At 68.9% G+C, this 112,788-nt stretch carries 110 protein-coding genes, 1 tRNA gene and 1 pseudogene (1 of these 112 only partly in view); 58 read left to right on the forward strand and 54 right to left on the reverse strand.

Annotation, left to right across the window (positions count from 1 at the left end; genetic code table 11):
* On the reverse strand, nt 1-832 hold an 832-nt coding region (locus AC3EO7_RS02220; protein WP_435590322.1), incomplete at its 3' end, for a MerR family transcriptional regulator.
* Nucleotides 833-1,276: 444 nt separating this feature from the next.
* A complete protein-coding gene (locus AC3EO7_RS02225; RefSeq protein ID WP_431964591.1) occupies nt 1,277-2,140 on the reverse strand; it encodes a sigma-70 family RNA polymerase sigma factor in 864 nt (287 codons plus the stop codon).
* A 75-nt stretch (nt 2,141-2,215) separates the two neighbouring features.
* On the opposite strand from AC3EO7_RS02225, the gene AC3EO7_RS02230 reads away from it, so the two are divergent.
* From AC3EO7_RS02230 to AC3EO7_RS02240, 3 genes are read left to right on the forward strand one after another with little or no spacing between them, the layout of a single operon-like run.
* The gene (locus AC3EO7_RS02230; RefSeq protein ID WP_431964593.1) at nt 2,216-2,596 is read left to right on the forward strand and encodes a DoxX family protein; all 381 of its coding nucleotides are present in this window, start codon (nt 2,216-2,218) and stop codon (nt 2,594-2,596) included.
* Nucleotides 2,597-2,635: 39 nt separating this feature from the next.
* Nucleotides 2,636-2,773 carry a hypothetical protein gene (locus AC3EO7_RS02235; RefSeq protein ID WP_431964595.1) on the forward strand — a complete coding sequence of 46 codons (138 nt, stop codon included), beginning with the start codon at nt 2,636-2,638 and terminating at the stop codon, nt 2,771-2,773.
* On the forward strand, nt 2,770-3,072 hold the full coding sequence (locus AC3EO7_RS02240; protein WP_431964597.1) for a Rossmann-fold NAD(P)-binding domain-containing protein: 303 nt from the start codon (nt 2,770-2,772) through the stop codon (nt 3,070-3,072). Before AC3EO7_RS02235 ends, AC3EO7_RS02240 begins: the two co-directional genes overlap by 4 nt.
* A gap of 140 nt (nt 3,073-3,212) precedes the next feature.
* Here the strand turns inward: AC3EO7_RS02240 and ychF are convergent, their stop codons facing one another.
* Together ychF and AC3EO7_RS02250 are read right to left on the reverse strand one after the other, a co-directional pair.
* Complete coding sequence (ychF, locus tag AC3EO7_RS02245; protein WP_431964599.1) at nt 3,213-4,292, reverse strand: redox-regulated ATPase YchF; 1,080 nt, start codon at nt 4,290-4,292, stop codon at nt 3,213-3,215.
* Between the two features lie 216 nt (nt 4,293-4,508).
* Nucleotides 4,509-5,081 (reverse strand): TetR/AcrR family transcriptional regulator, encoded by a 573-nt coding sequence (locus tag AC3EO7_RS02250; protein WP_435590323.1) that lies wholly within the window; start codon nt 5,079-5,081, stop codon nt 4,509-4,511.
* A 77-nt stretch (nt 5,082-5,158) separates the two neighbouring features.
* On the opposite strand from AC3EO7_RS02250, the gene AC3EO7_RS02255 reads away from it, so the two are divergent.
* The gene (locus tag AC3EO7_RS02255; RefSeq protein WP_431964603.1) at nt 5,159-5,791 is read left to right on the forward strand and encodes an NAD(P)-dependent oxidoreductase; all 633 of its coding nucleotides are present in this window, start codon (nt 5,159-5,161) and stop codon (nt 5,789-5,791) included.
* A gap of 106 nt (nt 5,792-5,897) precedes the next feature.
* Here the strand turns inward: AC3EO7_RS02255 and AC3EO7_RS02260 are convergent, their stop codons facing one another.
* Complete coding sequence (locus AC3EO7_RS02260; protein ID WP_435590324.1) at nt 5,898-6,818, reverse strand: quinone oxidoreductase family protein; 921 nt, start codon at nt 6,816-6,818, stop codon at nt 5,898-5,900.
* Nucleotides 6,819-6,992: 174 nt separating this feature from the next.
* Here AC3EO7_RS02260 and AC3EO7_RS02265 point away from each other — a divergent pair, with 174 nt between their 5' ends.
* Nucleotides 6,993-7,829, forward strand: a complete 837-nt coding sequence (locus AC3EO7_RS02265; RefSeq protein WP_435590325.1) for a helix-turn-helix domain-containing protein — start codon at nt 6,993-6,995, stop codon at nt 7,827-7,829.
* Nucleotides 7,830-7,839: 10 nt separating this feature from the next.
* Nucleotides 7,840-8,262 (forward strand): VOC family protein, encoded by a 423-nt coding sequence (locus AC3EO7_RS02270; RefSeq protein WP_435590326.1) that lies wholly within the window; start codon nt 7,840-7,842, stop codon nt 8,260-8,262.
* Between the two features lie 2 nt (nt 8,263-8,264).
* Here AC3EO7_RS02270 and AC3EO7_RS02275 read toward each other — a convergent pair whose 3' ends face one another.
* The 3 genes from AC3EO7_RS02275 to AC3EO7_RS02285 form a co-directional block, all read right to left on the reverse strand.
* Nucleotides 8,265-9,077 carry a carbohydrate ABC transporter permease gene (locus tag AC3EO7_RS02275; protein ID WP_431965365.1) on the reverse strand — a complete coding sequence of 271 codons (813 nt, stop codon included), beginning with the start codon at nt 9,075-9,077 and terminating at the stop codon, nt 8,265-8,267.
* 167 nt (nt 9,078-9,244) lie between these two features.
* A complete protein-coding gene (locus AC3EO7_RS02280) occupies nt 9,245-10,147 on the reverse strand; it encodes a carbohydrate ABC transporter permease (RefSeq protein ID WP_435590488.1) in 903 nt (300 codons plus the stop codon).
* Nucleotides 10,148-10,209: 62 nt separating this feature from the next.
* Nucleotides 10,210-11,607, reverse strand: a complete 1,398-nt coding sequence (locus tag AC3EO7_RS02285) for an ABC transporter substrate-binding protein (RefSeq protein WP_435590327.1) — start codon at nt 11,605-11,607, stop codon at nt 10,210-10,212.
* Between the two features lie 194 nt (nt 11,608-11,801).
* On the opposite strand from AC3EO7_RS02285, the gene AC3EO7_RS02290 reads away from it, so the two are divergent.
* From AC3EO7_RS02290 to AC3EO7_RS02310, 5 genes are all read left to right on the forward strand, one after another.
* Nucleotides 11,802-14,081, forward strand: coding sequence for a carbon starvation CstA family protein (locus tag AC3EO7_RS02290; protein WP_431964614.1), 2,280 nt, complete (start codon nt 11,802-11,804; stop codon nt 14,079-14,081).
* Nucleotides 14,081-14,323, forward strand: coding sequence for a YbdD/YjiX family protein (locus tag AC3EO7_RS02295; protein ID WP_431964616.1), 243 nt, complete (start codon nt 14,081-14,083; stop codon nt 14,321-14,323). The genes AC3EO7_RS02290 and AC3EO7_RS02295 overlap by 1 nt, the downstream gene beginning before the upstream one ends.
* Before the next feature lie 193 nt (nt 14,324-14,516).
* Nucleotides 14,517-16,205 (forward strand): DNA-3-methyladenine glycosylase 2 family protein, encoded by a 1,689-nt coding sequence (locus AC3EO7_RS02300; RefSeq protein ID WP_435590328.1) that lies wholly within the window; start codon nt 14,517-14,519, stop codon nt 16,203-16,205.
* Between the two features lie 33 nt (nt 16,206-16,238).
* Complete coding sequence (locus AC3EO7_RS02305; RefSeq protein ID WP_435590329.1) at nt 16,239-16,751, forward strand: methylated-DNA--[protein]-cysteine S-methyltransferase; 513 nt, start codon at nt 16,239-16,241, stop codon at nt 16,749-16,751.
* A gap of 149 nt (nt 16,752-16,900) precedes the next feature.
* Entirely contained in the window at nt 16,901-18,355 is a 1,455-nt protein-coding gene (locus tag AC3EO7_RS02310) for an MFS transporter (RefSeq protein ID WP_435590330.1), read from the forward strand.
* 133 nt (nt 18,356-18,488) lie between these two features.
* On the opposite strand, the gene AC3EO7_RS02315 is transcribed toward AC3EO7_RS02310, so the two are convergent.
* A complete protein-coding gene (locus AC3EO7_RS02315) occupies nt 18,489-21,593 on the reverse strand; it encodes an AAA family ATPase (protein WP_435590331.1) in 3,105 nt (1,034 codons plus the stop codon).
* A gap of 388 nt (nt 21,594-21,981) precedes the next feature.
* Nucleotides 21,982-23,169, reverse strand: coding sequence for an exonuclease SbcCD subunit D (locus AC3EO7_RS02320; RefSeq protein ID WP_435590489.1), 1,188 nt, complete (start codon nt 23,167-23,169; stop codon nt 21,982-21,984).
* 292 nt (nt 23,170-23,461) lie between these two features.
* Here AC3EO7_RS02320 and AC3EO7_RS02325 point away from each other — a divergent pair, with 292 nt between their 5' ends.
* The gene (locus tag AC3EO7_RS02325; protein WP_435590332.1) at nt 23,462-24,619 is read left to right on the forward strand and encodes a DNA recombination protein RmuC; all 1,158 of its coding nucleotides are present in this window, start codon (nt 23,462-23,464) and stop codon (nt 24,617-24,619) included.
* Nucleotides 24,620-24,723: 104 nt separating this feature from the next.
* Complete coding sequence (locus AC3EO7_RS02330; protein ID WP_435590333.1) at nt 24,724-25,572, forward strand: DUF6542 domain-containing protein; 849 nt, start codon at nt 24,724-24,726, stop codon at nt 25,570-25,572.
* Nucleotides 25,573-25,641: 69 nt separating this feature from the next.
* Here the strand turns inward: AC3EO7_RS02330 and AC3EO7_RS02335 are convergent, their stop codons facing one another.
* Nucleotides 25,642-26,652, reverse strand: coding sequence for a 4-hydroxy-3-methylbut-2-enyl diphosphate reductase (locus AC3EO7_RS02335; RefSeq protein ID WP_435590334.1), 1,011 nt, complete (start codon nt 26,650-26,652; stop codon nt 25,642-25,644).
* Nucleotides 26,653-26,866: 214 nt separating this feature from the next.
* Between AC3EO7_RS02335 and AC3EO7_RS02340 the strand changes: the two genes are divergently transcribed.
* The 4 genes from AC3EO7_RS02340 to AC3EO7_RS02355 all read left to right on the forward strand — a co-directional run bounded on the left by AC3EO7_RS02340 (nt 26,867) and on the right by AC3EO7_RS02355 (nt 29,715).
* Complete coding sequence (locus tag AC3EO7_RS02340) at nt 26,867-27,511, forward strand: lipid droplet-associated protein (RefSeq protein WP_431964632.1); 645 nt, start codon at nt 26,867-26,869, stop codon at nt 27,509-27,511.
* Nucleotides 27,512-27,584: 73 nt separating this feature from the next.
* On the forward strand, nt 27,585-28,928 hold the full coding sequence (gene xseA, locus AC3EO7_RS02345) for an exodeoxyribonuclease VII large subunit (RefSeq protein WP_435590335.1): 1,344 nt from the start codon (nt 27,585-27,587) through the stop codon (nt 28,926-28,928).
* Nucleotides 28,929-28,930: 2 nt separating this feature from the next.
* The gene (locus AC3EO7_RS02350; protein ID WP_431964636.1) at nt 28,931-29,167 is read left to right on the forward strand and encodes an exodeoxyribonuclease VII small subunit; all 237 of its coding nucleotides are present in this window, start codon (nt 28,931-28,933) and stop codon (nt 29,165-29,167) included.
* Between the two features lie 32 nt (nt 29,168-29,199).
* The gene (locus AC3EO7_RS02355) at nt 29,200-29,715 is read left to right on the forward strand and encodes a VOC family protein (protein ID WP_435590336.1); all 516 of its coding nucleotides are present in this window, start codon (nt 29,200-29,202) and stop codon (nt 29,713-29,715) included.
* On the opposite strand, the gene AC3EO7_RS02360 is transcribed toward AC3EO7_RS02355, so the two are convergent.
* On the reverse strand, nt 29,687-30,253 hold the full coding sequence (locus AC3EO7_RS02360; RefSeq protein ID WP_431964640.1) for a DUF4245 domain-containing protein: 567 nt from the start codon (nt 30,251-30,253) through the stop codon (nt 29,687-29,689). The two genes, AC3EO7_RS02355 and AC3EO7_RS02360, sit on opposite strands and share 29 nt — an antisense overlap.
* Nucleotides 30,254-30,383: 130 nt before the next feature.
* On the opposite strand from AC3EO7_RS02360, the gene glpX reads away from it, so the two are divergent.
* The 4 genes from glpX (at nt 30,384) to AC3EO7_RS02380 (ending at nt 34,346) form a co-directional block, all read left to right on the forward strand.
* On the forward strand, nt 30,384-31,427 hold the full coding sequence (gene glpX / locus AC3EO7_RS02365) for a class II fructose-bisphosphatase (protein ID WP_435590337.1): 1,044 nt from the start codon (nt 30,384-30,386) through the stop codon (nt 31,425-31,427).
* Between the two features lie 168 nt (nt 31,428-31,595).
* A complete protein-coding gene (locus AC3EO7_RS02370) occupies nt 31,596-32,540 on the forward strand; it encodes a phosphotransferase family protein (protein ID WP_435590338.1) in 945 nt (314 codons plus the stop codon).
* A gap of 39 nt (nt 32,541-32,579) precedes the next feature.
* Nucleotides 32,580-32,837 carry a TFIIB-type zinc ribbon-containing protein gene (locus tag AC3EO7_RS02375; protein WP_431964646.1) on the forward strand — a complete coding sequence of 86 codons (258 nt, stop codon included), beginning with the start codon at nt 32,580-32,582 and terminating at the stop codon, nt 32,835-32,837.
* Nucleotides 32,838-32,942: 105 nt separating this feature from the next.
* Nucleotides 32,943-34,346 carry a class II fumarate hydratase gene (locus tag AC3EO7_RS02380; RefSeq protein WP_431964648.1) on the forward strand — a complete coding sequence of 468 codons (1,404 nt, stop codon included), beginning with the start codon at nt 32,943-32,945 and terminating at the stop codon, nt 34,344-34,346.
* A 63-nt stretch (nt 34,347-34,409) separates the two neighbouring features.
* On the opposite strand, the gene AC3EO7_RS02385 is transcribed toward AC3EO7_RS02380, so the two are convergent.
* The 3 genes from AC3EO7_RS02385 to phoH2 all read right to left on the reverse strand — a co-directional run bounded on the left by AC3EO7_RS02385 (nt 34,410) and on the right by phoH2 (nt 37,442).
* A complete protein-coding gene (locus tag AC3EO7_RS02385) occupies nt 34,410-35,279 on the reverse strand; it encodes an acyl-ACP desaturase (RefSeq protein WP_431964650.1) in 870 nt (289 codons plus the stop codon).
* Nucleotides 35,280-35,384: 105 nt separating this feature from the next.
* A complete protein-coding gene (locus AC3EO7_RS02390; RefSeq protein ID WP_431964652.1) occupies nt 35,385-35,963 on the reverse strand; it encodes an LGFP repeat-containing protein in 579 nt (192 codons plus the stop codon).
* A 204-nt stretch (nt 35,964-36,167) separates the two neighbouring features.
* Nucleotides 36,168-37,442: an RNA 5'-3' helicase PhoH2 gene (phoH2, locus tag AC3EO7_RS02395; RefSeq protein WP_431965371.1), complete on the reverse strand. Its 1,275-nt coding sequence runs from the start codon at nt 37,440-37,442 to the stop codon at nt 36,168-36,170.
* Between the two features lie 643 nt (nt 37,443-38,085).
* Here phoH2 and AC3EO7_RS02400 point away from each other — a divergent pair.
* Nucleotides 38,086-38,358, forward strand: a complete 273-nt coding sequence (locus AC3EO7_RS02400) for a hypothetical protein (protein WP_357452528.1) — start codon at nt 38,086-38,088, stop codon at nt 38,356-38,358.
* 93 nt (nt 38,359-38,451) lie between these two features.
* Here the strand turns inward: AC3EO7_RS02400 and AC3EO7_RS02405 are convergent, their stop codons facing one another.
* Together AC3EO7_RS02405 and AC3EO7_RS02410 are read right to left on the reverse strand one after the other, a co-directional pair.
* The gene (locus AC3EO7_RS02405; protein WP_431964654.1) at nt 38,452-38,877 is read right to left on the reverse strand and encodes a limonene-1,2-epoxide hydrolase family protein; all 426 of its coding nucleotides are present in this window, start codon (nt 38,875-38,877) and stop codon (nt 38,452-38,454) included.
* 78 nt (nt 38,878-38,955) lie between these two features.
* Nucleotides 38,956-39,711, reverse strand: a complete 756-nt coding sequence (locus tag AC3EO7_RS02410; protein WP_431964656.1) for a TetR/AcrR family transcriptional regulator — start codon at nt 39,709-39,711, stop codon at nt 38,956-38,958.
* Nucleotides 39,712-39,823: 112 nt separating this feature from the next.
* On the opposite strand from AC3EO7_RS02410, the gene AC3EO7_RS02415 reads away from it, so the two are divergent.
* The 3 genes from AC3EO7_RS02415 (at nt 39,824) to AC3EO7_RS02425 (ending at nt 43,391) form a co-directional block, all read left to right on the forward strand.
* Complete coding sequence (locus AC3EO7_RS02415) at nt 39,824-41,005, forward strand: FAD-dependent monooxygenase (RefSeq protein WP_435590339.1); 1,182 nt, start codon at nt 39,824-39,826, stop codon at nt 41,003-41,005.
* A gap of 86 nt (nt 41,006-41,091) precedes the next feature.
* Nucleotides 41,092-42,654: a hypothetical protein gene (locus tag AC3EO7_RS02420; RefSeq protein WP_435590340.1), complete on the forward strand. Its 1,563-nt coding sequence runs from the start codon at nt 41,092-41,094 to the stop codon at nt 42,652-42,654.
* Complete coding sequence (locus AC3EO7_RS02425) at nt 42,654-43,391, forward strand: ESX secretion-associated protein EspG (protein WP_435590341.1); 738 nt, start codon at nt 42,654-42,656, stop codon at nt 43,389-43,391. Before AC3EO7_RS02420 ends, AC3EO7_RS02425 begins: the two co-directional genes overlap by 1 nt.
* Nucleotides 43,392-43,456: 65 nt before the next feature.
* Here the strand turns inward: AC3EO7_RS02425 and AC3EO7_RS02430 are convergent, their stop codons facing one another.
* Nucleotides 43,457-44,326 carry a helix-turn-helix domain-containing protein gene (locus AC3EO7_RS02430; RefSeq protein WP_431964665.1) on the reverse strand — a complete coding sequence of 290 codons (870 nt, stop codon included), beginning with the start codon at nt 44,324-44,326 and terminating at the stop codon, nt 43,457-43,459.
* 102 nt (nt 44,327-44,428) lie between these two features.
* On the opposite strand from AC3EO7_RS02430, the gene AC3EO7_RS02435 reads away from it, so the two are divergent.
* Nucleotides 44,429-45,466, forward strand: a complete 1,038-nt coding sequence (locus AC3EO7_RS02435; RefSeq protein ID WP_435590342.1) for an SDR family oxidoreductase — start codon at nt 44,429-44,431, stop codon at nt 45,464-45,466.
* A 79-nt stretch (nt 45,467-45,545) separates the two neighbouring features.
* Nucleotides 45,546-46,478, forward strand: a complete 933-nt coding sequence (locus tag AC3EO7_RS02440; RefSeq protein WP_431964669.1) for an alpha/beta hydrolase — start codon at nt 45,546-45,548, stop codon at nt 46,476-46,478.
* A gap of 89 nt (nt 46,479-46,567) precedes the next feature.
* Here AC3EO7_RS02440 and glyA read toward each other — a convergent pair whose 3' ends face one another.
* A complete protein-coding gene (gene glyA / locus AC3EO7_RS02445; RefSeq protein WP_431964671.1) occupies nt 46,568-47,863 on the reverse strand; it encodes a serine hydroxymethyltransferase in 1,296 nt (431 codons plus the stop codon).
* Between the two features lie 55 nt (nt 47,864-47,918).
* A complete protein-coding gene (locus tag AC3EO7_RS02450; protein ID WP_435590343.1) occupies nt 47,919-48,476 on the reverse strand; it encodes a TetR/AcrR family transcriptional regulator in 558 nt (185 codons plus the stop codon).
* A 94-nt stretch (nt 48,477-48,570) separates the two neighbouring features.
* Between AC3EO7_RS02450 and AC3EO7_RS02455 the strand changes: the two genes are divergently transcribed.
* On the forward strand, nt 48,571-49,023 hold the full coding sequence (locus AC3EO7_RS02455) for a PaaI family thioesterase (protein ID WP_431964675.1): 453 nt from the start codon (nt 48,571-48,573) through the stop codon (nt 49,021-49,023).
* Between the two features lie 11 nt (nt 49,024-49,034).
* Nucleotides 49,035-49,475 carry a nitroreductase family deazaflavin-dependent oxidoreductase gene (locus AC3EO7_RS02460; protein WP_431964677.1) on the forward strand — a complete coding sequence of 147 codons (441 nt, stop codon included), beginning with the start codon at nt 49,035-49,037 and terminating at the stop codon, nt 49,473-49,475.
* 248 nt (nt 49,476-49,723) lie between these two features.
* Here the strand turns inward: AC3EO7_RS02460 and AC3EO7_RS02465 are convergent, their stop codons facing one another.
* Nucleotides 49,724-50,920 (reverse strand): DUF885 domain-containing protein, encoded by a 1,197-nt coding sequence (locus AC3EO7_RS02465; RefSeq protein WP_435590344.1) that lies wholly within the window; start codon nt 50,918-50,920, stop codon nt 49,724-49,726.
* A gap of 181 nt (nt 50,921-51,101) precedes the next feature.
* On the opposite strand from AC3EO7_RS02465, the gene coaA reads away from it, so the two are divergent.
* Both coaA and AC3EO7_RS02475 read left to right on the forward strand, forming a co-directional pair.
* Complete coding sequence (coaA, locus tag AC3EO7_RS02470) at nt 51,102-52,034, forward strand: type I pantothenate kinase (protein WP_431964681.1); 933 nt, start codon at nt 51,102-51,104, stop codon at nt 52,032-52,034.
* A 205-nt stretch (nt 52,035-52,239) separates the two neighbouring features.
* Nucleotides 52,240-52,479 (forward strand): hypothetical protein, encoded by a 240-nt coding sequence (locus AC3EO7_RS02475; protein ID WP_435590345.1) that lies wholly within the window; start codon nt 52,240-52,242, stop codon nt 52,477-52,479.
* 4 nt (nt 52,480-52,483) lie between these two features.
* Here AC3EO7_RS02475 and AC3EO7_RS02480 read toward each other — a convergent pair whose 3' ends face one another.
* Nucleotides 52,484-53,095 carry a hypothetical protein gene (locus AC3EO7_RS02480; RefSeq protein WP_435590346.1) on the reverse strand — a complete coding sequence of 204 codons (612 nt, stop codon included), beginning with the start codon at nt 53,093-53,095 and terminating at the stop codon, nt 52,484-52,486.
* 29 nt (nt 53,096-53,124) lie between these two features.
* Complete coding sequence (locus tag AC3EO7_RS02485; protein WP_431964687.1) at nt 53,125-53,913, reverse strand: isoprenyl transferase; 789 nt, start codon at nt 53,911-53,913, stop codon at nt 53,125-53,127.
* A gap of 148 nt (nt 53,914-54,061) precedes the next feature.
* On the opposite strand from AC3EO7_RS02485, the gene trhA reads away from it, so the two are divergent.
* Nucleotides 54,062-54,736 (forward strand): PAQR family membrane homeostasis protein TrhA, encoded by a 675-nt coding sequence (gene trhA, locus AC3EO7_RS02490; protein WP_431965373.1) that lies wholly within the window; start codon nt 54,062-54,064, stop codon nt 54,734-54,736.
* Nucleotides 54,737-54,963: 227 nt separating this feature from the next.
* Nucleotides 54,964-56,964, forward strand: a complete 2,001-nt coding sequence (locus AC3EO7_RS02495; protein WP_435590347.1) for an adenylate/guanylate cyclase domain-containing protein — start codon at nt 54,964-54,966, stop codon at nt 56,962-56,964.
* A 36-nt stretch (nt 56,965-57,000) separates the two neighbouring features.
* On the opposite strand, the gene AC3EO7_RS02500 is transcribed toward AC3EO7_RS02495, so the two are convergent.
* On the reverse strand, nt 57,001-57,882 hold the full coding sequence (locus AC3EO7_RS02500; RefSeq protein ID WP_435590348.1) for an NAD(P)-dependent oxidoreductase: 882 nt from the start codon (nt 57,880-57,882) through the stop codon (nt 57,001-57,003).
* Nucleotides 57,883-57,931: 49 nt separating this feature from the next.
* Here AC3EO7_RS02500 and AC3EO7_RS02505 point away from each other — a divergent pair, with 49 nt between their 5' ends.
* Nucleotides 57,932-58,339 (forward strand): MerR family transcriptional regulator, encoded by a 408-nt coding sequence (locus AC3EO7_RS02505; RefSeq protein WP_431964694.1) that lies wholly within the window; start codon nt 57,932-57,934, stop codon nt 58,337-58,339.
* Nucleotides 58,340-58,496: 157 nt separating this feature from the next.
* On the opposite strand, the gene AC3EO7_RS02510 is transcribed toward AC3EO7_RS02505, so the two are convergent.
* Together AC3EO7_RS02510 and AC3EO7_RS02515 are read right to left on the reverse strand one after the other, a co-directional pair.
* Complete coding sequence (locus AC3EO7_RS02510) at nt 58,497-60,551, reverse strand: thioredoxin domain-containing protein (protein WP_435590349.1); 2,055 nt, start codon at nt 60,549-60,551, stop codon at nt 58,497-58,499.
* 298 nt (nt 60,552-60,849) lie between these two features.
* On the reverse strand, nt 60,850-61,248 hold the full coding sequence (locus tag AC3EO7_RS02515; RefSeq protein ID WP_431964698.1) for a DUF255 domain-containing protein: 399 nt from the start codon (nt 61,246-61,248) through the stop codon (nt 60,850-60,852).
* Here AC3EO7_RS02515 and AC3EO7_RS02520 point away from each other — a divergent pair.
* Nucleotides 61,155-63,332: a HEAT repeat domain-containing protein gene (locus AC3EO7_RS02520; protein ID WP_435590350.1), complete on the forward strand. Its 2,178-nt coding sequence runs from the start codon at nt 61,155-61,157 to the stop codon at nt 63,330-63,332. The two genes, AC3EO7_RS02515 and AC3EO7_RS02520, sit on opposite strands and share 94 nt — an antisense overlap.
* 366 nt (nt 63,333-63,698) lie before the next feature.
* Here AC3EO7_RS02520 and AC3EO7_RS02525 read toward each other — a convergent pair whose 3' ends face one another.
* Together AC3EO7_RS02525 and AC3EO7_RS02530 are read right to left on the reverse strand one after the other, a co-directional pair.
* Nucleotides 63,699-64,121, reverse strand: coding sequence for a hypothetical protein (locus AC3EO7_RS02525; protein ID WP_431964702.1), 423 nt, complete (start codon nt 64,119-64,121; stop codon nt 63,699-63,701).
* 198 nt (nt 64,122-64,319) lie between these two features.
* A pseudogene (locus tag AC3EO7_RS02530) lies at nt 64,320-64,415 on the reverse strand (recombinase family protein); the annotation flags it as partial.
* A gap of 205 nt (nt 64,416-64,620) precedes the next feature.
* Between AC3EO7_RS02530 and AC3EO7_RS02535 the strand changes: the two are divergent.
* Both AC3EO7_RS02535 and AC3EO7_RS02540 read left to right on the forward strand, forming a co-directional pair.
* Complete coding sequence (locus AC3EO7_RS02535; RefSeq protein WP_431964704.1) at nt 64,621-65,310, forward strand: esterase/lipase family protein; 690 nt, start codon at nt 64,621-64,623, stop codon at nt 65,308-65,310.
* A 276-nt stretch (nt 65,311-65,586) separates the two neighbouring features.
* Nucleotides 65,587-66,150: a GyrI-like domain-containing protein gene (locus AC3EO7_RS02540; RefSeq protein WP_431964706.1), complete on the forward strand. Its 564-nt coding sequence runs from the start codon at nt 65,587-65,589 to the stop codon at nt 66,148-66,150.
* Between the two features lie 54 nt (nt 66,151-66,204).
* Here AC3EO7_RS02540 and AC3EO7_RS02545 read toward each other — a convergent pair whose 3' ends face one another.
* From AC3EO7_RS02545 to mca, 3 genes are all read right to left on the reverse strand, one after another.
* On the reverse strand, nt 66,205-66,768 hold the full coding sequence (locus AC3EO7_RS02545; protein WP_431964708.1) for a TIGR03086 family metal-binding protein: 564 nt from the start codon (nt 66,766-66,768) through the stop codon (nt 66,205-66,207).
* A gap of 363 nt (nt 66,769-67,131) precedes the next feature.
* The gene (locus AC3EO7_RS02550; RefSeq protein WP_431965375.1) at nt 67,132-67,407 is read right to left on the reverse strand and encodes a hypothetical protein; all 276 of its coding nucleotides are present in this window, start codon (nt 67,405-67,407) and stop codon (nt 67,132-67,134) included.
* Entirely contained in the window at nt 67,407-68,273 is an 867-nt protein-coding gene (mca, locus tag AC3EO7_RS02555) for a mycothiol conjugate amidase Mca (protein ID WP_431965377.1), read from the reverse strand. The genes AC3EO7_RS02550 and mca overlap by 1 nt, the downstream gene beginning before the upstream one ends.
* Before the next feature lie 118 nt (nt 68,274-68,391).
* Between mca and AC3EO7_RS02560 the strand changes: the two genes are divergently transcribed.
* Nucleotides 68,392-68,856 carry a DUF4307 domain-containing protein gene (locus AC3EO7_RS02560; RefSeq protein WP_435590351.1) on the forward strand — a complete coding sequence of 155 codons (465 nt, stop codon included), beginning with the start codon at nt 68,392-68,394 and terminating at the stop codon, nt 68,854-68,856.
* Between the two features lie 392 nt (nt 68,857-69,248).
* Nucleotides 69,249-69,746 carry a transcription elongation factor GreA gene (greA, locus tag AC3EO7_RS02565; protein WP_355001973.1) on the forward strand — a complete coding sequence of 166 codons (498 nt, stop codon included), beginning with the start codon at nt 69,249-69,251 and terminating at the stop codon, nt 69,744-69,746.
* Between the two features lie 143 nt (nt 69,747-69,889).
* Here the strand turns inward: greA and AC3EO7_RS02570 are convergent, their stop codons facing one another.
* Complete coding sequence (locus tag AC3EO7_RS02570) at nt 69,890-71,035, reverse strand: cystathionine gamma-synthase (protein ID WP_431964713.1); 1,146 nt, start codon at nt 71,033-71,035, stop codon at nt 69,890-69,892.
* 153 nt (nt 71,036-71,188) lie between these two features.
* Here AC3EO7_RS02570 and AC3EO7_RS02575 point away from each other — a divergent pair, with 153 nt between their 5' ends.
* Both AC3EO7_RS02575 and AC3EO7_RS02580 read left to right on the forward strand, forming a co-directional pair.
* A complete protein-coding gene (locus AC3EO7_RS02575) occupies nt 71,189-72,367 on the forward strand; it encodes an acyl-CoA dehydrogenase family protein (RefSeq protein ID WP_435590352.1) in 1,179 nt (392 codons plus the stop codon).
* Between the two features lie 99 nt (nt 72,368-72,466).
* Entirely contained in the window at nt 72,467-72,838 is a 372-nt protein-coding gene (locus AC3EO7_RS02580) for a DUF6401 family natural product biosynthesis protein (protein ID WP_435590353.1), read from the forward strand.
* A gap of 52 nt (nt 72,839-72,890) precedes the next feature.
* On the opposite strand, the gene AC3EO7_RS02585 is transcribed toward AC3EO7_RS02580, so the two are convergent.
* Both AC3EO7_RS02585 and AC3EO7_RS02590 read right to left on the reverse strand, forming a co-directional pair.
* Nucleotides 72,891-74,003 carry a mechanosensitive ion channel family protein gene (locus tag AC3EO7_RS02585; RefSeq protein ID WP_431964719.1) on the reverse strand — a complete coding sequence of 371 codons (1,113 nt, stop codon included), beginning with the start codon at nt 74,001-74,003 and terminating at the stop codon, nt 72,891-72,893.
* A gap of 413 nt (nt 74,004-74,416) precedes the next feature.
* Nucleotides 74,417-75,805 (reverse strand): cystathionine beta-synthase, encoded by a 1,389-nt coding sequence (locus AC3EO7_RS02590; protein ID WP_431964721.1) that lies wholly within the window; start codon nt 75,803-75,805, stop codon nt 74,417-74,419.
* Nucleotides 75,806-75,992: 187 nt separating this feature from the next.
* Between AC3EO7_RS02590 and AC3EO7_RS02595 the strand changes: the two genes are divergently transcribed.
* The 3 genes from AC3EO7_RS02595 (at nt 75,993) to AC3EO7_RS02605 (ending at nt 78,771) form a co-directional block, all read left to right on the forward strand.
* On the forward strand, nt 75,993-76,451 hold the full coding sequence (locus AC3EO7_RS02595; RefSeq protein WP_431964723.1) for a hypothetical protein: 459 nt from the start codon (nt 75,993-75,995) through the stop codon (nt 76,449-76,451).
* Between the two features lie 63 nt (nt 76,452-76,514).
* The gene (locus AC3EO7_RS02600; RefSeq protein WP_435590354.1) at nt 76,515-77,507 is read left to right on the forward strand and encodes an SGNH/GDSL hydrolase family protein; all 993 of its coding nucleotides are present in this window, start codon (nt 76,515-76,517) and stop codon (nt 77,505-77,507) included.
* Between the two features lie 43 nt (nt 77,508-77,550).
* Nucleotides 77,551-78,771 carry an acetyl-CoA C-acetyltransferase gene (locus AC3EO7_RS02605; protein WP_431964727.1) on the forward strand — a complete coding sequence of 407 codons (1,221 nt, stop codon included), beginning with the start codon at nt 77,551-77,553 and terminating at the stop codon, nt 78,769-78,771.
* A gap of 157 nt (nt 78,772-78,928) precedes the next feature.
* Here AC3EO7_RS02605 and AC3EO7_RS02610 read toward each other — a convergent pair whose 3' ends face one another.
* Entirely contained in the window at nt 78,929-79,783 is an 855-nt protein-coding gene (locus AC3EO7_RS02610; RefSeq protein WP_431964729.1) for a Bax inhibitor-1/YccA family protein, read from the reverse strand.
* A gap of 127 nt (nt 79,784-79,910) precedes the next feature.
* Nucleotides 79,911-81,062, reverse strand: coding sequence for a class I SAM-dependent methyltransferase (locus AC3EO7_RS02615; protein WP_431964731.1), 1,152 nt, complete (start codon nt 81,060-81,062; stop codon nt 79,911-79,913).
* 621 nt (nt 81,063-81,683) lie between these two features.
* Between AC3EO7_RS02615 and AC3EO7_RS02620 the strand changes: the two genes are divergently transcribed.
* The 4 genes from AC3EO7_RS02620 (at nt 81,684) to AC3EO7_RS02635 (ending at nt 84,516) form a co-directional block, all read left to right on the forward strand.
* Complete coding sequence (locus AC3EO7_RS02620; RefSeq protein ID WP_431964733.1) at nt 81,684-82,262, forward strand: AMIN-like domain-containing (lipo)protein; 579 nt, start codon at nt 81,684-81,686, stop codon at nt 82,260-82,262.
* A 166-nt stretch (nt 82,263-82,428) separates the two neighbouring features.
* Nucleotides 82,429-83,091 (forward strand): hypothetical protein, encoded by a 663-nt coding sequence (locus AC3EO7_RS02625; protein WP_431964735.1) that lies wholly within the window; start codon nt 82,429-82,431, stop codon nt 83,089-83,091.
* 88 nt (nt 83,092-83,179) lie between these two features.
* Nucleotides 83,180-83,794, forward strand: coding sequence for a DUF305 domain-containing protein (locus tag AC3EO7_RS02630; protein WP_435590355.1), 615 nt, complete (start codon nt 83,180-83,182; stop codon nt 83,792-83,794).
* A gap of 188 nt (nt 83,795-83,982) precedes the next feature.
* Complete coding sequence (locus AC3EO7_RS02635; RefSeq protein ID WP_431964739.1) at nt 83,983-84,516, forward strand: hypothetical protein; 534 nt, start codon at nt 83,983-83,985, stop codon at nt 84,514-84,516.
* 40 nt (nt 84,517-84,556) lie between these two features.
* Here AC3EO7_RS02635 and AC3EO7_RS02640 read toward each other — a convergent pair whose 3' ends face one another.
* Both AC3EO7_RS02640 and AC3EO7_RS02645 read right to left on the reverse strand, forming a co-directional pair.
* Nucleotides 84,557-84,895, reverse strand: coding sequence for a hypothetical protein (locus tag AC3EO7_RS02640; RefSeq protein ID WP_435590356.1), 339 nt, complete (start codon nt 84,893-84,895; stop codon nt 84,557-84,559).
* Between the two features lie 157 nt (nt 84,896-85,052).
* Nucleotides 85,053-85,520, reverse strand: a complete 468-nt coding sequence (locus tag AC3EO7_RS02645; RefSeq protein ID WP_431964743.1) for a hypothetical protein — start codon at nt 85,518-85,520, stop codon at nt 85,053-85,055.
* Nucleotides 85,521-85,867: 347 nt separating this feature from the next.
* Here AC3EO7_RS02645 and AC3EO7_RS02650 point away from each other — a divergent pair, with 347 nt between their 5' ends.
* The 3 genes from AC3EO7_RS02650 to AC3EO7_RS02660 are packed head-to-tail and all read left to right on the forward strand — an operon-like array spanning nt 85,868 to nt 88,033.
* On the forward strand, nt 85,868-86,098 hold the full coding sequence (locus AC3EO7_RS02650; protein WP_435590357.1) for a DUF6480 family protein: 231 nt from the start codon (nt 85,868-85,870) through the stop codon (nt 86,096-86,098).
* Between the two features lie 55 nt (nt 86,099-86,153).
* The gene (locus AC3EO7_RS02655; RefSeq protein ID WP_435590358.1) at nt 86,154-86,795 is read left to right on the forward strand and encodes a GntR family transcriptional regulator; all 642 of its coding nucleotides are present in this window, start codon (nt 86,154-86,156) and stop codon (nt 86,793-86,795) included.
* The gene (locus AC3EO7_RS02660; protein WP_435590359.1) at nt 86,795-88,033 is read left to right on the forward strand and encodes an MFS transporter; all 1,239 of its coding nucleotides are present in this window, start codon (nt 86,795-86,797) and stop codon (nt 88,031-88,033) included. The genes AC3EO7_RS02655 and AC3EO7_RS02660 overlap by 1 nt, the downstream gene beginning before the upstream one ends.
* 46 nt (nt 88,034-88,079) lie before the next feature.
* Here AC3EO7_RS02660 and AC3EO7_RS02665 read toward each other — a convergent pair whose 3' ends face one another.
* The 4 genes from AC3EO7_RS02665 to AC3EO7_RS02680 form a co-directional block, all read right to left on the reverse strand.
* Nucleotides 88,080-88,784, reverse strand: a complete 705-nt coding sequence (locus AC3EO7_RS02665) for a flavodoxin family protein (protein ID WP_435590360.1) — start codon at nt 88,782-88,784, stop codon at nt 88,080-88,082.
* Between the two features lie 138 nt (nt 88,785-88,922).
* The gene (locus tag AC3EO7_RS02670; protein WP_431964752.1) at nt 88,923-89,636 is read right to left on the reverse strand and encodes a DsbA family oxidoreductase; all 714 of its coding nucleotides are present in this window, start codon (nt 89,634-89,636) and stop codon (nt 88,923-88,925) included.
* A 183-nt stretch (nt 89,637-89,819) separates the two neighbouring features.
* Nucleotides 89,820-90,974: a serine hydrolase domain-containing protein gene (locus AC3EO7_RS02675; RefSeq protein ID WP_435590361.1), complete on the reverse strand. Its 1,155-nt coding sequence runs from the start codon at nt 90,972-90,974 to the stop codon at nt 89,820-89,822.
* A 328-nt stretch (nt 90,975-91,302) separates the two neighbouring features.
* Nucleotides 91,303-91,824: an alpha/beta hydrolase gene (locus tag AC3EO7_RS02680; RefSeq protein ID WP_488186254.1), complete on the reverse strand. Its 522-nt coding sequence runs from the start codon at nt 91,822-91,824 to the stop codon at nt 91,303-91,305.
* Between the two features lie 262 nt (nt 91,825-92,086).
* Here AC3EO7_RS02680 and AC3EO7_RS02685 point away from each other — a divergent pair, with 262 nt between their 5' ends.
* Both AC3EO7_RS02685 and AC3EO7_RS02690 read left to right on the forward strand, forming a co-directional pair.
* The gene (locus tag AC3EO7_RS02685) at nt 92,087-92,317 is read left to right on the forward strand and encodes a ribbon-helix-helix domain-containing protein (RefSeq protein ID WP_435590362.1); all 231 of its coding nucleotides are present in this window, start codon (nt 92,087-92,089) and stop codon (nt 92,315-92,317) included.
* A complete protein-coding gene (locus AC3EO7_RS02690) occupies nt 92,305-92,730 on the forward strand; it encodes a type II toxin-antitoxin system VapC family toxin (RefSeq protein ID WP_431964758.1) in 426 nt (141 codons plus the stop codon). Before AC3EO7_RS02685 ends, AC3EO7_RS02690 begins: the two co-directional genes overlap by 13 nt.
* A gap of 280 nt (nt 92,731-93,010) precedes the next feature.
* Here the strand turns inward: AC3EO7_RS02690 and AC3EO7_RS02695 are convergent.
* The 3 genes from AC3EO7_RS02695 to AC3EO7_RS02705 form a co-directional block, all read right to left on the reverse strand.
* Nucleotides 93,011-93,084 (reverse strand) — tRNA-Leu (locus AC3EO7_RS02695).
* A 129-nt stretch (nt 93,085-93,213) separates the two neighbouring features.
* A complete protein-coding gene (locus tag AC3EO7_RS02700) occupies nt 93,214-94,692 on the reverse strand; it encodes an amino acid permease (protein WP_435590363.1) in 1,479 nt (492 codons plus the stop codon).
* Nucleotides 94,693-94,750: 58 nt separating this feature from the next.
* The gene (locus AC3EO7_RS02705) at nt 94,751-96,217 is read right to left on the reverse strand and encodes a peptide MFS transporter (protein WP_435590364.1); all 1,467 of its coding nucleotides are present in this window, start codon (nt 96,215-96,217) and stop codon (nt 94,751-94,753) included.
* 194 nt (nt 96,218-96,411) lie between these two features.
* Here AC3EO7_RS02705 and AC3EO7_RS02710 point away from each other — a divergent pair, with 194 nt between their 5' ends.
* Nucleotides 96,412-96,879 (forward strand): SRPBCC family protein, encoded by a 468-nt coding sequence (locus AC3EO7_RS02710; RefSeq protein ID WP_431964764.1) that lies wholly within the window; start codon nt 96,412-96,414, stop codon nt 96,877-96,879.
* On the opposite strand, the gene AC3EO7_RS02715 is transcribed toward AC3EO7_RS02710, so the two are convergent.
* The gene (locus AC3EO7_RS02715) at nt 96,855-97,781 is read right to left on the reverse strand and encodes an esterase/lipase family protein (protein ID WP_431964766.1); all 927 of its coding nucleotides are present in this window, start codon (nt 97,779-97,781) and stop codon (nt 96,855-96,857) included. The two genes, AC3EO7_RS02710 and AC3EO7_RS02715, sit on opposite strands and share 25 nt — an antisense overlap.
* 105 nt (nt 97,782-97,886) lie before the next feature.
* Between AC3EO7_RS02715 and AC3EO7_RS02720 the strand changes: the two genes are divergently transcribed.
* Nucleotides 97,887-98,435, forward strand: a complete 549-nt coding sequence (locus tag AC3EO7_RS02720; RefSeq protein WP_435590365.1) for a TetR/AcrR family transcriptional regulator — start codon at nt 97,887-97,889, stop codon at nt 98,433-98,435.
* A 65-nt stretch (nt 98,436-98,500) separates the two neighbouring features.
* Here AC3EO7_RS02720 and AC3EO7_RS02725 read toward each other — a convergent pair whose 3' ends face one another.
* The 8 genes from AC3EO7_RS02725 to AC3EO7_RS02760 form a co-directional block, all read right to left on the reverse strand.
* A complete protein-coding gene (locus AC3EO7_RS02725; RefSeq protein WP_431964770.1) occupies nt 98,501-99,448 on the reverse strand; it encodes a Ppx/GppA phosphatase family protein in 948 nt (315 codons plus the stop codon).
* Nucleotides 99,441-99,968 (reverse strand): DUF501 domain-containing protein, encoded by a 528-nt coding sequence (locus AC3EO7_RS02730; RefSeq protein WP_431964772.1) that lies wholly within the window; start codon nt 99,966-99,968, stop codon nt 99,441-99,443. Before AC3EO7_RS02730 ends, AC3EO7_RS02725 begins: the two co-directional genes overlap by 8 nt.
* Nucleotides 99,965-100,621, reverse strand: coding sequence for an FtsB family cell division protein (locus tag AC3EO7_RS02735; RefSeq protein ID WP_431964774.1), 657 nt, complete (start codon nt 100,619-100,621; stop codon nt 99,965-99,967). The genes AC3EO7_RS02730 and AC3EO7_RS02735 overlap by 4 nt, the downstream gene beginning before the upstream one ends.
* Nucleotides 100,622-100,712: 91 nt before the next feature.
* Nucleotides 100,713-101,999: a phosphopyruvate hydratase gene (gene eno, locus AC3EO7_RS02740; RefSeq protein WP_357452379.1), complete on the reverse strand. Its 1,287-nt coding sequence runs from the start codon at nt 101,997-101,999 to the stop codon at nt 100,713-100,715.
* Nucleotides 102,000-102,122: 123 nt separating this feature from the next.
* Nucleotides 102,123-102,851 carry a lytic transglycosylase domain-containing protein gene (locus AC3EO7_RS02745; protein ID WP_431964777.1) on the reverse strand — a complete coding sequence of 243 codons (729 nt, stop codon included), beginning with the start codon at nt 102,849-102,851 and terminating at the stop codon, nt 102,123-102,125.
* A gap of 70 nt (nt 102,852-102,921) precedes the next feature.
* The gene (locus AC3EO7_RS02750) at nt 102,922-105,933 is read right to left on the reverse strand and encodes an ABC transporter ATP-binding protein/permease (protein WP_435590366.1); all 3,012 of its coding nucleotides are present in this window, start codon (nt 105,931-105,933) and stop codon (nt 102,922-102,924) included.
* An 82-nt stretch (nt 105,934-106,015) separates the two neighbouring features.
* Nucleotides 106,016-106,945: an ABC transporter permease gene (locus tag AC3EO7_RS02755; RefSeq protein WP_435590367.1), complete on the reverse strand. Its 930-nt coding sequence runs from the start codon at nt 106,943-106,945 to the stop codon at nt 106,016-106,018.
* Nucleotides 106,942-108,471 (reverse strand): ABC transporter substrate-binding protein, encoded by a 1,530-nt coding sequence (locus AC3EO7_RS02760; protein ID WP_435590368.1) that lies wholly within the window; start codon nt 108,469-108,471, stop codon nt 106,942-106,944. The genes AC3EO7_RS02755 and AC3EO7_RS02760 overlap by 4 nt, the downstream gene beginning before the upstream one ends.
* Before the next feature lie 309 nt (nt 108,472-108,780).
* Between AC3EO7_RS02760 and AC3EO7_RS02765 the strand changes: the two genes are divergently transcribed.
* The 3 genes in view from AC3EO7_RS02765 to AC3EO7_RS02775 are tightly spaced (each overlapping or abutting the next) and all read left to right on the forward strand, a layout consistent with a single transcriptional unit that may run on beyond the window.
* Nucleotides 108,781-109,935: a TauD/TfdA family dioxygenase gene (locus AC3EO7_RS02765; protein ID WP_431964785.1), complete on the forward strand. Its 1,155-nt coding sequence runs from the start codon at nt 108,781-108,783 to the stop codon at nt 109,933-109,935.
* Complete coding sequence (locus AC3EO7_RS02770) at nt 109,907-110,917, forward strand: ornithine cyclodeaminase family protein (RefSeq protein WP_431964787.1); 1,011 nt, start codon at nt 109,907-109,909, stop codon at nt 110,915-110,917. Before AC3EO7_RS02765 ends, AC3EO7_RS02770 begins: the two co-directional genes overlap by 29 nt.
* On the forward strand, nt 110,908-112,788 hold the 5' portion of the coding sequence (locus tag AC3EO7_RS02775) for a type III PLP-dependent enzyme domain-containing protein (RefSeq protein WP_435590369.1). It continues 279 nt past the right edge of the window; 1,881 of the gene's 2,160 nt are visible here — the first part of the coding sequence; it begins with the start codon at nt 110,908-110,910; its stop codon lies beyond the right edge, outside the window. The genes AC3EO7_RS02770 and AC3EO7_RS02775 overlap by 10 nt, the downstream gene beginning before the upstream one ends.

A 112,788-nucleotide genomic window follows, 5' to 3' on the forward strand; every position in this document is an offset into this window, starting at 1 on the left:
GGGTGCGATCGGCAGCCAGGAACCGGTCTACCGCTTCGATGTCGTCGTCGCCGGTTTCGAGCAGGCGCTCGTTGAGGATCGGTATCGAGCCGTCCAGCCAGGCAGGGCGTTCGCCGTTCGCGGGCAGCAGTTCGTGTCGTTCGACGAATTGTTCGGCTAGGTGACGGACCGATTCTCGCAAGGCGCTGACGACTACTCCTTCGGCCAGGCCGGTCAATTCCTGCAGGAGTGCCCGGATCCGGTCGAGTTGGTCGGTCTCGGAGCTGTCGGCCTGGATGCGAGGCCACAGCGTGCGCTCGAAGATGTCGCCGAAGTCGGCTGCGATCTGGTCGGTGTGTGCACGTAACTGGACGATCTGGTCGAGCACCTCACTCGGCGGTAAATCGAGTTCGGCGACCCGCAGGCCGCTGGTGAGCGCCCAGCGTCGCGTCTGCGGCCGGCCGCGCCTCCACCGGATCAATCCGAGCTGAGTTGCCTTGCGCAGCAAGCTGGGTCGCAGACCTTTGGGCTTGATCATCAGTCGGATATCTCCCAAGCCGAGCGGTACCCAATCTTCGGGCCCGCCAGGCAACGCGAGCAGATCGGCGACTGTCGCCCCCTGCTCGCGTGCGGTCAACAGTTCGGCGATCGAGGTGAGTGAGAAGCCGCGGTCCTGCAGGCGCTGCACTAATTCGAGACGTTGCAGGTGTGAGCTGTCGTAGCGCGCGGTGCGGCCGACTCGGCGTGGTGCATGCAGCAACCCCTTCGACTGATACATGCGCACGGTGCTGGTCGGCACTCCGGCCCGCGCGGCGACCTGCTCGACGGTGAGGTCGGTATCGGTCGTTCGCATGAGTCAAGCATCGCGGGATCAAACTTCGCTAGTCAATACTGTTCTAGTAAATGCTCGAATAGTCACAATTGAGGACTGCCGCAGGGGGACGGATCCTCATACCTGTTCACAGCCAGTGGTTCGACCAGGATCGAACGTCCTGACATGCCGCATACCGCGCTGACCGAACCGGCCAGCGGACGGTGCTGACGGAGCGACTGAGCCCCCGCCCGGATACCGGACGGGGGCTCAGCAGAGTCTCTACCAGCAGCGATACCTGCGCTGCCCTACTTCTTCGCAGAGGCTAATCCGCTTCGGAACTCGACCCCCTTGACATCCAATATCTGCACGTCAAGCGCCCTGTCCAGAGCCTGGGTCGAGTTCCGAAGCCGAATAACTTCTACACGCAACTCTCTGACCCCAGCCGCCGCCGCTGCGACCATTCGCGGCGCGTTCGAACTCGGACTATGGCGCCGTGAATTCTATCCTCGACAATCGGTCGTCGTCCGCGACCGCGGTGATCTCCGCGATGCGCTCGCCCGCGAATCGCAAGGTCATGACCAGCATCAGCATGCCGCGCGGGGCCAGGACCATGCCCGGCTCGCCGTCGAGCATGATCGCGCGGGCAGGCCGCGCCTTTCCGCAGAACGCTGCGGCGAGGTCTCGGCCGCCGTCGAAGTCGGTTCCCGCTCCCAGCAGGCGGGCGGCTTCGTCCGTGCGGTAGGTCGCGTCCGGGTCGAGCATTGCCAGGAGCGCCTCGAACTCACCGTTCTGCGCGGCCCGCAGGAACGTCTCGACGGCGCGGTATCGCCGCATCCGGTCGTCGCTGTCCGACTCGGAGTTCCCTCGCACCCGTCGACGCGCGCGGCTGGCGATCCGCTGCGTCGTCTCGGGGCTGCGGTCGACGATCGGGGCGATGTCGGCGAACGATACGGCGAACAGGTCATGCAGGACGAAGGCGATACGCTCGGTCGGAGACAGCCTGTCCAGCACCACCAGCAGCGCCAAGCCGACAGAGTCCGCCAGCAGGGCCTCCTCCTCGGGATCGGCCCCAAGCCGCGCACCGAATCCTGCGTCGTGTTCGTCGAGGAAGTCCTCGCGGCGCGACTCGCGGGACCTGAGCATGTCCAGGCACACCCGGCCTACCACGGTCGTCAACCAGCCAGGCAGGTTCGCGACGTCGCCGGTGTCGGCCCCGTCCGCCTTGAGCCAGGTCGTTTGGACGGCGTCGTCGGCCTCGCTGAGCGACCCCAGCATCCGGTAGGCCACCGCCCGCAGGTGGCTCCGATGCTCCTCGAAGCGCTTCGCGAGCAGTTCGTTTCCGTTCATGTGTCTGGTTTCCTCGCCGTCACCCGTCAGAGAAGCAGGAAGCCGTTCCGACATGAATATTGGAGGCAGTAAATCATGAACGTCGCCCTGTGGATCGTGGCCGGGGTGCTGGCGGCCGTGCTCCTTGTCAGCAGCGCCAAGCTGGTGATTCCCAAAGAGAAGATTGTGGCCGCAGGCGACTACGCCGCGTGGGCAAAGGATTTCAGCCCGGGCACCCTGAAAGCTCTTGGAGTCGTGGACCTTCTGGGCGCGGTAGGGCTGATCCTGCCCGCCGTGCTCGACATCGCACCGATCCTGGTTCCGGTGGCGGCGACCGGCACGGCCCTGCTTTTCGCCGGGGCGATCATCGTGCGGCTCCGGCGCGGTTTGTGGACGACAGCCATCGCCGAGGTGCTCTACCTGGCCATAGCCGTCTTCGTGGCCTGGGGCCGTTTCGTCCTCGAGCCCTTCGCCTGACTCGGCTCCAATGCCGCAACCACTACAAAGGAGAAACACATGACCACGCACCCGACCTCGGCGCTGATCACCGGCGGCAACAAAGGACTCGGCCTGGAGACCGCCCGCCGACTCGGAGAACTGGGCTGGACGATCTTCCTTGGCTCGCGTGACCCTGGACTCCTATTGGATCCATGATGATCGCGACCGACCCCACGCAGCCCCCCGCGACATTCCACGAGCTCGCCTACAGCTCCTCCAAAGCCGCACTGAACATGATCACCATCAGGTACGCCCAAGCCCTCCCTGAGATCAGATTCAACGGCCTCACACCTGGAGAAGTCGCCAACCGCAAATACACCGCCACCGACATCAACAATCACACCGGCCAACTGACCGTCACCGAAGGCAGTGACCCGATCATCGAACTCGCGACCATCGGCGCCGACGGACCGACCGCAACCTTCATCGACCGCCTCGGCCCCGTTCCCTGGTAATTGCCCGTGTACCGCGCCCACCGAACCAGCCAACGCGCGGCCCTGTCGAAACGCCTGAGCCCCCACCCGTCCGCGGGATGGGGGCTCAGCAGAGTCTCTACTGGCAGCGATCGATCAGGCGACCTACTTCTTCCCAGAAGCTATACGTTGAAGCGGAACTCGACGACGTCGCCATCTGTCATGACGTAGTCCTTGCCCTCCATGCGGACTTTGCCCGCGGCCTTGGCGGCCGCCATGGATCCCGCTTCGACCAGGTCGTCGAAGGCGACGATCTCGGCCTTGATGAAGCCGCGTTCGAAGTCGGTGTGGATGACGCCCGCTGCCTTGGGGGCGGTGTCGCCCTGGTGGATGGTCCAGGCGCGGGATTCCTTAGGGCCTGCGGTGAGGTAGGTCTGGAGGCCGAGGGTGTGGAAGCCTGCGCGGGCGAGGGCGTGCAGGCCGGGTTCGGTCTGGCCGATGGATTCGAGGAGTTCCATGGCGGATTCGGTGTCGAGCTCGAGGAGTTCGGCTTCCACCTTGGCGTCGAGGAAGACGGCGTCGGCCGGCGCGACGGAGGCCTTCAGTTCGGCGACCTTGGCCTCGTCGGTGAGGACGGACTCGTCGGCGTTGAAGACGTAGAGGAAGGGCTTGATGGTGAGCAGCGAAAGCTCTTTCAGCAGTTCGGTGTCCACCTGATCCTGCGCGGCGAAGAGGGTCTTGCCGCTGTTGAGGATCTCCTGGGCCGTCTTGGCCGCGTCGGCGACCGGCTTGCGGTCCTTCTTGACCTTGGCTTCCTTCTCCAGCCGCACGACCGCCTTCTCCAGGGTCTGCAGGTCGGCGAGGATGAGCTCGGTCTCGATGACCTCGATGTCGGCGGAGGGGTCGACCCGGCCGTCGACGTGCACCACGTCGTCGTCGGCGAACACGCGCACTACCTGGCAGATGGCGTCGGCCTCGCGGATGTTGGCGAGGAACTTGTTGCCGAGGCCCGCGCCCTCGGAGGCGCCCTTCACGATGCCCGCGATGTCGACGAAGGACACGGTGGCGGGCACGATGCGCTCGGAACCGAAGATCCCGGACAGCTGGTCCAGCCGCGGATCGGGCAGCGGGACCACACCGACGTTCGGCTCGATGGTCGCGAACGGGTAGTTCGCGGCAAGCACGTCGTTCTTGGTCAGCGCGTTGAACAGCGTCGACTTTCCGACGTTGGGCAGGCCGACGATTCCGAGGGTGAGACTCACGAGGTAGAGAGTCTACGCGGCGCGGACCTGCGCCCTGCTCGCGCCTGCCGCATCGTTCCGGCGGACGCCGGAGCCGCGCCGCCGACCGGGACCGTGGCATCACACCGACACCAACCCGCCGCGCGCGCACCACTCCACCGGCGCAACTCGCCTCCGACGTCGGCAGATCGACCTTCCGAAGCGCCGATAGACAGGTGACCAGGCAAGCCCGGCGTCCTACAGAGCGCGAGCCAGCGTTCGCGCAACGCTGCGGGCCAGCTCGTCCGACGCGGCGGCCGCCTCCGGTCCACCCTCGTAGTACCGCAGGAACGCCTGATGGAAGCAGGCGCCGTCGAGCAACGCCGCTACCGTCTCCACCTCGACGCCGTCACCGACTCGGCCCAACCCTTGCTCCGCGCGCAGGTACGCCGCGATGCCCTCGATTGCCTTCCCCGGACCCGCGCCGTGCCTGCTCATCGCGTCCCGATGCGCCGCCATCCGTTGCGGCTGCGCGAGCAGACCACCGAGCAGCGGCAGCGACTGCTGATAGAAGTTCAGCGCACCGCGAGCCAGAGTGGCGAGGTTGTCCTCAACGGTGGCCGCACCCGGCACCGGGTACGCCTCGGCCGGGCTCGGCATGCGATGCCGCAAGACATTGAGAATGATGTCTTCCTTGTCGCTGAAGTGCTTGTAGAGCGCAGCTTCGGAGTATCCGGCCGCCTTGGCGATTTCCTTGGTCGTGGCGTGCACGACGCCACGGTTACGCATGATCTCGGCGGCGGCGTCGAGGATCTGGTCGCGAGTCCCCACGAATCTCCCTCTTGACAGGTTAGTAAGTGCTCACCCAGTATAGGTGAGTAAATACTCACCAACCACAGGGGTCAGATATGCGACTCACCATCTTCGGGGCCAGCGGCGGTACCGGCGGACGCCTCGTCCAGCAAGCACTGGCGCGCGGGCATCAGGTCACGGCCGTGGTCCGCACGGCGCACGACCTTCCGGACCACCCCGAGTTGCGCGTGATTACGGCGGATGTGATGAACCCCGCCGATATCGCGACCGCCATCCAAGGGGCGGACGTCGTACTCGACTCGATCGGATCGCGTGACACCGGACCGACCACGGTTTCCACCGACGCCGCGCTCTCCATCGCGAAGGCCATGGAGTCGACGGGGGTCCAGCGCCTGATCCTGGTCAGCAACAGCGCCAGGATCGCCGGGCCGGGCGACGACTGGTTCACCCGATTCGTGGTGAAACCGCTCATCCTGCGCCGACTACTACGGCACAGCCTCGCGGACATGGCGGCGGCCGAACAGGTGGTGCGCGATACCGACCTGGAGTGGACCATCGTCCGTGCGCCTCAGCTGACCGACAAGGCCGGAAAGGGTTCGTATCGGACGGCGCTGGACCGCAACGTCACCTTCGGCATCCGTATCAGTCGCGACGATCTGGCCGCGTGCATGCTCGATCTGGCGGCCGACCCGCGGACGATCCACCGGCACGTCAACGTCGCGAGCTGACGGGCACGCGTCGGCTGGCATGGGCCATGCGGCCGTGCCGATCAGGGGACGATCACGATGTCGGCCGCGCATTTCCGGTGCGTCCGACAGGTGATCGGCGAATCGATCAGGGAATCAGTACGACTTTGCCGAGGTTGCCGCGGCTTTCGATCACCGCGTGCGCTGCCGCCGCGTCCTCCAGCGCGAATTCCCCGTGCACCACCGGCCGCACCTGCCCGGACGCGAAGTACTGCCACAGCTCCTGCCGCCAGTGCTCGTACACCTCCGGCGTCTCGCGTGCGACCCGCGCCATCTGGAAGCCGATCACCGACTTGGCGCCTGCCAGCAGGTCGTAGGCCTGGATGACGCCGCCGCCGGAGCTGTAGGCGACGAGACGTCCGCCGGGCGCGAGGGCGGCGAGGGCGGGTCCGAGCAGTTCACCGCCGACGGCGTCGAGGACGTAGTCGACGGGCTCGCCCCACGACCGGTCGTAGACGACCACGTCGTCGGCGCCGAGTTCGCGCAGGAAATCGCCCTTGGCCGGGTCGGAGACGGCGGCAACCACGCGCTTGGCTCCACGCACCCGCGCCAGCTGCACGGCCAGGTGCCCCACACCGCTCGCCGCGGCGGTGACCAGCGCGGACTCACCGGACGCCGGCTTCGCGGCATCGAGCGCACCGAGCGCGACGAGGCCGCTGCGCACCAGCGCGACCGCGTCGACGGCGGAGGCGCCATCGGGAATGGGCGACGCCATGTCCTGGCGCAGCAGCGCGTACTCGGCGTAGCCGTGCCCGAAGCACAGGCCGGTGACGCGATAGCCGGGCGCGAAGTCGGTGACGCCCTCCCCCACGGCGATCACTTCGCCCGCGATCTCCCCGCCCAGCGGGATGGGCTCGCGCTGTTCGCGCACCTTCCGCACCACCGGCAGGGTCACGCCGATCGCGTGCACCTTCACCAGCAGTTCGCCGGGTGCGGGCGCCGGTGTCTCGGCCGACTCCAGCCCGAGCACTTCGGGACCACCACTGCGCTCGTATCGGATTCGACGCATGACACCTCCACTCCTCATCTGAAGGCGTAAAGGTAACCGGCCGACAACCCGAACTCACATACTCGAGGCCACCCGTGTGCGCGATCTCACCGCACCCCGAACCGCTGCGTGTGTCACGTTTGCGGGCCGGAAGATCGGTAGGCGGACGACCCGCGCGGGCGTACCGTGACCCGTATGGAGCCGACCACGGAGGTGGTGACGGCCCGACCGGCGCCCGCGCTGGCGGCCTTCATCGATCACTACCTCGGCTACCGGATGACCGGATACGCGCCCGGCCTGCACCGGGGAATGCCGTCGCGCCATCTGACCTTCATCGTCGCCATCGGCCCGACCATCGATGTGGTCGCGCAGACCGATCCGGCCCAGCATCCGCGCGACTATCGCTGCGTCCTCAGCGGATTGCAGGCGAGTTCGGCCGCTATCGCACACACCGGAAACCAGGAGGGCGTGGCCATCGCGCTCACCCCGCTCGGCTGCCGGACGCTGTTCGGGCTGCCCGCCGCGGAGATCTGGAACACCTCGCTCGAATGCTCCGAACTCGCGGGACCGATCGGTGACGAGCTGTGGGAGCGTCTTCAGGGCGCGGCGCCGTGGGCGCGGCGATTCGCCGTCTGCGACGAGATCCTCACCCGCATGGCCTGTCCCGACCGGCTCGTCACTCCGGAACTCACCTGGGCTTGGCGTGCCGTGGTCGCCAGCGGCGGCACCGCGAGCATCGGTCCGCTGGCCGATCGCATCGGCTGGTCCCGCCAGCATCTGACGCGCAAGTTCGGCGCGGAGTTCGGTCTGAGCCCGAAGCTCGCCGCCCGCGTCACCCGTTTCGAGCGAGCCAGGCGGATGCTCGAGCACACACCCTCGTTCGTCTCCATCGCTCAGGTTGCCGCGACCTGCGGATATTACGACCAGGCCCATTTGAATCGCGACTTCCTCGACCTCGCGGGATGCAGCCCGACCACCTGGTTGGCCGAGGAGATTCCATCCGTCCAAGACGAGCCAGGGGTCGGCGGATGAGGCTGGAACCATGACGAATCCCACGACAGCAGACACCACCACCCGCACCGCGATCTGGCCCTGCCTCGCCTTCCGCGACGCCAGGGAGATGACTGATTTCCTGATGAACGCCTTCGGCTTCCAGGTCTCGGCCAGCTACGCCCGCGAGGACGATCCGTCGATCGTCGAGCACGGCGAACTGCGCTGGCCGCTCGGCGGCGGCATCATGTTCGGCACCGCGGGCAAGGACGACACCCCGTTCGGGCAGCGGAGGCCCGGCAACGACTCGATCTACGTCGTCTGCGACAAGCCCGACGATCTCTTCGAGCGCGCGACCGCCGCGGGCGCCGAGGTGGTGCGCGGCCTGCGCGACGAGGACTACGGCTCGCGCGGCTTCACCGTCCGCGATCCCGAGGGCAACCTCTGGAGCTTCGGCACCTACTGGGGCGAATAGCGCTACCGTCCGCCGAAGCCGGACATCGCGATGCCGCGGAGGAAGGCGCGCTGACCGATCGCGTAGACGGCGAGCAGGGGCAGCAGGATGACGACGGCGGCCGCCATCAGGAGCGGCCACTGCGAGTAGTACTGCCCCTGCAAGCGGACCAGCCCGAGGGTGGCCGTCGCCAACTCGTTGCGCTGGATCATGACCAGCGGCCAGAGGAAGTCGTTCCACACGGTGATCCAGGTGAGCACCGCTAGCACCATGAGCGCCGGGCGGGTGTGCGGGAGCAGCACGCGCCAGTACACCTGCCAGGTGGAACAGCCGTCGAGAATGGCCGCCTCCTCCAATTCCGTTGGCAGCGTGCGGAAGAACTGACGCATCAGGTAGGTGCCGAAGGCGCTGCCGAACAGGCCGGGCACAATCATCGACCATGCGGTGTCCACCCAGCCGAAGGCCCGCATGAGCAGGAACTGCGGGATGACCGTGACGGTGAGCGGCACCATCAGTGTCGCCAGGTAGGCGAGGAACAGTGCCTCGCGCCCGCGAAAACGCAAGCGCGCGAACGCGTATCCGGCCAGCGAACAGAAGAACACCTGCCCCGCGGTCACGCATATCGCGTAGACGGTGGTGTTGAGCAGCATGCGTCCCATCGGCAGCAGCTCGAACACCCTTCCGTAGTTGGACCATTGCGGATCCGCGGGCAACAGAGTGGGTTCGGTGATCTCTCCGTCGCGCTTCAGCGAACCCGACAGCGCCCACAGGATCGGCGCCAGCGCACACCACGCGACACCGACCAGCGCGGCGTAGATGCCGATACCGCGCACCAACCTGCGTACGGCCGCCCGTTCCGCGCGCCCACCCGCGTACTTTCCGGGAGTGTGCGGATCGGTCTCGTTTGCGACCACGCTCTCCCCCGCCCCGTGTGCGCAGGTGATCACAGCGGTCCCGCTTCGATGCTCGCCCGCCGACGCCCGCCGAACGATCCTGTACACGTTCACAGTTCGGTCTCCGCACGCCGGGCCAATCGCAACTGAACGATCGTGAGCGCCAACAGGATCGCGAAGATCACCCACGCCAATGCCGACGCGTAGCCCACCTCGTAGAACCCGAATGCGTGCTGGAACAGCATGATCCCGAGCAGATAGGTGCCCGTCTCGGGTCCACCGTTGCCGCCGGTGAGCGCGTACGCCTGGTCGAAGGCCTGCACCGAGTTGATGACGGTGATCACGAAGACGAACGACAGCGGCCCGCGGATCAGCGGCAGCGTCACCGAGCGGAAGCGCCGCACGGCGCCCGCGCCGTCGATCTTCGCCGCCTCGTACAGAGTTTCCGGCACGCCCTGCATGGCCGCGAGCAAGATGACGGTGGCGAAAGGCACGCTCTTCCAGACGGTCACGATGCTGAGCGAGACCAGCGCCCAGTCCGGGTCGGTCAGCCACGGCACCGGGTCGACGCCGAACCAGCCGAGCACGAGGTTGAGCAGCCCGTCGTCGGTGGTGAAGATGAACCGCCACACCACGGCCATCGCCACCGTCGAAGCCACCAGCGGCAGGAACGCGAGCGTGCGAAACAGGCCGATACCGGCCAGCTTTCGATTCAGCACGGCCGCGACGACCAAGCCGATCGCCACCGTCGGCAGCAAGGTCAGCACGGTGAACACCGCGGTATTGCGCATCGCTATCAGGAACAGCGGATCGGAGCCGAACAGCCTCCGATAGTTCGCCGTCCCGACGAACCGCGGCGGGCTGAACAGATCCCACGCGTGGAAGCTCAGATACAGCGAGAAGCCGAGGGGGAACAGCAGGAACACCAGCACCGCGGCCAGATTCGGTGCGATGAACAACCATCCGGCCCGCTCGCGCCGGCGCGCGAGCCGACCGGGACGCGCCCGGCGCATCGTCTTGTGCGGCGGAGTCGCCACACCCGCCTCGTCCAGTACCGCGTCGTCGACGGAGGTACTCATCGCGCCGCCAGCAACGCGTCGACGTCCGCGGCGAGCCGTCCACTCTGCGACTGCGCGGTCGCCGCACCGCGCAACACCCGGTTCCCGCCCCGTTCGAGCAGCGCCGACACCTTGCCCCACATCGGCGTCACCGGCAGCGGACGCGAACTGTCCGGACCGTCGGTCATCACCGCCAGATTCCGGATCTCGCGATGCGCCGCCGCGAATCCCGCTGTGGCCATGGCGGATTTCAGCACCGGCACGAACAGTCCGGACGCGGCGACGATGGCCTGCCCGACCGGTCCGGTCGCGAACTTCACGAATTCCCAGGCCTGTTCGATGCGCGGGCTGTCGGCGGCGATGGACAGGCCGGTGCAGCCGACATCGGTGATCGCCCCGGGTCCGCCGTGCGGGCCGACGGGCAGCACGGTCAGATCGATGGGAACGCCGTCGTTGCCTGCGAATTCGGAGTAGAGCCAGTGTCCGCCCAGCGCCATGGCCGCGCGGCCGCGCCGGAACAGGTCCGGCGCCGAAACCGACTGCTGGTCGGCGACTCTCGGCGCCACTCGATGGCGCACCGCGAGATCGGCATAGAACTGGAAGCCCTCCGCGAAGCGCGGGTCGCCGAGATTGGTGCGGGCCGGATTCACCGAGGGCGTGAACCATTCGGCGCCGTTGTTCATCCCGAAGCAGGCGGCCGAGAAGTACGGCACCCAGGCGTCGGCGAACCCCCACTGCCTGGTGCGGCCGTCGCCGTCGCGGCGGGTGAGCACGCGAGCGGCGTCGAGGAACTCGTCGAAACTCCAGGCGTCACGCCAGCGGGTCGGGGGCGTCAGCCCGGCGTCGGCGAACAGTGCGCGGTTGTAGTAGAGGAAGACGCCGGACCACTGCTCGGGCAGTGCGTATTGGCCGCCACCGTAGGTGAAAGTGTCGTACAGCGTGGGGAAACTGTCACGCCGCAGCTCGGCGGCGTACTCCGGTTCCCGGTCGAGCAGTGTGCGCAGATCGAGCAGCACGCCGCGCTCGGCCAGCCCCGCGTAGAGCAGTTCCCAGGCCATCAGCACGTCGGGGCATTTGCCGCCCGCGCAGTAGGTGAGCATCTGCTGCAACGGGTCCGGGCCCGACATGATGGTGCGCACCGGAATATCGGGATGCCGTTTCCGGAACTCTTCGATGATGCGCAACCGGACTCGCGCTTCCTCGGGGCGGGCCTGGAAGAAGAATGTCAGTGCATCATCGCCGGAGCCGCACGCGCCTGCCAGCAACGGGGCGGCGAGCGCCGAGCCGAGCAGGGTGCGCCTGCGAACTCCGCGCGGCGCGTCCGCGATCTTCGGCGGCCCGAGCGGGCGCGCGGGCGGGCACGGCGCGGGCGAACGCGGGATCGGATCCAGAACAGCCCTCCTCGGGGCGGACATGGAGTGTGACGAACCGCATCGCAGCATACGTCCGGCTATGACAGCCCGGACGACAGACACACGAACAATATTTAACGGTCGTCCATCGATGGCCGGAATCCGCGCAGCAGCGATCGGCCATCCGCTACCTTGTCTCGTGTTTCAGCAAGATCCCGCACGTCGAGATCCTGCGCGTTTCACAGGAGAGTAGGCAGATGGCGACAATCGAATATCTGCGGACCGACCCCGACCTGCCGCCCGTCGGCGTGGTGGACAGGTCCCCGATCACCCCGGCCAAGAAGGCTGTCTTTGCCGGAATCGCGATACTCGGCGCGGTCGCCTGGACCATCCTCGCCATCGCGCGCGGCGAGAACGTCAACGCGGTCTGGATCGTCATCGCGGCGGTGTGTACCTACGTCATCGCCTACCGCTTCTACGCGCGGTTCATCGAGTGGAAGATCACCAAGCCGCGCGACGACATCGCGACGCCCGCCGAAATCCTGGAGAACGGCAAGGATTTCATGCCGATGGACCGGCGGGTGCTCTACGGGCACCACTTCGCCGCCATCGCGGGCGCGGGCCCGCTGGTCGGCCCGGTGCTCGCCGCGCAGATGGGCTATCTGCCAGGCACCATCTGGATCGTGGTCGGCGTCTGCCTGGCCGGTGCGGTGCAGGACTACCTGGTGCTGTGGGCCTCCACCAAGCGGCGCGGGCGCAGCCTCGGCCAGATGGCGCGTGACGAGCTCGGCGTGGTCGGCGGCATCGCGGCCATCGCGGCAATTCTCGTGATCATGATGATCCTGCTCGCGGTGCTCGCGCTGGTCGTGGTGAACGCGCTCGGCGAGAGCCCGTGGGGCGTGTTCTCCATCGCGATGACCATCCCCATCGCCCTGTTCATGGGCGTCTACCTGCGGTTCCTACGTCCCGGCAAGGTCGGCGAGGTGTCCGCGATCGGCATCGCGCTGCTGCTGCTCGCCATCGTCTCCGGCGGCTGGGTGTCCGAAACCGAATGGGGGGCCGACTGGTTCACGCTTTCGCGGACCACCATCGCCTGGCTGCTGATCGCCTACGGCTTCCTCGCCTCGGTGCTGCCGGTCTGGCTGCTGCTCGCCCCGCGCGACTACCTGTCCACCTTCATGAAGATCGGCACCATCGGCCTGCTCGCCGTCGGCATCCTGATCACCATGCCGGTGCTGAAGGCCCCCGCGATCTCCGACTTCGCCTCCACCGGCACCGGTCCGGCCTTCGCGGGCAGCCTGTTCCCGTTCCTGTTCATCACCATCGCCTGCGGCGCGCTCTCCGGTTTCCACGCGCTCGTCTCCTCCGGCACCACGCCCAAGCTGCTGGAGAAGGAATCGCACGCGCGGATGATCGGCTACGGCGGCATGCTGATGGAGTCGTTCGTCGCCGTGATGGCCATCATCACCGCCTCGATCATCGACCAGCACCTGTACTTCGGCATGAACGCGCCGCTCGGCCTGACCGGCGGCACCCCGGAAAAGGCCGCCGCGTACACGAATTCGCTCGGCCTGGCCGGTCCGCCCGCCACGCCGGAGACCTTCTCCGGCGCCGCCGCGGACGTCGGCGAGAAGACCATCATCTCGCGCACCGGTGGCGCGCCCACCCTGGCGGTCGGCATCTCCGAGGTGTTCCACCAGTTCCTCGGCGGCGAGAGCATGAAGTCGTTCTGGTACCACTTCGCGATCATGTTCGAGGCGCTGTTCATCCTGACCACGATCGATGCGGGCACCCGCGTCGCGCGGTTCATGACGTCGGACGCGCTGGGCAACTTCGGCGGCCCGCTGGGCAAGTTCAAGGATCCGTCCTGGCGGGTCGGGGCGTGGCTGTGCTCGTTCGTCGTGGTCGCGGCGTGGGGTTCCATCCTGCTGATGGGCGTCACCGATCCGCTGGGCGGCATCAACGCGCTCTACCCGCTGTTCGGCATCGCCAACCAGCTGCTCGCCGCCGTCGCGCTGACCGTCGTGATGACCATCATCGTGAAGAAGGGCCTGGCGAAATGGGCGTGGATTCCGGGCATTCCGCTGGTCTGGGACCTCCTCGTGACGATGACCGCATCCTGGCAGAAGATCTTCTCCGCCGATCCGAAGCTCGGTTACTGGAAGCAGCACAGCCTCTGCCAGCAGGCGCAGGAAGCCGGGAAGCTCTGCCTGACGGCGAAGACGCCGGAAGACGTGGACACCGTCATCCGCAACACCTTCATCCAGGGCACGCTCTCGATCGTGTTCGCGGTGCTGGTGCTGATCGTCGCGGTGGTCGGCGCGCTGGTGTGCGTGCGCGCCTGGCGCTCCGGCGGGGGTGAGACGACCGAGTCGCCGGAGGAGCCGTCGAAGATCTTCGCGCCGAGCGGGTTCCTCGCCACCGCGACCGAGAAGACCGTTCAGAAGGAATGGGACGAGCTGATCGCGACGGGCAAGGTGCGCGCACCCGGCGCGGCCCACACGCACGGCGCGGCCAAGGCGGAAGCGCCCGCGTAATGGGTGAATCATTCGCGCCGCGGGAGGGCAGGTCAGCGCGACCGGCCCTCCCGCGGCGTGCGCTCGACGCGGTCCGCGCGGTCATCTGGTGGTTCGACTCGATCCTCGGCGGCCAGGACTACCAGCGCTACGTCGCGCACCTACGACGCAACCACCCGGACTGTCCGATCCCCACCGAGCGCCAATACTGGCGCGACCGCCACGCCGAAGCCGACCGCAGCCCCACCAACCGCTGCTGCTGATCCCACCTGTCACAGACTCCCCATACGCCGCACACAGGCTTCTCGACGCGATGACGTTTCCCGCCGACCGGGGCGTTTCCGCCGCCCGTCCGGCGAGCCTGCGCCACCGCGCCTGTGCAGCGCGTGGGCGGTCCGCGCCGCCTCGGCGATGGTGTCTGTTTTCCGCTAGCACGGTGCGGCGAGAGCTGACATTGTGGATTGCGTGACGATCACGGCGTTGGATTTCGAGCAGTGCTATCGGGCGGTGTCGACGCGCGACTCGCGCTTCGACGGTCAGTTCTTCACGGCGGTGCGTACCACCGGAATCTATTGCCGCCCTTCGTGTCCGGCGATCACGCCGAAGCGGGCGAATGTCAGCTTCCTGCCGACGGCGGCCGCGGCGCAGCACGAGGGGTACCGGGCATGCCGCCGTTGCCTGCCGGACGCTGCGCCCGGCTCGCCGCTGTGGAACACCCGGGCCGATCTGGCCGCCAGGGCCATGCGGCTGATCGGCGACGGCGTCATCGAACGAGGCGGGGTACCCGCGCTGGCCGCCACCCTCGGATACTCCCAGCGCCAGCTCACCCGGGTGCTCACCACCGAACTCGGGGCCGGACCGCTGGCGCTGGCCAGGGCGCACCGCGCGCACACCGCGCGGCTGCTGATCCAGACCACCGCGATGCCGATGTCGGATATCGCGTTCGCCGCGGGTTTCGCCAGCATCCGCCAGTTCAACGACACGGTGCGCGAGGTGTTCGCGGTCAGCCCGACCACCATGCGCACCGAGGCACAGCGCGTTCGCAAGGACCCCGGGCAGACCACGCCGACGGCGAACGGCACACTCTCGCTTCGCCTTCCGTTCCGGGAGCCGCTGGACCGCGCCTGGCTGGAGTGGTTCCTCTCCGCGCACGTGGTGCCCGGCATGGAGCTCTGGGAAGACCAGGTCTACACCAGGAACCTGCGCACGCCGCACGGGCACTCGACGGCGCGGCTGAGCATTCGCGGCGATCACGTGCGCGCGGAACTGGCGCTGCACGACATGCGTGATCTCGCGCCGACCGTCGCACGGGTGCGTCACCTGCTCGATCTGGACGCCGACCCCGTCGGCATCGACGAGGTGCTCGGCGCGGACGCGACGGCGGCGCTGCGGGAAGGCGCGACGTCGACGAGGCGGGGAAGCGCGACGTCGACGAGGCGCGGGTCCGCGGGCCGCCCGGTGGACGCCTTCGATGCCGAGGACGCGCGGCGGGTGCGGACAGCCACCCTGCCCGATGTGGGCAGCGCGCCAGCCACCGTCGGCACGGGCACGTCGCGCGCCGGCGCGGACCGGGTGGTGTTCACCCCCGGCATTCGGGTGCCCGGTTGCCTGGACGGCCCGGAACTGTTGTTGCGCACCATGATCGGACAGCAGATCTCGGTGTCGGCCGCGGCCACCCACACCGCCCGGTTGGTGGAGGCGCTCGGCGATCAGGTCGAAGGGCCGGCGCGGCGACTGTTCCCGACCCCGGACGTCATCGCCGAGCGGGGCGCCGAGGTGCTGACCGGTCCGTCGCGGCGCATCCGCTCGATCGTCGGCGCGGCCGCCGCTCTGGCGGCGGGTGATCTGCAACTGCATGCCGGTCGCACCGCGGCCGAACTGCGCCGGGATCTGCTGGCACTGGACGGCGTCGGGCCGTGGACCGCCGACTACGTGACCATGCGGCTGCTGGCCGATCCCGATATCTTGCTCGACACCGACTTGGTCGTCCGGCAGGGCGCCGACCTGCTCGGCATCGACCTGGGCGACACCGCACGCTGGGCGCCTTGGCGCTCCTATCTGTCCATGCACCTGTGGAAGACCGCGCTGAGCAGACGCGCCGCCGCACCCAAGCGACCGGCCCGCTCGGCACGCAAGACCGACTGACCCACCTGCCGCACCATCGAAAGCGAGCACACCATGAGCATCGAATCGACCCGCGCCGCCGACTTCGGCATCGTCGACACACCCATCGGCCCGTTCACGGCGATCACCGATGACGAGGGCGCGGTGCTGGCCTCCGGCTGGACCGCCGACGCGGAGAACCTGCGCCTGCTGATCCATCCGGCGCTGCGTCCCGGCCAACTGCGGCAACGGGATTCGCTCGGCGCCGTATCGGAGGCCATCCTCGCCTATCACCGCGGCGACGTGCACGCCATCGACGATGTTCCGGTGCGTCAGCGGTCGGGGGAGTTCCTCATGCACGCCTGGGACGTGCTGCGGAAGGTCCCCGCGGGCGATCCGGTGACCTACACCGAATTCGCCGCCATCTCCGGACGGCCGGAGGCGACCCGCGCCGCGGCCAACGCGTGCGCGCGCAATGCGGCGGCGCTGTTCGTGCCGTGCCACCGGGTGCTGCGGATCGGCGGGGCGCTCGGCGGGTTCCGCTGGGGGCTGGACGTCAAAAGGTGGTTGCTCGATCACGAGGCGTGAGGTTTCACCCGGCTCGCACGCGCCGGTCGCCCGCTGGGGTGACCGGCGCGTTCTCGTTTCCGGAGCCGCTCACCAAAGGGCGCGCCTTGACTAGAGTTCAACTCCAATGACAATCTCACTAGAGTAAAACTCTAATGAGAGGACGGCTCATGGCCGAGAGAGTCTTCGACCGCAGGGACCGGCTGGTCCTGCTGCTGATCACCGTCGTGGAACTGGTGGTCTTTCTCGACACCACCGTGCTGAACGTGGCGCTACCCGCCATAGGCGCCAACCTCGGGCTCGGCGAGGCCGGGCTCGGGTGGGTCACCAACGCCTACCTGCTGGCGTTCGGCGGGTTCATGCTCCTGGGCGGGCGAGCCGCCGACCTGATCGGACCGCGCCGGGTATTCACCGGCGGGTTGGTCGTGTTCACCGCCGCGTCGGCGCTGGCGGGCTTCGCCGACTCCGCCGCGCTGCTGATCGCGGCGCGCGCCCTCCAGGGCATCGGGGCCGCGGTGTTGATTCCGGCCCAATTGGCCCTGCTCACCGCGAGTTTCACCGCGCAGGCGGCCAGGAACCGAGCCTTCGGGGTGTGGAGCGCGATGGGCGCGGCGGGCGCGGCGATCGGCACCGCGGTGGGCGGGCCGCTCACCGACGCGTTCGGCTGGCCGTCGATCTTCCTGGTCAACGTGCCCGTCGGGCTCGTTGCCCTCGCAGGCACCCGGCTGCTGCCGCCCGACACTGCGCGTCCCGCCGAAGGGCTGCGCAGACTCGACATCCCCGGCGCGATCACCGGAACCACGGCGTTGCTGCTCATCGGCTACGCGATCGGCGCGCTCGGCTCCCCCGGCACCCGTGCGATCGCGGCCGGTCTTCTCGTTCTCGGGATGGCGCTGCTCGCCGGCTTCGTGGTCGTCGAAGCGCGCAGCCCGCACCCGCTGATGCCGCTGCGGCTCTTCACGATTCGCCAGGTGAGCGGCTCGGCGGTGGTGAACGCCCTGGTCGGCGCCGCACACGTGCCCACTTTCGCACTGCTGGCGCTGTATCTACAGAACAGCCAGGACTACAGCCCGACCCGCTCGGGTCTGGCGGTGCTCCCGGTCGCGGCGGTCAACATCCTCGCTTCCCGCACCCTCATCCCCTACCTCATGGATCGCCTCGGCGCGGCGCGCGTGCTGGCGCTCGGCCTCGGCCTCCAAGCCCTCGCCATGGGGTGGTTCGCCCGCCTCCCGGCGCACGCCGACTACCCGATCGACATCCTCCCCGGCGCGATCCTGCTCGGCATCGGCCTCCCCGCCGCCTTCGTCGGCGTCACCGCGCCCGCCGTGACCTCGGTCGACACCGCCGATACCGGGATCGCCGCAGGCATCGTCAACACCGCCCAGCGTGTCGGCTCCGGCCTCGGCGTCACCGCCCTGCTCCTGCTCGCCGACCTGATCACCGCCCGCGCCACCACGCCATCGGACACCGCCTACCGCACCGGGCTCACCGCGGCATTCGCCACCGCCGCAGGCTTGGCCACGCTTGGTGTGCTGCTCACTCTCGCTTTGCTGAGGACGCGGAACGCGGCGTCCGACAGCGACGCATCGACGAAGACATCACACGCAGGAAAGACCCTGTGGTAACGCTGTAGTAATTCCGTAGCAGGGCAGTCTGATCGACGTCCATCCGGTCACTCATCCCGACGAACTTCGTCGGTAGCCGCACCTCCGCCTCCGGCCATGCGCGGTCGAGGGCGATAATCGTCCGGCTGTTCCGTCAGGCGACGGTGGTCTCCAGGCGGGAGCCGGTGCGGCCGCGCAGGACGTGCAGGCGGCTGGGGATGCGCTGGCGCATTTCGTCGACGTGGCTGACGAGGCCGACGACGCGGCCGCCCGCGCGGAGTTCGTCGAGGACGCCCATGACGGCGTCGAGGGTGTCGGCGTCCAAACCGCCGAAACCCTCGTCGATGAAGAGGGTGTCCAGGACGAGGCCACCGGATTCGGCGGCGACGGTGTCGGCCAGTCCGAGCGCCAGCGAGAGGGACGCCATGAAGGTCTCTCCGCCGGAGAGCGTCTTGGCGGGACGCACGGCGCCGGTGTAGTCGTCACGAATGTCGAGGCCGAGGCCGCCGCGCCTGCCGCGCGGACCTGCCTTGTCGGAGTGCACGAATTCGTAACGGCCGCCGGACATTCGGCGTAGTCGCACCGAACCGGCGAGGGCCACCTCTTCGAGGCGAGCGGCGAGCACGTAGGAGCGCAGCGACATGCGCCGGTTGTTCTCGCCGCGTCCGGCGACCACATCGGCGAGTCCGGCCAGCTCTTCGTGGGTGCGCTGTAGCGGCGCGATCCGGTCCACCTCGGTCCACAGCTGGCCGCCGAGTTCCTCGAGCAACTGCACCCGCCGCCCCGCCTCGGCCTGCGCGGCGACGGCCGCGTTCAGCTCGACCTGCGCGTCGGCGAGCCCGCGCTCCAGCTCGGCGAGATCGCCGGGTTCGGCGGTGGCGGCGGCCTGGATCTCGGGTTCGGCGAGCACCTTCTCGGCGTGCGCGCGGGCGTGCTCGGCGGCGACGAGTTCCGCGTCGATCTCCTGCTGCCGCTGCGGGGTTCGTGAGGCCGCGTTGACGACGCGGGCGAAAGCGGTGAGCAGCGCGACGTCGTCGCGGGCGGTATCGGCGCCGAGCTGCTCTTCGGGAACGAATCCGGCTGCGCGGGCCAGGCTTTCGACGCGATCCGCGATCGCGGTGACGTGCTCGCGTGCGGTGGCCACCGCGGTGCGTGCGGCGCGCAGCGCGGTGGCGTCGGTGACCAATCCGTTCAGCCGGGCGCGGCGGTGGTCGATGGTGTCGTCGGAACCCGCGGCGGCGCGCAGGCGTTCGGTGAGTTCCGCGAGGCGGGCGACCGACGCGGCGATGCGGGTGGCGACGGTGCCCGCGCCCGTCTCGGCCGCGCGCAGATCGTCGTGCATGCGGGTTTCCTCGGTGCGCAGCCGGGAGAGTTCGGCGGTCGACCGGTCGGCCAGTGCGGCGAGTTCGGCGGCGTCCTCGTAGCGGTGGGTCGCCGAGCGCAAGGCGGCTGCGAGCTCGACGCGGTCGGCGTCGCCGCCGCGTGCGGTCAGCGCCTCGATCTCCTTTTCCAGACCGGTGATTCGGGAGTGAACTCGGTCGCGGCTCTCCTCGGCGGTGCGCTCGGCGGCCACCGCCGCGTCCTCGGCTTCCTTGGAGACCGCGCTCGGCGCGGGCTCGGCGGGCGCCGGGTGCTCCGCCGCGCCGCATACCGCGCACGGTTCCCCGTCGACCAGCTGACCAGCCAGTTCGGCGGCCATGCCGGCCAGGCGGCGCTCGCGGAGGTCGAGCACGCGCTCCTTGGCGTCGTTGTGGACGGTCCGCGCGGTCTCGAATTCGATCCGCTTGCGGTCCAGATCAGTTCTGCGACCCGCCAATTCGACGGCTGCGGTGGCCGCGGCCTGGAGTCGTTCGCACTCGGCGGTCAGCGAAGGCAGCGTGGCGGCGGCCTCGGTCGCCTCACGGACCCTGGCCTCGGCCGCGGCGATCGTCGCGGGCAGGCGCTCGCGCCGCCCGATCAGCTCGGCCGTCCGTTCGGTCAGCGCCGCGGATTCGGCACGCAGCTCGTCGATTTCCCGCCGCAGCCGGTCGGCAGCGGTGGCATCGGCCCGCACCTCGTCGAGCGCGCCGATCTGGGCGCTCCAGCGACGAACGACGGCGTCGAGATCGGCGTCCTCGCGAATCGTCGGACCCGATCGATCCGCACCCGAATCTGCTTCCGCACCAGGACTTTCCGACGCGACCAGAGTCGCACCGTCGAGATCGGCCGCGGCGGGATCGAGCAGCGCGGCCGCCGATCGCGCCGCGACCGTAGCCGCCTCGCTCTCCCGACGGCGCGAGGTCATGACCGCGGCCCGCGCCTCGTCGATGGCCTCGGCGACCGGCTGGGCCCGCTGAGCGGCCTCCAGTTCCTCGCGCAGCGCGGCGCGATGCTCGGCGCTCGCGGCGTAGTCGTCGAGCTGACCTCGGGCGGCGATCATCCTGCGCCGCAGTTCCGCGAGCCGCCGCTGTTCGTCGGCGAATTTTCGCAGCTCGGACGAAGCCTGTTGGCAGCGTTCGGCTTCCGCGGTCGTCTCGACCAGGTCGGTGCGCGCGGTCGCGAGCAGATCCTGCGACCAGCTCACCGCCTCCAACACGCCGACCGACTCCGTCACGCTCAGGCCCGCGGCGCCGCGGATCTGCGCGATCAGCCGTTCGATGCCCTGCCTGCGGGATTCCAGTTCGGCCGCCGAAGCGCGGCGCTTGTCGGCGAGCCAGTGCTCGGCGGTGCCGAAACGTTCGGTGTCGAAGAGCTTTTCGAGCAGCTTCTCGCGATCCTCGTTGTCGGCCCTCAGGAAACGCGCGAAATCGCCCTGGGGCAGCAGCACCACCTGGAAGAACTGATCGGCGCTCATGCCGAGCAGGCGGATGATCTCGTCACCGATGTCGGGGATGCGGGAGAGGTTCTCGCCGCGCCCGTCCAGCCAGGTCAGCGTGGCCTTGGGCGGGTCGGTGCGCATGCCGGTGCCGCGCAGCTTGGGCCGCTCGAACTCCGGAATCCTGGTGAGCCGCAATCGTCGCCCGCCGAGCGTCGCCTCCAGCACGACCTGCGGGGGCGTCTGTTCCGGCGCGTGATCCGAATGCAGGCGCTTGCTTTCGCCGCGCGCGCCGGGCACCCGGCCGTAGAGGGCGAAGGCGATCGCGTCCAGCACCGTCGTCTTGCCCGCGCCGGTCTGCCCGTGCAACAGGAACAGACCGTCCGCCCCGAGCGCGTCGAAGTCGACGACCGTGGTGTCGGCGAACGGGCCGAACGCGGTCATCTCCAGCCGATGCAGTCTCATGCGGCGGCCTCGCGCGGAACCCGCCACGCACCGGCGCGCCCGTCGATCGGCACCGCGCGCCGTCCAATCAGGACAGCCGCGGGCCGTTCGTTCAGCGCGGCGCCGTCCCCTTCCCTCGACACGGTCCCACGCCAACCGCTCGACACGGCCCCACGCCAACCGCTCAGTGCGGTCACGCGCCATTCAGGCGGCACAGCCGTGCGCAATTCGTTCGGCACGGCTCCGCGCCATCCGCTTAGCGCAGTCCCAGGCCGCACGCTCAGTGCAGTCACGCGCCATTCAAGCAGCACAGCCGTGCGCAATTCGTTCGGCACGGCCCCGCGCCATCCGCTTAGCGCAGTCCCAGGCCGCACGCTCAGTGCGGTCACGCGCCGTTCACTACACGCGATCATGCGCTCAGCTCGCCGGACAACGGCAGCTCGGCAGGCACCGTGGACACCCGCTCGGGTTCGGCGACGGCGGCGGCCAGCGCACGCTCGATCCACGTCATCTCCCCCTCGCTCGGCACACCGCGCACGTCGGTGAGGAAGCTCTGCGCTACTTCGGTGTCGCGGCGGCCGTGCACCCGCTCACGGTAACGCAGCTCCGGGTTGCCGTCGGGGCGTACCCATTCCACGTGCACGGCGTGCGGGAAGCGCTCGCGCAACTTGCGCAGCGCGTCGATCGGACGGGCCTGATCGACGAGGGTCGCGGAGACGTAATCGTCGACGGCCGCGTCGTGCGCCGGGTCCGCGAGCAGTTCGTCCAGGGTCCCGGTGAGGCGGCTCAGCCCGCGCACCACCGGCAGGTCGCGCCGCTGCACGGCGGACAGGCCGCCGGCGTCGAGGTCGACGAGCCACACGGCCTTGCGATGCGAGCTCTCGGCGAACGAGTACGGCAGCGGCGAGCCCGAGTAGCGCACCGACCCGGACAGCGTCTGCGGCGAATGCAGGTGGCCGAGCGCCACGTAGTCGATGCCGTCGAACTCCGCGAGCGGCACCGTCTCCACCCCGCCGACCGAGATGGACCGCTCCGAACCGGTCGCCTCGCCGCCGACGACGAACGCGTGCGCGAGCACCACGGCGCGCGCGCCTGGCCGTGCCGCGAGATCGGCGCGAATCCGGCTCATCGCCGCCGCCAGGATCTCCGCGTGCGAACGCGCCTGCGGGACACCGAGTTCGGCGCGGGTGATCTCCGGCTCCAGATAAGGGATGCCGTAGTAGGCCACTTCGCCGTGCTCGTCGGTCAGCAGGACCGGCCGATCGGCGTCGGCGACGGTGGTGCGCAGGTACAGCCCGCCCGCCGCCGCGAAACTCGCGCCCGCGCCGAGCCGCGCGGGCGAATCGTGATTGCCCGAGGTCGCGACGATCACCGCGCCCGCGTCGCGAATCGCCTCGAAACCCCGGTTGCAGACCGCGATCGCGTCCGCGCTCGGAATCGACCGGTCGTAGACGTCGCCTGGCACCACCACCACGTCCACCGACTCGGCCGCCACCAGTTCGGCGATGGCGGCCAGCGAACGTGCCTGGTCGGCAAGCAGATCGACGCCGTGAAAGGTGCGCCCGATGTGCCAGTCCGAGGTGTGCAGCATCCGCATGGGCAGAAACCGTAGAGCCATCCACCGACAGTGTTCAATTTGCCGCGCCTGCGGCGCGGCGTGTTCGCGGCCCCCTATGTCTCGCGTCCGTGCGGCCGAGACTCGCGACTGCGTCGCATGCGCTTCGACCGCCCGGACGCGAGACGGCCGCGAACGGGCTCGGCAGGCTCGCCCCCGACATGGTTGGGAAAGTGCGGCCGTGAAGTGTGATTCGGTGCCCAACCGGCTGACGACACCGAATATGCGCTGCCTGGTTGCTCGGATGTCGGTGGCATGCGGCACCATCTGCGCTATGACCGCACCGATGCTCGTCGCGCTGCTGCTGGTGTTCGCCGCTGGATTCGGAGTGGGCTGGTTGGGGCATACCGCGCGGGCCGGGCAGCGGGCGGCCGTCGCGGAGGCGAGGCTGGCGGCCGCCACCGACAACGAGCGTTTGCTGCGGCAGTCGCTGCACGCCGCGAACGAGGATGCGGCGCGCAGGCATTCGCACGCCGTCGGCGCCATGGTGGAACCGCTGCGCACGGCGGTCGGCGCGCTCGAGCAGCACATCCAGCAGGTCGAACACCATCGCATCAACGCCTACTCGGGCCTGCGCGAGCAGGTGGCGACCATGCAGCGCACGTCACATCAGCTGTCCAGCCAGACCGGTCAGCTGGTCGCGGCCCTGCGGGCGCCGCAGGTGCGCGGGCGCTGGGGCGAGATCCAGTTGGAGCGCGTGGTGGAACTCGCCGGGATGACCAAGCACTGCGACTTCTCCACGCAGGTGAGCAAAGCGGTGCGCGGGGACGGCGGGCTGGACCGCACCGGTTCGGTGCGGCCGGATCTGGTCGTGCATCTGGCCGGGGAGCGGCACATCGTGGTCGACGCCAAGGTGCCGTTCACCGCGTACCTCGACGCCAGCACGGCCGAGGACCCGGACGCGCGCGCCGAGCTGCTGGTGCGGCACGCCAAACACCTGCGGGCGCACGTCGACCAGCTGGCCGACAAGGCGTACTGGGCAGCCTTCGATCCCGCGCCGGAGTTCGTCGTGCTGTTCGTGCCCGGCGACCCGTTCCTGGACGCCGCGCTCACCACGGATTCGGGACTGCTGGAGTATGCGTTCGGCCGCAACGTGATCCTCGCCACCCCGACGACGCTGATCGCATTGCTGCGCACGGTGGCCTTCGGGTGGCGGCAGGAGGCCGTGTCCCGCGATATGGCGACGGTTCAGCAACTGGGCAGGGAGCTGTCGGCGCGGCTCGGCATGACCGGCAGGCACCTGGACCGGCTCGGCGACCGACTCGGCAAGGCGGTGGACGCTTTCAATTACGCGGTCGCTTCGGTGGAATCGCGGGTCATGGTCACCGCGCGCAAACTGCACGAGCTGGAGATAGCCGAACAGGAGGCGCCCGCGATCCAGCGGGTGGACTCCCGCCCCCGCGCCGTGGCGTTCGCCGACGCCGACGATTAGACGTATCGCTCCGGCCGTGCGCGGCATGCCGACGGGACGCCAGTTAACGGAGCAACGGCCCCGCCGTAACCCGACCGAACGGTGCGGCAGTTAGTGTTCATGGCGTGGCTGCTACCCAACGTGTGCGATCCCGGGTGCCCGCGCCGCAACGTTCGGTCCTGCCTTCGGTGCCGGGAGTCCCGGCCTGGGGAGCAGTCCTGATCGCGGTCGCGTGCACGTTGCTGGGCTTCCTGATCGATGCCGTCGGCGACAGCGCCGAGCTCACCGCCAGCTTCGCCGCGCTGTATATCGCCGGCTGTGTCGCCGCGGTGCTCACTGTGCGGTTCCGCGGGATCTTCACCACGATGGTGTTGCCGCCGCTGTTGCTCTTCCTCGCGGTTCCGCTGGCCTATCAGCAACTGACCGGCCGGATCTCCACCGGACTCAAGGACATCCTGCTGAACCTGGCCATCCCCCTGGTGAACCGGTTCCCGACGATGATTCTCGCCACCGCGCTGGTGCTGGCCATCGGCGGCGCGCGCATCATGATGGTCAGGCGCGAGTCGGCCACGGAACGCTCGAAGGAGGCTCGCCGCGGTTCGAGTTGGGGGCGCAGCGCCGTGAAGCGTCGAGACGAGGACGAGCCCGCCGAGCCTGCCCGCCGCCGCTTGCGGCGACCACAGCAGGAGGTGGAGGAGGACCCGGTGACCGACAAATACGAACCGCCTCGCCCCGGTCGCCGTCCGTCCAATGCCGTCGCCGACGCCCCGCCCCGGGTCGGCGCGAACGGCCGAGGCCGCGATGGCAGACCGGCCGGGCGCGGCCAGCGTCCGTCGGCGGTGTCGCGCCCGGAGGCCGAACCCCAGCGCGGCGCCCGCGGCCGGGCCGAGGTGCCGCCGCATCCGCAGCCGAATGTGCGCTACCGCGAACGCGATTCGAGCCGCACCCAGCGGCGCAAGCCGGAAAGCCTCTGAGCCAGTTCGAAGCTCGTCGACCGTCGACCGTCGACCGTCGATCGCTGAGCGTTCGGCGGTCGATTTTGTTCAGCGCCGAGTGGTGCGCAGTTCCCTCGGCAGCGAGAAGACCAGCGTCTCGTTGGCGGTGGTCACCGGCTGCACGTCGGCGTAGCCGTGTTCGGCGAGCATGTCCAGCACACCGCGCACCAGGATCTCCGGCACCGACGCGCCGGAGGTGATGCCGACCGTGCGGGCGCCTTCCAGCCAGGCCGGGTCCACCTCGCGGGCGAAGTCGACCAGGTGCGCGGCCCGCGCGCCCGCGCCGAGCGCCACCTCGACCAGCCGCACCGAGTTCGAGGAGTTGCGCGAGCCGACCACGATGACCAGATCGCATTCCGGCGCCATCGCCTTCACCGCGACCTGGCGGTTCTGGGTGGCGTAGCAGATGTCGTCGCTGGGCGGGTCCTGCAGCGCGGGGAAGCGTTCGCGCAGCCGCTGCACCGTCTCCATCGTCTCGTCGACGCTCAGCGTGGTCTGCGAGAGCCAGATGACCTTGTTCTCGTCGCGCACGGTGACGCGGTCGACGGCGTCCGGCCCGTCGACCAACTGGACGTGGTCGGGCGCCTCGCCCGCGGTGCCCTCGACCTCCTCATGGCCCTCGTGGCCGATCAGCAGGATGTCGAAATCGTCGCGCGCGAACCGCTTGGCCTCCTGGTGCACCTTGGTGACCAGCGGGCAGGTGGCGTCGATGGTGTGCAGATCGCGGGCCGCGGCGGCCTCGTGCACGGCCGGGGAGACGCCGTGCGCGGAGAACACCACCACCGCGCCGTTCGGCACCTCGTCGGTCTCGTCGACGAAGACGACACCGCGGTCGCGCAGCGTCTCCACCACGTGCCTGTTGTGCACGATCTCCTTGCGCACGTAGATCGGCGCACCGTGCTTCTCCAGCGCCTTCTCCACCGTTTCCACCGCGCGGTCGACGCCCGCGCAGTATCCGCGCGGCTCGGCTAGCAGCACACGCTTACCACCGTCGGCATCGGCGGTTCCGGCGCCCGCCGAGCGGGCGATTCCGACGTTCAAAGGGATGGCCGAAGACATGCCCCCCAGAATACGTGCGCGCGGCCAGTCCCACGATGGCGGTCGAGCCTGATCGGCCCTCACCGGATAGTTGAGTCACAATCTGTCTGTGACAGCGAACGACAACGTAACCAGCGAACACGCCGGAGGATCCGTCCCGGGCCTGGACGGACGAAGGTCCGGACGTCGCACACTAATTCTTTGCAGATCACGCGGTATCGGGCAGGCTATGACCATGTTCCGACCTCCGTTTCTGGCCCGGGTCGCCGCCGGGGCCGCCGTCTACGCCCTCGAAGAAACCCGTCGGCTACCGACGGCCGCGATGAACTTCCCGATCACCGCGATCAGCCAGATGCTGCAGACCACCATGCACGTGCAGCAGTTCGTGACCAGCCTCGCTCTCAAGGGCGACGCGGTGTTCGAGCGGCTGTCCAACAGCCCGGTGGAACAGCCGGAATGGGCGACGTTCGACGAGGATCTCGGCGCCGAGCAATCCTCCGGCGACGACGTCACGACCGCGGGCCGCACCAGCCGCTTCGACCTGTACACCGCCGACGAGCCGACGGCGAGCTCCACCAACGGGTATGTCGCCCCCGTGCAAAGCATCACAGTGCCGGAGATCACCGACCCCGAGCCCGCCGAGGAGACGGCTTCCGCCGAGACGCCGTCCGCTTCGGACGAGCAGGCCGAGGTCGCCGAGCCGGAGGTCGCCACCCGCTACGACTACGCCACCATGACTCTCGCCCAGTTGCGCGCTCGCCTGCGCATGCTGACCGTCGAGGACCTCACCGCGCTGCTCGACTACGAGCAGCAGACCCGCGCCAGGGCGCCGTTCGTGACCATGCTGACGAACCGGATCGCCACCGTCCGGGCCCAGTGACCGCACCCGCGACGACCTCGCCGATGGTTGGCCGGGCTCGGTCCGGCCAACCCCGCCGCGTATACCTGTCCGTATGACACAGAGCGGTCAGCAGTCGTCCGCCGAGGCAGGCGCGGCACCCGCCAACTCCGCCGAGCATCCGTGGCCGGTGCGCTCCGTGGCCGTGAAGGTCATGCAGTGGATCGACCGGCTCGGCTCCATCTGGGTGGAGGGTCAGATCACCCAGATCAACGTGCGTCCCGGAGCGCGCACCGCGTTCCTGGTGCTGCGCGACCCGTCGGCCGACATGTCGCTCCAGGTGACCTGCGACCCCGACCTGCTGCGCCGCTCCCCGACCCCGCTGCAAGAGGGCAGCCGGGTGGTGGTCTACGGCAAACTCACCTACTTCACCGGCCGCGGCACCCTGTCGTTGCGTGTCATCGAGATCCGGCCCGTCGGGGTGGGCGAGCTGCTCGCCCGCATCGAGCGGCTGAAGGCGCTGCTCGACGCGGAAGGCCTCTTCGATCCCCGGCTCAAGCGGCCGATCCCCTTCCTTCCCCGCACCGTCGGCCTGATCACCGGCCGGGCCAGCGCCGCCGAGCGCGACGTCCTGACGGTCGCCAGGAACCGTTGGCCCGCAGTGTGTTTCGAAGTGCGCAATACCGCGGTGCAGGGTCCGACCGCGGTGCCGCAGATCCTGGACGCACTGACCGAACTCGACCGCGACCCCGCCGTCGATGTGATCGTGCTCGCCCGCGGCGGCGGCAGCGTCGAAGACCTGCTGCCCTTCTCCGACGAGGCGCTGTGCCGCGCCATCGTGGCGGCGACCACCCCGATCGTCAGCGCGATCGGCCACGAACCCGACAACCCGCTCACCGACTACGTCGCCGATCTGCGCGCCGCGACGCCGACCGACGCGGCCAAGCGCATCGTGCCCGACGCCGCCGCGGAACTGTCCGGCGTGCGTGACCTGCGCGCCCGTTCGGCCGCCGCGCTGCGCGGCTGGGTGGAGCGCGAGACCCGTGCGCTGACCCAGCTCCGTTCGCGCCCGGTGCTGGCCGACCCGCTGCGCGAGATCGATCGGCGCGGCGAGGAGATCGAACGGCTGCGCGCGTCGGCGCGGCGCTGCGCCGATCACGCGGTCCGCACCGAGGCCACCGCGACCAGGCACTTGCGCGAGAAGCTCACCGCCGTGGGTCCGGCCGCGACGCTGGCCCGCGGTTACGCTGTCGTACAGCGCGTGACCGGCGCCGAACGGCACGTCGTACGCAGCATCGAGGACGCGCCCGCGGGTAGTCAGTTGCGCATCCGGGTCGCCGACGGCGCCGTGACCGCGGCCGCGCTCGGCACCCAAGCGCTCGGGGCGCGCACGCCGAGCGCACGCACCGCGGATTCCGGCGCCCGCCGGGACGACGAGGAACGCACAGGAGGGAACTGACCTTGGCCGAAGCCGGCAAGGACGAGCTGGCCGAGATCGCGAGCTTCGGCTACGAACGCGCCCGCGACGAACTGGTGAACGTGGTCAAGATGCTCGAACAGGGCGGTATGGACCTCGACGATTCGCTGGCGCTGTGGGAGCGCGGCGAGGCGCTGGCCAACCGGTGCGAGGAACACCTGGCGGGCGCGCGCAAGCGGGTCGAGGACGCGCTCGCGCGCGCCGCGGCCGACGAGGAGTGACCCCGAGGTTCGGACACCCGCAAGGAGGAGCTGTGACCATCCGCCGCGCGACACCCGATATCTGCACCGACGACATGGAGCGCAGCCGCGATTTCTACCGGCTGCTCGGCTTCGCCGAGGCGATGGACCTCGGCTGGGCCGTCACCATGGCCTCGCCCGCCAACCCGACCGCCCAGGTGCTGCTGATCGGGCCGGAGGTGGAGCAGCCACAGCCCGGCATGAGCGTGGAGGTCGACGATGTCGACTCCGTGTACGCGGCGATGACCGCGTCGGGCGCCGACATCGTCTACGAACTGCGCGACGAGCCGTGGGGCGTGCGTGCGCCGATTCTTCGTCCGCGATCCGAGCGGAACGATCGTCAACGTCGTCAGCCACGCGTGAGCGCGGGCGGTCGCCCAGTGCGAATCAGCTCAACGCCCCAGCACGAATCGGCCCAGCGCCCAGCGCGAATCAGCCCACGCGCCAGTGCGAATCAGCTCAACGCCCCAGCGCCTGATCGACCTCAGCGTCCGATCGACCTCAGCGCGCCAGCGGCTGAGCGGCCGTGACCGCCTGGGCCAGCGTCTCGAACGCCGCCTTGTTCCCTGCCCCCGTGATCAACACGCGCACACCGCCCAGGTCGGCGATCCACGCCGTCTCCTCGGTCGGCTCGGCGTAGACGACCCACTTCTGGTCACCGATCTTTTCCGCGCCGCTGGCGTAGCGCGAGCCGAGCACGAAGCGCGCGAGCGACTCCTCGGTGGCGCTGCTCTGGGTCAGCTGCATGTAGGTGCCCTGCCCGGTGATGTAGCCGACGGTGCTGACCGGGCCGCCGCCCGCACCGGTGACGGTGTCGCGGTTTCCCGAGTTGGGAGTCCACTCGGCGGGCACGCTCGGATTGCGGATCGGGAACGCGAGCGTGCGCGCGTCGGTCTTCAACGCCGCGTTCACGTCGAAGTGGGGGATCTGGCCGGGCGTCGGCCCCTTGGCGGCGAAGCTGCACTGGCTGGCCAGCGCGGCGAAGACCACGGCGATCAGCACCAGGGGGATCAGCGAGAAGAACAGATCCTTGTAGTCGTGCAGGATGCGTGGCTTTTGGTAGGACACGCTCCCAGTATCCACTCGGTGGCCGGGTGCGCGGCCGGGCACCCCCGTGGCCTGGACCAGGGGTGCAGGACGCGCGACCATGAAATGAGACAATCGTCCCGTACGCACGAACCGAGGGAGGCACCCCGCCATGACGGCATCTTCGCCCGCACCAAGCCGCCGCGAGGCGCCGGACCGCAACCTTGCGCTCGAACTGGTCCGGGTGACCGAAGCAGGAGCCATGGCCGCCGGGCGCTGGGTCGGCCGCGGCGACAAGGAGGGTGGCGACGGTGCCGCCGTGGACGCGATGCGGCAGCTGGTCAGCTCGGTTTCCATGCGCGGCATCGTGGTGATCGGCGAGGGCGAGAAGGACGAGGCGCCCATGCTGTACAACGGCGAGGCCGTCGGCGACGGCACCGGCCCGGAACTCGACTTCGCCGTCGACCCGATCGACGGCACCACGCTGATGTCGAAGGGCTCCCCCGGCGCGATCTCGGTGCTCGCGGTCGCCGAGCGCGGCGCGATGTTCGACCCGTCGGCGGTGTTCTACATGCAGAAGATCGCGGTCGGCCCCGACGCCGCCGATGTGATCGATATCTCGGCCCCCATCGGCGAGAACATCCGCCGGGTGGCCAAGGCGAAGAAGTCCGCGGTGTCCGACCTGACCGTCTGCATCCTGGACCGGCCCCGGCACGCCGACCTCATTCAGCAGGTCCGCGACGCGGGCGCCCGCATCCGGCTGATCTCCGACGGCGACGTCGCGGGCGCCATCGCGGCGGCCCGCCCGGATTCCGGCACCGACATCCTGGTCGGCATCGGCGGCACCCCCGAGGGCATCATCGCCGCGGCGGCCATGCGCTGTATGGGCGGCGAACTGCAGGGCATGCTGGCTCCGAAGGATGACGAGGAGCGGCAGAAGGCCATCGACGCGGGACACGACCTGGACCGGGTGCTCACTACCCAGGACCTGGTGTCCGGCGACAACGTCTTCTTCTGCGCGACCGGCGTCACCGACGGCGACCTACTACGCGGCGTCCGCTACTACGGTGGCGGCGCCTCCACCCAGTCGATCGTCATGCGCTCCAAGTCGGGCACCGTCCGCATGATCGACGCCTACCACCGCCTGACCAAGCTGCGCGAGTACTCCTCGGTCGACTTCCACGGTGACGAGCACGCGGTCCCGCCGATGCCCTGATCCGCTTTCCCGCACGGCCGCATCCGGACCTCCGGGTGCGGCCGCTCGCGTATAGGGGACTCTCGGGCGAACTGGCCGCCCTGTGCTCGTGTGAGCACTGCCGACGGCGCTGGGGCTGCCCGGTGGTGAGCCGTGACCCGGCGGCAGATCATAGGGGACGATGACTCGGTGGGGATCGAGTCCGACCGGGAATCACCGTCGAACACAACCGAACTCGTCGACGCACTGGCCGAGACAGCCGCGCGGGCCGGTGCGGGCTGCGCGCCGCCGGTGCTCGTGGTCGAGCGTGCCGATGTGCTCGTGGTGCGGGTCGGAGCGGTCGTCGTCAAGGCCCACTCGGTGGAAACCGATGCGGCAGCGTTGCTTTCCCGCCTTCGACTGGCGACCGCACCGCGCTGGCGCGAGATCCTGTTGCCGCCGTTGCCGATCGGCGACGCGCTTCTCACACGCCACGCGGGCCGGACGATCACCGCCTGGGCCTACGGCGAACCGGTCGACCCCCACGATCCAGACGCCGCGCCATGGGAAGCCGCCGCGACGCTGCTCGCCCGGTTGCACACGATGCCGGAACCCGGGCGGCGCGACCTGCCGGAGGCGGGCGGCCCTGCGCGCGTCCACCGCGCGATCCATCGACTGCGGGACGCCGGTGATATCGCGAACCAAGCGGCCGCGGCGATCGTGTGCCGAGCATTCGCCGCACTCCCCGAACAGACAGCGACCACCCGCACCCTCGTGCACGGCGACTTCCATCTGGGTCAGCTGGTGCGTGGGCCGTGTGGCGGCGACCCGTGGCGGCTCATCGACATCGACGACCTCGGCGTCGGCGATCCGGCGTGGGATCTGGCCCGGCCCGCCGCGCTCTTCGCCGCGGGCATTCTCGAGCCCGTGACCTGGCTTCGGTTCCTCGACGCCTATCGCGCCGCGGGCGGTGTCGCGGTACCGCGGGACACGGACGAGTGGACCGCGCTCGACCGTCCGGCGCGCGCCGTCGCGGTGCAGGCGGCCGCGCTGGCCGTGGTCGCCGCCGGACGCGAGGGACGCGAACTCGATGATCTGGACACGGCTTTGGTGGACGCGTGCCGACGGATAGCCATGGCATCGGACAGGTCATGACGCCCGCACAGGCGCCGGAAATCGACTAGCCTCGCCGGAATGCAGTGTCCGAAATGTCATGGATTGATGCAGACGTACAACCGCAGCGGTGTGCACATCGAACAGTGCGGTAACTGCCGGGGGATCTTCCTGGACTACGGCGAGCTGGAGAACCTCACCCGGCTCGAGGCGGGCTACGCCGCACCGCCGCCGCCCCCGGCCGCTCCCGCTCCCGCGTGGGGCGCGCCCGCTCCGCACTACGGGCATGGGCACCACCATCGGCACAACTCCTTCGGCAAGATGCTGTTCTCCTCCTGACGTCGGCGTCGCCGGTTCGGCGGACGGTATTCCGCCGGACCGGTGTGGGATTCCGCTCAGGCGTGGCGGCCCCACGGCGTCCTCGTGCGGCATAGGGTCGGAAATATGACCGAGGAGACGCAGTACCGCATCGAGCACGACACCATGGGCGAGGTACGGGTCCCGGCGAACGCGCTGTGGCGCGCGCAGACCCAGCGGGCCGTGGAGAACTTCCCGATCAGCGGGCGCGGCCTCGAGCGCGCGCAGATTCGCGCGCTCGGACTGCTCAAGGCCGCGTGCGCCGAGGTGAACAAGGATCTCGGCCTGCTCGACCCCGTCAAGGCGAACGCGATCATCGCCGCCGCGGGCGAGATCGCCGCAGGCGAGCACGACGACCAGTTCCCGATCGATGTCTTCCAGACCGGTTCCGGCACCAGCTCCAACATGAACGCCAACGAGGTGATCGCCTCGATCGCCAAGGCCAACGGCGTCGACGTGCACCCCAACGACGACGTGAACATGTCGCAGTCGTCCAACGACACCTTCCCCACCGCCACGCACGTCGCGGCGACCGAGGGCGTCATCAAGGATCTGGTTCCCGCGCTCGAGCATCTGCGACTGGCGCTGCTGGACAAGTCCGAGGAGTGGCGCACCGTGGTGAAGTCGGGGCGCACCCACCTGATGGACGCCGTCCCGGTGACGCTCGGCCAGGAGTTCGGCGGCTACACCCGCCAGGTCGCCGCGGGCATCGACCGCTTGATGGCGACGCTGCCGCGCCTCGGCGAGCTGCCGATCGGCGGCACCGCGGTGGGCACCGGCCTCAACGCGCCCGCCGGTTTCGGCGCGAAAGTCGTTGCGGAACTGGTGAAGTCGACCGATATCGACGCCTTGACCGAGGCCGTCGACCACTTCGAGGCGCAGGCCGCGCGCGACGGTCTCGTCGAGCTGTCCGGCGCGCTGCGCACCGTCGCGGTGAGTCTCACCAAGATCGCCAACGACATCCGGTGGATGGGATCCGGCCCGCTCACCGGCCTGGCCGAACTCCAGCTGCCCGATCTGCAGCCGGGCAGCTCGATCATGCCGGGCAAGGTGAATCCGGTACTGCCCGAGGCGGTCACGCAGGTGGCGGCGCAGGTCATCGGCAACGACGCGGCGATCGCCTTCTCCGGCGCGAACGGCGCCTTCGAGCTCAACGTCTACATCCCGGTGATGGCGCGCAACGTGCTCGAATCGATTCGCTTGCTGGCCAACGTGTCCCGGCTCTTCACCGACAAGTGCGTGCGCGGCTTGACCGCCGACGTGGAGCGGCTGCGGACGCTGGCCGAGTCCTCCCCCTCCATCGTCACACCGCTGAACTCGGCCATCGGCTACGAGGAGGCGGCCGCGGTGGCCAAGGAGGCGTTGAAGGAGAAGAAGACCATCCGGCAGACGGTGATCGATCGCGGTCTGCTCGGCGACCGGCTCACCGAAGCCGAGCTCGACCGCCGCCTGAACGTGCTGTCCATGGCCAAGGTGGAAGACGAGAAGTAGACGCACGGTGCGCCGGGCGGATCGAAACCGCCCGGCGCACTACGTGATTCAGGACCCGCGAAATCAGGCGGGCGAGACCACGCGCAGGTGCTCCAGTTCGGCGCGGGCCTGCTCGCCCTCGAGACCGAGGTCGGTCCGGTCGAAGACGTTCCACCGGCGCAGCAGCGGCGCGAAGACCAGTTCGCCCTCTTTGGCGCGATCGTAGATGCCCGCTTCGGCCAGCACCTCGTCGCTGCCGCGGCCGTCCGGCAGCGCGACGGCGGGCACCTCGAAACCGGCGACCCGGTCGGCGATCGCGCGCATCGTCTGATCGGGCGCGATGGCGAACGCCGCGGCGACCAGGTCGGCGAAGAACTCCGACTGCAGCTCGTCGTCGGCCGCGATGCGCGCGGCGATGGCGGTGACCATCGGGTTCTCGTTCAGCGCGGCGATATTGCGGTGCCGGATCCCGGAGGCGGCCTCCTCGAACGCACAGCTGGCGAGGATGTCGAGCAGATGCAGGGCCGGACGGCGGAATCCCGCCGTCATGTGTGCCATCCGCTGCCGTTCCAGGTCCACCGGGTCCACCGACCTGGTCACCATCAGGTAGTTGCGGATCAGGATCTCGTGCCGGTTCTCCTCGGCGGTCCAGCGACCGACCCAGCGCCACCACGAGCCGGTGCGCAAGTGCTTGCCGATCTCCCGGTGGTAGGAGGGCAGGTTGTCCGCGATGAGCACGCTGACGGTCAACGCCACCTTGGCGAGCTCGCTGAGCTCGGACTGCTCAGGGGTCCAGTCCTCGCCGCCGAGGAAGGCGAAGTTACGGCCGTCGTCCCACGGGACGTAATCGTGCGGCTGCCACCCGTCGGCGACGGCGATGTGGCGCCGCAGATTCAGTTCCACCTCATCCGCGAGCGCCTCGAGCAGCTCACGGTCGGTCAAGAGATTTTGCACGATGACAACCTAGCCGTTCGGCCCGCGCCGCGGGACTCTACCGATGGGAATGGGAACGGCGCCCGAGCCGCGCTGGTGCGCGATCTCGGGCGCCGTGTCGATTCACTATTTCATGGTGACGGTGATCTGCCCATTCACCCAGGTGATGGTCCCCCCGCTGAACTCGGTCTGCTTGCCGCCGGGGATGTCGGTCTCGTCGCTGACCGGGTAGCCGAGCTCACCCGCGGCGCCGCCGTTCTCCTCCCACGCCTTGCGGATCTCGCCCCACACGATGTGCGGCTCGCCGTCCTCGGGCTCGTAGATGGTGCCGCCGACGAAGTCCTGGTACTTGCCGTTGTTCGGGGCGTTCTCCACCGGCTCCAGTGGCGCACCGAGCGGGCCGGTCGGGCCGCCCGCCGCCATGTACTTGTCGTAGATGTCGCCGGAGACGGTCACTTCGGCGCCGCCCGCGGTGGGGATCTTGGTCTCGTCCGGGGTCTCGTCGCGCTCCGGGGTCCCGGTGCCCTGGGTGCCGTGCGCCTCGCTGTGCGTGGTGGCCATCGCACCGGTCGTCGTCATGCCGATGGTGGGGGTGGTCAGGACCGACTTGGAGTCGCTGTCGTTGTCGTCACCGCAACCCGCGACCAGCAGTGCCGCGGCCGCCAGTGCGATGGTGAATCCAGCCGTGCGTCGAGCGTGGTGCATCAATCGTCCCCTCTCGAGTGTGGCTCCGACGGCGCCCTGACACCGGCGCCGCGCGTAGCCTAGGCCGATGTTCGGCAACAGTCCGGCGAATCGCTTCGCGACGCGCCGGACTGCTGCTCAACTGGTAACTCGGCGGATATTACCCACTCGATGTGAGACGAAACACACCCCGAGTATTAGCTCAGGGTGTGTTTGCGCCCCTGCTCATGCGTTCGGGCCGTACTCCTCCAGCATCTCGGTGACCAGCGCCGCGATCGGCGAGCGCTCGCTACGGGTCAGCGTGATGTGCGCGAAAAGCGGGTGTCCCTTGAGCTTTTCGATCACCGCGGCCACGCCGTCGTGCCTGCCGACGCGCAGGTTGTCGCGCTGGGCCACGTCGTGGGTGAGCACGACGCGCGAACCGGTGCCCAGTCGGCTGAGCACCGTGAGCAGCACGTTGCGTTCCAGCGACTGCGCCTCGTCCACGATCACGAAGGAGTCGTGCAGCGAGCGACCGCGAATGTGGGTGAGCGGCAGCACCTCCAGCATGTCGCGGCTGAGCACCTCCTCCATCACCTCGGGCGAGGCGAGGCCGTCGAGGGTGTCGAAGACGGCCTGCGCCCACGGACCCATCTTCTCGCTCTCGCTGCCGGGCAGGTAGCCGAGGTCCTGGCCGCCGACCGCGTAGAGCGGACGGAACACCACGACCTTGCGCTGCGTGCGCCTTTCGAGCACCGCCTCCAGACCGGCGGTCAACGCCAGCGCCGATTTGCCGGTGCCCGCCTTGCCGCCGAGCGAGACGATGCCGACGCTCTCGTCCATCAGCAGATCCAGCGCGATGCGCTGTTCGGCCGAGCGCCCGTGCAGCCCGAAGGCCTCACGCTCGCGCACCAGTTGCACGCGCTTGTCCGGGGTGACCCGGCCCAGCGCGCTCGAGCTCGTGCCGAGCAGCCGGATTCCGGTGTGGCAGGGCAGTTCCCGCGCCTCGTCCAGGTCGATCACCGACTCGGCGTAGAGCTGATCGATCCGAGTGGAGGAGACGTCGATCTCGACCATCCCGGACCAACCGGAGGTCACCACGTCCTGCGCGTGATATCCGTCGGCGTGCAGACCCACCGCGCTCGCCTTGACGCGCAGCGGAATGTCCTTGGACACCATGACGACCTGGCGACCTTCAGCCGCGAGATTCAAGGCGCAGGCCAGGATCCGGGAATCGTTTGTTTCGGTGCGGAAGCCCACCGGCAGAACCGTGGGGTCGGTGTGATTGAGTTCCACCTGCAGCGTTCCGCCCTCGGTGCCGATCGGCACCTGCTCGTCCAGCCTGCCGTGCCGCAGGCGGAGGTCGTCCAGGTTGCGCAGGGCTTCCCTGGCGAACCAGCCCAGTTCGTGGTGGTGCCGCTTGGCCTCGAGTTCGCTGATGACGACCAGCGGGAGGACGACATCGTGCTCGCCGAACCTGGTGAACGCCCAGGGATCGGAGAGCAGGACCGAGGTGTCGATGACGAACGTCTTGGCACCGGGAGTGTGGGAGAGCGAGGGGCGGGCCCCCTTGGTGTCCGAAGAGACAGCGGCGCGCTTTCCTGTGCCGGCGGAACGGGAGGAGTGCGCCGAGGGGGCGGGAACGGAGCGTGCAGCAGTCACGGTGGGCTCCTTTTGTGTCCACACGGCACCCGCGTGGACGATCTCGCTGGACCGGTCCGTCCTTCTGGATCCGACTTGCGTCAGATGCCACGAGGGCCGGGTGCCGGCCCCCTCGTACTGAGTAGCTCAGTCACGGTCAGGACCTCCCGTACGAACCACACCGACGCGGTCCGCATCTCCGAAGTTACCGCCGACTGGCCGGTCTGCGCTCGGGGACCGTGAGGCGTGTCGGTGAAGATCCCGTTAACGCGCGCCTCAGCTCGGCCGCCGGATCTGTTGTCGCCGCAGCTCACCGGAGGCGAACCGTCATCTACGCCCCGGCCATTCGCGGGTTTTCGCCAGAATGCGTCCAGCCCTGCGGACCGCCTCCGTTCCGGCTATGCGCGGGGTCTTCGGCGGACTTCACCCGGCTGCGCCGACCAGGCGCACCTCCGGCTTCCGTTCCGGCAATGCGCGAGATTTTCGACGGACTTCGCCCGCCTGTGCCGACTAAAGTCGAAGCATGGCCGGTAACGAGGAATTCGAGAACCTGTCGTCCAAGGAGCTGCACGACCGGGCGGTGCGGCTGGCCGTGCGCCGCGGTGACATCAAGTACCTGTGGCAGCTGCTCACCCGCATTCCCGCCGCCGAGGCCGCCGCCGGGAACGTCGGCGACAGCGAGGCGGACATCAAGTACGTGCTGCCGCTGCTCGACAATTACATCCACGCGGGCGACGGCGCGGTGGCCGAGCAGCTGCGGCCGTTCTACCTGGACTACCTGATCGCGCATTCGTGACAGCACGGCCGCGGGCAACGCGGCCGCGACCGTCCGGCAATCGGCGCCGAAAGCCGCTGCGCCCCGGGCGAATCGATAACGGCGAGCGTGGATTCAGTGGCGGGCGAACACGGCGCGGAAGAGTCCGACGGCGGTACCGCGCAGGAAATTCTCCCAGCTGAAGTGGTCGTGCCACAGCGCGATTCGGCCGTCGCGCAGTGCGAAGGTGCCGGTCACCCAGAACCCGATCTCCACCCGGCCCAGGCGCAGGTAGTCGGTGCGGTCGGTGAGCACGATGTCACCGTCGCCCGCGATGTGGTGTATGTCGACCCGGAAGCCGAACACCGGCCGGTCGAGCCCGCGCAGCACGCCGCCGACGCGTTGGATGCCGCGCACGTCCGGTAGCGAGGTGTTCTTCCAGACGATGCCCGGGTCGAGCAGTTCCAGCGCCTCGCCGACCGCGCCGAGCTCCAGCGCGGCGAAGAATTCCCGCACGGTGGTGATGGCGTCCTGCTGCAGTTCGGGTTCGTCGTCGGACATGCTTCGACTCTAGGCCCTGTGTCGAGGTCCGGCCGGATGCCTTCGTGAATCGGATCGTCGCCTGGCAAGGCGGAGGACCTATGCCGCCGGGCCGCCCGCTGTGGTGTCGGCGGCCCGGCGCGCCACCAGGACCGCGAGGCCGTCGAGGACGCGCTCGATCCCGAAGGAGAGTGCGTCACCCGGGTCCTGTGTGTAGGGCGGGTGCGCCGCCTCCTCGGCGAAAGCCGCCTTGACCGCGGGATAGCGATCGGCGGCCGCGTCCATCGTCTCGGCGAACTGCCGGACCACCTGCTCGGCGAGATCCGTGTCGCCGACGGCGCCGACCTGCTGGGCGAGGCTGCGCACGTGGCCGTTGAGCAGGACCACGGTGTCCAGCCGCTCGGGCCCGGTGAGCCCCATGCCGTCCATCGCGGTCACGGCGGCCTCCAGCCAGCCCATCTCGTTGGGGCCGATCGGGCGCGCTCCGACCGCGACCTCGATCGTCCACGGGTGCGCGCGGTAGCGCTCGAAGATGGCCAGCGCCCAAGCGCGCAGGGCCGCCCGCCAGCGCTCGGGACCGGAGGCGTTCCCCGGCGGTTCGGGCGGCTCACCCATCGCGGCGTCGAGCATCAGCGCGATGAGCTGCTCCTTGCCGGGCACGTACCGGTACAGCGACATCTTCGTGTAGCCGAGCCGCTCGGCGAGGCGCTGCATGGACAGGTTGGCCAAGCCCTCGGCATCGGCGAGCGCGATGGCTTCGCCGACGATCCCGCCCAGCGTGAGCGAGGGCTTGGGCCCGCGCCGCGGCGGCTGCCTGGTCCCCCACAGCAGTTCGACGGTGGTCGGTGACGGCATTGGCGAATCCTCCAGGACTGACGGGTTGACCCGGAACTGTGTCTACCATACGCTGATCTGCGTCCGCCGGAAACAGAATACGTCGGACGCAATTCCTATCTCAGGAGAGATCATGCGCAACCTGTCCGTTCTCATCTCCGGCGCCGGGATCGCGGGCCCCTCGCTCGCGTACTGGCTGCGCCGCTACGGCTTCGCCGTCACCGTGGTCGAGCGCGCCGCCGCGCCGCGCCCCGGCGGGCAGGCCATCGATTTCAAGGGCCGCACGCATCGCACCGTGCTGGAGCAGATGGGCGTCTGGGACGAGATCCAGGCGCACCGCACCGGCGCCTCGGACGTCGTGTTCGTCGACGAGCGCGGCACGCGGCTGGCCGTCATGTCCGGCGATTTCACCGGCGGCGACGTCGAGATCCTGCGCGGCGACCTGGCCGAAATCCTGTACCGCCGCAGCGCGAGCGACTGCGAATACGTCTTCGGGGATTCGATCACCGGACTCACCGAGACCGCCGACGGCGTGCAGGTGACCTTCGAGCGCGGACCGGCGCGCACCTTCGATCTCGTCTTCGGCGCCGATGGAATCCATTCCCGGGTCCGGAGTCTGGCGTTCGGGCCGGAGCGCGACTTCGTGCGGCACCTCGGGCACTACTACTGCGTCGCGGGCGCGAGCCCGTGGAGCGACTCGGCGACGCCGCGCGAGCGCGCCGTCGCCTTCGGCTACAACGCGCCCGGGCTGCTCGCGATCAGCGGCGGCTCCAAGGCACAGCAGCTCTATCTGTTCGCCGCACCGGAACTGGAATACGCGCGCGACGACGTCGACGCCCAGCGGCGCATCATCGCCGAGCACTACGCCGGATTGGGCTGGGAGGTGCCGCGGATGCTCGCCGAACTCGCCGAGTTCGACGACGTGTACCTCGATTCGATGGGCCAGGTGCGGATGGACAGCTACACCGCGGGGCGGGTCGCGCTCGTCGGCGACGCGGCGTACGGAAACACGCTGGGCGGCTTCGGAACCGGGCTCGCGGTGGTCGGCGCATATGTGATCGCGGGCGAACTCGCGCTCGCCGACGGCGACCACGCCGTGGCCTTCGCGCGCTACGACGAGATCATGCGCCGATACGCCAAGATCGCGGGCAACTCCAGCGCAGGCCGGTTCCTCGCGCCGACCACCGCTTTGGGTATCCGGCTGCGCAACTGGTTCCTGGAATCGCGGCTCTTCTCGCTGATGACGAAGTACGGCGACAACGCCGCCAACGACATCGACCTGCGCGACTACCCCGCCCTGCTGGCCGCCCGCTGAACGGATTTCGCGAGTTTCGGTGGAACCGCGCCGGGCTCGGGCGCGTCTATTAGGTTCAAACAGCACTGACGGAAGGGGCCACCGCGATGGCAGTGCATGGCACCGACGGCCGCGCGATCACCAATCCCGAGAACGCGCAGAGCTTTTCCCACGCGGAGATCAAACAAGCCGCGGACCGAATGAATCCCGCCGGGCTGGCGAGCGCCCACGCCTCATGGTCCGCGCTCTCCGCCGCGGTCGGCACGGCGAGCGAACAGTTCGGCTCCGCGCTGCAACGCGCGGTCGAGCAGCGGTGGGAGGGCGCGGCGGCCGATGCGGCGGTGCGCGGCGTCCGCGACTTCGTCGCGCAGCTGGGGGAACTGGGGGCGGCGCTGGGCCGACAATCCGAGCCACTCACGGCGGCGGGGAGCGCCGCCGCCGAATTCAAGGCGGCTATACCGGATGCGGCGGCCGGGAATTCGACGGCGCCCGAGGAGCGCAACGGGCGCGAGGAGCAGGCGCGCGACGACATGCACAGGCTCTACATCCGGCCGTACGGCGCGACGGCGCCGCGCATTCCGACGCTGCCGTCGCCGGTGGGTCCGAGCGGCGGGGGAATGATGGACGGACTGCTCGGCGGAGGTGGGCGTCCGGGGTCCTCGTCCGGGGCGGCGCGGCCGGATGGAGCGCATCCGGTGACCGATTCGGAAGCGGCGGAGGGGGTTTCGGGGTCGCATCGCGACGAGGTGGTCGGCTCGTCGACGTCGTCGGAACAAGGGGCCGACGGGCAGGCATCCACCGGGGTTCAGCCCGGTGCGGGTGCACAGGGTGATCGAACCGGCAACGGAGCCCCACCGGGAGCGGGAGACCCGATCTGGAGCGGTGCGCAACCGGGGAACGGAGCACAGCCCGACGCCGGTGCGCAACCGGAGACCGGTAGACCGCCCGGGTCCCATGCGCAGCCCGAGGGAGACGCGCCGCCGCCCGATACCGGAAATGGACCCGGTGGTGGAGGCCAGCCCGAGGGCGGACCGCCGTCGGATACCGGAGCGCACGGGTCGGCGGTGACCGAGCCGGAGACCGGTCAGGGAGACGAATCGACCGAGGATCCGTCCCCCGGCGCGAACGCTCAGCCGCATGCCGATACGGATTCCGTCGCCGCGCAGTCTGTCTCGTCGCCGACAAGCACCTCGTCGGCACCGCAGTCCCCCTCGCCCGCACCTTCCTCGTCACCCACACCTTCCCCCGCACCCGTCTTCTCGACGCCGACCACTCCCCCCGCACCCACCGCCCCGCTCGGCGCATCCTCCGTCACGAGTCCGCCGTCTCCCCTCGCTTCCGCCACGCTCCACGAAACCTCCGCCCGACCCGCCGCGCCCGTCCCACTCGGATCCACCAGCGCTCCGGCGACGCCGCCACCCGGGCCCGGCTCCTCAGTACCCGCCCAACCCGCGGCCGCCCCGAACTCCGCACCGCCGTCGGGCGTTCCGGCCCGTCCGGGCGCTCCCGGTGCCACCGGCTACGCGGGCGTGATGCCGTCCGCTCCCCGGACCCGCACCGAGGAGGACGGCGAACACCGGACGGCGCGGTACCTGCGTTCCGAGGAGCACGGCCAGGAACTGATCGGCGAGACGCCCAAGACCGTCCCGCCCGCTTTGGGAGCCGACTGATGGCGCAGTGGACACTCTCGGCCGAACAGTTCGCGGCGGTGTGGTTCGGCACCGGTCTGGATCGGATGCCCTTCCCCTTCCGCTTCACCAGCCGCTACCCCGGCCTCCGCGAGTACCAGGCCTTCCAGCGCGATTTCCGCACCGAGCTGGATCACGACGAGCACATGCCGCTGCGCCGCGCCATCGATGTGCTGGCCCGACCCGATTGGCGCATCGAGCTTTTCGGCATCGACAACCGGCGGGGCGGCGCCGAGCTGCGCGCCATCGGCTGCGCGCACCGGGGCGGTTCCGGCGTCGTCGCGTTGCAGAACCCGGCGCCCGACGGCGGGAAGATCCGCCTGCGCCGCTGCCGAACCGACCAGCTCGCCACCGAACTCGTCCGGCTGCTTCCCGACCACGAACCGGGGACCGTCGCCGAAAGGACCTATCTCCTGGACGATCTCGCCGACGACCGCCCCGCCCCCTTCGGCTCGGCACCGGCCGCCGGGACCCGGGACCGCTACCGCCGCTTCTGGCGGCAGTCGTGCACCACCCGAGGCACCGTCACCGTTCTGCTCGGCCCCCGCAACGCCGACCCACTGCGCACCGGCAAACTCCGCTGGATCGACACCGACGACGGGCGCTACTGCGAGATCCCCGCCAACCGCGCCCTCATGATCCGCCCCGGCTCCAGCGCCGACATCGGCCGCTACCTGGACGAATCGATCATTCGAGCGCGGGCCCGCATGGACGGGTAGCCATTCGTCACCGAGCCCGTCCGCAATCGTGACGACCAGTGCGATGGCCTCGGTCGACAGCCGGGTCAGGTAGCTGCGTCGGCGCTCTTGTCGGTGGCCACGTCACGAGCTGTTGCTGGGGGCAGGGTGGCGGAGGCGAGGATCGCGAGTTTGTCGGCGTCGTCGCTTCCGGTGTCGGCGTGGTACATGACGAGCATCATTCCGTTGGTACTGGTGATGAGGAGCTTCTCGCGGTTGAGAACCAGGCGGCCGACCTGGGGGTGGTCGAAGCGCATGAGCGTGCCCTGTCGCGGTTTGACGTCGTGCCGGGCCCAGAGCCGGAGGAAGCGGGGGCTGGCGAGGGAAAGTTCGCCGACGAGCTCGATGAAGCGGGGATCGTCGATGTCGGTGCCGACCGACTGTCGGAAGCCCGCGATCAGACCCTCGGTGGCGATCTCCCAGTCCGGGAACAGGGAGCGCTCGGCGGGATCGAGGAACACATCGCGCAGCCTGTTGGCTCCGACCGTGAGGCGCGGCGACAGCGCCGTGGCCAGGGGATTGGCGGCGAGGACGTCGAGGTAGCGCCCTTCCACGAACGCTGGCAGCGGAAGAGTTCCCAGAAGCTTCACGATGCTGGGCGGCACGGTCTCCTTGACCGGTCGCCGTCGGCGTCGGGGCTTGTCGGCGGCGAGCCCGAGCAGGTAAGCGCTGGTGTCCTCGTCGAGTTGCAGTACGCGGGAGATGGATTCGAGGACCTGGACCGAAGGCTTGCGGTCGCGGCCTTGCTCGAGGCGCAGGTAGTAGTCGGCGCTGATGCCGGCGAGCATGGCGACCTCCTCGCGGCGCAGGCCGGGGACCCGCCGCACACCCAGGACGGGGATCCCGACCTGCTCAGGGGTCACGAGCTCGCGGCGGGCGCGCAGGTAATCGCCCAGCAAGTTCTGTTCACCGGTCACGTCCCCACCGTAATCCGCGAGGCCGGAACGTGACTGGTCCTGACACCCCCAGGAACGCGAAGGCGCTGGCTGTCGGCCTGCCCGACACGGAACATGGCGGTTATGACCCAGCAACTCGTGCTTGTCACCGGCGGATCGGGCTTCATCGCCGGTCACTGCATTCTCCAACTCCTCGAACAGGGCTACCGCGTGCGCACCACGGTCAGGTCCCTGCGCCGCGAGCCCGCTGTGCGATCCGTGCTCACCGACGCGGGCATGGCGAGCGGCGACAACTTGAGCTTCGCCGCCGCCGACCTCACTGACGACGCCGGCTGGGCCGAAGCCGTCGCCGACGTCGACTTCGTACTGCACGTCGCCTCCCCCGTCCAACCCGGACACGTCCACAACGAGGACGACCTGGTCCTCCCCGCCCGCGAAGGCGCCCTGCGAGTCCTGCGCGCCTCCCGCGACGCCGGTGTCGAGCGCGTCGTCCTCACCTCCGCGTTCCACGCCGTCAGCTGGGGCCACCCGCACGACGGCCACGTCTTCACCGAGACCGACTGGACCCTCCTCAACGGCCCCGGCGTCGACGCGTACGCCAAGAGCAAGACCCTCGCCGAGCGTGCCGCCTGGGACTTCATCGACGCCGAGGGGGGTTCGATGGAACTGTCCACGTTGCTCCCCGTCGCAACGATGGGGCCTGTCATGGGCGCGGACGTCTCGGGTTCGAACCACCTCATCCAGGCGCTACTGGGCGGCGAAATGCCTGGTCTCCCAAACCTTTTCATCCCGATCGTCGATGTACGCGACGTGGCCGCGGCACATATCCTGGCGATGACGACGCCGGAGGCCGCCAGCCAGCGCTTCCTGCTCTCGAACGGGCCGGCGATCCCGATGAAGGAGATCGCCGCCATCATCAGGGCACACCTCGGCGACGCAGCCGACAACGTCCCGACCCGCAACATCCCGAACATCATCGTGCGGATCGGCGCCGTGTTCTCCACACAACTGCGTTCTGTCGCGCCCGACCTCGGCTACGCCAAGAAGACCTCCAACGAGAAGGCCCGCCGCGTACTGGGCTGGCGGACGCGCAACCCCGAGGACGCCATCATCACCGCCGCGCAGAGCATGACAGCGAAAAACCTGGTGAAAAAGCAGTGAAGAGGACCGCCCCGGCGCCCTGGCTGCACACAAATTGCACCGCCGCCACCAGCGCCGGCAACCGACAGGAACGACCCGCATGAGCAAGCAACAACGCGCCCGGCTCGACGCGATGCTCCGACAGCCCCGACCGCAAGGCCCGCAATCGGTCGAGGCGTTCCGAGACCGATTCAAGGCGACGATGGACCAGATGATCATCCCGGGTGGCCTCCGCACCACGCGGACGACGCTCGGCGACCGACCCGCACTGCACGTCGAGCCGGACAACAACCCACGCCCCGCAACGATCCTGTACTTCCATGGCGGCGGCTGGGTGGCCGGTTCCCCCCAGACCGCGCTCTCGTTGACCGGGAACCTCGTGGCCAAGACCGGGTTCAGGTCGTACTCACTGGACTACCGGCTCGCCCCTGAGCACCCGCTCCCAGCCGCGATCGACGACGCACTCAGCGCCTACCGCGCCCTCCTCGACAGCGGGCACGATCCCTCGGCCATCGCGTTCGCCGGAGACTCCGCCGGCGGCGGCCTCACCGTCACCACCTGCCTCGCCGCCCGCGACGCAGGACTCCCGCTACCCGCCGCGATCGTCGCCTTCTCCCCATCCCTCGACGCCACCGGGTCGGGCGAGAGCATGGACACCAAAGCAGGTATCGACCCGATCTTCACCCGTGAGTACCTCGAGGAAACCATCGCCCCCCTCTACCTCGCCGGGCAGGACCCACACCAGCCGATGGCGAGCCCGGCCCTGTGCGCCGACCCGACAGGTCTCCCGCCGATGCTCCTCCAGGCCGGTACCAACGAGGTCCTCCTGGACGACTCGACCCGCATGGCCGCTCGCGCCCGCGACGCCGGCGTGAACGTGATCCTCGACATCACCGCCGACGTGCCCCACGTCTTCCAGTCCTACGCCGGCGTTCTCGACGAAGCCGACCAGGCACTCGAGCGCGCAGCCCTCTTCCTGACCCAACACATCCGCAGCAGCAACACAGCAGCCACGCCACCACGGTCAGCGTGACCCACGGCGATCCCGCGTCAGTTCCGACAGCGCAGCGAAAGGCGAACGCCCCCACGGTGTCCCGTGAGGGCGTTCGCCAAAGGCACGGCTCAGCCGAGCAGGCGCCAGTCCTCCAGGCCCTGGTAGAGCGGCACGCTCTGGGCCAGCTTGGTGACGCGGCCGCGCAGGGTCTCGACGTCGGAGCCGCCGACCAGTGCGGTGGCGATGGTGTCGGCGACCTCGGTGAACTCGGCGTCGCCGAAGCCGCGGGTGGCCAGTGCGGCGGTGCCGATGCGCAGGCCGGAGGTGACCATCGGCGGGCGCGGGTCGAACGGAACGGCGTTGCGGTTCACCGTGATACCGATCTCGTGCAGCAGATCCTCGCCCTGCTGGCCGTCGATCGCGGAGTTGCGCAGGTCGACGAGCACCAGGTGCACGTCGGTGCCGCCGGTGAGCACGCTGATGCCCTTGTCCTTGACGTCGGCGCCGTTGAGGCGCTCGGCCAGGATCTTGGCGCCCGAGAGGGTGCGCTCCTGGCGGTCACGGAACTCGTCGGTGGCGGCGATCTTGAACGCGGCGGCCTTGGCGGCGATGGCGTGCATGAGCGGGCCGCCCTGCTGGCCCGGGAACACCGAGCTGTTCAGCTTCTTGGCGAACTCCTGCTTGGCCAGGATCAGGCCGGAACGCGGACCACCGAGGGTCTTGTGCACGGTGGAGGAGACGACGTCGGCGTAGGGCACCGGGGAGGGGTGCAGACCGGCGGCGACCAGACCGGCGAAGTGCGCCATGTCCACCCACAGGTAGGCGCCCACCTCGTCGGCGATCTCGCGGAATGCGGCGAAGTCCTGGTGACGCGGGTAGGCCGACCAGCCCGCGACGATCACCTTCGGCTGTGCCTCCAGCGCGATCTTGCGGACCTCGTCCATGTCGACGCGGTGGTCTTCCTTGCTCACCCCGTACGAGTGCACCTCGTAGAGCTTGCCGGAGAAGTTCAGCCGCATGCCGTGAGTCAGGTGACCGCCGTGCGCGAGGTCGAGGCCGAGCAGCTTCTCACCCGGGTTCATCAGCGCCATCAGCACCGCGGCGTTGGCCTGCGCACCGGAATGCGGCTGCACGTTCGCGAATTCGGCGCCGAACAGTTCCTTGACGCGGTCGCGGGCGAGGGTCTCGACGACATCGACGTGCTCGCAGCCACCGTAGTAGCGACGGCCCGGGTAGCCCTCGGCGTACTTGTTGGTCAGCACGCTGCCCTGTGCCTGCAGCACGGCGCGCGGCACGAAGTTCTCCGAGGCGATCATTTCCAGGGTGTCGCGCTCGCGGGCGAGCTCGCCTGCCATCGCGGCAGCGAGCTCGGGATCGAGCTCACCGAGGGACTGGGTATTGACAGAGGCGGTCGTCTGCGTCACGGGCCTCAGTCTATTGGGGCCTGGTCGGGCTTCCGGCAGGGGGTTGGCGGTCCGTTCACCCGGCGCGGAGCAAGATCACGAGGTTGTCCCGTACATCGTCGAGCGGGCGGGTCGATTTCGTCGCGCGCGCCTGGACGATCGCACCCTCCACGGCGCTGATCACGAAGCTCGCCAGTGAGCTCGCTCGCGCGGCGTCGACGCCGCGGTTCGCCAGGGCGGCGGCCAGCACTTCGGTCCAGCCCGCGAAGGCGATGCCCGCGGCGGCCTGGACACCGGGCTCGGATTCGGCCAGCGCGGCGCCGACGATCGGACAACCGGCGACGAAGCCGCTGGATTCCAATGCCTGCTTCCACCAGCCGACCAGCGCGCCGACCCAGCCCTCCGGCTCGCCGGTCCGGGTCAGCGCTTCGATGACGGCGGACATCCTGCGGCCCGCCACCTCGGTCGCGGTCGCGACCAGCTCGCTCTTGCCCGAAGGAAAGTGCTGGTAGAGCGAGTTGCGCGAGGTATTGCTCCGGTCGAGCAGCGCGGCCAGCCCTGCGCCGTGCACACCCTGCTCACGCACCAGTTCGATGGCGCCCTCGATCAACCGCGCGCGCGGACCCTGCGTCATGACCTTCCTCTCCGGCAGCTTGCGTGAACCGATCGGTCCATGCTCCAATCATGACAGATGTGGACCGATCGGTTCATCGAAAGGACGGAAATCCATGAATGCGCCCGCGCAGATCGATCCGGCCCGCCTTTCGGGCCTCGAATTGCTGAAGATCGCGATGACGCTGAAGGACCGTCCGCCGTTCATCGGCGACCTGCTCGGCATGGAGGCCGAGACGCTCGAGCACGGCAAGGTGGTGTTCAGCCTGCAGACCCGCCAGGAGTTCGCCAATCCGCTCGGCAGCACGCACGGCGGCATCTGCGCGACGCTGCTCGACTCCGTGATGGGCTGCGCGGTGCACAGCACCCTGGAAGCCGGCGTCGGCTACAGCACGCTGGAGCTCAAGGTCAACTACATCCGCTCGGTGCCCACCGACGGCCGCAAGCTCACCGCCACCGGCACCACCATCCACGTCGGTCGCACCACCGCGACGGCCGAGGGTCGCGTCGTCGACGACCAGGGCCGCCTCGTCGCCCACGCCACCACCACCTGCGTCATCTTCCGCTGAGGAGCATCGCCGTGACCGAACGTGACACCCTGCGAAAGTTCAAGCGGGAGAGGCTGATCGGCCGCTACATCGCGAACCCCGCGGTGGCGGCGCTCGACCGGCTCGGCATCCGCACCGCGCTGGTCTCCGAGCTGGAGACCACCGGCGCGAAAACCGGCCTGCCCCGGCGAGTTCCGGTGACGGCGTCGTTCGACGACGCGGGCGCCTGGATCATCTGCCAGCACGGACCGCGTGCGGGCTGGGCGCGCAACATCACCGCCGACCCCCGGGTCCGGCTGCGCCGCGGCGACCGCTGGTACACGGGAACCGCGGCGTTCGTCCCCGACGACGACGTGGTGGCCAGGGCACGCAGCTTCGCCACCGGCAGGATCGCCCGGCCGGTCCTGGCGTGGACGATCAAGGCGCTGGAGACCGAGCCGATCTCGGTGCGCGTCACCTTCTCGGCGGCCTGAGCTCCCTGCCAACGCTTTTGGGGGCAGCTCGGAGCGTAACGAGGCGGATGGGGCGGACCGGTTTCACAGGTGACGTCGTCCCCGTCGAATCACCGAGGAGATCACCGTGCTTCATCTCGCCTCCGTCCCCAGCAACCCGATCGAAGCGCTGCTGCGGACGCTGTCCCTGCTGATGTGTTCCCTTTCCTCCGGCGAGGGGTGCGCGGTCATTCAGTGACGAACCGCGCGCCCACGCCGTACCTTGCCGTTCACATTTCGCGCAGTGCGCCGGGGGTGAGCGGCTCGTCGAGCAGTCGCCGGAAACGGTCGGCGCGGTCGTCCGCGTCGACGGCGCGGTCCAGCCAGCCGCCGAGCAGGCGATATCCCTCGACATAGGTGCTGATGTAGGCGCGCCACAGCGGCGAGGAGAGGAACCGCAGCGACTGACGCGCCCGCTCCGGCGTCACCAGATTCCACCGCTGCAAGAACTCCGCGACCTCGGTCTCGTCGCGGCGCCGATCGTGCAGCAGCAGGGCCGCGTCCTGGCGCACGGAGAGCAGTTTGGCCGAGGCCGTCGACAGGCGCTCGGCGCGGTCGCCGTCGAAACGCAGACCGAGGTCGGCGTAGATCTCCTGCGCCCACTTGCCCCAGCCGGGCCCCACGATCGAGCGCAGCGCCTGATCCGCGAGGCCCTCGGCCATCAGACACTGGGGCGTGTTGACCACGAACAAGGTCTGCTCGGCCTGCCCGGCCGCCACCAGACCGGCCTCCTTGCGGCAGTGCTCGGTGTGGTGGCCGGGGTAGGACTCGTGCGCGATCAGGTGCGGCAGGTTCGCCATGTGCTGCTTCAGATCGGAGTTGATCGCGACCGTGGAGCGGTAGTTGCCCAGGTAGTAATTGAATCCGGACCACGGCTTGTCGCCGACCACCTCGTAGGTGACGTGCTCGTGGTCGGGCAGCGGATAGCGTTCGCGCACCAGCTCGCGCAGCGCGCCGGAGAATGCCTCGACACAGTCGCGCAGCCGCTCCGGCGGAATCTCGTCGGCCTTGCGGTGTGCGGCGACCCGCTCGGCCAGCAGTCCGTCGCCCGCGAGCACCTCGTCCATCTGACGGTGCGCGTCGCGATAGTCCTCGATGTCGCCGGGCGCGATGTCGACGTCGAAGTAGGCGAGCACCTCGTCGACGAAGCCGATGTTCTCGCCGGCGAACTTGCGACCCGAGCACTCCAGCGCGCGCAGGTGCACGTCGAGGAACTCGGTGCGCTCCGGCGCGAGACCCGCGTCGGGCAGCGCCGCGCGCAGGTCGGCGGCGCGCCGGGCCAAGTCGCGGGGCTGGGGTGCGGGGGCGTTGTCCACCTCGCGGCGCAGCCGCGGATCGCCGGTGTAGGCGTCGACGAAACCTTCCTCGAGCCGGTCGAAGGCCAGGCCGAGTCGCAGGTACTCGGTGACGAGCGGATGCGCTTCCATGCCAGCCGACACTAGCGGGTGCCGCGCACGGTATCGAGGTGGTTACCAGCCGGTAGCGGCACCCCCCGTTTCACACAATGGTGAAGCGGAGGAGAATTCGACCATGCGGCGAGAGCTAGATCGAATCTCACAGGGCCGAACCGGCTTGTGTGCGTGTTTGCCGAAATGGAGCGTCGGGTAAGTGGCACGAATGAGCGAGCCGAGCCCCTATGTGGAATTCGACCGTAAGCAGTGGCGAACGCTGCGCAAATCGACTCCGCTGGTGCTCACCGAGGAAGAACTGATCGGCCTGCGCGGCCTCGGCGAACAGATCGACCTCGAGGAAGTCGCGGAGGTCTATCTGCCGCTCGCTCGTCTCATCCACCTCCAGGTGGCCGCCCGGCAGCGCCTGTTCGCCGCCACCGCCACCTTCCTCGGGGAGAAGCACCCGGATCAGCAGGTGCCGTTCGTGATCGGCGTCGCGGGCAGCGTCGCGGTCGGAAAGTCGACTACTGCGCGTGTGCTGCAGGCGTTGCTGGCCCGCTGGGATCACCATCCGCGTGTGGATTTGGTCACAACCGACGGGTTCCTCTACCCCACCGCCGAACTCACCCGGCGCGGCATCATGCACCGCAAGGGTTTTCCGGAGAGCTACGACCGGCGCAAACTACTGCGCTTCGTCACCGAGGTGAAATCGGGTGCGCCCGAGGTGTGCGCCCCGGTGTATTCGCACAATTCCTACGACATCGTGCCCGGCAAATTGCACTGCGTGCGTCAGCCGGACATCCTCATCGTCGAGGGACTGAATGTGCTGCAAACCGGTCCGCGCCTGATGGTTTCGGATCTGTTCGATTTCTCCATCTACGTCGACGCGCGTATCGAGGACATCGAAAAGTGGTATGTGCAAAGGTTTCTCACCCTGCGCAAGACCGCCTTCGCCGACCCCAACGCCCACTTCCACCACTACGCGGGCTTCACCGACGACCAGGCGACCGCCACCGCCAAGGAGATCTGGAACTCCACCAACCGCCCCAACCTGGTCGAGAACATCCTCCCCACCCGCCCCCGCGCCACCCTCGTCCTCCGCAAGGACGCCGACCACAGCATCAACCGCCTCCGGCTTCGGAAGTTGTAAATCACCTCCCCACAACGGGTTACGCTGCGAACGGGAGTACCATCCAGCCAGTAGCAAACAGCTGCAATCCCCCAGCCCCTAGTTCCTATCGCCTATCTCCTTGCTGCCCAAGGGTTTCCAGCCTGCACGCGGCAAGCTAGTATCGAGGCGATCGATGCGGGGGCACAACGGGGGTACTGTGCAATCTCTGACGTGGTGGCGATTCTTGACGATTCCGGCCGCCTTCGCTGCGGCATATCCGTTCATGGGCGTGTACATCGGCACCTTCCCTGACCACGAGCTGATTCCCTACCCGTGGAACTGGCGCACGGTGGCGCTTGCGGCACCGCTGATTTCGGCTGTTGTGTGGTGGAAGTTTCCACGCGCTCGCGACGAAGCCGTCGCATTCGTGGCGGGGGTCTGGGCGTGGACCGCGGTCTTCGTCAGCATCTTCTTGGGTCTGTAAACCCCTACAACCGCCATGCCTGGTCCAACCGGCTCGCCACATCGATGTCGAGCACCGCCGCGATGTGCGGTTTGCGGATTTCGGTGGCGATGTAGCGGGCGACGAAGCGGCGGATCTCGTGGTCGACGCCGACGAGGACGCGCAGGAGTTGGGCGCGTTTGGTGCCCGCGGCCACGTTGACGTGCACGTCGCGCCGGCGAGGTTCGGCGATGTCGATGAGGACCCGGAGCGGCTCGGCGGTACGGGCGGTGAGGTGCAGGTGAACCGTGCCGTCCACCTCGAAGCGGTGCCGATCGATGCCGAGGTCGACGAGCATGCCGACGCGCAGCGGGAGGACCAGTTCGAAGGTGATGACCTCGTCGAGGCGGCGGTGCACGCGCGGAATGCCAAGGCGCACATGGGCGACGACCTTGGCCAGCCGCGCCGGGCCGACCCGCAAGGGGCCGACATCGAATGCCGCGCCGGTCAGCTCGCCGAACGCGGCGGCGACGCGTTCCTCGGACACGGCGTACTCGAGGAAGCGGCGGCCGAACTCCTCGTAACCGATCTGCCGACCCGGTCCGTCACCGTTCGGCGCCGGGGCGGGCGCCGGCGGGGTCTGCGTCAGAACATGCACAGACCGGACGGTACTGGAAGGTGGCCGTTTCAGACCCCGAAACGGCGATGTCGAGCCGCGTAATCGCGCAAGGCGCGGAGAAAATCCACCCGGCGGAACTCGGGCCAGTAGACCTCGGTGAACCATATTTCCGAGTATGCGCTCTGCCACAGCAGGAAGCCCGAAAGCCGCTGCTCACCCGAGGTGCGGATGACCAGATCCGGATCCGGCTGACCCGAGGTGTACAGATGCTGACCGATGGCGTTGACGGTGATCGACTGCACCAGATCCTCGCCGGTCTCCCCCGCCGCCATCTCCTGGCGCACCAGCGACCGCACCGCGTCGGTGATCTCCTGACGCCCGCCGTATCCGACCGCCACATTGACGTGCACGCCCTTGCGCCCCTCGGTGCCTTCCGCCGCGGTCCGCAACCGCTTGGCGATCAGCTCGGGAAACCCGTCGAGCGAACCGACGATCCGCACGCTCCAATCCCGTTCGGGCGCCGAGAGCTCCTCGACCACATCGGTGATCACCTCGAACAGCGTTTCCAGCTCGTCGGGGTCACGCTGGAGATTCTCGGTCGAGAGCAGGTAGACGGTGACCATCTCGATGCCCTCGTCCGAACACCAGCCGACCAGCTCCGCGATCTTCAGCGCACCGACGCGGTGGCCGTGACTCACGTCGGTGAAACCGTTCTCCCTGGCCCACCGGCGATTGCCGTCGCACATGACCGCGACGTGGCGTGGGTGTTGTTTATCGGCCAGCTGCTTGGACAGCCGGGCCTCGTAGATGCGGTAGGGCAGACCACGCACCCGGCTCCGAAGCTCCACGGCGTCCAACAGTACGCCTCGAAGGCACGATCACGGCATCGGCCGCGATTCCCCGGTACAGTGACAGCCGGAGTCAACCTACGGTCGCGTAGGTTACTCACCAGTTAACTAGGAGGTCACTCACGTGTCCGAATCTGTCGGCGCCGCCGACGCGGAGCTGGTCGGAACCTCTCCGGCGGAGGCGCTCGTCGCGCTGGTGAAGCCGCGGATGCGCGGCTGGATCCACACCTGGGCGGTCGGCATCGCCGCGATCGCGGGGATCACACTGGTCGCCGAGGCGGCCACCGTGTCCGCGACGGCGGGCTGGTCCACCCTGGTGTATGGCCTCACGGTGTGCGGATTGTTCGGCATCAGCGCCGTCTACCACCGCATCACGTGGCAGACCCCGCGCACCCGCATCAGGATGAAGCGCGCGGACCACTCGATGATCTTCCTGTTCATCGCGGGCAGCTACACCCCGTTCGCGCTGCTCGGCCTGCCGGGAAGCACCGGGCAGACGCTGCTCGCGGTGGTCTGGGCCGGCGCGCTCGCGGGCGTCGCGCTGAAACTCCTGTGGCCGACCGCGCCACGCTGGGTCGGCGTACCGCTGTATCTGCTGCTCGGCTGGGCGATCGTGCCGGTGGCCGGGCAGCTCAACGACCAGATCGGCATCGCGCCGCTGATCCTGCTACTGATCGGCGGGCTGATCTACAGCGGCGGCGCCATCCTCTACGCCACCAAGTGGCCCAATCCGTGGCCGACGGTCTTCGGGCATCACGAGTTCTTCCACGCCGCGACGGTGCTCGCGGCGCTGAGCCACTACATCGCGATCTGGTTGGTGGTGCTGCGCTGAGTTGTCGAAGCTGCGCTGAGTCGTCGGGAGCCGCGCTGAGCGGTCGTCGGCGCTGTGCTGAGCCGTTGGAGCTCGCCGGGTCGTCGAGAGCGCCGCGCTGAGTTGTCGGAGCTGCGTGAGTTTCGCATTGCCGCCCCTCCGCCGAGATTCGGCCGGATAAGCTGCTCTTTCGTGTCACTTCTCGCCGCCTGTACCCGGTCGACGTTCTCGGCGGGTGGTCGCGCGTCGTGATCGCCAAGCTCGTCGTCTGGGCGCTGAAGGCCCGCTGGGGTCTGTCGGCGGTGGTCATCACCGCGAACCTCAGCGGTCTCGCCGTGATCGTCACCGGGCTGTGGCTGAGCGGGTTCTTCGGCAGGCTCGGTGCGGACTGGATGCGCACCATGGCCCTGGTCGCGATCTATCCGCTGATCGGACTCCTGGCCGGTGTCGGGTTGGCGATGCGCGACCGGGGCAAATACTTCGGCTGGCTAGACCAGACCCGCAAGCCGACGCCCGAGGAAGCGAGCAGACTGCTGCGGCTGCCGATCGCGATCACCGTCCGGGCGCTCGCCCTCTGGATACCGGGCGTGATCGTGGTGACGGCCACCTTCACCCACCTGACCGAGATCGACGCACCCGGCGTGACGGCGGCGCTGTTCACCCTCGGCGCGTTGCAGTCGGCGGCGGTGACCTTCCTGATCGTGGACCGGCTGATCCGGCCGACCATTCCGGTGGTGTCCGCCGTGCTGAGCGACACCATGCACTGGAGTTCCTCGGTGCTCATGCGGGTCGTCGTCACGTGGGCGGTCGCGGGGGCCATGCCGCTCGCCATGCTGATCGCGGTACTCGCCGACCCGGCCACGCCCGCGTCGGACCGCATACGCACCGCCATCTATCTGTCCGCGGTGGGCATCAGCGTCGGCGCGCTGGCCACCGCCATTTTGGCCCGCGCGGTGGCGAGCCCGATGCGGACGCTGCGGCTGGCGCTGGATCTGATCAGCAGGGGCGAGACGAACGTCCGGGTGCCGGTCGGCAGCAGCAGCGAGATCGGGCGGCTCGAGCACACGGTCAACGAGCTGGCCGCGAACCTGCGCGAACGCGAACGGATGCGCGCGGTGTTCGGCAGGCATGTCGGCGCGCAGGTGGCCGAGCGGGCGCTCACCGGAGGCATGGACCTGACCGGTGACGTGCGGGTCGTCTCCGCGCTCTTCGTGGACGTGACCGGATCGGTCGCGTTGTCCACCGGCCTGCCGCCGCAGGAGTTCGTCACCAAGCTGAACCGGCTGCTCTCCATCGTCGTCGCCGCGACCGAGGACAACGACGGACTGGTCAACAAATTCGAGGGCGACGCCGCGCTGTGCATCTTCGGCGCGCCGATCGCGCTGCGGGACAACGCGACTCCGGCGCTCCGCGCCGCCCGCCGGATCCGCGACGAGGTGACCGCGAGCGGCGAGCTGGACATCGGCATCGGCGTCGCGCACGGCCAGGTCTTCGCGGGGGACGTCGGCACCGACACCCGCCTGGAGTTCACCGTCATCGGCGACGCGGTCAACGAGGCCGCCCGCCTGACCACCGAGGCCAAGGAGGCGCCCCGCCGAATCCTGGTGAGCGGCGCGGTGATCGAGGCCGCGGCCCCGCACGAGCGCGAGCAGTGGACCCTGTACGACAACATCCTGCTGCGCGGCATGCAGGAACCGACAGCCTGCTGGACCGACACCGAGCAACCCGCGATCCAGGGCGATGATGCCCCGGAACCCGCGCTCGGCCGCGACGAAAGCCGCGTGCCCAACCGCATCACCCCGGAACCCACACCCGGGAGCGCCGACAGCCGCGCGTCCGACAACACCACGCTCGAACCCGCACTCGACGACGTCGAGGACCGCGTGCCGTCCGATGCCAAGCACCCCACGCCCCTGGGCGACGACGGCCCGGAACCCACACTCGGCCGCGACGAAAGCCGCGTGCCCAACCGCATCACCCCGGAACGCACACCCGGGAGCGCCGACAGCCGCGCGTCCGACAACACTACCCCGCAACCCACGCCCGAAAGCGCCGACGACCGCGCGCTCACCAATGCCACTCCGGAACCTGCACCCGGCGGCGCTGACAGCGGTGCGACTGGCGACTCCGCCCCGGAACCGGTCGCCAACACCGCACCCGAACCCGAACCCGCCGCCGATAACGCCGACGATCCGGCACCGATCAGCGCCGTTGCCGAAATACGAAGCGCCGCAACGGAAGCCGAGTAGCCGGGCGCGCGCGGCCGATCCCGGCGGCGGTATCGGTCAGGCGCTGCGAGGTTTGCCGAACTCTTCGATCAGCACCGGATACTGCTCACCGCCGTGCCCGGCGGCGATCGCGCGGTCGGCCATCGCCTTGATCAACTTCGGCAGTTCGGCGTTGACACCCACCGCCTCGCTCTCCTCTATCAAGTGCGCCATCGCCCGCGCGTCGGTCTCCAGCGCGGACACTTCGGCCGGGAAAGACCCGTTGTCGATCTGCTCGGCATACCCGGGCAGCCACTCGGCCACACCGGCGGCGATCTGCCGCGCGAACGGCGCGTAGGTCGCCGCGTCGACACCGGCCGTCCTGAGCAGCGCGGTGCCCTGGAGCCAAGCGTTCAAGACGCTCCACATCATGGCCAGGCCCGCCACGTCGTACAGGGACGCCAGCCCGTGATCCGCACCGAGATAGGCAACGGTGCCGAGCGCGTCGAGTGTCGGCTTGTGCGCGTCGAAGTCCGGCTGCGGCCCGCTGTGCAGAATCACCGCCTCGGCGGTGCCGATCGCGGGCGGGATGGCCATGATGGCGCCGTCCAGGTAGTTGGCGCCGCGCTCCCCGGCCCATCGGGCGGCTTCCCTGGCCTGGGCCGAGCTGCCCGAGGTCAGGTTGATCACTGTCGTTCCGTCCAGGTCGATTTCGCTGCCGCCGAGCAGTTCGTACACCGCCTGGTAGTCGGTGACGCAGAGGATCGTCAAGGAGCTCGCCGCGAGCGCGTCGGCGACCGTCGGCGCCAGCCGTGCGCCCTCGGCCACCAGCCGGTCGGCCTTCGAGGTCGTGCGGTTCCACACGGTTGTGGGATGCCCGGCTTTCAGGAACGCGCCCGCGAGCGCCTGCCCCATCAGTCCGAGTCCGATGACTGTCACGGGTGTTTCGGTGTTGTTCATGGCAGCATCGTCATCGTTGATACCGGTGTGAAGGTCAAGCGAGGATTCGATGCGAATCGGGGAACTGAGTCGTCGGACGGGCGTCAACGCTCACCAGTTGCGCTACTACGAGGCGCAGGGTCTGCTGGAGGCCGATCGCGGCGCGAACGGTTACCGCGAGTTCGACGAGAGCGCCGTGCTGCGGGTGAAGCAGATCCGGCACCTGCTCCGTGCGGGTCTGTCGTCCGAGGACATCGCGTATCTGCTGCCCTGCGCGGTCGGCGAGGCCCCCGAGCTGCCCGGGTGTCCCGAGCTGCTGGCCGCGATGCGTTCCCGGCTGAAGCGACTGAACGATCAGATGGACCGGCTCGCTCGATCCCGCGACGCGCTCACCGGCTACATCGACGCGGCCGAGCGCATGGGCGGCGACAACTATCCGCCCTTCGACGATGCCGCCGTGCAGCGCGTCCCCGCCTGAGCAGCTTGCGCGCCGGAACATTCACCACCGCACCGAACTTCACCTTCGAGCGCACCGCGGTCTGCCGAAGCCGGGCGCGTTCGCGCCGACGGCATCCGGCAGCCACCGTGCCGGGCGATGGTGAGCGGCACAGTGATTCGGAGTCGCCCGTACGAATTCAGCTGCGGGCCAGCGACTCCCGCAGATCCTCTGCCGTGGTGACCGGCAGGTCGCAGACCGACCCGCGGCAGACATAGGCCGCCGCTGCGCCCGCCACCAACGGCCGATCGACGAGCAGCGGTGCGGAATCCGGCGCTCCGGCCAGAACGACCGAGCCGCCAGGCGCGAGCTCGCGCGCCACGGCGAGCAATTCCGTTGCGGTGTCGGCATTCTCTGCCACCGCGGCGACGGCGATCTGGACCGGACCGCGCAGGGCGGCTTCCGCCACGGTGAGCCACTGGCCCGCCGAGCGCGGCGCGCGAGCGAGCACGACCGCGCCGCGCCGGAGCGTCGTTTCCGCGAGTTCCCGGTAGCGCGCCGCCCGCTCGACATCGCTGACCGCGGCGGCGGTGAGCAGCGCCTCGGCGAGTGCCGACGCACCGGCCGGGGTGGCGCCGTCGATCGGGTCGCGCGGACGGGCGACGAGGGTTTCGGCGTCGTCGGCGGTGTCGAACCAGCTGCCGGGCGCCTCGGCATCGGCGAAGCGTTCGACGGCGGTGTCCAGCAGCCGCTGCGCCTGATCGAGCCGCTCCGGATCGCCGGTGGCCTGATACAGCGCGAGCAGGCCGGTGACCAGCCAGCCGTAGTCCTCGAGCACGCCCGCCGAAGCGCCGACCGCACCGCCCAGCGAGGCCCGCCGCACCCGCCCGTCGACCACGTGCTCGGCGAGCAGGAACCGCGCGCAGCGATCAGCGGCCGCCACCCAATCCGGCCGTCCGAGTGCCGAACCCGCCTCGGCGAGCGCGGTGATCGCCATGCCGTTCCACGCGGTGACCACCTTGTCGTCGCGGGCGGGCTGCGGGCGACGGCCGCGTTCGGTGCGCAACGTCTCCCTGATCCGGTCGAACCGCTCCTGCTCGGCCGCGTCCCGCGGATCGCGGTAGCGGGTGAGCACCGAGGTGCCCTGTTCGAAGTTCCCCGCCGTCGTCACGCCGAAAACGTCTGCGGCCCAAGCACCGTCGATGGGACCGAGCGCGCCGACCAGTTCCGCGGGCGTCCACACGTAGGTCGCGCCCTCGACGCCGGGGCCGCCCGGTTCGAGATGTGTGTCGGCGTCGAGCGCGGAGGCGAACCCGCCGTGCTCGGTCCCGAGATCGTCGAGGATGAAGTGCGCGGTCTCGCAGGTGATACGCAGCGCGAGCGAGTCTTGCGCGTGCGGCGTGCGACGCGCCAGATGCGCGTAGCCGCGCAGCAATTGCGCGTTGTCGTACAGCATCTTCTCGAAATGCGGTATGAGCCAGCGATTGTCGACCGAGTAGCGGGCGAAACCGCCGCGCAGCTGGTCGTAGATGCCGCCGCGCGCCATCGCGTCGGCCGCGCGCTGCACGACATCGCGCACGGCCTGGTCGCCCGTGCGCTCCCAGCTGCGCAGCAGCCCCTCGAGCAGCGCGGACGGCGGAAACTTCGGCGCCCTCCCGAACCCGCCGTGCTCGGCGTCCTCGTCGCGCAGCACCGCCGCCACCGCGTGGTCGAGCAGCGCGGCGGAGAGGGTCAGATCGGCGTCGGGCAGACCGGCGGCCTGCGCCCGCAGGGCCTCGGCGATCTGCGCCGACGCCTTGTCGACATCCTCGCGCCGGTTGCGCCAGGTGTCACCGACGGCGGTGAGCACCTCGGCGAACGAGGGCATCCCGCCGCGCCGATGCTTCGGGTAGTAGGTGCCGCAGTAGAACGGCTCGCCGTCGGGGGTGAGGAAGCTGGTCATCGGCCAGCCGCCCTGACCGGTCATGGCGACGGTGGCGTTCATATAGACCGCGTCGAGGTCGGGCCGCTCCTCGCGGTCCACCTTCACGCAGACGAAGTGGTCGTTCATCAGCGCGGCGGTCGCCTCGTCCTCGAACGACTCGTGCGCCATCACGTGGCACCAGTGACAGGAGGCGTAGCCGATCGAGAGCAGGATCGGCACGTCGCGCCGCCGCGCTTCCGCGAGCGCCTCGGCATCCCATTGCCGCCAATCAACCGGGTTATCGGCGTGCTGACGCAAATAAGGGGACGTCGCGCTGGCCAACTGGTTCACGACTCCAGCCTGCCACACCGGCGGGCATACGAACCGGTCCACACACAGCCCCGCGCAACCGATGTTCCCCGTCCCTCTCGCCACCGTTTCTGGTGGAGCTCGCCATGCGGGTGGCGCTGTGGCTGCTCACCACCGGGCGCGGGGCGGCGAGCGAACCGTCCGGCCGCAGCCCCAGCTCCTGAAGGCGGGCCGGTGCGGAGCGTCTCCGCCCCGGGCTCGCTCGGGTGCCTGGAGGTCGGGCGACGGACCGCACCGCGCTGCCGGTGGCGCGACGGGCTTCCGGGCCGGACGATCCCCATCACGGACAACGACGGCCGACCGAACAGCGGCACATGCCGCACAAGTGGCAGCTCGCGTCGCCGATGGACAGCGGGATCGGCATGTCGCGGCACCCTGCCTCGGCCAAGGCATCGGCATCCCACGACCTCCAGTCCACCAGGTTGTCCACGTGCTGACGCAGAATCGCGCGGTCACGCTGGCCGATCGGTTCACCATGCCACCCGGTACGGAGTCGGCCCTGTGATCGAAAGTTGTTGTCACCGTGCGGCTCTACAGTGACGGCAAACATCTCGGGTCCGGGAAGTACACGCATGGAGGTGCTGGGTGTCCGCCGAATTGGATGATGTCGACTGGGAGTCGGTGGATGTTCGTTACGGATCGGATACCGGCATTCCCGAGTTGTTGCGCGAGGTCGCATCGGGAGATGACTTCGAGCGCACGGAGGCGCTGCGGGAGCTCGAGGATCAGCTGCATCCGGACGGCAAGGTCTACGACGACGACTACGGCTATCAGTACGACTACGACCACGACTTCGAACGGTCGCCCGTCGATGAATCCCGCGCTGCGCGATTGGCGGCGTTGTGTACGCCGTTTCTGCTCGAATTGGCAGCACGGCCCTTTGGACCCGACCGGCTCAGGATGCTACGGCTCATCGCCGCGCTCGCGCTCGTGGGCGAGGACGAGGACGAGGACGAGGAACAGCCGTTCCGACTCTGGTCCGATACCGAACTGTCAGCCAGTGTCGCGTTGCGGAACCGGCAGGAAGTCCGCCGGGCCATCGGCCGCGCACTGCGGGAGTTGCTCGATCTCCTCGACGATACCGACGCGGACATCCGCGTGGCCGTCGTTCGGGTACTCACTGTCTGCGAAGAGCAGTGGGCAACGGTGGTCCCGGCACTACAGGCGCGACTCGGCTTCGAACCCGATTCGAAGATCAGAGTCGCGATGATCGGGGTCATCGGCGCGATCGCGCTGTACCGGCCGGAACAGGCGGCTCGTCTGGGAATTCCGCAATGGTTCGCCGAATTGCTCTGCGCAAGCGAAGATCCGATAGATCACCTGACGGCGTTGGACCACCTTCTGGCCGCGGACCCGCAGGCACTCCCCGGCCGCGTGGTACCGATCGTGATGGGTGCCGCACATCGGATTCTGGAGCCTTCAGGAGATCATGCCGAGACCCTTCACACGCGAAGGGATGTGTGGCCGATCAGAACTGTCTACACACGGATGGCCTCGCGGCCCGAGGAACAATTCGACCTCGTCCGGGGCCTGATCGGCAGCGAACTGCCGACCGCCCGGGGTTTCGCATGCGAGCTGGCCGAGGACCTGATCCGCACCTGGCGCACGGATCACGTGGAGTTGCTCGAAGCCATCACCGACCAGTTGGCGGACTCGGGAACCTGGTTCGCCGCCGCACAGGTGCTCGCTCGTCTCGGAACGGCAGCCGCACCCGTGATCGACCGCATTCTCGAACAACTCGAGCGCTATGAGCGGGTCACCGAATGGCACGGGCAGGCGACGAGATTCCCACAGCCGCTGGAACTTCCGTGGCTGTCACTGCATACCGAGCTCCCCATGCTGAACCAGCCCGGTCCGCTGCTGCGTGCCGCCGCCAACACCGGCGACGCACGCGCGGTGCCCGCGGTGCGCTGGGCATTGGAACTCGACGAGACACCGGATCGGCTCGAGGAAATCCTGGCGCCTCTCGGCACGCATGCGATCGAGCTGGTGCCGCTCATCCGAGACCGTATGGTCCATACGCATACTCATCCAGCGGACCCCTACCTGGACATGCGGGCTTACCGGTTGGCGCGCGCACTCGGGGCGATCGGCGAACCGGCCGCGGCGGCCGCCCCGGACATCGCGGGCATGCTGTCGGACAGGAAAGCGGAGTTGGTCGAGGTGCTGGGCCAACTCGGCGTGGGCGCGCGGTCGACCGTCGAGACGGTACGCCGGTTCCTGGATCACGACCGCCCCAGAGTTCGTTTGGACGCCGCGGTCGCGCTGTGGCGGTTCACCGGCGATCCCGAACCGGCGCTGGCGCAATTGCACGCGGTGCTGGCGGATGACGATGACGCCGTGCGCGCGGTGAAGCTTCGCGCTCATGCCATCGAGGTCGCCGGGACCTTGGGGTTCGCGGCAGGCGACTGTGCCCCGGCGTTGCGTCGGCTCATCGACCTCGACACGGACCGGTGGACGACGACCGCCGCCGCCATCGCGTTGTGGCGGGTCACCGCAGACCCCGAACCAACGCTGACTCTGCTGCTCGATCTGAGCGCCGGAGAGCCCGCCGATCCCGACACTTCCGGCACCGAGCCACGGCCGCATTGGCTGACGGTCGCGGCGGAGTGCTTCGCCGAGATCGGACCCGCCGCGCGGGCCGCCGCACCCCTGCTGGCCGCCGAACTGGCTCGACCTCGCCGCCGTCCGGGCAGCGTGCCCGCCGACATCGAGCTCTGCCACGCCTGTCGACGCGCACTCGACGCGATCTTCGCCGCCTGAGGCGCTCGGCCACCGCCGGGACCTCCTCCGGTCGAAACCGATCGAGACCGAATCAGCGCGCGCACGACGATGGGCGGTCGGTGTCCCCGCAAGTCGTCAGGTCCTGACTGAGGTCTGGGGATCGCTGGTTCTCGCTCAGGTTCGTGGGGCGGTGCTGTCGATGACGATGCGGTGGATGGTGGAGCGGGCCGTCCCCGGCACTGTAGTGTTCGCCGCTGAGGGACCGGCGCGTCGAGCGGCCGGGATGGAGGAGATCCCAGTGGACTTGGGCAAGTACCACGACGCGACGAACGGTGGCCGCGAAAGTTCTCGACTGGATCGGCCCAGAATGAAGTTCGATCACGAACGGCGAGCCGCCATACTGCGTCAGCGACCGAAGGTGAAATTCTCTGTGGGGATGAACAATGCGGGGGCGGAATCGAAATGCACACGCACGCCTTCAGGTTGCCAGTCGACGACGCTGATGACGAGTCGATGGTCGCTCGGGACGTCCACGAAGTGGCCGTATCCCATGTTCGGGTAACGACCGGCGTAGATCTCGTACGGCAGCCGCCGGTGGAACAGCGCACTGCGAACCTCGATCAGGCCGATGTAGTGGGTCGACCCGTCGGCGTAACGGACATCGGCAGGCTGCTCGAAGCGCTGCAGCTGCTCGGTATCGTGCATCAGGGTATCGGCGAAAACCAGAGCACCAGCCACTGCCAGCACCAGGCAGACCGCTAACGCGACAAACCGGCGACGCGAAGACGGCCCGACATCAGGTTGTTTCTCCGGTACCGGGCCGTTCACGGGGCAAATGTATCAGAAGTTGATCATATGGCTGGACGGACCGGTGTCGCCCCAATTGTGCTGTAGGAGCGTTCTTTTCCGAGATCGGGCAGGTACTTGGACACGATGCTGCGGGAGACCAGCCGAGCCGGGCGCCCGAGGAGACGGTCTCCTCCGGTCGAGTCAGGATGGCGCGGGCTTGGCGGATCTGTTCGGCGGTCATGGCCGGCGCTTGCGGAGTCCGGCCACGATCGAGATCAGGTCCTGCGGCGAGCGGCCGAGGCGGTCCAGCGACGGCACGACGAGGGTATCCCCGGGGCCGAGCGCGACACTTGCCCCCTGCTGTCAGCACGGCGGCACGGCGCAGCTTCGCCCGCGATCTCCGCACGGAATGCCGCGAGAGATCCCCCTGATCCGGCGGCAAGTTGAAATAGTCAAGTTTCACAGTGCGCGAGATTAAACTTGCGACGCTAGTTTTCTGTCTGCCCGCAATGAAGCGAGCAGATCGGAGTCAACACACATGCACATCACATCGACCATGCGCCGCCTCGGGATGGCCGCGATCACCCTGGTCGCGACGGCCACCGCTGCACTCGGCATAGCCACGCCACAGGCCACCGCGGCGCCGGCACGGGATCCGATCCTTTTCGTCCACGGATGGCAGGGAGGGGCGTGGAACTGGGATTACATGTGGGGCCGATTCCTGGGCGCCGGGTACTCCCCGGGGGAGATGGCACGATTCAGCTACGACAGCTCACAGTCGAACAAGGACATCGCACTGGAGGTGAAAGCGCAGGTCGATGCGCTACGCGCGAAAACCGGTGCGGCCAAGGTCGACATCATCACCCACTCGATGGGCGGTCTCAACAGTCGCTGGTACCTGAAGAACCTCGACGGCCTGGGTTTCGTCGACGACTGGGTCTCCATCGGCGGCCCCAACCACGGCACCGAGGTCGCCAACGGATGCGCCGACGCCTCCTGTGTGGAGATGCGGCCCGGCTCAGCCTTCCTGGCCGAACTCAACAGCGGCGACGAAACCCCCGGCCAGGTGAACTACGGCACCTGGTGGTCACCGTGCGACGAGATCATCAACCCCGATCAGAGCACCATTCTCAGCGGTGCCACCAACACCCAGACGCTGTGCCCCGGACATCTCACGCTGCTGTCCTCGTCGACGGTTTTCGAGGGCGTGCGCGACTTCGTGAAGTAGTCGGCTGAATCCTGCCGACGGAGTGGTGGACCAGATCGTCGCCATGCTCCGGAGCTGATGAACAGCATGTTCCCGGGCATGCCGATGACGAGGTCATCACGCACCGCTGAAAGCCCGATGCCGTCGACTGCACTGCCTTCGGCGGCATCGGCCTGCTCTGACATTCGACGTAGTCGCCGGTAAGGCCCGACCATCGGCGGCCGGAAACCCGTTTCGCTTGACTCTCCCGCCACTGGAGACCGGAGGCTCGATCCGAGTCCGACAGGAGGAGACATCGTGAAACTCGATCTGGCCAAGAGCGACAAGCAGTACTACACCGCACCGGCCGACCCGGTCTTACGCGCGTTCGACGGCTACGACTACGCCATGATCACCGGCTCCGGCGCGCCCACCGGCCCGGCGTACACCGACGCCGTCAAGCTGCTCTATCAGGCCGCCTACCGCGCCAAGAAAGCCGCGAAGGCGGACGGGCGGGATTTCGTGGTGCCGAAGCTCGAGGGTCTGTGGTGGGTCGAGTCGGACGAACCGCCGCTCTCGGTACCGCGCGAGCAGTGGCACTGGACCATGATGATCCGCATGCCGGACGTGGTCACCGCGGGGATGATCGGCGAGGGGCCCGTGCGGTTCGAGCGCCTGGTCGAGGGCGAGTCGGTGCAGGCGCTGCACGCCGGGCCGTACGCGACGGAGCCAGAGACGCTGGCGCGGATGGAGGCGTTCATGGCGGCCGAAGGACTCACCGCCCACGGACGCCACCACGAGATCTATCTGACCGATCCGAGCAAGAGCCCGGACAGCAAGACCAGGACGATTCTTCGCCAGCCGGTTCGGCGGCCGAGCTGATCGACCGCGCCGCCGTTATCGTCCGGCCCGCGGCCTATCGACCGCGCGCCGGATTCACCACTTACGGCCGGTGTAGGCCAGCAGTTTGCGGTGCGGCGGGGCGTCGTCCGGAATCGGCACCTCGGCCTCGTAGATCCCCGGTGTGCGGAAGATATCGATGCCGCCCATGCTCCGCATGGTCGCGAGCAGCTCGGCACACAGCGCGTCGTCGGCCAGGTCGGGCCGGTCGAGCGCCAGGGCGATGTCGACGCCGTGCACCACCACCTCGGTGAGGTGGATCATCGCGGCGGCCGGGCCTGGCATGGGGCCGAGGCCGATCTGCACCGTCGCCGTCGGCACGTCGGGTCTGCGCCAGGCGGCGCGATCCACTTCGGCCGCGGCCGCGTAGGCGCCCTGCGGGTCCCCGCCCAGCCAGTCGTCGCCGCGCGCGCCGCGCGGATCGTTCCCACTCAGCGCGGCCGCGAAGGTGTGCATGCCACCCACCGTGTGGTTCAGCACGGCCCGCACATCCCAGTCGCTGCACGGCGTCGGCGCGGCGAGCAGGTCGTCGTCGACTGCGGCGACGATTGCGCCGGTCATGTCGAGAGCGCGGTCGATCTGGCCGATGAGAGTGTCCATGGGCATCCTTCGGTCGAGCGGAGTTGGAGCATTGATAGCACGACCGGGTGGCAGGCGTCGGCCGACGCACGAAGCGATGCGTCCAGCCCGAACGGCGGCGAAAACGATTGCGCCCCGCCGAATGTCGCGAATCAGCAACCGCGCCGTAGCTCGCCTACCTCAGCAAAAGCGTTGTGCGACAACAGAACTGAATATCGACGTAGCGATTGCCGGAACCGCGGTTCGGAAACCTGTTCTCGCGCGATCTGTGACGAACTCGGCACCCGATCGGGCGTCAGCCCACTCGACAACGCATTTTCCCGAGCCCGGAAATCCCGGCTCGGCGGGCGAATTCGCGCTACCGCGCCGACGATCGCGCTGGGCTCAGCTGGTTTGCGGTCGCCCCTCGGCGCCGGCGTCGTCGGGTCCGTCGGGACGGTGCACGGCGCCGTGATCGGTCCCCTCGTCGGCTTCCTGATCCGGTTCCGGATGCTCCGGCTCGAAGGTCGGCGGCAGGTTCTTCAGGTGCCGGTTCATCGAGCGGACCAGCAGGAAGGTGCCTGCGAGCAGCAGCAGGATGACGGCCAGGCCCAGCGGCGAGGCCTTGCCGAATTCGGGGCCGGTCGGCGTCCCCGGGGTTTGCGCGAGCAGTACCAACATCACCGGGTCGCGTCCTCGATGCCCGCGAACAGGTCGGTCTCCGGGATGGCGGTGCGGACCCGGGTCTTGGCCAGCTCGAACTCCTCGGTCGGCCACAGCCGCTGCTGCATCTCCAGCGGGATCGCGAAGAAGGCGCCGTTCGGGTCGATCTGGGTGGCGTGCGCGCGCAGCGCGTCGTCACGCTGCGGGAAGTACTTGCCGCATTCGATCTGCGTGGTCACCCTGGACATCACGTCGCCGCGCTCCACCGCGTAGGCGCGGATGCGATCCAGCCACTCCTGCAGCGGGAAGGGCTCGCCGATCCGCTCGTACTCGGCGGCGAACAGCTCCAGCCGCTTCATGCTGAAGCCGTGGTCGTAGTAGAGCTTGAGCGGGGTCCACGGCTCGCCCGCGTCGGGGAAGCGCTCCGGATCGCCCGCCGCCTCGAACGCGGCCACCGACACCTGGTGGCAGCGGATGTGGTCGGGGTGCGGATAGCCGCCGGTCTCGTCGTAGGTGGTGATCACGTGCGGCCGGAACTCGCGAACCACGCGCACCAGCGCCTCGGTCGCCTCCTCCAGCGGCACCAGCGCGAAGCAGCCCTCCGGCAGCGGGGGCAGCGGGTCGCCCTCGGGCAGGCCGGAGTCGACGAAACCCAGCCAGGTCTGCCGCACGCCGAGCGCACGCGCCGCGGCCGCCATCTCCTCGCGCCGGATCTCATCGATGCGCTCCAGCACCCCGGGTGTGTCCATCGCGGGGTTGAGGATGCTGCCGCGTTCGCCGCCGGTCAACGTCACGACGAGGACCTCATGGCCCTCGTCGGCGTATCGGGCGGTCGACGCGGCACCCTTGCTGGATTCGTCGTCTGGGTGGGCGTGCACCGCCATGAGGCGAAGGCCACTCACGTCTCGTTCACCATCGCTCTCGGTCGCGGGTGTCGGGTCTTCGTTCCCTATAGTTCCATTCGACCGACTTTTGTTCCGACGTACCCCCCGGGAGCGAGCAGTGACGAGCGATCCCACGCCCGAGCGCAGCGGCGACTCGGCCGCCGAGCAGGCGCGGCGACACGCCGACCGCTACGGGACGAAACCGCGGACGCCACGGCGCAAGCTGGCCGTCGCGCTCGGCGTAGTGGTGGTGGCCGCCGGATTGGGCGTCGCTTACCTCGGGTTCCAGAAGTTCGGTCCGGAGGACATCGACGCCGAGCAGCTCGGCTACACGATCGTCGACGAGTCCACCATGACCATCCGGTTGAAGGTCACCCGCGACGAGCCCGGTGAGCCGGTGGTCTGCTTCGTGCGCGCGATGGACCGCGACGGGGCCGAGGTAGGCCGCCGCGAGGTGCTGATCGGCCCGTCGACGAGCGGAACGATCGAACTCACCACCACGGTCCGCTCGTCCGCCCGACCCGCCGCGGGCAACGTCTACGGGTGCAGCGACAAGGTTCCCGAATACCTCCGGGCGGGGTGATTCAGCACCGCCGCACGGGGTAGTTCAGTATCGCCGGACGGGGTGACTCAACGCCTACGGGCGGGGCGATCGCCCGCTCAGATCGGCGCCTCGCGGGGTGAATCGACGGCCCGACGCCGACAAAATCAACTCCGACCTGCATGTTTGTGATTCATGCTAAAATGGCGTGATACACGGTTCCGCACCCCGGAGCCGTGTTTGCTGCATTGGCGGCCAGCGCTGCGCGTTCCGGGTTTTCGGGTTTGCCCGGAACCGGGCCTGTCGGGGTTCGTAGAACCACCCCCCAGGATCGCTCTAGCCGTCGGCTGGTGCATGCCCTCCGCCAGGTGGGTAATGCGGCAGTGCTCAGGGAATCCCGGCCCGCCGGGAACAACTACTAGGGAGTGATCGAGATGACTGAGACGAACGTGACCTGGCTGACCCAGGAGTCGCACGACAGGCTCAAGGGCGAACTCGACGCGCTCATCGCCAACCGTCCGGTCATCGCCGCGGAGATCAACGAACGTCGGGAAGAGGGCGACCTCAAGGAGAACGGCGGATACCACGCCGCGCGTGAGGAGCAGGGCCAGCAGGAGGCTCGCATCCGCCAGCTCCAGGAGTTGCTGAACACCGCCAAGGTCGGCGTCGCGCCGACCAAGTCCGGCGTCGCGCTGCCGGGCTCGGTCGTGAAGGTCTACTACGACGGCGACGAGTCCGACACCGAGACCTTCCTCATCGCCACCCGCGAAGAGGGTCTGCGCGGCAACTCCAACCTGGAGACGTACTCGCCGAACTCCCCGCTCGGCGGCGCGCTCATCGACGCGAAGGTCGGCGAGACCCGCGAATACACGCTGCCGAACGGCAACACCATGAAGGTGACGCTGGTCAGCGCCGAGCCGTACCACAGCTGATCCCGCCGCGCGCCCCTCGTCTGCGCGCGGGCGCCGATCCGGTCGCCGACCGGATCCGGGCCGAGAAAACCCGACCGATACGCGAGCGGCCGCACTCGATCCCGAGTGCGGCCGCTTCGTCGTATCCATTCCTGTCTCTGTCCTTATTTCGCGAGCGCCTGCTCGACGTCGGCCAGCAGGTCGCTGATGTCCTCGATGCCCACCGAGAGCCGCACCAGATCGGCGGGCACCTCCAGCAGCGACCCCTCGGTGGACGCGTGTGTCATGGCGCCGGGGTGCTCGATCAGCGATTCGACGCCGCCCAGCGATTCGGCGAGGGTGAAGATCTCGGTCCGCGCGCAGAAGTCGTGCGCGGCTTCCTTGCCGCCGTGCAGGCGCACCGAGATCATGCCGCCGAACCGGCGCATCTGCTTGTCGGCCACCACATGTCCGGGGTGCTCGGGCAGGCCGGGGTAGATGACCTGGGAGATGGCCGGATGCTTGCTGAGGAAGTCGGCGAGGGTCTCCGCGTTGTCGCAGTGGCGCTCCATGCGCACCGCCAGCGTCTTGGTGCCGCGCATGGTGAGGAACGCGTCGAACGGGCCCGGCACCGCGCCCGCGCCGTTCTGTAGGAAGGCGAACGCCGCGTCCAGCTCCGCGTCGTCGGTGATCAGCGCGCCACCCACCACGTCGGAGTGTCCGCCCAGGTACTTGGTGGTCGAGTGCACCACGATGTCGGCGCCGAGCAGCAGCGGCTGCTGCAGGTACGGGGTGGCGAAGGTGTTGTCCACCACCAACTTCGCGCCCGCGGCGTGCGCGATGTCGGCGAGCGCGGGGATGTCGCCGATGCTGAGCAGCGGGTTGGTCGGGGTCTCGACCCAGATCAGCTTGGTGTTCGGGCGGATCGCGGCGCGCATCTCGTCGGTGTTGAACACGTGCGCGGGCGAATGCTCGATGCCCCACTGGCTGAACACCTTGTCGATCAGCCGGAAGGTGCCGCCGTAGGCGTCGTCCGGGATGACGATGTGATCGCCGGGGCGCAGCGTGGCGCGCAGCGCGCAGTCGGTGGCGGCCATACCGGAAGCGAAAGCCCGTCCGTAGCGGCCGGATTCGAGCGCGGCCAGATTCGCTTCGAGGGCGGTCCGCGTCGGGTTGCCGGTGCGCCCGTACTCGTAGCCGCCGCGCAGACCACCGACGCCGTCCTGGGCGAAGGTCGAGCTCGCGTAGATGGGCACGTTGACCGCGCCGGTCTGGGGGTCGGGATCGAATCCGGCATGCACGGCGCGTGTGGAGAATCCCAGCTCACTCATGGGGACACTGTAGAGGGAGCCATTTTCGGGCTATCCGGCCGGGGCGCGTCGTGACGCCCGTCTCAGCCCCGGTCCCGGCCGATCCGCGGGCGTGCGGCCGTGGCCGCTTCCATCCGGCGGACTTCCTTCGGCGGCGCAACTTACGCTGAATGCATGGTGACTGTCGAGGAACTGTTCGCGATCGATGCGCTGCTCTCCAGGGAGGAGCGGGAGATCAGGGATACCGTCGCGGCCTTCGGCGCGCAGCGGCTGCGCCCGCACATCGCGGACTGGTTCGAGGCGGGCACGTTCCCGGCCCGTGAGATCGCGCCGGAGCTGGGCAAGCTGGGTCTGCTCGGCATGCACTTGGAGGGTTACGGCTGCGCGGGGATGTCCGCGACGGCTTACGGCCTGGCCTGCCAGGAGCTGGAGGCGGTCGATTCGGGCGTGCGCAGCATGGTGTCGGTGCAGGGCTCGCTGGCGATGACCGCGATCCACAAGTTCGGCTCCGAGGAGCAGAAGCAGCGCTGGCTGCCGGAGATGGCCGCGGGCGCCGCGCTGGGGTGTTTCGGACTGACCGAGCCCGACTTCGGCTCCAATCCCGGCGGAATGCGCACCAGGGCCAAGCGCGACGGCGACGACTGGGTGCTCAACGGGTCGAAGATGTGGATCACCAACGGCTCGGTGGCCGATGTCGCGGTGGTGTGGGCCTACGCCGAGGACGGCGACGCCAAGCCCGTGGTGCGCGGTTTCCTGGTGCCCGCGGGGACGCCGGGCTTCACCGCGCGGGAAATGCACCGCAAGCTCTCGCTGCGGGCATCGATCACGGCCGAACTCGATTTCGACGACGTCCGGTTGCCCGCCGACGCGGTGCTGCCGGAATCGCGCGGGCTGAGCTCCCCGCTGGCCTGCCTGAGCGAGGCGCGCTTCGGCATCATCTTCGGCGCGCTCGGCGCTGCCCGCGATTGCCTGAGCGCCACCATCGAATACGCCAGGACCCGCGAGGTGTTCGACAAGCCACTGGCCGCCTATCAGCTCACCCAGGGCAAGCTCGCCGACATGGCACTGGAGCTCGGCAAGGGACAGCTGCTCGCGGTGCACCTCGGCCGGCTGAAGGATCGCGGCGAGATCAGCGCCGAACAGATCAGCGCGGGCAAGCTGAACAGCACCAGGGAGGCCATCGCCATCGCCCGCGAGTGCCGCACCATCCTCGGCGCCAACGGCATCACCCTCGACTACCCGGTGTTGCGGCACGCCAACAATCTGGAATCGGTGCTCACCTACGAGGGCACCGCGGAGGTGCACCAGCTCGTGCTCGGCAAGGCCCTCACCGACGCGAACGCGTTCCGCTGAGGTAGAGCCAGTAATTTGCTGGAAAATTCGGCGATACGCTCGGGCAATTAGTCGAACATCACAGTTTTATGGATTCTGGCCGATTGCTAGCATGGATGAGTGTTTTCGCTCGGCCCCGCGTTGCTCGAAGTATCGGCGCGAAGATTGTTGAACCGCCTGCACACGACGCACGGGGCCGGGGCACTCATGGCGGCTGCGGAATTCCCGTCGGTATCGGCGGCGCTCGATCAGCACGCGGCCGCCGTACGCGACATTCTCGACATGGGCATCGAAGGCGCGAGCTCGGTGCCCGCGACGGTGCTGCTCGCCGGATATGTCAGAGGGTTGCTCGACCACCCCTGCCCCGCGGACTCCGGCACGGTCCCGTTCGTCAGCGCCGCACCCGAGAACGCTCTCGGCTGGCTGAACGCCGACTGGCTCCAGCTGCGTCTCGCCGGGGTCTGCCGCTACGCCGCAGGGCAACAGGACTGACAGAACGTCCGCCCCGGGTACGCACCCGAGGCGGACGTTTCGATCACCGGTCCTACCGCGTGTCGCGCGGCTCGTCGTACTCCGCGTACTCGCCGCCGCCCTGGGTGTAACCGCCCTGCGGGTAGTTTCCGCCCTGCGTGTAGCCGCCTTGCTGGTAGGCGGCGCCCTGCGAATAGCCATGCTGCCCGCCCTCGGGATAACCACCGCTCTCGGGATACCCGGCGCCCTCGGCGTAACCACCGCCCTGGCCGCCCAGCGCATGGGCGCCGCCCTGGCCGCTCTGCGGGTAGCCGCTGCCCTGCGGGTAGCTACCGCTCTGCCCCTGGGTCATGCCCGCCCGCTGCTGCGAGTAGCCGCTCTGCGAACGTCCACCCGTCATGGCCGCTTCCTGGACCCACTGCTGAGCGGGCACGGGCCTGCGCGCCCACTGCTGCTCGCGGGAAACGTCCTCGCGGCCGCGCTGGTAGGCGTCAGCGTGGCCTTTGACCACGGGCATCTCCGCCTCGAGATTGCGCAGCCACGTGTCCCAGCGCCGCTGCATCGGCCGGATCAGGCCGCCGCCGACGCCGACCACCAGGATGCCGCCGACGGTGGCGAGCACGGCGATCAGGATGGGGATGGTCACCGAGGTGGCGACACCGATCTGGTTCAGCGCCCCGATGATGCCGACACCCCAGACGAACACCGCCGCCACCCTGCCGAGCACGGCGCCGTAGGACAGGCCGCCGAGCATGCTGGTGATCATCTCGCGCACCGCGTGGGCGATCGCGCCCGCGACGACCACGATGATGATCGCGACCGCGGCCTGCGGCAACCAGGAGACGATGCCGTCGAGCATGTCGCTGACCGCATTCGGACCGAACACGCCGAAGCCGAGTTGCAGCGCGATCAGCAGGATCGCGTAGTAGGCGAGCTTGGCGATCAGGTTCGAGGCGTCGTATTTGCTGCGTTCGAGCATCTGCCTGATCCCGCCGCGCTCGACGAGCCGGTCGAAGCCGACTCGCTCGAGCACCTTGCCGACGATCGTCGCCACCACCTTGGCAACGATCCAGCCGATGAGGAGGATGACCGAGAAACCGGCGAGCTTGGGCACGAACGTCGCGATCGAACTCCACGCGTCCGAAAGTCCTTGCTGGAAATCGATAGCCAAACTGGAGGTGTACACCGCGCCTTCCCTTCGCTATCCGATTAAGCCAGGGCGATTGCCGTGGCGATGTCCAGGCCCGGTTATACCTCCGCGAGGCACTGAACTCCGGTTATTTGCGAAGAATTTGCCGTTCGCGCCATGGCGCCCTAATTCGGGGCCGAAGTCCATTCGACGCCTATCAGGAACGAAGCCGCCGCGCGGTCGAAGCGCCGAGAACCCCTCCAGCCGAACCGGATCCCGTTGCCATCACACGGCGCGACGACGCTCGCCACTCATGCACTACCTGCATGAAATGTGATCTAGAGCACACTCACCACGAACATGCCGGCCCTACCCGGCCTACGGCGAAGCCGAACCAGAGCCTCTCGACGCCGCGCAGCCCGTGCAGGCACGGTGCGTCGAAAGACCTGCAGTGACGAGCTGCGCGGCGGTCAGTGACCGATGCGGCCGGTACTCAGGAAGCCGAGCAGGTCGTGGCGGGTGATGACGCCGACCGGCTTGCCGTCCTCGACGACCATCAGCGCGTCGGTGTCCGACAGCGCCTTGGTGGCCGCGGAGATGGGCTCGCCGGAACCGATCAGCGGGAACGACGGGCTCATGTGCTCGGCCACCGAGTCGGTGAGCTGCGCGCGGCCTTCGAAGACCGCGGAGAGCAGGTCGCGCTCGGTGACGCTGCCCGCCACCTCGCCCGCCATCACCGGCGGCTCGGCGCCGACGACCGGCATCTGCGAGACGCCGTATTCGCGGAGGATCTCGATGGCGTCGCGCAGCGTCTCCGACGGGTGGGTGTGCACCAGGTCGGGCAGCTCGCCGGACTTGCCGCGCAGCACGTCGCCGACCAGCGGCTCCGGGCTGCCGTCGAGGCGGCTGCGCAGGAAGCCGTAGGAGCTCATCCACTCGTCGTTGAAGATCTTGGAGAGGTAGCCGCGACCGCCGTCCGGCAGCAGCACCACGACGACCGCGTCCGGGTCGCGGCGCGCCACCTCGATGGCGGCGACCACGGCCATACCGCAGGAACCGCCGACGAGCAGCCCTTCCTCACGGGCCAGCCTGCGGGTCATGTCGAAGGAGTCGGCGTCGGAGACCGCGATGATCTCGTCCGGCACGGCCGGGTCGTAGGCCGAGGGCCAGAAGTCCTCGCCGACGCCCTCCACCAGGTACGGGCGGCCGGTGCCGCCGGAATACACCGACCCCTCGGGGTCGGCGCCGATGATCTTGACCTTGCCGCCCGACACTTCCTTCAGGTAGCGGCCGGTGCCGGTGATGGTGCCGCCGGTGCCGACGCCCGCGACGAAGTGGGTGATCTTGCCTTCGGTGTCGCGCCAGATCTCCGGGCCGGTGGTCTCGTAGTGGCTCTGGGGGCCGCCGGGGTTGGAGTACTGGTCCGGCTTCCACGCGCCTTCGATCTCGCGGACCAGGCGATCGGAGACGCTGTAGTAGCTGTCCGGGTGGTCCGGCGGCACAGCGGTCGGGCAGACGACCACTTCGGCGCCGTAGGCGCGCAGCACGTTGCGCTTGTCCTCGGAGACCTTGTCCGGGCAGACGAACACGCACTGGTAGCCGCGCTGCTGCGCGACGAGCGCCAGCCCGACGCCGGTGTTGCCCGAGGTCGGCTCGACGATGGTGCCGCCCGGCTTCAGCAGTCCGGCCTTCTCGGCGGCGTCGATCATCTTCACCGCGATCCGGTCCTTGGCACTGCCGCCCGGATTCAGGTATTCGATCTTGGCCGCGACGAGTCCGTCGGTCGGCCCCACCACACTGTTCAACCGGACCAAGGGCGTGTTGCCGATGAGGTCCACGACATGATCCGCGATGCGCATAGCCCTATCGTTGCAGAAGGCTCCCTGTGACATGACCGACGGTCCCGGGGCAGGCAGCGGCGGCGTAACCATGCGGCGACCTGGGAACACCGCCGAGGGCGGCCTTGTGAGTTCGCGCACGTCCGTCCGGAGCGTCCGGTCGGCGACACGCCACGGAGCGGGCCTGCCGCCCTTAGGATCGGGAAACATGAGGCAGCCCACTATCACTCGCGCCGCCACCGTCCTCGCCGCGACGGCGACGGCCGCGCTGATCGGGACCGGAGCGCAGGCCAACGCAGGCACCGTGTCGTTCCCGCAAGTGCCGACCATGGCCCACGGCGGACTCTGCTGGACCACCATTCAGACCTGGGCCGACACCAGCCCCGATTGGCCGGGCCGCGCCATTCTGAACGTCCGCGCGCTGCCGGTCGCGGGCATCGGCCCCGGCCGGTACCCGCTGGCGCCGCTGTGCGAGGTGCGCACCACCGTCGCGTGGCGCAATCTGAACACCGGGGCGACCGGCGTTTACGAGAACACGGTGGTCACCGGCATCTACGGCAGCATCCAGTACGCGCTGTTCCAGGACACCGGGCCGGGCCGCATCGAGGTCACCGTCACCACCGACGCACTGAGCATTCCCGCGCGCGGCACCTTCGACGTCGCCTGACGGTTCCGTTCCTCGGGATTCGCTCGCGCCGAGCCCTCGGATCAGCCCGTAAAATTCCGGAACGTGGGAGCATCTCGGATCAGCCTGCGCACGGCCGCCGTCACCGGGGCCGCGACGTTGCTCGCCGGTTCCGGGGCGGGTACCGCATCGTGGGCCGCCTATCGGCTGCTCATGGCGCAGGCGGGCGTGGCGCGCGGCGTGATCGGCCGCGACACCTCGAAACCGCCGGAGGCGGACGGCGTCTACACCGCGGGCTGCGGCGCGCCCGAGCCGTGGCGCACCGGTAAGCACGCCGATCTGCACCTGATGATCTTCGGCGACTCCACCGCGGCCGGCGTCGGCTGCCTGACCGCCGACGGGGTGCCGGGCGTGCGCATCGCCCGCGCACTCGCCGAGGCCAGCGGGAAGCGAATCCGGTTGAGCACCAAGGCGATTTCCGGTGCCACCTCCAAGGGCCTCGCCGGCCAGGTGGACGCCATGTTCGTCGCGGGACCGCCGCCCGACGCGGCGGTGATCTTCATCGGCGCCAACGACATCACCAAGAAGCACTCCGTCAGCGCCTCGGCGCGCAGGCTCGGCGCCGCGGTGGCCAGGCTGCACCTGGCGGGCAGTGTCGTCGTGGTGGGCACCTGCCCCGATCTGGGCTCGGTGTCCGCGATCCCGCAGCCGCTGCGCACCATCGTGCGCAATTGGAGCGTGCGACTGGGCAGGGCGCAGTTCGCGGTCACCGCCGCCGCGGGCGGGCACCCGGTAGCACTGGGCGAGCTGGGTCCGGAATTCCGCACCGACCCCGAGCAGATGTTCTCCGCCGACGGCTTCCACCCCTCGGCGGCCGGTTACGAACTGGCCGCGGCGCGAGTGCTTCCCGCGCTGCTCGCCGCCCTGGAACAGCGCGGACTGCGCACCGACCGCGACGCGCACGGCCCGCGCCGTGGGCTCGCGGCCCGGCTGCGCGGGCTGGTTGCCCAGAAATCCGGCGTGATCGCAGCGGACGACGCCGAAGCGCGCAATGGCCGGGGTGGCGTTCCCGGCGCTCGACAGGTTCGGTACACATAGAAGTGCCAGTACAAAACTGAGCAGCAAGTACGAAGGAGCCCTCATGCCAGAGGCAGTTATCGTTTCGACCGCCCGCTCCCCCATCGGCCGGGCCCGCAAGGGCTCGCTGGTCGACATGCGGCCCGACGACCTGACCACCCAGATCGTGCGCGCGGCGCTCGACAAGGTTCCTGCGCTCGACCCCACCCAGATCGATGACCTGATCCTCGGCTGCGGCTCCCCCGGCGGCGAGCAGGGCTTCAACATCGCCCGGATCGTCGCGGTGCAGCTGGGCTACGACTTCGTTCCCGGCACCACCGTGCACCGGTACTGTGCCTCCTCGCTGCAGTCCACCCGGATGGCGTTCCACGCGATCAAGGCCGGCGAGGGCGACGTGTTCATCTCCGCGGGTGTCGAGACCGTCTCGCGCTACGTCAGCGGCTCGGCCGACAGCTGGCCGAACACCCAGAACCCGCTGTTCGACGAGGCCCAGGCCCGGACCGCGAAGACCGCCGAGGGCGGCGCGGGCATCTGGCACGACCCGCGCGAGGACGGCCTGATCCCGGACGCCTACATCGCGATGGGGCAGACCGCGGAGAACGTCGCCAGCCTTACCGGCATCACCCGCGAGGACCAGGACCGCTGGGGCGTGCGCTCGCAGAACCGCGCGGAGGAGGCCATCAAGAACGGCTTCTTCGAGCGCGAGATCACCCCGATCACCCTGCCGGACGGCACCGTGGTCTCCACCGACGACGGCCCGCGCGCCGGCGTCACCTACGAGGCCGTCTCCCAGCTGAAGCCGGTCTTCCGCCCGGACGGCAGCATCACCGCCGGTAACTGCTGCCCGCTCAACGACGGCGCGGCCGCGCTGGTCATCATGAGCGACACCAAGGCCAAGGAACTCGGCCTGACCCCGCTGGCGCGCATCGTGTCCACCGGTGTCTCCGGCCTGTCGCCGGAGATCATGGGTCTCGGCCCGATCGAGGCCGTGAAGCGCGCGCTGGCGCTGGCGGGCAAGACGGTCGACGACATCGACCTGTTCGAGATCAACGAGGCCTTCGCCGTGCAGGTGCTCGGCTCGGCCCGCGAGCTGAAGATCGACGAGGACAAGCTGAACGTCTCCGGCGGCGCCATCGCGCTCGGCCACCCGTTCGGCATGACCGGCGCCCGCATCACCACCACGCTCATCAACAACCTCCAGACCTACGACAAGCAGTTCGGTGTGGAGACCATGTGCGTCGGCGGCGGCCAGGGCATGGCCATGGTCATCGAGCGACTGAGCTGACGCTTTCGCTCCCGATGCGGCTCTCGATCCTCCGGGATCGGGAGCCGTTCTTCGTTCCGCCGCTGCCCGGCTGGTAATCGACTCCGCCGACGAACAAGGCGGCCGCCGGGAATCCCGGCGGCCGCCTCCGTCATATCGCGGCATCAGCCGCGCCTCACTAGTCGTTCTGGAAGTAGCTCAGCAGTCGCAGAATCTCGACGTAGAGCCAGACCAGCGTGACGGTCAGGCCGAGGGCGACGCCCCAGGCCGCCTTCTCGGGAGCCTGCGCCCGGATCAGCTGATCGGCGGCGTCGAAGTCGAGCAGGAAGCTGAACGCGGCGATCGCGATGCAGACCAGGCTGAACACGATGGCGAGCGGGCCGCCGTCGCGCAGGCCGAAGCCGCCGTCGGTGAAGAAGCTCGCGATCAGGTTGCCCAGCATGAGCACCACGACGCCGATGACGGCGCCGATGATCATGCGGGTGAACCGCGGCGTCACGCGGATCGCGCCCGTCTTGTAGACGACCAGCATGCCCGCGAACACACCGAACGTGCCGAGCACCGCCTGCCCGATCAGCGCGGCACCGCCCGCGCCGCCGAAGGTGATGTCGGTGAACATGAACGACAGCGCGCCGAGGAACAGGCCCTCCGCGACCGCGTAGCCCAGCACGAGCGCCGGGTTGTCCATCTTGTTGGCGAAGCTGGCGATCAGCACGAGCACTAGGCCGACCAGACCGCCGACGATGACGAACAGCGGCGCGAGGCTCGTGTTGGCCGCGGTGAGGCCGAAGGCGACGAGCGCCGAGAGCGTCAGCACGCCGAGCGTGATGCCGGTCTTGGTCACCACGTCGTCGATGGTCATCGCCCGGGTGGTGGGCGGGGCCTGCTGGTACGGCTGGTACTGGTTGGGGTACTGGTTACCGAACTGCTGTCCGAACTGCCCGGCACCCGCTACACCCGAACCGAAGTTGGCGTAGCCGCCGCCCTCTTGCTTGGGCAAATTTTTGAAGACCGGATTGCTTGTAGTGCGCACCGTGAGTGCCTTTCTGGAGTCGTTGCCGCTGTCTGCCGAGCTGGTGCTCGATATCCAACTGCCTGGTCCAACGTCCGGCACTCGTGCCGAGTTCCCGAGACGTTCGCCAAGGCGGACAATTCGGACTCTACCGTTGCCTGACGTCGTGCAGGCCACGCACCGATCGTGTCACGGTGAACTTCCGGTTCCGGCCGATCACCTCGGTGCGCCCGACCATCCGCTCCACCACGCCGCGATAGTTGAGATGGGTGTTGTACACGGTCCACAGTTCGCCGCCGGGGCGAAGCACACGGCCGGTCTCGGCGAACATCTTGATGGCCGACCCGGTGTGCACCGCCGCGCCGACGTGGAACGGCGGATTGCACAGCACCAGATCGGCGCTGTTGTCGGCGGCCGAGGACATCGCGTCGTCGCGCACCACCGTTACCCGGTCGGCCACGTCGTTGGCGGCCGCCGTGGCCCGCGCCGAGGCCACCGCGGCGGCCGATTGATCGGTGCCGACCACCCGCAGCGCCGGGCGCGCTTTCGCCAGTGCCACGGCCAGAATGCCGGTGCCGCAGCCGAGGTCGATGGCGTCGCGGGCGTCCGGCTTCATCCACTTCAGGTGCTGCAACAGGAATCTGGTGCCGATGTCCAGGCGCGGACCCGAGAACGCGGCCCCGTGCGCGACGACCTCGATGCCCACCTCGTCCAGGGATTCGCGCACCGGGAACCTGGGATCGCCAACCGGTTTCGGCCCCTCGATGAAGAGCGTGCGCGACTTCTGCCTGCCCCGGCTGGCATTGACCGTCGAAAACGACTCGCTCAGCACGTCGTTCATCGACTTGGTCAGATATTTGTCGCGTCCGCCCGCGATCACGATCACCCCTGGGTCGGCGTACCGCGCGATGGCATCGGCCACCTCCGCCAAACCCGCCAGCACCCTCGGCAACCGAAGCAGCACGACCTCGACGCCGCTGAGCAGATCCGCGCCGAGCGCATGCGCGGTGTAGCGGTCCGCGAGCCCGAGCGTGCGAGCGTTGTTGGCCAGCGCCAGTTCGCCGGTGAGCAGATCCTGGTGCACGCGAACGTCGCGCAAGTCGTGCCGCGCGACCGCGCCGAGCGTCAGCGCACCGTAGCTGTCACCGATAACGGCAATCTTCCCGTTACCCGCCGACTCGATCGCATCGACGGCCACGTCGAGGATCAGCCGGTCGGCGGCATCGACGGCATAGAGGTTCAGCGCCTCCACATCCGGATACCGCCGCAGTCGGCCAAGCACATCCTCGACATCGTCCACACGTCAAGTGTGCTAGATCGTTGCCGAATAGTCGCGCCCACCCCGGCAAATCGCGTACCCACACTTTGCGACCTCGGCGTATTCACTCTGAAACATTCTGCCACAGGAACACTCGCGACTTCCGGGGCCGCTCCGCCGGCCCCGGCGGCGGTGCGGCGGCGTGTCCGGTCGATCGATCCGAGCCCGCTCGGTCGTCGATTCGGTTTTGCGCGTACGACATCTCACGTTCACTCGAAGGCCGGTCGGTCCGTGTCCACGTCTCGGCGGCCGAACGGAGGAATTCGAACCGGAGAACCGCCGCTTCACATCCGGACTTCCGCGAGCGGCGCGGCTCAGGCGATCGGTGGGCGAGCTGGGGCGCCACCGAATCAACTGCCCAGCAATCGATCACCGGATCGTGTGTCGCCCCGCGTCCGAGTGGGTCGATGGCGGACTGGCCACCTCCCACGGCAACAACTCACCGCTCGAGGCGCGGGCGGCCGGATTCTCTCTGTGAGTTGGGTGCGTCGATCGGACGGCGGGCGTCCGGCCGCGTCGCGCGAAAGGGGTGATCGCGAATTCGCACACACCGAGTCCCGCATTGTCCCCTGTCAGGCCCACGTGCTGAGTAACATCAGCCCCATGCGCAACAGGATGGTGCTGACGGTCGCGGTCGCGGTAGCCCTGATCGCAGGCTGCGACAAAGCCGAAACCGACTCGGCCACGACGACAACCCCGCCGACCACCACGGGCTCGCTCGTGGAAGCGCCCGCCCAGGCGCCGGGTGACGCGGCCCCCAAGCGCGGCACGCCATCGAGCGGCGCCGGGCTGACCGTCACGGACCTGCGCATCGGCCACCATTCCGGTTTCGATCGCGTCGTCTACGACCTGGGCGGCACCGGAACTCCCGGCTGGATCGTGCAATACACCGATCGCGCCGTCCAGGATGGCAGCGGCAAGGAGATCGACGTAGCCGGACAGTCCGTCCTCGAAGTGCAGATCACCGGCTCGGCCTATCCCTTCGACAGCGGCGTCACCCCCTACTCCGGCCCCGATCCGGCCACCGACCCGAGCGCACCTGCCGTCGCAGGCGTCTACCGGACCGCGGTCTTCGAAGGCACCACCCAATCCTTCATCGGCGTCAACGCCGACCGCCCCGGCTTCTCGGTCACCACCATGTCCAACCCGACCCGCCTGGTCATCGACATCGCATCTCCCTGACCCTCCGAGGCGACCCTTCGACACGCTTCGCAGCGGCCACAACCTCTGCGAGGTGTGTGAACAATCTGCGACAACAGCCGAGCCGGACGCACGTGAGCAGGGACGGATCGCCGATACATACAGGGGGTATAGGTAGCCGCACGCGGCACCCGCTACCCTGATCGACGTGGCCGCACCGCACGCTTCCCAGCACGCATCCGGGTTCACCCGGCTGCTGGGCGTGCTCGCCTTGATCGCGGGCATCGCGGCCATGCACGTCGGCATCTTCACCACGCCCGCGACCGCCGCACACCACACGACTGCCGCGGCAGACGCGTTCACCGCGGTCACGTCGCACCATGCCGCCGCCACCTCGGGCACCAGTGCCGACCGCACACCGATCCCGGACCGCCCGGCCGACGGAGACCGAGCCGGCGACATTCCCGCGACGGCCGTCGATCCGACGGCCGTCGGTACCGCGTCCGCACCACACCGTCCCTGGCCGGGCCAGCAGCCCGAGTCGGGGCGGCATCCGATGACGGCCGCGGCCGGCAGCGTTTTGACCGAGGCTCCGGCGGACCACCCACTCACACAATCCGAATTCCTGGCGAGCCCCTCCGCGGAACCCGGGTGCACCGAGTGCGGCGACGGCCACGCGGGTCTGCATGCCTGCGTCTTCATCCTGACCGCGCTCGCCCTGGCGGTCTTGCTCGTGGCGCTGTACCGAATTCCGGGTGATCAGCCCGGTGACAGCGGCGGCCCGAAGGCTCGCCACTGGCGACCTCGACGCGAACGTCCACCGCCTTGGACCGTGTTGTCCCTGGCCGAATTGTCGATTCTGCGGATCTGACAGGTCCACCACGTCCGTGCTGCCAAACGGTCGCGGTATCCGCCTGCCCTTTTCACCGTGCTTTTCGCAATTCCCAAGGAGTTCAACCATGTTCATCACCCATACCCGCATCGCCGTCGCCACCGTCGCGGCGGGCGCCCTGCTGTTCGCCGCCGGGTGTGGCGACGATTCCGATTCGACGTCCGGCACGGACCACGGCACGTCGTCGACCACCGCCGGGGCCACCTCCGCCGCTCGGACCGACTTCGACAACGCCGATGTCACCTTCCTGCAGATGATGTACCCGCATCACGCCCAGGCCGTCGAGATGGCGAAGCTGGTGCCCAGCCACAGCCAGAACCCGCAGCTGCTCGCGCTCGCGGCGGAGGTCGAGAAAGCGCAGGCGCCCGAGATGGAGCAAATCAGTTCCCTGTTGCAGAGTTTCGGCAAGCCCGCGCCGACGGCCGGTGGCGGACACGAGGGTCACGGCATGCCCGGCATGATGTCGGCCGAGCAGATGTCCGCGTTGCAGGCGGCGTCCGGCGCCGAGTTCGACCGCATGTGGCTGGAGATGATGATCCAGCACCACGCGGGCGCGATCGACATGGCCGAGACCGAACTGGCCGACGGCGTCAATCCCGATACGCAGGCGCTGGCCCGCTCGGTGATCGCCGCACAGGAGGCGGAGATCGCCACCATGCGCACCATGCTCGGCCAGAACTGAGCGCGCGACCGGTCCGCATCCGCCCTGATCCGGGGTTCGATGCGGACCGGTCGGACCGGTCCACGCCCGGCGGTATCGGTTGGCCATCGATATAGGCACGCCGAGCTGACGGGGCACGGCGCGCGAAGTAACGTCGTAAGGTCCGGTCTCCTCCGCGCCGGACGCACAGAGGGGAAAGGCGAACGGACATGCGACGACTGGAACGCGCAGGCCTGACCGCCGCCGCGGCGGCGACCGCGACCGGCATCATTTTCATCGGCGCCTGCTCCACGCAGGTCACCGGTAATCCCCAGGTCGATCAGACCGAGCTGGCCGCCTACACCTCCGAAGTCGCCGCATCCTCGGCCGCGGCGTCCTCGTCGCGAGCGGCGGCCGTCGAACGCGCGGCGGGCGCCGCCTGCGACGCTTTCGCGGCGGCGAACGAGAGCTCGGTGGATTCGTTCAACGCCTACATCGACGCCAGCAACAACAACGCGCCGGACGCGAACGCCAAGGCCACCGCCGCCGTCAGCACGTTGCGCGCCAATGCCCGCAACGTGGATCAGAAGCTGACCAGGGACGTCCCGACCGAGGTCGCGAACAGTTTGCGCGCCTACCGTGACGACACCAACGCCCTCGCCGATCTACTCGACCGCCGCGTGGACGTGGACACGCTCAACACCGCCATCGACAAGTTCAACGCGACCAAGAACACCGCGCGCGAGGCCTGCCGAAGCCACTGATCCGAGCCATCTCGCTGCCACCCCCGAAACCGCACAGGGCTCAGGACGGCGGGACGCTCGCTTGCCACGCCGCGTACGGCTCGTCCGCGCTCGAACGCTGCTGTCGCGCACGCTGATTCCTCCACTGGAAGACGAGCAGCGCGGCGCCGGTCGACAACGCGACGCAGGCGATGACGGCCACGAGCAGCGCCCACCCCTGGACGCCGAGCGCCGCGAGCGCGACCGCCGGGATCACCGTGAGCAATCCGATTCCGACCAGCACGAAACCGGCCCAATTCCGGGTGTCGGCCATAGTCTCCCCGGGTTGGGGTCCGGTCGTGCGGGCGATGTCCGGTGCGTCGTCGAGTGGGGGGATCTCCCACATGCCGTCGGATGCCATGGTGCGACCACCTCGTTCAGCGGATTGTGCGCGATACTCTCGGCAGCTGTATATCCCGAGTCACCGCGGCGAAACCGTCCGCGCGAACACACTGTGCCCCAAGGTAGTCGGTGTCACGTCGCCGTCGGATCACCCCGGCGGACTCGACCTATACCGCTCATCCGGCGAGTGCGCGACCGCGCAGGTCGCCGCGATGGACGAATCTGTGTACCGCGCCGAGCAATTCGGCGACGAACGGACCGGGTTGCGGCAGTTCGTAACCCGGCGGCCAGAGCCAGCGGCGTTCGTCGGACGTCGGCTTGCCGGATTCGCTGAGCAGCGGCAGCGCGACGTGTTCACCCCATTCCGCGATCCGTACGTCGGCCTCGGAGAGCAGGGCGCGGTGCGGTGATTCGCAGGTCGGGATGCCCGCGGTCAGGAAGACCCACCGACCGGTGTCCGGGTCGACGAATACGGGACCTGCCTGCTGCGCGGGCTGCAACAAGGACTGTAGGCGCGCACCGAGCGGGTCGGGCATGGAAACGACCCCCACGACGCCTACCCGGAGGACCACCTGGGTGCCCATGATCGCGACGGGGAATCGGTACATCTCCCGATAGGTCACGAGGTTCTGCCGCAATGTCATCGTCGCCATCCACCTTCCACGGGTCGGCAGGCTTGTGGAATCGACCGCGAGGCAGCGGCATCGATCCGCCGCGTCGCGTTCTCTTTCGATCGTCCAGCCGCGCAGCACGCCCGGCAACGCGATCGGCAATCGCTGGGGAAATCACCAGTTCGGCGCGCGCCGACCTGGAGATCCCACAACGCGCCGCCCCTGATTGGCCGGAACGATCGCGGGTAACCGGCGGATATGGAGCTATTGGTGGTCATCGGGATCGCCGTGCTCGTCGGCGCGGTGGTCCTGTCTCGCAAGATGTCCGGACGGCGACCGCACGCGCCCGAGTCCCCGGGCAACGACGGGGAGTGATTCTCATGGCGGCAATGGACCCCGATCCCGCACGCACCCCGGATCTGGAACCGGGCGGTGGCGTCGCCCCGGGTGCGACTCCGCCGGAAACAGCGCAGACCTCCGGCCTGTCCGCGCCGGAGCCGCGCACCAGGCACCGGTTCCCCGGAACCGGCGTCGCCGCGATGATCGTGACGATCGCCTTGGTCGTCGCCTTCACGGTGGTCGCGATTGCGATAATCGTGTCGCTGATCTGACCGGGTGGTCGATCACACACGCCGGTGAGCCGGGTGCGCGCCTAAGATACAACTTGTGTCTAAGACGTACTCATCGGCCGAGCACGCCTATCGCGAGGTCAAGGAGCGCATCCTCTCGGGCGCGCTGCCCGGCGGAGAGCTGATCAGCGAGGGCGAGATCGCCGCCGCGCTCGGCACCTCGCGCACACCCGTGCGCGAGGCGTTTCTCCGGCTGGAGACCGAGGGCTGGATGCGGCTCTACCCGAAGCGCGGCGCGCTCGTCGTGCCGATCCCGCCCGACGAGGCCGAGCACGTCGCGCACGCCAGGTACGTCGTCGAGACCGCGGCCGTCCGCGCATTCGTCGCCGCCGAACCCGGCGCCGTCGCACGTCCCTTGCGCGCTTCCCTCGACCGCCAGCGTGCGCTGGCCGCGACCGAGGACTTGGACGCCTTCGCCGTCGAGGACACCGACTTCCACCGCACCTATGTCGTCGCGGCGGGCAATCCGCTGCTCAGCGGCTTCTACGATTCGCTGCGCGAACGGCAGCGCCGGATGAACAGCGTCGCCCTGCGGCGCGGTCCGCTGGACATCGACCGGATCATCGACCAGCACGCCCGGCTGGCGGAGCTGATCACCGGCGGCGACGTCGACGGTTTCGCGGCGGCGCTGATCGAACACCTCGCCGGGGTGCACCAGCTGGAACTACGGGGCCTGTGATGACGACCCTGACAGCCCTACGCCCCGCCGAATCCCCCGCAAGCACCAAGCACTGGTGGGGCGTCGCCGCCGCGGTATTCGCCATCGCCTGGGGCGGAAACGAATTCACTCCGCTGCTGGTCATGTACAAGAGCCACGGGCTGCCACCGACCACGGTGGATCTGCTGCTCTTCTATTACGTGCTCGGCATCGTCCCCGCGCTGCTGATCGGCGGCCCGCTCTCGGACCGCTACGGCCGCCGCAGGCTCCTGCTGCCCGCGCCGATGATCGCCGCGAGCGGATCGCTGCTGCTCGCCTTCGGCTCCGGCTCGGTGCCCGCGCTCGCGGCGGGCCGGGTGCTCTGCGGCGTCGCGCTCGGCCTGGCGATGGCGGTGGGCAGCAGCTGGCTGAAGGAACTCTCGCAACCCCCGCACGGCCCCGCGCTGCCCGCGGGCACCGGCGCGCGCCGCTCCGCGATGAGCCTCACCGGTGGGTTCGCCATCGGGGCAGGAACCGCCGGGGTGCTCGCGCAGTGGGCGCCGCTGCCGAACACGCTCGCCTACCTGCTCAACGCCGCCCTCTGCCTCGCGGCGGCGGCATGGATGTCCCGGGCTCCGGAAACCGTTCCACCGCAGGAGAACCCACGCCGCCTCATCGACGACCTGAAGATCCCCGCCGCGGGCCACCGCCGCTTCCGCTGCGTCGCCCTGCCCGCGGCACTGTGGTTGTTCACCTCCGCCGCAACGGCTTACGCGGTGATGCCGACGCTCATGCTGCCGCGCGTGCACGGCGCGCCCATCGCGTTCTCGGCACTGATCACCGTGATCACCCTCGGCTGCGGGTTCGCCATCCAGTCGGTGGCCCGCCGCATCGACCGGCCGGGCACCGCCCGCGCCGCCGCCGTCGGCCTCACCCTCGTCACCTGCGGAATGCTCGCCGCGACTTGGGCTTCCGGCGCGCTCACCCTCGGCGCGACCATCCTCACCGCCGTCATCCTCGGTGCGGGGTACGGCATCGGGCTCGTCGCCGGTCTACAGGAAATCGAACGCATCGCCCGACCCGACGACCTCGCCGGGCTGACGGCGGTGTTCTACTCGGTCAGCTATTTGGGATTCGGTGTCCCCGCCGGATTGTCGTTTCTGCATCAGAATGCGGGGTTCGGTTACCCGGTGATGTACACCGGGCTGGCCGTGTCCGCGGCGGGCTGCTTGACGCTCGTGCTTCGGAATTATCGGGTGGCGCCGGAGGTTCGCCGCTAGGTCGCAGCCGAGACGCCACTGTGCGGGGCGCTGAAACGGGACATCGTCAGCGGTAGTCCGGGTTCTCGAAGTCGAAGCGGCAGCCCGCGTCCCATTCGGAGCGCTGGTTGCCGTGCGCGGGGATGCCGCCGTTGTCCTTCAGCATTCTGGCGAGGTGCAGGAGGTTCCAGGTCATGAAGGTGGTGTTGCGGTTGGTGAAATCGTTGTCCGGGCCGCCGGATCCCGGATCGAGGTAGGAGGGGCCGGGGCCCGCCTCGCCGATCCAACCCGCGTCGGCTTGCGGCGGGATCGTGTATCCGAGGTGCTGGAGGCTGTAGAGAACGTTCATGGCGCAGTGTTTGACGCCGTCCTCGTTGCCGGTGATCAGACAGCCGCCGACCCTGCCGTAGTAGGCGTACTGTCCGTGCTCGTTCAGGATCGAGGAGTTGCCGTAGAGACGCTCGATGACCTTCTTGGTGACGGAGCTGTTGTCGCCCAACCAGATCGGGCCCGCCAGCACCAGGATGTCGGCGTCCATCACCTGGCGCTGTAGTGCGGGCCATTCGTCGGTGGCCCACCCGTGCTCGGCCATGTCGGGCCAGACGCCGGTGGCGATGTCGTGATCGACGGCACGCAGCCGGGAGACCCGAACGCCCTGCTCGGTCATGATGTGGGCGCTGCGGTCGATGAGCCCCTGGGTGTTGCTGATCTCCGGAGAGCGCTTCAAAGTGCAGTTGACGAACAGTGCCTTCAGATCCCCGTAGCTCGCCATGGTTCGTCTCCTTCGTCCGACTGTGTTCGCGGGAGATTTGGGAACCATAGCGAGAACAGCCCGCTGCCGGACCGGATCGGGCAACTCGAGGCCGATGCTCGACCCGGCTCGATGGAACTCGCGAGCCGAGCCGGACGGTCAGTCGCGGCTGGGGACCGCGCAGCCCTCGGGACCGCACGCGTCCGCGTCGCCCACGATCTGCAACGCTGGCTCGCGGTCGGCCCAGGCTCGCTCCAGCGCCTGCGTGAAGAGAGCCGGAGGCTGCGCGCCGGACACGCCGTACTTGTTGTCGAACACGAAGAACGGCACCCCGTTCGCACCGAGCCGCGCCGCCTCCCGTTCGTCGGCGCGTACCGCGTCGGCGTAGGCGGTGGGATCGGCCAGCACCGCACGGACCTCGGCTTCCTCGAAACCTGTCGCGACGGCGATCTCGACCAACCGCTCCGCATCGCCGAACAGGGACGTCTCCTCGGCGAAATTCGCGTGGTAGAGCGCGTCGAGAAGTTCGTCTTGGCGGCCCTTCGCCAGCGCGAAATGCAGGAGGCGATGCATGTCGAAGGAGCTGCCGTAGTCACGTCCCTCGGTCAGGTAGGGCAGGCCGAGCTCCCCCGCCTGCGCGCCGATGCCGCGCTCATTGGCTGCTGCCTGCGCCTCGCTGATTCCGTACTTGCGGGCGATCTTCGCGACGACGGGACCGGACTCGTCCGCGGGCAGCGTCGGATCCAATTCGAACGAGCGGTGCACCACCTCGACCTCCGCACGCTGCGGAAACTCCGCCAACGCCTGCTCGAACCTGGCCTTGCCCAGGTAGCAGAACGGGCAGTTGATATCGGTCCAGATCTCGACCCGCACGGTCGTCCTCGCTTTCGTCTTCGCCCCGGTTGGTGGCAACGTCGCGGCAATCGAGGGTGTTCCCCGGCGGCCGAGTGCCGATGATCACGACACGGCTCGCCCGCCGCTACGCCTCGATTCGACATCGGTACCGACCTCGGTAGTGGCGGACTCGACGCTGCGTCGACCCGACAGCGACAGCACCTACCGCCGCCCGGGCGTAGGCGTCGAGCATCCCACGACGAAGCAACCCACCGGCCAGTCCGCGAACGGCGGCGGCAACGGCTTGCCGAGGCAGGTGATCGGATCGCAGCCCGGATAGGCGAAGGGCCCGAGTCCGAGCGCGGCGAGAGTGGCGTCGGGGTTGGTCATCATCGGGTCGGTGATGCTGACGTCGGGCAGCGGGACGAACGGCCCCGGGTCCGGCAGCGCCGGTTCGCGGAACGCGCCGACGAGGGGGCGCAGCACCTGGTACGCGAAGCCGACATCACCGGGCACGGTGAACCCGGTCCAGCTGACCAGCAGGTTCAGGCTCGGGACGATGTAGTTGTCCTGGCGCATCATGCCGCTCATCTTCAGCGCGTCGGCGGGTAGACCGTGAAATTCCGGACCGCAACCGGGACCGTTGACCACGAACAGGAAGCCGTAGCACTCGTTTCCGGGCGAGGATTCGGCGGCGTGCGTCAGGTACTCCGCGGAAATGACCTGAGCCTCTCCCCAGAGTCCTCGATTGGCCACCAGCAGACCGAGCTTCGCGAAATCGTCCGGCGCCATCACCAGATGCGCGTAGCCATAGGTGTTTCCGCTGCGATCACGCGCCCAGTAGTAGTGGTCGGCCCGGATACCCAACGGATCGAACAACTTTCGCTGCGCATACTCCTGAAAATCCTCGCCGACCGCCTGCTGCACCACATAGGCGATGAGATCCACGGCGCGCTGGCTGTACCGAAACGTCGTGCCTTGCGGATACTCGATCGGCATCGCCAAAGCCTGGGCGACCACATTGGGATCGAGCTGCCCCAACCCGGTCACCCCTTCGGACACCACCGCGACCTCGATACCGGAGGACTCGGTGAGCAGATTGCGCACGCGAATCGCCCGGTGCTCCGCGTCGCCGAGGCCGGTCGGCAGATAGTCGCCGATCGGATCGTCGAGCCCGAGCAACCCTTCGTCGACCGCGATACCGGCCACCAGCGAGACCACGCTCTTGGTCGCGCTCCACAGATTCCACGGCAATCCGCCGGTCCGCTCGTTCTGCGGCCCCGCGGCGATCAGGCAATTGTTGCGAAACACCTTGAAGTTCAGCCGGGTCGGCGACGCAGCCGCCGCGATCGCGTCGCGCAGCGCCGCCGAATCCACCCCGACCTCCTCGGGAGTCGCCGTCGGAAACTGCCGCCCCTGCCGCACTTCACAGTGCTTCAGCCCGCCGGGTTCCGCCACCGCAGTGCCACCCAAACCACCGGCTATCGTCCACAAAACAAATGTGATAACCAGCGCCACAACACTTTTCAGGGAAATCCGCATGGCCCGCCTTCCGTTTCCCGAGATTCGGTTGTGAAATCGGCGGACGCGACTCCCTGTTACGAAAAACCGCCCGTGACCAGCGCCCCGAATTCCTTGGGCGCAAATTTCACGGGCGGTCCTCGCCGCTTCGACGGCAGCCTGCTGGTATCGGATAGGTCGGGCCTTACTCGGGAAGCTCGAGCCCTTCGGCCAACATAGGCCACGAGCGATGAAAAGCGTCCTGCCAGTAGCCCCACGAGTGGGTACCGGTGGGCTCGAAGTCGAACGTGGCGGGGATCTGCAGTTGACTCAGCCGATCCTGCAGATTATGGGTGCACCAGTTCGTCGCGGCCTCGATGACGCCGCCGATGAGGAGTTGATTGGCCAAACCGTAGGGCGTCTTGTTCAGCGTGAACTGGCTGTCCATCGTGTCGTGCGGTCCCGGCAGGCCGCTGCCGGTCGAAATGAACATTTGCGTTCCACGCAGACGTTCAGCGTTGACCACAGGGTCGTTTTCGACCCATGCCGGATCGTCGTCGGGGCCATACATGTTCACCGTGTCGCCCCCGCCGTAGGTCTCGACGACCAGCTTGACGAACCGCTGGCCGGTCGGATCGGAGATCTGAGCGCAACCGCTGTAGCTGGCCACGGTCGTGAAGAGTCCCGGCTTCATCTCCGCCATCTGCAATGCCGCGGTGGCGGTCATGGAGTTCGCGGCGATTGCGTTGACACCGTTCGGTGTTCTTCTTCATCGCGACCGAGAACACCTGCAGAGTGATATTGCGGCCCTCGATCGTTCCGGAGACGATCTTCGAGCCGTCCGACGAAACCAGTTCGGCGAGCAGTGTTTTGGAGTCGATGACCGGTTCGGCCGGAACGTCTTCCGCAACCGCGTTACCGGCACCGGGCGGAGTGAAAAAACGACAGAGATCACACGCTGCCGAAGCAGCAGGGTATGCTGGCATACCATGAGGCGTACTACCGTGAAGCTACCCGACGAACTCGACGAGCGCCTACGCCACGAGGCGCAGCGGCGAGGCATCACTGTCGCCGAGGTGACTCGCGAAGCGATCACGCAGTACCTGTCCATGCCGAGCGGCGGGCGGCGACAGTTCGGCGCCGCAGGCGCGGGGCACAGCGGGCATTCGGACGTGTCCAGCCGGATCGATGAGATCCTGAGCCAGGAGTGGGACCGATAAGCGCCCTCGTCATCGACGCCGGGCCGCTGTACGCCTACGTCGACGCAGACGATGCCCACCACCAAGCCTGCCTGGAACTCCTGCAGACTCACCGCGGACCACTCGTCATACCGACCCTGGTCATCACCGAGGCCGTCTACCTCATCGGCACCCGCCTCGGCACCGATGCCGAAGTGCGCTTCCTCGGCGACCTGGCCGAGGGCCTGTTCAGTATCGAGCCCGTGCATGCAGCAGACTGGCTTCGCATCGCCGAGCTTGTCGCCAAGTATCGCGACCTACCATTGGGGACCGCCGATGCTTCGGTGATCGCCACAGCCGAGCGGCGAAATCTGACGCAGATCGCCACCACGGATCGACGTCACTTCTCCATAGTTCGCCCTCTGCATACGAGCAATTTCACGCTGCTGCCGTAGGTCGCCGACATCACCGAGCTGTGTGGAACAGGCCTCGCAAATCGCGCTTATGGCAAGAAGTCATGTGCCTCCTCGGCAGAGAAGAGTCCGACGAACGGCATCTGTGGTACGACTTCGGACTCCAGCAGGAGGAAACCGTTGCGGCGGTTCGCATTCCCACGCGCTGTCGGTTCGAGCCCGGAGCCGCCGCAACTCAACCGCCGACATCGAGACATAGAGCCCGCAGTACATCACTCCGGCGCGCAATCGTTGGCACGCCTGCTCCTCGCCGTTCGTCTCGTGCCCCCAGTCGGACTCGAACCGACACTGAATGGATTTTAAGTCCACTGCCTCTGCCAATTGGGCTATAGGGGCCGTTCGGTCAGCCTACCGACTCGTACGGCTGTACCGGAATTGTGGCGCGGCCGGTCTCGGGTTGTGGGATGGACGGGTTGTTCAGGATACGCCGTGCCCCGCTCGTGGGCAGGGCACGGCGAGCAGCGGCTATTCGGCGAGCGCCTTGCCGAGCAGCGAGTTCCTGCGGCTGTAGGCGAAGTAGACCACCATGCCGATGAGCATCCAGACGAGGAATCGCAACCAGGTCTCGACCGAGAGGTTGAGCATCAACCACAGGCAGGACAGGACGCCCAGGATCGGGATGAGCGGGACCAGCGGGACGCGGAAGCCGCGCGGCAGGTCGGGCCGGGTGCGGCGCAGCACGAGCACGCCGAGCGAGACCAGCACGAAGGCGAACAGGGTGCCGATGTTGACCATTTCCTCCAGGGTGCCGAAGTCGACGAAACCGGCGAGCAACGCGCAGCCCACGCCGACGATGACGGTGAGACGGACGGGCGTTCCTTTGGCGCCGGTGTGCGCGAGACGCTTGGGCAGCAGTCCGTCGCGCGCCATGGCGAACAGCACGCGGGTCTGCCCCAGGTACATCACCATGACCACGGTGGTGAGACCTGCGAGCGCGCCGATGGAGATGATGTTCTTCGCCCAGTCCGCGCCGTGCAGCGCGAAAGCCGTTGCGAGCGTGGCGTCGCCGCCGGACAGCTCGGTGTAGGAGACCATGCCGGTGAGCACGAGGGAGACGGCGACGTAGAGCACCGTGACGATCAGCAGCGAGCCGAGGATGCCGCGCGGCACGTTGCGCTGCGGGTCCTTGGTCTCCTCCGCGGTGGTGGCCACGACGTCGAATCCGATGAACGCGAAGAACACCAGGCTGGCCGCGGCGAGCAGGCCGTACCAGCCGAAGTTGCTGTTCCCGGCGCCGGTGAGGAAGGAGAACAGCGACTGGTGGATGCCCTGACCGCCCTCGCCCGCCTCGGAAGGCGGGATGTAGGGCGAGAGGTTCGACTTGTCGAAGTACGTCGCGCCGACGACGAGCACCACCGCGATCACGGCGAGCTTGATCGCGACCGCGATCGCCGACACCCGGGACGAGAGCTTGGTGCCGACGGCGAGCAGCACACCGAGCACCGTGATGAGCGTGACCGCGCCCCAGTCGAAGGTGACCGGCCCGAGGTCGACGACTGCGGCCCCGGTGCCCATCACCTGCCCGAGGTACTGCGACCAGCCCTTGGCCACCACCGACACGGCGAGCGCGAATTCGAGGATCAGGTCCCAGCCGATGATCCACGCGGCCAGCTCACCGAAGGTGGCGTAGGAGTAGGTGTAGGCGCTGCCCGCCACCGGCACGGTGGAGGCGAACTCCGCGTAGCACAGCGCAGTCAGGCCACAGGCGACGGCGGCGAACACGAAGGCCAGCGAAACCGACGGTCCGGCAACGTTTCCCGCGGTGCGGGCGGTGAGTGTGAAGATACCGGCGCCGACCACGACGGCGACGCCGAAGACGGTCAGATCCCAGGCGGTCAGATCTTTGCGTAGTTTCGAGTCGGGCTCGTCGGTATCGCGAATCGATTGCTCGACGGATTTGGTGCGGAACAAGCCATTTCGCCGAGAGGAGCTCGAAATCGCCACGTGTTCTCCTTAAACATGCTCAGGCAGGACGCCGGGATTGCCGGGTGCCGCCGGTTTGCTAGTGGACGCCGGCCATGTAGCGACTGATCCACGGTCCCAGTGCCGCGACGATCAGTCCCACCGCGATCGCCACGGCACCGGTGATGCCAAAGTAGGCGACTTCATGCCCAGGGGCGTAAAAACGAGCAAGAACGCCCGACATCGACGTACCAATACCGACGGAAAAGAAGTACAACGCCATCATTTGCGCTCGGAACGCTTCTGGGGCGAGCTGGGTGGTCACCGCCAGCCCGATCGGGGAGAGCAGCAGTTCCGATACCGCGAACCCGGCCATGATCATCAGCACCGCCAGCGCGGGCACGGACTTGTCGTCGAATCCCGCGAGCGGCACGAACAGCAGGAACGCCGCGCCCATGCCGATGACGCCGAGCGCGAACTTGTGCGGCGTGCTCGGCGCGCGATTGCCGAGCTTGGTCCACAGCAGCGCGAACAGCGGCGAGAGCATGATGATCCAGACGGGCTCCACCGAGCCGATCCAGCTGGCGGGCGCGGTCCAACCGAAGATGCTCCAGTTCATCCGCTCGTCGGAGTACACGGCCAGCACGGTGAAGATCTGCTGGAACAGCGACCAGAACACCGCGTTCGCGAGGAACAGCGGGATGAACGCCCGCACCCTGCTGCGTTCGATCGGCGCGACCTTCGCGCTGGTGAGCATGACCGCGAAATACCCGAGCGAGGCCAGGGCAATCACGACCGTCGTCGCCTCGGGCAGATTGTCCAGCGTGACCAACCGGGTCGCGAAGGCCACCGCGACCGCCGCCGCCGCGCCGAGCACCACACCGGCCATCCGCCCGATCGCGCTGCGCGGCAACGGGTTCGGCACCTCGCGGCCGGCGGTCCCGAGGTTGCGCCGGAAGATCACGTACTGACTGAGGCCGAGCGCCATGCCGATGGCGGCGGCGCCGAAGCCGTAGTGGAAGCCCAGGCGAGTCTGGAGCAGGCCGGTGAGCAGCGGGCCCGTGAACGCGCCGATGTTGATGCCCAGGTAGAAGAGCGTGAAACCGCCGTCGATGCGCGCGTCGTCCTTCGGATAGAGCGTGCCGAGCAGCGAGGAGGCGTTCGCCTTCAGCGCCCCGCTGCCGAGCGCCACCAAGACCAGGCCTGCCGCGACGCCTGCCAGTCCCGGCACCACGGCGAGGGCGATGTGCCCGGCCATGACCACCACGCCGCCGTAGAAAACGGTCCGCTCCATCCCGAGCAGCCGGTCGGCGATCCAGCCGCCCAGCACGGTGGACAGGTACACCAAACCGCCGTAGGCCCCGACGATGCCGACCGCGGTGCTCTGCGGCAGACCGAGACCCCCGTCCGCCACCGAGTAGTACAGGTAGTACCCAAGGATCGTGACCATGCCGTAGAAGGAGAACCGCTCCCACAGCTCCACGCCGAACAGGTTGGCCAATCCGATCGGATGGCCGAACAGAGTCCGAGCCGGGATCGGCAGCTCGGATTCCACTACTTGGGACATGCCCAGCACCTTGTCACAAACCGCAACTGTGCAGCAACTCACCTCACCTTCGGCGTTGGGGCCGCGTTTACGCACGGCAGGGATAGCACGCACGCATTGCCGGGCGGCCCGAGCGGTTCGCACCTACGCTAAAGAGGCGGACGAGCGAGAACCCAGCAACGTGACAATCGGAGCCGGAAGGAAGTGAGGCGCATATGTTGGATGCCGAACTGACCGTGCCGGTCGACCCCGAACAGGCATTCGCGACCCTGGCCGACGGCTGGTTGTATTCCAGCTGGGTGGTCGGAGCATCGCACATCCGGCAAGTCGATCCCGGCTGGCCCGATGTGGGCACCCGAATCCACCACAGCGTCGGCCTGTGGCCGCTGAACGCGCGGGACGTGACCACCGTCCGCGATGTCGATCCGCCGCGGATGATCGAGCTGGAGGCCCGGCTGTGGCCGTTCGGCTCGGCCCGAATCATGCTGGAGCTCACCGAGATCCAGCCCCACACCACACACATCAGGATGACCGAGTACGCCAGGAGCGGGCCCGCGACGCTGCTGCCGAGTCAATTGCAGCGGGTGGCGCTGAAGCCGCGCAACCACGAATCGCTGTCCCGTTTGGCCGCCCTCATCATGGGGCGCGCCGACGAGCGCTATCGACCCAAGGGCCCGACGTAGGGCAGCACCACCGCGCAGTCGGCGGGCCCGGCGTTGGCCGGGTCGAGGGCGTTCAGGACTTCGCGCACGGTCACCGGGTCGGCCGTGAGTTCGTAGTGTTCGGTGTAGTCCGTCGGGCACAGGTCCTGGAGGACGATGTTGCGCACGTTGGGGCCGTCGAGCAGGCCGGTGGTGTAGGGCGTCGCGATCTGGTCGTATCTGCTGACGATGGTCGTGAAGTCGATCTCGGGCGCGATCGCGGGGTCCGGGTTGATGATGCCGAGCATCGGCGATCCCGGCGACACCTGACAGGGGCCGCACCGCTCGGCGACCGCGTCGCGCACCCCGAGCGCGTCCAGCACCGAGGAGAACAGCGCGTCGGTGCCGCTGAGCGTCGATCCGTGCAGCGGCGCGGCCAGCGCGATGTAGTCGTCGACATTCGGCACGCCGCCGAGGTGGTTGAGGTAGTAGAACGGGATCGCGCCGCCCATCGAATGGCCGACGAGATCGACCTTCGCGACGCCGGTCGCGGCGCGTACCCGATCGATGAAGTCCGCGATCTGCCGCGCGCTCTCCGGTACGGGCGCGATGGCGCCGATCGGGCCGAGCGGGCCGGTGCCGTAGGTCGTGGAGAACACACAGTAGCCCGCGGCGGAGAGCACGGGCGAGAGAGTGTTCCAGGTGATGGTGTCGTTACTAAGGCCGTGCAGCAGCACCACCGGATTCGGGTGCGCCTCGGTCGGACGGCAGGACCAGTCGTTGGCGCCCGGCGGCGGTTGACTCGGACCGGTGAGCTGGGCGGCGAGCCCGGACAGATAGCTGTAGGTCGGCGATTCCTCGGCCGTGGCAGAACCGGCGGGCCAGCAGGCCGCCATGGCCACGGCGGTCGCCAGTGCCGCGATCCACCGTCGGGATATTCGCATGGTCGATCTCCTCGTGGGGTACCGTCGATCCGTCGTGACCGACCGGTCGGTCACACCGTAGCGGGTCGGTAGGATCTGCGAAAGAGGCAACAGGAAGGATCCCCCATGCCACGTCCGGCCGAGCCAGGTCGCACCGCCCTGCTGACCGCGGGGGCGCGCGTCGCCGAGGACAAGGGACTGCGCGGGCTATCGATCAACGCGGTGGTCGAGCTCGCCGGAATGGCGAAAGGCACCTTCTACCACCATTTTTCGGATCGGCGCAGTTACGTCGTCGCACTGCACCGCCGCTACCACGACGAGCTGGCGCAGACCGTCGCCGCCGCGATCGCCGACCTGCCGCCCGGGCCGGAGCGGCTGCGCGCGGGCGTTGCCGCCTATCTGGACGCGTGCCTTGCCACCCGGGGCACGAAAGCCTTTCTCGCCCAGTCGCGCACCGACACCGACCTGCTCGACGAGGTGCACGCCCGCAACCAGCTCGCCGCCGCGGCGATCGAGCCCGACCTCGTCGCCCTCGGCTGGCCGGACCCCGCGGCGATCGCCCACCTGCTGGTCGCGATGATCGCCGAGATCGCCCTCACCGAGTTGTACGGCGAAGGGCCGCGCGCCGACCTGCGGGCGGCCGCTCTGCTGATGATCGAGTCACCGCCCGCCTGATCGAGCGGCATCGCACGTCACCGATATCGCTTCCGCCGAACACCTTTCGCGCCGTGCGCGGGCGCTCAGGCGATGGACAGTGCGATGCCGTCCAGGATGTCGTGCTCGCTGACGATCAGTTCGGTGATGTTCGCGCGACGGGCGAGTTCGTAGGCGAGCACCTCGGTGATGACGGCGCCGCCGCCGATCACGTCGACCCGGCCGGGGTGCATCGGGCCGAGCGCGGCGCGTTCGTCGTGGTTCATTCCGATCAGCCGGTCGCAGACCTCGCGGACCTGGTCCAGCGTGAGCGCGGTCAGATGTACCCGGTCCGAGTCGTATTCGGGCAGGTCGAGGGCGACCGCGGCCAGCGTGGTCATGGTGCCCGCGACGCCGACCCAGGTGTGCGCGTTCTCGACGGGCACCTTGGCGAAGGCCTCGTCGAGTCGCTCGGCGGCGAATTCGCGGGCCGCGGCGACCTGATCGGCGGTGGGCGGGTCGCCGGGCAGGCAGCGCTCGGTGATGCGCACGCAGCCGATGTCGGCGGAGAACGCGGCGTGCACGCCGTCGCTGTCGCCGAAGACCAGCTCGGTGGAGCCGCCGCCGAGATCGACGACGACGAACGGACCTGCCGCGCTGGACAATTCGCCGATAGCGCCGGTGAACGAGAGGCGTGCCTCTTCGTCGCCGGTGATCACCTCGGCCTCCGCGCCCGGCACCACGGTGCCGAGTTCGGCGCGGGCCATGGCGAAGAAGTCCTCGCGGTTGGACGCGTCACGGGTCGCCGAGGTGGCGACCATCCGCACCCGCGAGACCCCGGCCTCGCGCATGAGCCCGGTGTACTCGGCGAGCGCGACCCTGGTGCGCTCGATCGCCTCGGGCGCCAGCGAGCCCGTGGCGTCGACGCCCTGGCCGAGCCGCACGATCCGCATCTCGCGGTGCACGTCGGCGAGGCGACCGTCCTCGAGCACGTCGGCGACCAATAGTCGGATGGAGTTCGTTCCGCAATCGACTGCGGCGACCCGGTCACTCATGCTGTGCTCCGTCCTTCGGCGGGTACTTCGGCCAATCGGCCGGGATGGCGGTCCCGCGCAGTCCGTGCTCGGCGGCCAGCGCCACGGCTTCGTCGCCGAACGGGTTGACGCCCGGCCCCTTGGCCAGACTGTGCGCGATGAGCACGTGCAGGCACTTCACCCGCTCGGGCATCCCGCCGCCGGTGAAATCGGTACCGAGGGATTCGATGGCGTTCCGCTCGGCCAGGTAGCTCTCGTGCGCGGCGCGGTAGGCCGCGGCCAGTTCCGGATCGGCGGCGAGGCGCTCGGTCATCTCGCGCATCACGCCCGCCGACTCCTGCCTGCTCGCCTCGGCGGTCAGCCGGGGGTCGGTCAGGTAGTACAAGGTCGGGAAAGGGGTGCCGTCCGGCAGCCGCGGCGCGGTCTTGACCACCGCGGGCAGCCCGTCCGGGGTGCGGTAGGCGACGGCGAGCACGCCGCGCGGCGCACGGCCGAGCTGTTCGGCGATGATCTCGAGATCGCGGTCTGTCGGTGCGGTCACCTGGGTCCTTCCTGGTGCGGGACGGCGGGCGGCAAGCCCGCGGCCGGCGGCTCGAGGCCGGGCGTCGGCTGCGGTTCGGAGAGAGTGCGCCACAGATCCGTGTACCACGGGTCGGGCGCCTTGGATCGCGGCGGCGCGGCGGGGCGCGGCGGGGCTTCGATGCCCGGCACCTGCACGATGTAGGGCGTCTCCCCCGGCATCACCAGCCGCAACCGATCCCTGGCCTCCGACCGAATGTAGGCCGGATCCTGTTGCTGCGCACGGCGATCCCGCAACCTGGCCACATCGGCCTCCAGCTGCCTGCGCTCCTGCGCCAGCTGCGCGGCCTCGGCGCGCTGGCTGAAGTAGGTGCGCATCGGCACGGACAGCGTCAGCGCCAACGCGCACACCACGCCGGCCAGAATCACGGCCTTGCCGGTGGACAGGCCGAGAATGGTGCGCTCGTGCTTGTCCACGCCGCCCGCGCGCGGGGCTATCTTGCGCGGTTGCGCCTTCTCGGCGGTCTCGCTGCGTCTGCGCGTGCGTTTGGCCGCGGCGGGACGGGCAGCGGTCTCGGTGTCCGCGCCCGCCCTCGGGCGCGATCGAGCGGCACGCGACGTGCGGCGGTCCCCGCGTCCGGCCGGACTGGTCCCGCGCGCACGTCGCTCCGTCATCTCGTCCCCTGTATCTAATTTGCGGTGCTCTCGGGGCCCTTCGTGGTTACGCCGGCTGCCGCCTCCGGGCCCGTCGTTCGCACCGCGGCTATCAGCCCTCGAACGCGAAGCGCGGGAACGCCACGTCACCCGCGTAGCGGGCGGAGTCGCCCAGCGCGTCCTCGATGCGCAGCAGCTGGTTGTACTTGGCGACCCGCTCGCTGCGCGCGGGAGCGCCGGTCTTGATCTGGCCGCTGCCGACCGCGACGGCGAGGTCGGCGATGGTGGTGTCCTCGGTCTCGCCGGACCGGTGCGACATCATCGTCTTGTAGCCGTTGCGGTGCGCCAGCTCGACCGCGTCCAGGGTCTCGGTCAGGGTGCCGATCTGGTTGACCTTCACCAGCAGCGCGTTGGCCGCGCCCTTGGCGATGCCCTCTTCCAGACGCTCCGGGTTGGTGACGAACAGGTCGTCGCCGACCAGCTGGATCTTGTCGCCGATCTGGTCGGTCAGCGCGACCCAGCCGTCCCAGTCGTCCTCCGACAGCGGGTCCTCGATGGAGACCAGCGGGTAGGCGGTGAGCAGCTCGGCGTAGAACTGCGCCATCTCGGCGGCGGTGCGGTCGGAGCCCTCGAACTTGTAACCGGTACCCGCGGTGTAGAACTCGGTGGCCGCGACGTCCAGCGCCAGCGCCACGTCGGTGCCGAGCTTCAGGCCGGTCTTCGCGATCGCGACGCTGATCAGGTCGAGCGCCTCACGGGTGCCCGCCACGTCGGGGGCGAAGCCGCCCTCGTCACCGAGGCCGGTGGACAGGCCCTTGGACTTCAGCACCGACTTCAGCGCGTGGTAGACCTCCGCGCCCCAGCGCAGCGACTCCTTGAAGGTCGGCGCGCCGATCGGGGCGACCATGAACTCCTGGACGTCGACGCCGGTGTCGGCGTGCGCGCCACCGTTGAGGATGTTCATCATCGGCACGGGAAGCACATGCGCGTTCGGCCCGCCCAGGTAGCGGAACAGCTCCAGGCCCGAGGACTCGGCGGCGGCGCGGGCCACCGCGAGCGAGACGCCGAGCAGCGCGTTCGCGCCGAGGCGGGACTTGTCCGGGGTGCCGTCCAGATCCAGCAGCGTCTGGTCGACGGTGCGCTGCTCGACCGCGTCCAAGCCGATGACGGCCGGCGCGATCTCGTCGAGGACGCCCTCGACGGCCTTCTGCACGCCCTTGCCGAGGTAGCGGTCGCCGCCGTCACGCAGCTCGACGGCTTCGTGCTCACCGGTGGAGGCGCCGGAGGGCACCGCGGCGCGGGTCAGCGTGCCGTCGTCGAGGGCGATCTCGACCTCGACAGTGGGGTTTCCGCGCGAATCCAGGATCTCGCGAGCTCCGACCTGTTCGATGATGGCCACGAAAACGACACTCCTTCGGCTGCGGGCACGGTAGGTCTCACGGATGGGCCCGTGCGCTGCCGAGCCTAGCGTCCTCGCCGCCTCCGAGGTAACCGGCACTCCGAGGGATGGCTCGCGCGACGCTCAGACGCGGCGGCCGACGCTGTAGGCGGCGGCGCGATCGCGGACGGTGAGCAGGTAGCGGGTGGACTGGTTGTAGGTCATCAGCGCCTGTTGCCAGCCGCGTTCGGAGGTGAGGTCGCCGCCGCTGGCGCACAGGTAGCGCGCCGCGGTGAGGGCGGCGTCGTCGATGTTCTGCGGGTCGATCACGCCGTCGCCGTTGGCGTCCACGCCCCAGCGCTTCCAGGTTTCCGGAATGAACTGCAACGGGCCGACGGCACGGTCGTATACCGAGTCGCCGTCGAGTCTTCCGCCGTCGGTGTCGCGGATCAGCGCGACGCCGGGCGCGCCGTCCAGCGGGATGCCGATGATCGGCGGAACGACGGTGCCGTGGTCGTCGACGCCGGAACCGCGGTGGGTGCCGTGCTTGCTCTCGACGCTGGCGATGCCTGCGAGCGTGGTCCATGCGATGCCGCAACCGGGCCGCGAACTGGCCATCACCGCGGCGGCGTAGCCGTACGCCTCCAGCGCGACCGGCGGGATGCCGAGCGTGCCTGCCTGCTCACCGGCCCAGCCGCGCAGTTGCAGCGCGGTGCGTCCCGGTCCGTCGACATCGATCAGCGGCAGCGGGGCGCCGGGGCCTGGCGGGATGCCTTCCGGGATGGGCGGCAGGTCGGGGCCGATGCCGCAACCGGCGAGCGCCAGGACCACCAAGGCGACGGCCATGATGCCGGTCTTCTTCGGGAGCACCATTCCATCATCCAGATCCGGCGGAGTGCTCCCCGGCGATTGCGCGCCGCCGCGTGTCGGACGTCACTGTCGTCTAGACCAGCAGATCATGGGTGGCCTGTTCGGCGGGATTCGCGAGAACCTCGGCGGTGCGACCGGATTCGACGATCCGGCCGTGATCCAGCACGACGAGTTCGGCGCAGTGCCCGGCGACCAGCGCCATGTCGTGCGTGATCACCAGCACTGCGGTGCCGCGTTCGGCGCGAATCCGGTCCAGCAGGGCCATGATCGAGGCCGCTGTCGCGTGATCGAGGGCCGAGGTGATCTCGTCGCAGATCAGGACCGAGGGCTCGGCTGCCAGGGCGCGGGCCAGCGCCACCCGCTGGCGTTGGCCGCCGGACAGTTCGTGCGGGTACCTGGCCGCCAGCGCTGTCGGCAGTTCCACGGCGTCGAGTAGCTCGGTGATCCGCTGCGGTGCCGCGCTTTTCGAGACCCGCGCGATACGGCGCAGTGGTCTGTCGAGAGCCTGGGCGACCGTTCGGCGCGGGTTGAGCGCCGACATCGGGTTCTGCGGAACGAGCTGAATCCCGTCGCCGCCGCGCCCGATCCGGCGTTTCCCGCCGAGTTCGATCGATGTGCCTGCGAGCGCCAGCGCGCCGCCCTCGGCCGCGCGGAGACCGGCGATCACCCTGGCGAGGGTGGTCTTGCCTGCCCCGGAGGCGCCGACGACGGCGAGCGCGGAGCCCGCGGTGAGCGCGAGGTCGATGTCGGTGAGGGCGCGATGCCTGCCGATGGTCGCGCTGATGCCGCTGGCGCGCAGGGCGATCTGGGGTTGTGGATTGTCGATGGCGGGGCTGACAGGGCGCTCGGATACCCGATGTTCGCCGTCCGCGGCGGCGCGGACGGCGTACCTGAAAGCGCCCCCACCGTGGTCGTCGCGGTCCGCAGCAGCGCCAACGTCGCGAGCCGAGGAGTCGGCGTGGTTCCCTTTCTCGGCAACATCCTCGCGCGGCGCACCGTCGGGTGACTGCGGTGTGCCCGTGGCCGACCCTCCGTCTGTGGGGCCCACGACGGCGCGTGCGGACCGCCCACCGTCGCCGGTGTCGTGGCCAGGAGCCTCGGGCGTGCGTTCGCCCGCCGACGGGAACACGGCAGCCGCGTTCGGGCCTGGTGCGGTGGAGGCCAGCGACGAGCGAGACGCTGCCGGATGCGTGCCGACCTCGATCACCTGATCGGCGATGGCGTGGATGGCGGCGGTGTCATGGCCGGACAGCAGGATGGTGGTCCCGCGGTTCGCGAGATCGACCAGCAGACTGCCGATTTCGGTGCGCAGCGCGCCGTGCAGACCGGCCAGCGGCTCGTCGAGCACCAGGACGTCGGTGCCACGGACCAAGGCTCTGGCCAAGGCGACCCGGCGTTGCTGACCACCCGAGAGTTCGCCGGGGCGGCGGCGCAGGTGCTCGACGGAGAGACCGACCGCGTGCACGGCTTCGAGGAGAGCGGGCTCGGAGCGGTCGCGTGCGACTTCGGCGAGCAGGGTCCGCACCCGCATGAGCGGGTTCAGTGCGGAGCCGGGGTCCTGGCCGACGTAGGTGATGTCCGTCCGCCGAAAACGCCGCAGCGCACCGGAATCCAGTGTGAACACCTCGTGTCCTGCCACCGTGACCGTGCCCGCCGCGCGAATCGCCCCGGACGGCAACTGTCCGAGCAGCGCTCGCATCACGGTCGTCTTCCCCGAACCCGACGGGCCGGTGAGCGCCGTGATCGTGCCCGGCGGCATCCGAAACGAGAGGGCCCCGACCAACTCTTGTCCGGTCGGTCCCCGGACGAGCAGTCCGTCCACGACCACGATGGGGTGCGGCTCTCGGATACCGGCACCCCGCGCCGGCCGCGCACCGTTGCTCGAGGCAGGGATGACAGGCGGTTCGACTCCACCGCGGGGTGTCATGGACAGCCGAGCCGCTACCGCAGCCGACGAATTCGCGTCAGTGCCGACGCCGCCCAGCACCGACGATTCGGCCGCCGACAGCGACGCCGCGGAACCCGCCTCGCAACCAACATCACCGGGATGGGCTGCGACCGCCGCGGATTCGGAGCTCGAACTCGTATCCCATGCCGGATGTGCGCCGTTGCCGTCGACTCCATCGCCGGGTGCCGCGGTCAGCCGAGTCGGCGCCGTGGTCAACCGAGCCGATGCTTCGGACGACGAATTCGCCACAGCACCAACGCTGCCCGGCATCGAGCTCGGTGCCGGGCCGGAGCCTGTATCAGGGCCGCCCTCGAGATCCGTGCCCGATCGAACGCTCACCGCGTCCACCGGCGCCGATCCCCGTGTGCCCCGGCCGAATTCGGTGACCGCCAGGTTCACGCTGACCGCCACGATGGCGATGGCGAGGCTGGGAGCCAACACCGACCACGGGTTGAGTAACATGCCAGAGGCGTTGTCGCGGACCATGACCGCCCAGTTGCTTGCGCCGAGGGTGGTGGGCAGGTGCAGGAAGGACGCGGTGCTGACCAGGTAGACGGCGGCGACGAAACGCAGTCCGAGTTGGGCGGCGAGCACCTCGCGCAGGTTCGGCAGGACCTCGCGGAATACCAGGTGGGCCAGGGTTTCTCCGCTCGCTCGCGCAGCCTCGACGTAGCCGCTCGCCGCGACGCCCGCCGCGCCCGCGGCGAAAACCCGTGCGCAGTAGGGCACTCCGAACAGGACGGCCACCACGATCAGCCCGTACATGCCCGCGTCCGGCCAGGTCGTGAGAACGAGCAGGATGCCGAGCACCGCGGGAACAAGCATCGCGAAATCGGTCGCGGTTTCTATCATCGCGCCGACCCGGGGCCGCAGCGCCGCGATCGCGCCGAGCACGCTCGACACCGCGGTCACCAGCACCGCGATCACGGCGGCGAGCAGCAGCAGACCCCAACCGCCGTACAGCAGATGACTCAGCACGTCACGACCGAGCCGATCGGTGCCGAGCCAGGCGTCGGCGCTCGGGTCGGCGAACGGTATGCCCACCGCTTGCTCGGCGGGCCGCGGCGCGAGGGCCGGCCCCAGTGCCGCGGACACGATCACGGACAGCGCGGGCAGCAGCAGCCGTAATTGCCTCATCGCGCCCCCTCCCTCCACGCAGAATCGCCGATCGCGAACGTCGCGCCGTCGGCGATCCGATCACTCGGCAGAAGCGGCGACTTCATCGTCGCCCCCGCAGCGACCATGCCCGAATGCCGTCCGCCACGGCGAGCATCAGCATGATGACCACCCCGGACAGCGCCACCACCGCCGCGACCACCGACGTGTCACGGTCGGCCACCGATCCGGCCAGCACCGCGCCGAGGCCCGGGTAGTTGAAGATGGTCTCGACCACCAGCGCACCCCCGAGCAGCATGCCGACGGTGGTGGCGAGGCTGGCCACGATGGTTGGCGCGGCGAACGGCACCAGATAGCGGGTCAGCACGTGCGGCGTCGAAAGTCCATCCAGCAGCGCGCTTTCCACATGCGGCGCGCGAGCCGCGTCGGCCAGCGCCGCCCGCACGACCCGGGTGTTCCAGCCGATCTGCGGAATGGCCAGCGCGAGGACGGGCAGCACGAGCATGTCCGCGCGCACCGGGAAACCGGAGCGACCGGTGATGGTGACCGCGGGCAACCAGCCCGTCGCCAGCGAGAACACCATGATCAGCAGCGTCGCCAGTACGAACTCGGGAATGGCCGCGGCGACGGTGCTGCCCGGTTGCAACACCCGCGCCGCCGCGCCGCGCGGACGCGTCGCCCACCAAGCGCCGAGCAGCACCGAGACCAGCACCGTCAGCGCGAGCGCGAGACCGCCGAGTAGCAACGTCGGCGGAAACTTGTCCGCGAGTAGCTCGTTGATCGACCTGCCGCGCGCTGTGCGGCCGAAATCGCCGGTCGCCACGCCCGAGATCCAGTCCACGAACCGCACGACGAGCGGGCGATCGAGTCCGAGCTCGCGTTCCTTCGCCGCCACCTGCTCCGGCGTGGCCTCGCGGCCGAGCACCGCACGGGCCGTGTTGCCCGGCAACAGATCCACGGCCACGAAGACCGCCGCCAGCAGCGCGATCAGCAGGGCGACGCGCCGGAGCAGGAGCCGGGCGAAGGTCGTCACGCCAACCAGGCCCGCTCGAGCTGCACCCGTCCGAAACCGCCGAGGGCCGGCAGGTCACGCACCGAGGCGGTGGCGATGTCGACGCCGTCTGCCATGCCCCACACCAGGTAACCGCCGCGCTCGTGCTGAATCGATTGCACACGGCGGCTTGCCTTTTCGACTTCAGCCGGATCGGAGGCGGCCAGAGCCGCGGCCGTTGCGGAATCGAATTCGGCGTCGTGGAAGGCGGTTTCGTTGCGGTTTGAGCCGCTCGCCATGAGTCTGCTCGCGTAGAACATCGTCGAATCGTTGGTGCCCCAGGAGACGGTGTAGAGCGGGGCCTGCAACCAGGTCCGGTCGTAGAAGGCGTTCGATTCCTGCTCGACGACGTCGAGCCGGATGCCGATGTCCGCGAGCTGAGTGGCGATCACCTTCGCCGACTCCACCTCACCGGGCGCCTCCGGCTTCGTCACCAGCGGGTAGCTGCGCCCCGTATCGAAACCCGCGTCGCGCAGCAGGGTTTTCGCGCGTTCGACATCACGGGTGCGCTGCGGAATGCTCGCGTCGTAGCGCGGGTCGGCGGTGCCGAGGATGTCGTTGGCGACGGTGCCGTAGCCCGAATGCACCTGATCCACAAGCGACTTGCGGTCAACGCCGAGCCGCACCGCGGCGCGCACCCTGGGATCGGCGAACGGCCCGTCGGCGGTGCGCATCGCCACGCCGAGCATCGTGTCGTTCGCGCGCCGCACCACCCGCAGGTCGCCGCGCCCCTCCGCGGTGCGCCCCGCGATCGCGCCGACATTGGACGCCAGATCGATCTGCCCGCTCAGCACCGCATTGCCCAGTGCCGTCACGCTTTCGAACATCGTGACCTCGATGGCGTCGAGCAACGGCAGTCGCGGATCCGATCCCGCGCCGTACCAGTTGTCGTTGCGCACCAGCCTGGCATTGCCGCCCTGATAGGACTCGAGCCGAAACGGTCCGGTGCCGATGGCCGAGGCGAAGTCCGTAGTGTCTTTTCTCACAGTGAACGTCATCAGCCGAACCAGCAGCGGCAGTTGGGTATTCGGCTCCGGGACGGTGAGCACGACGCGGTTCGCACCGTCGGCGGCGATGTCCTCGGCCGCGGCGGGCATCTTCGACGCGCCGCCCACCGAGCGCAGTCTGCGCAGCGACCACACCACATCGTCGGCGGTCACCGGGGCGCCGTCGTGGAAGGTGGCGCCCTCGGCGATCGTGAACGTCCAGCGCCGCTGCGTCGGATCCGACTCCCACGAACTCGCAAGGCGCGCAGCGGTATTCGGCTCCACGCCCGGTACCGTCAGCGCGTCGTAGACCAGCGACGTGACGAGGAAATCGCTCTCGTTGGTCAGGTTCGCGTGCGGGTCGCGCTCGATGCGCGCCGCGGTGCCGAGCGCGCCGACCCGCAGGGTGCCGCCGCGTCGCGCGGGGCCGCCGGGATCGGCGCCGTCGGTACACGCGGCCGCGACCAGAATCGCGCCGACTCCGACGCTCGAACGCAGAAGCTGCCGTCGGTTGAACCCCATCGGTGCCGCCTTCCCTCATCGTTCGCTGCGGGCCCGAGACCCGACACTACAAGGCTAGGACAGGCTAGCCTAAATATGCTGTCTACCTGTGCGAATCCGCCGAACGGCGAATCCACGCGGCCCCACCGGGAGTCGTTGCCGACGAATGCACACCGCCCGGTCCGAACGAGACTTAGGCTTTTGATGCGTCTCAGCTCTTTTTCGCGACTCGCTTAGGTAAGCCTTGCTTAACCGCGCCCGAGGCACTAGCTTCGCAGATCGAATCGTCCCCACCCGCTTTTCGACCCGATGCGAAGAAGGGAATCTCCGGTGAAAAGCGTTCTCCCCGAACGTAAGACGCTTCACCCGCAGGACATCGAACGACGCGAGCTGCCCCCGGACGCCGGGCGAGCGGTGCGTGAGCTCGCGCGCGAGATTTGTACCACAGTCCATCGCAGCCCCCGTGGCGCCGCTCCCGTGACGATGACGCTGACCGACCCGGCGCTCATCGCGTCGATCGAGGAACGCGCTCGCGAACTCCCCGAGGAGGTGCGGCTGGCCATGCGCCCGCCCGCGGGACCCACGGGCGCGACCATCGTGAGCAGGCTGCCGTTGACCGACGACGAGTTCGGGCCGACGCCGCCGAGCTGGCGCGAAGCCGCCCGCTGGAGCGGCGATCCCCAGCGCGGCAACTCTTTTCAGCTCGATGTCGTCATGCTGCTGCTTGCGCGCTGCGCGGGTGAGCCGTTCGGCTGGTACGGCCAACAGGATGGGCGCTTGGTGAACAACATCGTGCCGACGCCGGGCCACGAACACGAGCAGTCGGGAGCGAGCAGCAAGACGTTGCTCAGCCCGCACACCGAAGACGCCTTCCACCCGGACCGCGCGAACCTGCTGATGCTGGCCTGCCTGCGCAATCCGGATCTGGTGGGCACCACGGTGTCCTCGGTCCGGCAGGTCGAGCTGACCGAGGACGAGCACCGGCTGCTGAGCACGCCGACATTGCCGATCCTGCCCGACGTCTCCTACGGCGACGGCCACGAGCGCTTCACCCCGCCCCCGCTGCCGACGATCTGGGACGCGGCCGAATCACCCTCCGGCGCAATGAATCCGACCCTGCGCTACGACCCCGCCTACACGCCCCTCGAGCTAGCCGACGACGAGTTTCGACGCGCCTACGCCCGGCTCGCCACGGAACTGGAGCGGGTGTGCCACACCGCCGCGCTGGCGCCCGGCGAGTTGTTGCTGGTCGACAATGACGTCGCCGTGCACGGTCGGGTACCGTTCACCGCGCGTTACGACGGCACCGATCGCTGGCTCAAGCGGGTCAACATCCGCCTGCCCGAACGTCGGCGCCGAACCGCTGAGGCCGACGAGAATGGTTACGGGCAGCGAACAGTCGCCCCGTTCCGAATGGGAACTGGCCGAGCGGATGCAGAGCGGGACACAACACCAGATGAACGAGGAACCGTTGAACACTCGTGATCGGAGCACGCCGCTGCGCGTGCTGAGCCGTAGCGACCTCGCCGACGTCCCCATCACGCCGGGCGACGTGGTGCGTGCGGTCGAAGACGCGTATCTGGCGTTCGCGGCGGGAGATTCGGACAATCCGCGCAAGCTGAGCGTCGCCAATCCGGACGGCTGGTCGGTGGCCTACGCCATGCTCGGCCGCGACGGCAGACGTCGCGTCGTCGCCATGAAGACCTCGTACAAGTTCGATCCGGGGCACGATCGCAGCACCAAGCGCTACTACACGACCATCACGCTCTACGACGACGCCACGGGCGCGCCCATCGCCATGATGGATTGCGCACGGGTCGGCGCGCTGCGCACGCCGGCCGTGTCCGCGCTGCTCGTGCGCGAGACGATGCGCCGCGGCGCGGAGAGCGTGCTGCTGATCGGCACCGGCACCCAGGGCCGTCACGCGCTGCCGCACTTGCTCGCCGCGAATCCGCAGTTGCGCAAGCTGATGGTGTACGGCACCCACCCCGACGGCCTCGCCGCGGTGCACCAGCACCTGGCCGAGCACCATCCGCAGGCCCTGCTGGAGACCGTCGCCGACCCGCGCGCCGCCGCGGCCGCCGCCGACGTGGTGCTGGCGACCGCGGGCCCGGGCACCGAAGTCGCCTTGGAGGCAGAGGATCTCGCGCCCGGCTCGACCGCGGTGCTGGTCGGCTACGGCCTCGCGCCGTCGACGCTGGTACAGGCCGACCGGGTGGTGGCGACGAGCGCCGAACAGATGCAGCTCACCGGCACCGACATGGTCGGCCCGGACGGCACGCTGCGCACCGTCGACGCCGAACTGCCGCAGATCCTCAACCGCAGGGCCGTGGCACGTCGCTCGGACGACGAGAAGATCTTCGTCTACAACAGCGGCCTGGTGCTCACCGACGTCGCCGTCGCGCACGCGCTCGCCGAACGCGCCATCGCCGAGGGCCGCGGCACGGAGGTGCCCCTGTGGGATTAGAGGCCGCCGTCGAGCCCGAACCGGAGCTCGTCGATCCGGAAGCCATGGTGCTGTTCGACATCGCCGCGCCCCGGAAGTCGAGAGCCGGTGCACGCGCGAGCCGAACAGGGCGCGAACGTCCCGCATCCGAACCCGCGGCCGCCGCCTCGTCGGCGCGCGAGACCGGGACACCGCTCGACACCGGCGCGGAGACGTTCGAGCCGGGCACGTCGTCGTTCGATACCGAACCGATGGCGTTCGCTGCGAATACAGTTGCCCACCAGACGAACCGGATACAGCTCGACGCCGAACTGCCAACGCTCGACCCAGCGTCGCTCGAGCCCGGCGCGACGCCATCGGCTCCCGCCGCATCGTCGCATCCAGCGGCGATGCCCTCATCCGAAGATGTTGGCGCGCTGGCGACTTCCGACGCCGTCGAACCGGCCGCGGAAGGCAGCCCATGGGTGGACCTCCCCGAGGACTCCGAGCCGGCGGCGTTCGAGGCCGACCACGCCGTTCTACAGCGCGTCGCCCTGGCGACGGAGGGCAGACCGTGGGCGGAGCTCCCAGGGGAAACCGAGGCGGAGGCGCCCGAGGCCGTCCACGTGCTTCCACAGGACGTCGAACCGGTCCCTGCCTCGGAGCCGGACATCGACGCGACCGATGGGTACGTCACGAACCAGAACGACGTGGACGACTACTCCGAATCCGGCTGGGACGAGAACGATTCCGACGAGGTCCTCCTCGCGATGCTCGTCGAGGAAGTCGCCGAACTGCTCGTCGAAGAAATCGCCGACGACCCGGCGGGCCTGACCGCCGGGATCACCGCCCCCGCCATGCCCGCGCACACCGACGAGTGGGAGCGGAGGGTGCTGGCCGACCCGCAGCTGCTCGCCGATATCGCGTTCGCGATCGGCGGGCCGTTCCACCTGATGTATCCCGCTCGGGTGGCGCAGAACATCCGCGGATTCCGCGACGTGTTCCTGCGGGCAGGGGTCGACGGGGTCGTCTACTACGGCAAGAAGGCGAACAAGGGGGCGTGTGTGGCGCGGGCCTGCGCGGAGAACGGTGCGGGCATCGACGTCTCCAGCGTCGGCGAGCTGACGGCCGCGCTCGCCGCCGGGGTGCGCGGCGGTGAACTGATGGTCACCGGTCCGGCGAAATCCGACGACCTGCTGTGGCTCGCCGTGCGCCACGGTGCGTTGATCGCGGTGGACAGCCTCGACGAGCTCGACCGCCTCGGCACGATCGCCTCCGCGGCCACCCCGGCCAGGGCGCTGCTGCGGGTGTTGCCCGCGGGCTCGGCCAGCCGGTTCGGGATGACCGACGACGAGCTCGACCGGGCGCAGTCGGTGATCGCCGCGTCCGGACCGCGCGGACTGGAGCCGGTTCAGTTGGAGGGCTTCAGCTTTCACCTCCCCGGCTACGACGCGATCGCCCGCGCCGAGCAAGCCGCCGACCTGATCGCCCGCTGCACGGCGGCGCGCGAGCTCGGGCATCCGGCCTGCACCATCTCGATCGGCGGCGGATTCGGCGTCGACTACGTCCCCGAAGGCGCGTGGCGCGAGTTCACCGAGGGCGTCGACCGTTCCTGGTTCCACGCCGGGAAATCGTTCGACTCCTACTACCCGTACCACTTCCCGGTTCCTGGACCGGCCATGCTGTCGGAGATCCTGGCCCACGGCGAACTGACAAGGCGCCTGCGCGACAACGACATCCGCTTGGCCGTCGAACCGGGCCGCGCCCTGCTCGATCGCGCGGGCAGCACCGTCTTCCGCGTACAGGGCAGCAAGAGCAGGTACGCGGACGGACAGCCGTACCGACTGCTCACCGTCGACGGCACCAGCCTCAGCCTGTCCGAGCAGTGGTTCGACAGCGAGTACCTGCCCGAC

It is taken from the genome of Nocardia sp. bgisy118, assembly GCF_057708605.1.

Bases quoted from the DNA above. Each gene is read 5' to 3' on its own strand.
- AC3EO7_RS02665 (WP_435590360.1), bottom strand. From the start codon at position 88,784: ATGGCGAGCTACGGGGATCTGAAGGCACTGTTCGTCAACTGCACTTTG.
- AC3EO7_RS02290 (WP_431964614.1), top strand. From the start codon at position 11,802: ATGGCGACAATCGAATATCTGCGGACCGACCCCGACCTGCCGCCCGTC.
- AC3EO7_RS02410 (WP_431964656.1), bottom strand. From the start codon at position 39,711: ATGCCGTCACCGACCACCGTCGAACTGCTGTGGGGGACCAGGCAGCCG.
- AC3EO7_RS02620 (WP_431964733.1), top strand. From the start codon at position 81,684: ATGCGCAACAGGATGGTGCTGACGGTCGCGGTCGCGGTAGCCCTGATC.
- AC3EO7_RS02295 (WP_431964616.1), top strand. From the start codon at position 14,081: ATGGGTGAATCATTCGCGCCGCGGGAGGGCAGGTCAGCGCGACCGGCC.
- AC3EO7_RS02380 (WP_431964648.1), top strand. From the start codon at position 32,943: ATGACCGAGGAGACGCAGTACCGCATCGAGCACGACACCATGGGCGAG.
- AC3EO7_RS02545 (WP_431964708.1), bottom strand. From the start codon at position 66,768: ATGGACACTCTCATCGGCCAGATCGACCGCGCTCTCGACATGACCGGC.
- AC3EO7_RS02340 (WP_431964632.1), top strand. From the start codon at position 26,867: ATGTTCCGACCTCCGTTTCTGGCCCGGGTCGCCGCCGGGGCCGCCGTC.
- AC3EO7_RS02465 (WP_435590344.1), bottom strand. From the start codon at position 50,920: ATGGAAGCGCATCCGCTCGTCACCGAGTACCTGCGACTCGGCCTGGCC.
- AC3EO7_RS02230 (WP_431964593.1), top strand. From the start codon at position 2,216: ATGAACGTCGCCCTGTGGATCGTGGCCGGGGTGCTGGCGGCCGTGCTC.
- AC3EO7_RS02225 (WP_431964591.1), bottom strand. From the start codon at position 2,140: ATGAACGGAAACGAACTGCTCGCGAAGCGCTTCGAGGAGCATCGGAGC.
- AC3EO7_RS02715 (WP_431964766.1), bottom strand. From the start codon at position 97,781: ATGCGAATATCCCGACGGTGGATCGCGGCACTGGCGACCGCCGTGGCC.
- AC3EO7_RS02645 (WP_431964743.1), bottom strand. From the start codon at position 85,520: ATGACATTGCGGCAGAACCTCGTGACCTATCGGGAGATGTACCGATTC.
- AC3EO7_RS02710 (WP_431964764.1), top strand. From the start codon at position 96,412: ATGTTGGATGCCGAACTGACCGTGCCGGTCGACCCCGAACAGGCATTC.
- AC3EO7_RS02450 (WP_435590343.1), bottom strand. From the start codon at position 48,476: ATGACGCAGGGTCCGCGCGCGCGGTTGATCGAGGGCGCCATCGAACTG.
- AC3EO7_RS02590 (WP_431964721.1), bottom strand. From the start codon at position 75,805: ATGCGCATCGCGGATCATGTCGTGGACCTCATCGGCAACACGCCCTTG.
- AC3EO7_RS02390 (WP_431964652.1), bottom strand. From the start codon at position 35,963: ATGCACCACGCTCGACGCACGGCTGGATTCACCATCGCACTGGCGGCC.
- AC3EO7_RS02425 (WP_435590341.1), top strand. From the start codon at position 42,654: ATGGCGCAGTGGACACTCTCGGCCGAACAGTTCGCGGCGGTGTGGTTC.
- AC3EO7_RS02595 (WP_431964723.1), top strand. From the start codon at position 75,993: ATGAGGCAGCCCACTATCACTCGCGCCGCCACCGTCCTCGCCGCGACG.
- AC3EO7_RS02535 (WP_431964704.1), top strand. From the start codon at position 64,621: ATGCACATCACATCGACCATGCGCCGCCTCGGGATGGCCGCGATCACC.
- AC3EO7_RS02260 (WP_435590324.1), bottom strand. From the start codon at position 6,818: ATGCGTCGAATCCGATACGAGCGCAGTGGTGGTCCCGAAGTGCTCGGG.
- AC3EO7_RS02630 (WP_435590355.1), top strand. From the start codon at position 83,180: ATGTTCATCACCCATACCCGCATCGCCGTCGCCACCGTCGCGGCGGGC.
- AC3EO7_RS02750 (WP_435590366.1), bottom strand. From the start codon at position 105,933: ATGAGGCAATTACGGCTGCTGCTGCCCGCGCTGTCCGTGATCGTGTCC.
- AC3EO7_RS02285 (WP_435590327.1), bottom strand. From the start codon at position 11,607: ATGTCCGCCCCGAGGAGGGCTGTTCTGGATCCGATCCCGCGTTCGCCC.
- AC3EO7_RS02435 (WP_435590342.1), top strand. From the start codon at position 44,429: ATGACCCAGCAACTCGTGCTTGTCACCGGCGGATCGGGCTTCATCGCC.
- xseA (WP_435590335.1), top strand. From the start codon at position 27,585: ATGACACAGAGCGGTCAGCAGTCGTCCGCCGAGGCAGGCGCGGCACCC.
- AC3EO7_RS02660 (WP_435590359.1), top strand. From the start codon at position 86,795: ATGACGACCCTGACAGCCCTACGCCCCGCCGAATCCCCCGCAAGCACC.
- AC3EO7_RS02375 (WP_431964646.1), top strand. From the start codon at position 32,580: ATGCAGTGTCCGAAATGTCATGGATTGATGCAGACGTACAACCGCAGC.
- AC3EO7_RS02415 (WP_435590339.1), top strand. From the start codon at position 39,824: ATGCGCAACCTGTCCGTTCTCATCTCCGGCGCCGGGATCGCGGGCCCC.
- AC3EO7_RS02255 (WP_431964603.1), top strand. From the start codon at position 5,159: ATGCGACTCACCATCTTCGGGGCCAGCGGCGGTACCGGCGGACGCCTC.
- AC3EO7_RS02325 (WP_435590332.1), top strand. From the start codon at position 23,462: ATGACCGCACCGATGCTCGTCGCGCTGCTGCTGGTGTTCGCCGCTGGA.
- AC3EO7_RS02650 (WP_435590357.1), top strand. From the start codon at position 85,868: ATGGCGGCAATGGACCCCGATCCCGCACGCACCCCGGATCTGGAACCG.
- AC3EO7_RS02270 (WP_435590326.1), top strand. From the start codon at position 7,840: ATGACGAATCCCACGACAGCAGACACCACCACCCGCACCGCGATCTGG.
- AC3EO7_RS02505 (WP_431964694.1), top strand. From the start codon at position 57,932: ATGCGAATCGGGGAACTGAGTCGTCGGACGGGCGTCAACGCTCACCAG.
- AC3EO7_RS02635 (WP_431964739.1), top strand. From the start codon at position 83,983: ATGCGACGACTGGAACGCGCAGGCCTGACCGCCGCCGCGGCGGCGACC.
- glpX (WP_435590337.1), top strand. From the start codon at position 30,384: ATGACGGCATCTTCGCCCGCACCAAGCCGCCGCGAGGCGCCGGACCGC.
- AC3EO7_RS02440 (WP_431964669.1), top strand. From the start codon at position 45,546: ATGAGCAAGCAACAACGCGCCCGGCTCGACGCGATGCTCCGACAGCCC.
- greA (WP_355001973.1), top strand. From the start codon at position 69,249: ATGACTGAGACGAACGTGACCTGGCTGACCCAGGAGTCGCACGACAGG.
- AC3EO7_RS02745 (WP_431964777.1), bottom strand. From the start codon at position 102,851: ATGGTGCTCCCGAAGAAGACCGGCATCATGGCCGTCGCCTTGGTGGTC.
- AC3EO7_RS02420 (WP_435590340.1), top strand. From the start codon at position 41,092: ATGGCAGTGCATGGCACCGACGGCCGCGCGATCACCAATCCCGAGAAC.
- AC3EO7_RS02500 (WP_435590348.1), bottom strand. From the start codon at position 57,882: ATGAACAACACCGAAACACCCGTGACAGTCATCGGACTCGGACTGATG.
- AC3EO7_RS02720 (WP_435590365.1), top strand. From the start codon at position 97,887: ATGCCACGTCCGGCCGAGCCAGGTCGCACCGCCCTGCTGACCGCGGGG.
- AC3EO7_RS02770 (WP_431964787.1), top strand. From the start codon at position 109,907: ATGAACGAGGAACCGTTGAACACTCGTGATCGGAGCACGCCGCTGCGC.
- AC3EO7_RS02265 (WP_435590325.1), top strand. From the start codon at position 6,993: ATGGAGCCGACCACGGAGGTGGTGACGGCCCGACCGGCGCCCGCGCTG.
- AC3EO7_RS02515 (WP_431964698.1), bottom strand. From the start codon at position 61,248: ATGCGACCTCGCGCAACAACTCGGGAATGCCGGTATCCGATCCGTAAC.
- AC3EO7_RS02335 (WP_435590334.1), bottom strand. From the start codon at position 26,652: ATGTCTTCGGCCATCCCTTTGAACGTCGGAATCGCCCGCTCGGCGGGC.
- mca (WP_431965377.1), bottom strand. From the start codon at position 68,273: ATGGCGGTGCACGCCCACCCAGACGACGAATCCAGCAAGGGTGCCGCG.
- AC3EO7_RS02575 (WP_435590352.1), top strand. From the start codon at position 71,189: ATGGTGACTGTCGAGGAACTGTTCGCGATCGATGCGCTGCTCTCCAGG.
- AC3EO7_RS02235 (WP_431964595.1), top strand. From the start codon at position 2,636: ATGACCACGCACCCGACCTCGGCGCTGATCACCGGCGGCAACAAAGGA.
- AC3EO7_RS02400 (WP_357452528.1), top strand. From the start codon at position 38,086: ATGGCCGGTAACGAGGAATTCGAGAACCTGTCGTCCAAGGAGCTGCAC.
- AC3EO7_RS02685 (WP_435590362.1), top strand. From the start codon at position 92,087: ATGAGGCGTACTACCGTGAAGCTACCCGACGAACTCGACGAGCGCCTA.
- AC3EO7_RS02725 (WP_431964770.1), bottom strand. From the start codon at position 99,448: ATGAGTGACCGGGTCGCCGCAGTCGATTGCGGAACGAACTCCATCCGA.
- AC3EO7_RS02605 (WP_431964727.1), top strand. From the start codon at position 77,551: ATGCCAGAGGCAGTTATCGTTTCGACCGCCCGCTCCCCCATCGGCCGG.
- AC3EO7_RS02305 (WP_435590329.1), top strand. From the start codon at position 16,239: ATGAGCATCGAATCGACCCGCGCCGCCGACTTCGGCATCGTCGACACA.
- AC3EO7_RS02550 (WP_431965375.1), bottom strand. From the start codon at position 67,407: ATGTTGGTACTGCTCGCGCAAACCCCGGGGACGCCGACCGGCCCCGAA.
- AC3EO7_RS02735 (WP_431964774.1), bottom strand. From the start codon at position 100,621: ATGACGGAGCGACGTGCGCGCGGGACCAGTCCGGCCGGACGCGGGGAC.
- AC3EO7_RS02640 (WP_435590356.1), bottom strand. From the start codon at position 84,895: ATGGCATCCGACGGCATGTGGGAGATCCCCCCACTCGACGACGCACCG.
- AC3EO7_RS02680 (WP_488186254.1), bottom strand. From the start codon at position 91,824: ATGACCGCCACCGCGGCATTGCAGATGGCGGAGATGAAGCCGGGACTC.
- AC3EO7_RS02760 (WP_435590368.1), bottom strand. From the start codon at position 108,471: ATGGGGTTCAACCGACGGCAGCTTCTGCGTTCGAGCGTCGGAGTCGGC.
- AC3EO7_RS02570 (WP_431964713.1), bottom strand. From the start codon at position 71,035: ATGAGTGAGCTGGGATTCTCCACACGCGCCGTGCATGCCGGATTCGAT.
- AC3EO7_RS02310 (WP_435590330.1), top strand. From the start codon at position 16,901: ATGGCCGAGAGAGTCTTCGACCGCAGGGACCGGCTGGTCCTGCTGCTG.
- AC3EO7_RS02455 (WP_431964675.1), top strand. From the start codon at position 48,571: ATGAATGCGCCCGCGCAGATCGATCCGGCCCGCCTTTCGGGCCTCGAA.
- AC3EO7_RS02240 (WP_431964597.1), top strand. From the start codon at position 2,770: ATGATGATCGCGACCGACCCCACGCAGCCCCCCGCGACATTCCACGAG.
- AC3EO7_RS02405 (WP_431964654.1), bottom strand. From the start codon at position 38,877: ATGTCCGACGACGAACCCGAACTGCAGCAGGACGCCATCACCACCGTG.
- AC3EO7_RS02705 (WP_435590364.1), bottom strand. From the start codon at position 96,217: ATGTCCCAAGTAGTGGAATCCGAGCTGCCGATCCCGGCTCGGACTCTG.
- AC3EO7_RS02315 (WP_435590331.1), bottom strand. From the start codon at position 21,593: ATGAGACTGCATCGGCTGGAGATGACCGCGTTCGGCCCGTTCGCCGAC.
- AC3EO7_RS02280 (WP_435590488.1), bottom strand. From the start codon at position 10,147: ATGCGCCGGGCGCGTCCCGGTCGGCTCGCGCGCCGGCGCGAGCGGGCC.
- AC3EO7_RS02320 (WP_435590489.1), bottom strand. From the start codon at position 23,169: ATGCGGATGCTGCACACCTCGGACTGGCACATCGGGCGCACCTTTCAC.